The sequence below is a fragment of the Wenzhouxiangella sp. YN1 genome (genome assembly GCF_056324145.1).
This window is the reverse complement of sequence record NZ_JBJNIO010000115.1, coordinates 1-113,414: the sequence shown is the minus strand read 5'-3', so window position 1 is coordinate 113,414 and position 113,414 is coordinate 1. Positions and strand designations below refer to the sequence as shown.

Here is a 113,414-nt window from a genome sequence, read left to right as displayed (position 1 = left end):
GATTCCCGGCATCCTGGTCTCCATCGCGACCCTGCTGGGCATGATCATGAGCCTGCCAGGAGAGGACAAGTTCGTTGCCGGCTCTTTGGCCGTGCACCAGACGGTCTGGAATCTGGGCACGGCCGTGCTGCTGATGCGCGTGTATCGTTCCTGGCGCGATCTCGAGGGCGTCACCGGCCTGCTCGGAGCGATCGGACTGACCGCCTTCAGCCTGCCCTTTGCGGCGGCGAGCGTCATCATCCTGGGCCTGTTCGGTCACATGATCGGCTGGATTCCCGCGCTGATCGTGGTGGTCATTGCCCTTGTCAATGGCCTGTTCTGGAGCTGGATGCGCGCGCCGACGCTGAAAGGGCGCCTGCTGCTCGATCATATCGAGGGCCTGCGCCTGTACCTGACCGTCGCCGAGCGCGATGACATCGAGCGCCGCCACGGCGACGCGCCGCCGCAAACCTTCGAGGAGTTCGAGCGCCTGCTGCCCTATGCCGTCGCGCTCGACGCCGCCGACACCTGGGCCAAGCGCTTTGCCGCCGAAATCGAAGCAGCGGCGCAGGTCGGCACCGCGCAGACCCGGCACTGGTATCCGGCCACCGTCAGCAGTGGCCGCTTCAGCGCAGCCGGCCTGGGCAGCGCGCTGGGTTCGAGCCTGGCCAGCGCCACCGCATCGGCCTCGACCGCGCCGGGATCGAGCTCCGGCGGCGGTGGCGGCGGCTTCTCCGGCGGTGGCGGAGGTGGCGGTGGCGGCGGCGGCTGGTAATCCGAAACCTCTGAAACGCAAAGACGCAAAGACGCAAAGCAGCAAAGAGCGCGAAGAAAAAATCGGTTAACCGCGGAAGACACGGAAAACACGGAAGAAACTTCAATCAAGGTGTTCGCTCATTGCATGCCAGGGACATAAAAGGTGACCCCGAAATGTTTTTCCGTGCATTCCGTGACTTCCGTGGTTCAAGTGCTTCCGGTTTTCGTTTCTGATCTTCGTTCTTGATCTTCTTTGCGTCCTGAACTGCTTTGCGCCTTTGCGTTTTAGGGGTTTTTCAAGCAGAGTATCGACAACTTTCTGATCTGTAACGGTAGACAACATGACATCCAACCCGACCCGCAACCTGGCCGTGTTCTGCGACTTCGAGAACATCGCCCTGGGCGTGCGCGACATGCGTTACGAGGCCTTCGACATCCAGAAGGTGCTCGAACGGCTGCTGCTCAAGGGCAATATCGTGGTCAAGAAGGCCTACTGCGACTGGGGCCGCTACAGCGAGTTCAAGCCGGCCATGCACGAGGCGGCGTTCGAGTTGATCGATATTCCTCACGTGCGCATCTCGGGCAAGAATTCGGCCGATATCCGCATGGTCGTCGACGCACTCGATCTGGCCTACACCAAGGGCCACGTCGATACGTTCGCGCTGCTCAGCGGCGACTCGGACTTTTCGCCGCTGGTCTCGAAGCTCAGGGAAAACAACAAGACGGTGATCGGTGTGGGCGTGAAGAGCTCCACGTCCGATCTGCTGATGTCCAACTGCGATGAATTCATCTTCTACGATGACCTCATCCGCACGAAACCTCGGCCCGCGAGCAAGAAGAAGGTGACGAAGAAAAAGAAGAAGACAGCGGCTCGAAAGATCGACAAGAAACAGCAGGAAGCGTTCGACCTGGTGCTGGAAACAGCCGAGGCGGTGTCCGCCGACCGCGATGCCGAGGAGAAAGTGTGGGGTTCCATGGTCAAACAGGCGCTCAAGCGCCGGCAGCCGGGCTTCAGCGAGTCGTATCATGGCTTCAAGAGCTTCAACAGCTTGCTCGAGGAGGCGCAGAAGGCCGGGCTGGTCGAACTCGAACCTGATGAGAAATCCGGCGGCTACATCATCCGGTCAATCAAGTCCGAAGAGTGACGCGTCGTCCGTCGGCGATGTAACGCCGACCTACATCGGGCGGTTGATCGCATCGACGGTTGACCGGCGGCTGTGCGCCGCTCGCGCAGGTCGCGGTTACATCCGCGACGGACGACTCAATCGTCGCCCGCCGATCCTTCGCCGATGTGGTGCACCGTGCGCTGGGGGAACGGAATCGAGCATCCGGCCGCCTCGAGCTCGGCCTTGATCTGCTCGAGCAGTTCGCTGCGCACGACCCAGTAATCGGCCGCGTTCACCCAGGGGCGCACCGCGAAGTTGACGCTGGAGTCGGCCAGGTCCATCAGCAGGATGGCCGGCTCGGGGTCTTTCAGCACCTTTTCGTGGCCGGTAATGACCCTTTCGATCGTGGCGCGCGCCACCTTCAGGTCGTCGGCGTAGTCCACGCCGATGGTCAGGTCGCAGCGACGGGTGTCAAACGCCGAGTAGTTGGTGATCGGGCTGGTGGTAATCTGGCTGTTGGGCACGATCACGCTGCGGTTGTCGGTGGTCACCAGGCGGGTGTTGAAAAGGCCAACGCGATCGACCGTGCCCGACACGCCGCCGGCCTCGACGAAGTGCCCCTTGGTGAAGGGGCGGTAGCCGACCAGCATGACGCCTGCGGCGAAGTTCGAGAGGCTGTTCTGCAGCGCCAGCCCGATGGCCAGCGCGGCGCCGCCGAGAATGGCGATCAGCGGCGTGATGGCGATGCCCAGGTAGCTGATGGATGCCAGGACCACGCACATCAGAAGCAGGACGTAGAGGATGGTGCCGATGAAGGCGACCAGCATGGCGTCGAGCTGTCGCCGCGTCATGGTGCGCCGCGCCAGGGCGACAACCGCTTTGGCGACCCAGCGGCCGATGATGAAGATCAGGACCGCGCCGACAACTTGCCAGGCAACCGCGATGATCTGGCCGGTTTCGAGATTGGCGAACCACTGCTGCAGGCTTTCCATGTGGGGCTCCCTTCGCTATTGTTCGGGTTGTTGGCGAATGATGTGCCGACGGTGGGGCTACGTCAAGGTTGTCCGTCGGCGATGTAACGCCGACCTACATCACCCGGTCGATCCGGCGTTGTCCGTCGGCGATGTAACGCCGACCTACATCACCCGGTCGATCCGGCGTTGTCCATCGGCGATGTAACGCCGACCTACATCACTCGGTCGATCCGGCGTTGTCCGTCGGCGATGTAACGCCGACCTGCATCACCCGGTCGATCCGGCGTTGTCCGTCGGCGATGTAACGCCGACGGACGCGGGTCGGTGGAATGCGCGCCTTACTTCGGTTCCAGCCGCACGGCGCCGTCGAGGCGCAGGGTGGTGCCGTTCAGGTAGGCGTTTTCCACGATGTGGGCCGCCAGGCGGGCGTATTCTTCGGGCTTGCCCAGGCGTTTGGGAAACGGGATGGATTCGCCCAGGGCCTTTTGTACCTTCTCGGGCATGATGTCGACCATGGGCGTGTGGAAGACACCCGGAGCGATGGTCATCACGCGTACACCGAAACGGGTGAACTCGCGTGCCATGGGCAGGGTCATGCCGACTACGCCGCCCTTGGATGCCGAATAGGCGGCCTGGCCGATCTGGCCTTCGTAGGCGGCGACCGACGCGGTGTTGATGATCACGCCGCGCTCGCCGTCGTCATTGGGCTCGTTGTGCTGCATCAGGTTGGCCGCTGCCTTGCTGATGTTGAAGCTGCCGACCAGGTTGACCATGACCGTCTGCGAAAAGGTCTCGAGCGGCATCGGCGCCTCGCGGCCGAGTACCCGGCCGGCGCCGAGAATGCCGGCGCAGTTGACGGCAACATTGATCTCGCCGAGCCAGTCTTTCGCCTCGCCGAGTACGTTTTCGACTTCCGATTCGCTGGTGACGTCGGTCCTGAAGAACTTCGCCTTTTCTTCGCCGAGCTTGCCGACGGCCTCGGCGGCCTTGTCTTCATTGACGTCGAGTAAGGCGACCTTGCCGCCGAGCGCGACGAAATGCTCGGCCACGGCAAGGCCCAGCCCCGAAACGCCGCCGGTGATGACGGCCTTGATGTTGTTGGTATCCATTGAAAACTCCTGTGTTTTGAAGATCAAAAGCAAAACCTTTGAAACGCAAAGACGCGAAGACGCAAAGAAGAACTGACGCTATGCTTATGCATGTCTTGGTAAGTTGTTGACCACGCGTGTTATGCCATCCTTCATCAGTGAACAATTCCAGTTGGCCAGCAGTCCAAGCCGATGATTCGAAAGTTTCAGATAGGTGAAGAGCTGAGTCTTGTGAACAGGAAGAATGGCTTGGACCACTTTGCTTTCGACTATCACCGAGCGATCGATAATCATGTCTGCCCGAAAGCCGGCATCGATTTTCATTCCATCATAGTGAACTGGTAAAAAGACTTCGGTCGCTACTTCATGCCCGCGCTGGCGTAGTTCGTGGTCCAGACACGCTTGGTAGGTTGACTCAAGGAGGCCCGGGCCCAACGCACGATGTACCTTGACCATGGCATCCACAATGGCTGTGGCTGTCCCCTCGATCGCAGCTCGCGATTCACTCATTTCTTTGCGTCTTCGCGTCTTTGCGTTTCAGAGGTTTTCTGCTTCCAGAGTGCACCTAATTGCGTTTGAGGATGGCCTGCCCCGTTCTCGAGCGGGGGCGGTCGAGTTCGCCGGCGATCCAGTCGCCGACGCGGGCGAGGGCCTTGAGGTCGATGCCGGTTTCAAGGCCCAGGCCGTTGAGCATGTAGACGACGTCTTCGGTGGCGACGTTGCCGGTGGCGCCGCGGGCAAACGGGCAGCCGCCCAGGCCGGCGACCGAGGAGTCGACGACGCGCACGCCGGCTTCCAGGCAGGCGTGAATGTTGGCCAGGGCCTGGCCGTAGGTGTCGTGGAAGTGCACGGCGAGCTGGCCGATGGGGACGGAACGGGCGACGGTCTCCAGCATTTCGCGTGCCTTGCCCGGCGTGCCCACGCCGATGGTGTCGCCCAGCGAGATTTCCGCGCAGCCGGCGTCGTGCAGTGCTTCAGCGACGCGCACGACATCCGCGATCGGCACATCGCCCTGGTACGGGCAGCCGAGCACGGTCGAGACGTAGCCGCGAACGCGCACGCCGTCGGTGCGGGCGCGGGCGAGCACGGGAGCGAAGCGCTCCAGCGACTCGGCGATGGTGCAGTTGATGTTTTTCTTGTTGAAGGCTTCGGAGGCGGCGGTAAAGACCGCGACTTCTTCGGCGCCGACCTTGCGGGCGCGCTCGTAGCCCTTCTCGTTGGGCACCAGCACCGGGTAGCGCACGCCGCTCTTGCGCTCGATGTGGCCGAAGACCTCCTCGGCGTCGGCCAGCTGCGGGATGGCGGGGGCGGCTACGAAGCTGGTGGCTTCAACCACGCCCAGGCCGGTGTCGGCGAGGCGTTCGATCAGCTCGATCTTGACCCCGGTCGGAATGGTGTAGGGCTCGTTCTGGAGCCCGTCGCGCGGCCCGACCTCGACGATGGTGACGGCGTCACTCATGGCCTCAGACAAGCTCGATGGCCAGTGCAGTGGCCTCACCGCCACCGATGCACAGGCTGGCAACGCCACGCTTGCCGCCGCGGGCTTTCAGGGCGTGAATCAGCGTGACCACGATGCGCGCGCCGCTGGCGCCGATGGGGTGGCCCAGGGCGACGGCGCCGCCGTTGACGTTGACCTTGTCGTGCGGCAGGTCGAGTTCTTTCATCGCCGCCATGGTGACGGTGGCGAAGGCTTCGTTGATTTCGAACAGATCGACTTCGTCGGCCTTCCAGCCGGCGTTGTCGAGCACTTTCGAAATGGCGCCCACCGGGGCGGTGGTGAACCATTCCGGCTCCTGGGAGTGGGTGGCGTGGGCGACGATGCGCGCCAGCGGCGCTGCACCGCGCGACTCGGCCTCGCCTGAACGCATCAGCACGAGGGCTGCCGCGCCGTCGGAAATCTTCGACGAGCTGGCTGCGGTGATGGTGCCGTCTTTCGCAAAGGCCGGACGCAGTTTGGGCATTTTCTCCACCGGCGATTTGGCCGGTTCCTCGTCGGTGTCGACTTCCGCTTCGCCCTTGCGGGTCTTGACCGTGACCGGAGCGATCTCGGCGGCGAAGGCGTCGGACTCGATCGCGGCCATGGCGCGCTCGACCGAGGCCTTCGAGAAGGCGTCCTGGTCGTCGCGGGTGAAACCGTACTTGGCCACGCACTGCTCGCCGAACTGCCCCATCATCTGACCGTCGTAGGGGTTCTGCAGGCCGTCGAAGAACATGTGGTCGAGCAGTTTCGCATGCCCCATTCTCAGGCCGCGCTCGCTCAGGTAGGGCGCGTTGGTCATCGACTCCATGCCGCCAGCGACGATGACGTCGGCCGAGCCGGCCAGCAGGGCATCGTGGCCCTGCATCACCGCCTTCATGCCCGAGCCGCAGACCTTGTTGATGGTGGTGCAGCCGGTCGAAACCGGTAGCCCGGCACCCAGCGCGGCCTGGCGCGCGGGCGCCTGACCGACGCCGGCGGGCAGTACGCAGCCCATGATGACCTCGGAGACGTCCGCGCCGTCGACGCCGGCATCGGCCACGGCGGCCTTGATGGCGGCCGCGCCCAGGTCGGGCGACTTGACCGGGGCGAACTGGCCCTGGAACGAGCCGATGGCGGTTCGGCGAGCGGAAACGATGACAATGGAATCGGTCATGAGGCAAATCCGTGGGTTTGGAAATGGAAGTTATCTATTATCGCAGGTTGGGCCGAAAGGTTGCTACCGCAAGCCGGCGCCGGTTGCCACCAGGGTGCGCCGGGTGCTGTAAAAGCCTGTAACCACGGAAGGCGCGGAAAGTCACGGAAACGGCTGTGCCGGAAAAGCTCCCGGAGCACATTCGATCCGATTTTTTCCGTGCCTTCAGTGTTTTCCGTGGGTTCAGAGATTTCGGGTTTTTTCGAGATTCAGAGCCAGAAGCCCCAGATGGCGGTGCTGGTGACGACCATCAGCAGGGCGTTGAGGGGGGCGCCGACTCTGGCGAAATCGGTGAATCGATACAGGCCGGTGCCGTGGATCATGGTGTTGGTCTGGTAGCCCACCGGCGTGAGGAAGCTGGTCGAGGCGGCGAACATCACTATCAACACCAGCGGCAGGACGGGCAGGCCGAGCTGGTCGGCCAGGCCGATGGCCACCGGAACCAGGATGACCGCGGCGGCGTTGTTGCTGACCATCTCGGTGAGTACGGTGGTGATGGCATACAGTGCCATGAGCACCAGCAGCGGATGCCAGCTGCCGGCGTTGGCGGCCAGCAGACCGGCCAGCCAGGCCGCCGCACCGGACTTGGTCATGGCGATCCCCAAGGGGATGACGCCGGCGAGCAGGAAGATCACGTTCCAGGCCACGCCCGAGTACAGATCCTCGCGGGCGAGGCAGCCGGTAAAAATCATGGCCAGCACGCCGATCAGCGCGGTGATGACAATGGGCAGGGGCGTGAGCGCGGCGGCGAGCACCACCCCGGCGACGATCAGGCCGGCCGTCCACATGCGGGCGCGGTCGAACTCGTCTTCGAAGGTGTCGAGCACGATCACGTCGGGGTGGCGCCGCAGCTTTTCCAGCGCGGTGGTCGACAGCTGCAGCAGCACGATCTCGCCCACCCGCAGCGGCTCATCGGCCAGGCGCGGAGCGCTCACGCGATCGGCTTCCAGCCCCACCGGGCGGGCCTGGTAGCGGCGCCAGAAACCGACCTTGCTGCCGTGCTCACCGTTGAAGACGCGCTCGTTGCGCAGCAGGATGCGCGCCAGGTGGCCGTCGCTGCGCACGCCCCTGGCGTGGCCGAAGTCCGAAATCAGCCTGACGTCATCGGATTTGATCAGATCAGCGACCTGGCGGCGCGTGCCGCGCAGCTGGAGGACATCGTCGACCTTCAGGCGGGTAGTGGCCGCGCGCTTGATGTGCGACTCGCCGTCGCGGATCAGGCGCACCACCTCGGCGCCGCTGTGGTCGTCGAAGTCGGCCTCGCTGGCGCTCTTGCCGACCAGGCGGCCGCCGGAGGTGACCCGGACCTCGAAAATGAAATCTTCCTCGTTCTTGTCCTGCACCGACACGCGGTCGCCTCTGGGCAGCAGCCAGCGCCCGACGACCAGGAAATACAGCACGCCGGTGGTGAGTACGATGGCGCCGACGTGGGTGAACTCGAACATGCCGATGGCGCGGCCGAAGTCGGGGTGGTCGGCGGCCAGAGCCGAGGCCAGCAGGTTGGTCGAGGTGCCGATCAAAGTCAGGGTGCCGCCCATCATGGCCACAAAGCTCATCGGCATGAGCAGGCGCGCCGCGCTCGAGCCCGAACGCCGGGCCATGTCGAGCACCAGCGGGATGGCCACGGCGACCGCCGCGGTGTTGTTGATCAGGCCCGAGACCGGCCCGACGAGCAGCGCGATGATGATGATCTGACGCGACTCCGGGCCTTTCATCCACGGTGAGAGCAGTAGGCCGAGGCGGTGCACCAGGCCGGTGCGCTGCACGCCGGCCGACAGGATGAACATCGCCAGAACCGTCACGGTGGCCGGCGACGACAAGCCAGACAGGCCTTCACGAACCGTGGGAAACGCGGCCTGGAGGTCGATGCCGCGCTCGACCAGCCACTGCGAATGAAACAGCAGCGGAATGGCGGTGACCGTGATCAGGATCAGAAAGGCGGTGACGTCCAGCGGAAAGCGCTCGCTGGCGAACAGGTAGAGCGCGATGGCGATGATGACGAAGACCAGGCCGATTTCGACGGTCATTCAGGATCCAGCCGGGGTAATGAAAACCAGAACCTTTTTAACGCAAAGACGCAAAGCAGCAAAGAACGCAAAGAAAGCCTGATGAAATAAAACCTCACCTGATTATGGACGTTACTCAGCCAGCTCAGGGCCCGGCCTTTTGAAACCGCAGATTCACCCAGATTCAGTAAGAAAAAAGTCTTATAACCACGGGAAACACGGAAACACGCGGAACACGTGCTCCGTGAGCCCAATGTTTCTTGTTTGTTTTCTTTTCTTTGCGTCCTTTGCTGCTTTGCGTCTTTGCGTTTCAAGGATTTTCCGTCTCAGCTTCGCCCGGCGGCGAGTTCGCGGCCGATGAGCATGCGGCGGATTTCGTTGGTGCCGGCGCCGATATCGTAGAGTTTGGCGTCTCGGAGCAGGCGGCCGGTGGGGTATTCGTTGATGTAGCCGTTGCCGCCCAGAGCCTGGATGGCTTCCAGCGCGACGTTGACGGCGCTTCTCGAGGCGTGCAGCAGGCAGGCTGCGGCGTCGATGCGCGAGCGCTCGCCGGTGTCGTAGGCGGCTGCAAGCTGGTAGGCAAAGCCGCGGGAAGACTGCAGCGCGGCGTACATGTCGCCGACCTTGGCCTGCATCAGGCCGAAGTCGGACAGCGCGCGGCCGAACTGCTTGCGCTCGCGGATGTAGGGCAGCACATTGTCCATGGCGGCCTGCATGATGCCGATCGGGCCGCCGGAGAGCACCAGGCGCTCCGAGTTGAGCCCTGACATCAGGATCTTCACGCCTTCGTTGACCTCGCCCAGGACGTTTTCTGCGGGAATTTCGCAGTTGTCGAAAACCAGCTCGCAGGTGTTGGAGCCGCGCATGCCCAGCTTGTCGAGCTTTTGCGCCTTGCTGAAGCCGCTGAAATCCTTCTCGATGAGAAAGGCGGTCATGCACTTGCTGCCGGCTTCCTGCCCGGCGGTGCGCATGTAGACCACGGCGACGTCGCATTCAGGGCCGTTGGTGATCCACATCTTCGAGCCGTTGGCGACCCACACATCGCCCTTCTTTTCGGCGCGGCAGCTCATCGAGCCGACCACGTCGGAACCGGCGCCCGGCTCGGACATGGCCAGAGCGCCGACCCATTCGCCGGAGACGAGCCGGGGTACGTACTTCTCGCGCTGGGCCGCTGTGCCGTTGCGGTAGAGGTTGTCCACGCACAGATTGGAGTGGGCGCCGAAGGACAGGCCGATGGAGGCCGAGGCGCGGGAAATTTCTTCCATTGCCACCAGGTGGGCCAGATAGCCCATGTCCGAGCCGCCGTGCGCTTCGGGAATGGTGATGCCGAGAAGGCCCATGTCGCCGAGCTCGCGCCAGAGCTCCTGCGGAAATTCATTGCTGCGGTCGATTTCTTCCGCGCGCGGCGCGATCGAGTCTTCGGCGTAGCGGCGCACGCTCTCGCGCAGCATTTCGATATCTTCGGACAGTTTCATGGTTGGGTGCCTGTCATCAGAAAGAGCCTTGAAGCCAACAGGGGCAAGAAGGGCACGAGGTGAAAATGGAACCTGTTCATTGTTCGTATCCTTCGTGCCCCTGGTGGTTCATTCAGCCCCGGAAGAGCCCGGGCGCTCCGGAGTTACTGGTTGCCACGTTCGCGGCCGGGGAAGCGGTGCGAGCGGCCCATGAAGGGCAGCTTGAGCTTGCCGATCATGGCGATGCGCTCCTCGGCCATGCGGTTGGCGGCTTTCCAGGTCGTGATGCCGTCGCGTTCGGCAATCTGGAAGATCTTGGAGACGTTGTAGTAAATGGCGCGCGTCATGCGCTTGGCGCGCTCGCGGTTATAGCCTTCGAACTCGATGGAGACGTTCATCAGGCCGCCGGCGTTGACGGCGTAGTCGGGCGCGTAGATGATGCCGCGGCCATCGAGCTCGTCGCCGGCCTCGTCGTCGGCAAGCTGGTTGTTGGCCGAACCGCACACGATCTTGAACTTGAAGCGCGGGATGGTCTGTTCGTTGACGATGCCGCCCAGCGCGGTGGGCGCAAAGACGTCCGCGTCGACGTCGTAGATGTCGTCTACTCCGACGGCTTCACAGCCGAGTTCGACGGCGGCCTGAACCGGCTCGTCGTAGATGTCGGCCACGAACACCTTGGCATTTTCGCGCCGCAGCAGCTTGACCAGCTCCATGCCGACGTGACCCACGCCCTGAACGGCAAAGCTGTACTTGCTGATGTCTTCGTCGCCGAACTTCTTCTGCAGGCTGGCGCGAATGCCCTGCAGGGTGCCGAAGGCGGTGAACGGCGAGGGATCGCCCGAGCCGCCGTGAACCTGATGGACACCGACCACGTTGCCGGTTTCCTGGAAGACGTACTCCATGTCGTTGACGTCGATGCCCACATCCTCGGCGGTGATGTAGCGCCCGTGCAGCGAGTCGATGAAGCGGCCCATGGCGCGAAACAGTGCTTCGGACTTGTCCTTGCGCGGGTCGCCGATGATGACGGCCTTGCCGCCGCCGAGGTTCAGGCCGGCCACCGAAGCCTTGTAGGTCATGCCGCGCGACAGGCGCAGCACGTCGTCGAGCGCTTCCTGCTCGGTGGCATAAGGCCACATGCGCATGCCGCCCAGCGCCGGCCCGAGCGTGGTGTTGTGAATGGCGATGATGCCTTTGAGGCCGGCATCCTTGTGGTGGCAGAAGATGACCTGCTCGTGCTCGGTCGTGTGAATGGTTTCAAACAGATTCATTGACGGTCCTCCATGGCCTGCACCCGTGCGGTTGCAGGCGTTCAGTGCCGATTCCGCTTCGAATCAGCCGGGTTCGATTCATTGATTGCCATGCCCGGTAGTGATTTTCCCCGCAATGGCGTTTTCAGGAAAGATCGAGGCATCGAATGCCCGCCCGGCCGAGTGCTGACGGCAGACGAGTCAGCCGCTTATTTTAGCCTGATCAGGAGGTGTCGTGTCGGATTGTGCCGCGGCGCGCTTTCGAAGGAGGGCGCGAACGATCGAAGGAGGGCGCGAACGATCTGCAGCTGGGTGTGAAGATCGCGCCCGGGACCACGCCCGGGCGCTGAAGCGTTTCTCCGGCGCCCCGGGCTCGCCGGTGAGCGTGTCAATCAAATGCCGGGCCGGGCTGCTTGCCCATGAGCTTGAGTATTCTGGCCAGCGGGCAGAACCCGGTCAATGAAGCCTGCAGCAGGTTGAATCCGATAAAGGCCGTCAGCAGCAGCCAGTAGGCGCTGTGGAGATGTGACAGCGCCACGCTGACAAGCACCATGAAGCCCGCGAAGGCGAAAACCAGTCGGTCGATGTTCATGACGTGTTCCTTGGAAGCAGTGAATTGACCATAATATAAGCAAAGACTAATATATAAGTCAAGCACACAGGGGCAGGCCTGCATTGTGGCACCGCAGAATCAGCTACGGGTCTTGTGGCCGAGGGACAGCCTGCTCAGGTCGCCACGGCCCGAATGGCAAGGAAAAAGAAGACCGAAAGCAGGGCGCCGGCCGGAATGGTGATGACCCAGGAAAGGAAGATCGAACTGACGGTCTGGAGATTGATCGCGGCGATGCCGCGGGCCAGCCCGACCCCCAGAATGCCGCCGACAACCGTATGGGTTGTGGAAATGGGCAAGCCGGTGCCGGAGGCCATGACGATGGTTGCGGCCGCGGCGAGCCCGGCGGCAAACCCGCGGCTGGGCGTGAGCACGGTGATCTTGCTGCCGACCGTGGCGATGACGCGATGACCATACGTGGCCAGGCCAATGACAATGCCGGTGCCGCCGAGGATCAGGATCCATATCGGCACGATCGCCTGCTGCTCGACGCTGCCGCTGCTGGCAACGCTGACCACTGCCGCAACTGGTCCAATGGCGTTGGCAACATCGTTGGAGCCGTGGGCAAAGGCCATGGCGCAGGCGGTCACGACCATCAATACGCCGAAGATGCGCTCGACGGCGTAGTAGTTGAGTTCGGTATCGTCGAGGTTGGCAGCGGGGATGCGCAGGATGAAAATCGTGCCAACGCCGGCAATCACGGCGCCGACCAGCACCGCCAGGGCATACGAGTGCGCCGGGTCGAGGTCGACGCCGATATGCTTGAGGCCCTTGAATACGGTGACCAGGGTCATGAAAAACCCGGCCAGGAAGATATAGCCGGGGACATAGCGCCGCGCCGCCTTGAGCGGGTCGGGGCGGTCGAGAACCAGCCGCTGAACGCTGGTGAACAGCAGCCAGGCGATGAAGCCGGCCATCAGGGGGCTGATGACCCAGCTCATGACGATCTGGCCGACCTGGTCCCAGTGAACAGCGGAAAAGCGGATGCCGATGGCGGCAAAGCCGACAACCGCACCGATGATGGTGTGGGTGGTGGAGACCGGCCAGCCGCGCGCCGAAGCCAGTAACAGCCAGGTTCCGGCAGCGAGCAATGATGCCAGCATGCCGTAGACCAGCAGCTCCGGCTGGCCCTGCAGAAGCGAGGCGTCAACGATGCCCTTGCGAATGGTGCCGGTGACGCCGCCGCCGGCCAGCACCGCGCCGCTGAACTCGAATACTCCGGCGATCAGGATGGCCTGCTTGATGGTGATGGCACGTGACCCGACCGAGGGCGCCATCGCGTTGGCGACGTCATTGGCGCCAATGCCCCAGGCCATGAACAGGCCGAAAAACGCCGCCAGGATGATGTAGAAAATCGCCTGTTCCATCTAGACTCAAGGCCCTTTGGGGTGTTTTTCCAGTCGTGCTAGCGCGCGATCATCAGGTGCAGTCGACTGCCGACCCGCTGGGCCAGGTCGCCCAGGTCGCCGGTCCAGTCGATGACCTTGTAGACGAACATCACGTCGATGGGCGGAAAATCCTTCTCGAGCTGGAACAGCTTCGCTCGGAACTCCACCTGCAGGGCATCGCTGTCGTTTTCGATCTTGTCGAGTTTTTCGATCATGCCCATTACCAGCTCGATCTCGCTGCCGCGAAAGCCGGTTTCAAACAGCTCGTCGAGCTCGTTGACCGTCTTGTGCGCCTGCCTTACGGCGTCCAGGCAGCGGTCGACAAAGCTCAGATACAGATCCTGGAGGACGCCGGGGATGACCATGCGCCGCCCCAGCATCAGACCGGAGATGTCACGGGTCTTGTTGGCGATATGGTCCTGTACCGAAAGCATTTCGAGCACGTCGGTGCGGGCGACCGGCATGAACAGGCTGCGCGGCAGGCTCAGGCGCAGCTCGCGCTTGAGGTCGTCGGCTTCATGCTCCAGTTTGACGATGGCCTTGCGTACGCTGGTGGCCTCATCCCAGTCGCCGGCCTGGGCGGCGCGCACGAAGCGGGGCAGTTGTTCGGCGCAGTCGGCTGCCTTTTCGAAATGCTGCTGCAGCGGGCGCACGGGAGACTGGCCGAAGACGCGAGAGATATAACCGGTTGGATTCATCGGGGTTCGTGTCGGGCTTGCCGGGGTCTGGCTTTTGGTTGCTGCGGATTGTACCAGCTAATACGATGCCAACACGGGTGGACAAGGGCTTGTTCAAGATCGTGAGCTGCCGTGGTTGTGTGACCGGCGTCTCAGGCCTTTGCTGGCATAATGCCGGGCAGCTTCAGGGGTGTCAGCGCATGCCGGAACAAAAGGAACCGTCACACTCGCACTGGTCGCGGGAAATGATCGTTCATCCTTCTGATCTGACGATCGGGGATTTCGTCGTGCGCCTGGATATTCCCTGGATCGACACGCCGTTTCCGCTGCAGGGCGTGGCGATCGATACAGAGGATACCCGCGCGTGGTTCGAGGGCCACTGCGAGTGGGTGGTCATTGACCGCGAGCGCAGCCACCGGCCACCCGACCCCGACCGGGGGTCCGGGTCAACACAGCGCGCTGCCCGGACACCGCTGCCGGCTGCCACCAGCCCGCGTCATCCGATCAATGCCCTGCGCGGCAAACGGCTCGACCACGACAGCGTGGGGGTAGCGCTGCGTGCCTACAGCCTGCTCGATACGCAGGCACGGCAGCTGATTCGCGGCTTTGCGCATAACGGTGCGCTGGAGATCAAGACGGCCGAGCGCGTGGTCGCTGAGCTGGGCGGATATCTGCAGCGAAATCTGGCGGCGATGGTCTGGTTGACGCGGATCAAGGAGCGCGACGACTACACCGCCCGACACTCGATCAATTCGGCCATTCTGGCTCTAGGTCTGGCGCATGCCCTGGAGTGGGCGCCGGATCAGATCGAGCGCGCCGGCCTGGCGGCCCTGCTGCACGACGTCGGCAACGTCGAGATCGACAGCTCGATACTCAACAAGCCCGACCTGCTCAGCGAAGAGGAATATCGCCACGTCAAGACGCATGCCCGCAAGGGCCATCAGCTGCTGTCTCGCCGTGATGACGTTGATGAGGTCGTGGCCCTGGCTGCGCTCGAGCACCACGAGCGCGTCGATGGCGGGGGGTACCCCGACGGCAAGCAGGCTGCCGATATCCATCGCGTCTCGAAGCTGGTGGCCATTGTCGACGTCTACGATGCGGTGACATCGCACAGAAGCTATCGACCGGCACGGTCACACCATGACGCCCTGGGTGTGCTGTGGCGCGGCCGGACGCACAAGTTCGACCGCGACATGGTCGAAACCTTCATTCAGTTTCTCGGCTGGGTCGCGCCGGGCACGCTGGTGCGCCTGTCCAGCGGCGCGCTGGCCGTGGTCGAGGAAACCAACATTGCCCACGGTTTCTATCCGCTGGTGCGCAAACTCATCCCCGGCGCTTCGGGCTATCGCGCTGGTGAACGCATCGATCTGGACGCGCTGCGTGACGATGACGGCAATCCGCTGATGCATATTCAGGACGTGCTCCCGGACGGGCTGCCCGGCGTCAACGTCAAGGCAATGCTGGTATCGATGCTCGATTGAGCGCGCTCGCTCTGGCGCCGCCGGGCTTGATCGGCCGAATCAGCGGAAAATGTGATTGGAATGCGCCGCCCGATCAAGGGATAATCAAGCGATCGAGTGACCGGGAAACCCAATGAGCCAATTGGATCGATTTCGCCGCCTGCTGGGGATGCGCCAGCCCGATGATCGCCGTCAGCGTCACCGCCTGGATGCCAGGCGGGGGCTGCGGGTGCTGATCGTGGACGACTCGCGCACGATTGTCAGCGCGCTCAGCCACATGCTGGACCAGAACGACTACGAGACGAGTACGGCAGACAATGCGGAGACGGCGCTGGCGATGGCCAGTGAGGACCCGCCCGATCTGATCTTTCTTGATATCGTGTTGCCGGGGATGAGCGGCTTCAGCGCCCTGCGCCAGCTGCGCCGCAACGCGGCAACCCGGTCGGTGCCGGTGGTCATGATCAGCGGCAATCCGCAGGCGGTCGAAGAGTTTTATCTCAAGAAGATCGGCGCCGACGGGTTCATGAAGAAGCCCTTTGGCCGCTACGAAGTGTTTTCTCATATCGAGCGCCTGGTCAGCGCGGGCGAGCTGCCGGCGCGCAGCGCACGCGAGCCCGATTCAGGCCAGCCGCCCGAAGAATAGATTTTTTTGTTGTCGCTGTAGTCCACAGGAGTTCTTGTCGTGCCGGGTTCATGTTTCAGCAAGATCCTTTCTCCGACGTTGGTCTTTGCCGTGGCCCTGGGCCTGATGGCTTCTGCCCAGGCGCTGGCCTGGGATTTTGGCGGTGACCTTCGGGGCGGTTTCTACGCCAGTGAACGCGACGCGCGCGACGGCGGCAACCGCAGCGATGAAAGCCTGCGCGCCCGTGCCCGCGTGTTTGCCGAGACCGCGATTGCCGGCAACTGGTCATTTCGCGGCCGGCTGGCGACCTGGGTCACCAGCGACGGCAACGACTTTTCGTTCGAGCTCGATCGGTATCGCGCCTCCGGGACCGGCACGCGCTCGGGCGAGGCGCATATCGACCAGTTCTATTTTCAGTGGGCCGATGAGGCATCGCAAAACCAGCTGCGCCTGGGCCGGTTCCAGACCAACTTCAGCCTGCCGGTCGTGCCCGGTAAAAGCCTGGACCGCAACGACGCCTCGAACGTGGGCATCGGCTGGACCGACGGCGCCCACTGGATCAGCCGGCTCGGCGGCGGCTGGGAGGGGCACGTGATTGCCCAGCTCAACCATCGTCGGGGCACCGGCAACACCATTCGCGGGCCGATCGATTTTGCCGACAGCTCCAGCCGCCTTGGTGCTTATCTGGGCCTGCGCTCGACGGCGAAGTGGGGGCCGCTGTTCATGCGCATGCTCACGCTCAACTGGATGCCGGATGCGCTGGCTCCGAATGGGGTATCGAGCCCGGTTCGCGAGGACTACCTGACCATGACCGCCAAGGCGGCTGCAGAATGGCCCCTGGGCAAGGGCCCAACGCGGTTTGTGCTTGCCGGCGAGTATGGCCACGCCTTCAACACGCCAAAGGAGCGGGTCATGCTCACCGGGCTTTCCGGCGACGATGTCGACGGCGATGGCTATCAGATCAGCGCCAATCTGTTCGATATCCGCCCCGGCCACAACCTTGGCGTGGTTTACGGGCGCGTGGAGTCGGGCTGGCTGATCGCCAATGATTTTCGCAACAACGACGAGCTCTACGAGATTCGCTATCAGCACCATTTCAGCCCGTCGCTTCGGGTTGCGGTCCGTTTCCGGATTCGCGAGGAAATCGAGCGTCGCGCTGCTGCCTCCGGCCTCCAGCGAGACCGGGATCTCTACGTCCGCCTTACCTACAAGTTCTGAAGGCCGCGCGCGGTCGGTCAACGGCTGCATCCAGCGGCGTTCGGGATCGTTCATGAACAGGGAGTGATCAATGGTTGCCGCTACGCTGGCTGTTTACTTGGTCGTGCTGCTGTCCATTGGCGTATGGGCGCAGAAGCGAGTGGGAGATACGGCCGACTTTCATCTGGCCGGGCGTCGTCTGGGACCCATCGTGGCCTCGTTGAGCGCATCGGCCAGCTCGTCTTCGGCCTGGACGTTGCTGGGCGTCAGCGGCGCAGCCTGGGCCTGGGGGCTGCAGGCCGTGTGGCTGATACCCGCTGTCTGGTCGGGGTTTTTCATCAACTGGGTCTTTATTGCGCCGCGGCTGCAGCCAGCCAGCCATGGCAATGGCGCGCTCACTCTGGTGGAGTTTCTCGGCCGCGGCGCAGATGCAGCCAGTGAACGCCGGATTCGCGCCTTTGGCGCCGTCATCATCCTGTTCTGCTTCACCTTTTACGTGGCCTCGCAGTTCCAGGCGGCGGGAACAGCGATCAGCACCACGCTGAGCGTCCCGCCCATGGCGGCGATCATCTGCGGTGCGGCGATCGTGGTGGCCTATGTGTTTCTTGGTGGTTTCTGGGCGGCAAGCGTCACCGACGCCCTGCAGGGCCTGATGATGCTGTTTGTCGCCGTTGTCCTGCCCATCGTCGCCCTGGTTGCGGTGGGCGGTCCTGCGGGTCTGCTTTCCGGGCTGCAGGCGCTGGAAGACCCCGCGCTTGCCCGCCTGGTCGATCAGCCGGGCCTGCTGTTGTCGATGGTGTTCGTGGCGGGGCTTTTCGGTATCGGCCTTGGCTATCCGGGGCAGCCGCATGTGGTCAACCGATTCATGGCGCTGCGCTCGGCGTCCGAAGTCCGATTCGCGCGCACCATCGCGCTGGTCTGGGCGGCGGTGATCTATGCCGGCATGGTGGTGCTGGGCTGGGCCGGGCGTGTGCTGATGCCCGAGCTGGCCGACGGCGAGTCGGTGCTGCTGGTGCTGGCCGTCGACCTGCTGCCGTCCGTCGCCGGCGGGCTGGTGGCCGGCGGGGTGCTGGCGGCGATCATGTCAACGTCTGACAGCCAGCTGCTGGTCGCCGGTTCGGCTGTCAGCCACGATCTGCGGCGCGGGCGCGTCTCGCTGGCGATCGATCGCATCGTCATCGCGCTGCTCGGAATGGCGGCGGTCGCGCTGGCGCTGTGGTTTCCGGCCTCGATTTTCGACCGCGTCCTGTTTGCCTGGCAGGCTCTTGGCAACGCCTTCGGTCCGCTGCTGGTGGTGATGCTGTTTTCCGCAGGCGTGCGTCCCGGCTACCGTCTGGCGGCCATGCTGGCAGGCTTTTCCCTGACGGTCGTGATCAGCTTTTTTCCGCAGGCCCCGGGTAACGCCGTGGAGCGACTGGTGCCGCTGTTCATTGCTCTGGGAATTGCCCTGGCCGGCAGGGAAGGGCAGCACGGGCCGGCTTCGGAAAAGCGTTAGTGGCGGTCGGCTTTCGGGCTCAGACTGGCTGGCAGAACTGTTCGTAAAGCGTCGCCATCAGTGCGCGCACTTCTTTGCTGGCCAGCGAATAGTGAATGGTCTGCTGCTCGCGCCGGGTCTTGACCACGCCGGCCTGGCGCAGCACGGCCAGGTGCTGCGACAGCGCCGACTGGCTCAGCGGCAGGTGCCGATTGATCTCGCTGACCGACAGCTCGGTGTCGAGCAGGTGGCACAGAATCATCAGCCGATGCGGATTGGTCATCAGCTTGAGGAAGCTCGCCGCGCTCTCCGCGTGTTGTTCCAGCTCCTGCGGGGAGGGCAGTTCCAGGCGCGCGGGCGGCGCCGCAGGGGCGGTGACGGTTTTCATGATCGCGCAATTATCGCGCAGATCGCGGCTGGGCGCAAAACTCGAGCTTACAGGCGCCTGTGCTGGCGTCTTGCTCAGGCTGCGCGAGCAGGTTTTGGTTGGCCGAGCCGCGACCGGCTACAATGAGAGGTTTCCGTTACCGCCCGACTGCACGCCATGAATCAGACTGCCGAAACGCTTTCGAACACCCCGCGTACTGAATCCGACCTGCCGCTGCGAGTGGTTACCGCTGCCAGCCTGTTCGACGGACACGATGCCGCCATCAACCTGATGCGGCGGCTGATCCAGGATCAGGGCTGCGAGGTGATTCATCTGGGGCATAACCGCTCGGTGGCCGAGATCGTGCGCGCGGCCATCTGCGAGGACGCCGACGCGGTTGCCGTCAGCTCCTATCAGGGTGGCCACATGGAGTACTTCAAGTACATGGTCGACATGCTTGAAGAGCTGGGCGCCGGCCACATCAAGGTGTTCGGCGGCGGCGGCGGCACGATCACGCCCGAGGAGATCAGCGAGCTGCATGACTATGGCGTGACCCGCATCTATCACCCGGACGACGGGATGAAGATGGGACTGGTGGAAATGATCGGGGACCTGGTCGACAAGGCCCGCGAGGCGCGCGCCGGGCGGTCAGCCGAGCGGGCGGCAGCCGCTGATACCGACGGTGGTTCAGGGCAGCGGTTCGACGTTCAGGACGTCGCCCATCGCCTGTCGGCAATCGAAAACGGTTCGATTTCAGAGCACGAGCTGGCGCGGCTGCGCAAGTCGGCGGAAAAAGCCACCGGTGTGCCGATCGTGGGTCTGACCGGTACCGGCGGGGCCGGCAAGTCTTCGGTGACCGACGAGCTGCTCAACCGCTTTCTGCAGTATTTCCCGGAAATGCGCATCGCGGTGCTGGCTGTCGATCCTACCCGCCGGCGCACCGGCGGCGCGCTGCTGGGGGACCGCATCCGCATGAACACCCTGCGCTCCGAGCGGGTGTTCATGCGCTCGATGGCCACTCGGCGGCAGCACCTGGCGACCTCCGAGGTGGTGGCCGATTCGCTGGCGCTGCTCAGGACCTCGGGCTTCGACCTGGTGATCCTGGAGACGGCGGGCATTGGTCAGTCCGGCTCGGAAGTGGTTGATCTGGTCGACTTTCCGGCTTACGTGATGACGTCGGATTACGGTGCCGCCAGCCAGCTGGAGAAGATCGACATGCTCGACTTTGCCGAGCTGGTCATTCTCAACAAATTCGACCGGCAGGGCTCGCTCGACGCGCTCAGGGACGTGCGCAAGCAGTGGAAGCGCAATCGTCTGGCTTTTGATCTGGCCGACGAAGACGTGCCGGTCTATCCCACCATTGCCAGTCAGTTCAATGATCCGGGTGTGACCTGGATGTTCGGCAATCTGTGCCGACTTCTGCGCCAGCAGGAAGGTGCGACCGTCGCAGGGCAGGATTCGGAAGATGCGTCTGCAAAGCCGCAGTGGGGAAGCGAGCGCTGTGATTTTGCCCCGGATCTGGAGCTAACCGATCGGGAGCCCAAGGCATCGATTCTGATTCCCGGCAAGCGGGTGCGCTATCTGGCCGAAATTGCCGAGCAGGGACGGGCGCTCAATGAGCATATTCTCGAGTGGGCCGAGGAGGCCCGCCGGGCTCAGCACTTCTACGAAGCTCTCAGGGAGCTTGATGCACAGGATCTGCCCGAGCCGATGGCATTGCCTGCTGCCACTGAGGCCGCCACCCCGCAAGAGGATGCGGCCATCACCACGCTGCGACAGCGCTATGCCGAAGCCCTCAAGGCCATTCCAGAAGAGAGCCGTGACCTGCTCAGGGCCTGGCCCGACCTCAAGGCTTCCGTAGAAGCCGAAGAGTTCAGCTACGAGGTGCGCGGCAAGACCATCAGCGGCTCGAACTACCGCGAGTCGCTTTCCAGGCTGGCCATTCCCAAGATCGCGCCGCCGCCCACGCGCGACTGGGGTGAGCAGCTGGTGTTTCTGATGAAAGAGCACTTGCCCGGGCACTATCCCTACACCGGCGGCGTTTATCCGTATCGCCGCAGCGGCGAGGATCCGATCCGGATGTTCGCCGGCGAAGGCACGCCCGAGCGCACCAACCGGCGCTTCCACTATCTGTCCGAAGGCCAGCCGGTCAGCCGCCTGTCGACGGCCTTCGACTCGGTCACGCTCTACGGCGAAGACCCGGCCGAGCGGCCCGACATCTACGGCAAGGTGGGCAACTCGGGCGTGTCGATTGCCACGCTCGACGACATGAAGAAACTCTACTCGGGTTTCGATCTGGCCGACCCGACCACTTCGGTGTCGATGACCATCAACGGCCCGGCGCCGATGATCATGGCGATGTTCATGAACACCGCCGTCGATCAGCAGGTCGAAAAGCACCTGAAGGAAGCCGGCCAGTGGGAGGCTGCGCAGAAAAAGCGCGCCGAACTCCTGGGCGACGACCGGCCCGAATACACCGGTGATCTGCCGGCATCGAACGACGGGCTGGGCCTGGGCATGCTGGGCGTGACCGGTGATCAGCTCGTCGACGCCGAGACCTACGAGAAGATCAAGGCCGACACGCTCAAGGTTGTTCGCGGCACGGTGCAGGCCGATATCCTCAAGGAGGATCAGGCCCAGAACACCTGCATCTTCTCGACCGAGTTCGCCCTGCACATGATGGGCGATATCCAGCAGTACTTCATCGACAAGGGCGTGCGCAACTTCTACTCGGTGTCGATCTCCGGCTACCACATCGCCGAGGCCGGGGCCAACCCGATCAGCCAGCTGGCCTTCACGCTGTCGAACGGCTTCACCATTGTCGAGTACTACCTGGCGCGCGGGATGGACATCAACGACTTCGCGCCCAACCTGAGCTTTTTCTTTTCCAACGGCATGGACCCTGAATACGCCGTCATCGGCCGGGTGGCGCGGCGCATCTGGGCGCGCGCCATGCGCGAGCGCTACGGTGCCAACCGGCGCTCGCAGATGCTCAAGTACCACATCCAGACCTCGGGGCGCTCGCTGCACGCCCAGGAAATCCAGTTCAACGACATCCGCACCACGCTGCAGGCGCTGTATGCCATCTTCGACAACTGCAACAGCCTGCACACCAACGCCTACGACGAGGCGATCACCACGCCCACCGAGGAGTCGGTGCGCCGGGCGGTGGCCATCCAGATGATCATCAACAAGGAGCTGGGCCTGAACTACAACGAAAACCCGTTTCAGGGCAGCTATATCGTCGAGCAGCTTACCGATCTGGTCGAAGAGGCCGTCTACGCCGAGTTCGAGCGTATCTCCGAGCGCGGCGGCGTGCTGGGAGCAATGGACACGATGTACCAGCGCGGCAAGATCCAGGAAGAGTCGCTCTACTATGAGCGCAAGAAGCACGACGGTTCGCTGCCGCTGATCGGCGTCAACACCTTCAAGCCTTCGGCGGGTGATGAACAGGAGGGCGGCGAGATCGAACTGGCCCGCTCGACGACCGACGAGAAACAGCAGCAGGTGCGCAACGTACAGGCTTTCAATCGCCGCTACGACTCGAGCGCGGATGAGGCGCTTGCGCGCCTGCAGGCGGTTGCGCGCGAGCGCGGCAATACCTTCGAGGCGCTGATGGAGGCGGTCAAGACCTGCTCGCTGGGGCAGATTTCGCACGCGCTCTACGAGGTTGGTGGGGAGTATCGCCGCAACATGTAATCGGTAATCTGCCTTGATTCAGAGCCGGTTTTCTGGTCAACTTCGCTGATTGCTCAGCATTGACAAGCAAGGGACTTCATTGATGGCTCAATCCAGAGAGGGAACGCCGGCGCCGCCGGGACAGCGCAAGTTTTTTGGACATCCGGCCGGGCTCGGCACGCTGTTCTTCACCGAGCTGTGGGAGCGCTTCAGCTACTACGGCATGCGTGCGCTGCTGGTGCTGTTCATGGTCGCCACGGTGGCCGAAGGGGGGCTGGGCTTTGACGACGAGACCGCCACGGCCATCTACGGCCTCTATACCGCGGCGGTCTACCTGGCCGCACTGCCGGGCGGCTGGCTGGCCGACCGCGTATTTGGCCAGCAGGATGCCATCTGGTACGGCGGCATCATCATCGCGATCGGCCATATCGTGCTTTCGCTGCCGGGCTTTACCGGCATTCCCGAGCTCTACGGCTTTTTCTTCGGGCTGATCCTTATCGTTATCGGCACCGGCCTGCTCAAGCCCAATATCTCCAGCTGCGTGGGTGAGCTCTACCCCGAGGGCGGTGCGCGCCGCGACGCCGGCTATGTCATCTATTACATGGGCATCAACCTGGGTGCCATGCTGGCCCCGCCGATTGCCGGTCTGCTGCGCGTCAACATCGGCTGGCACTGGGGCTTTGCCTCGGCCGCCGTGGGCATGATCGTGGGCCTGATCACCTACCGCATCACGCGCCGTCATCTGGGCGAGTTCGGCAAGCATCCCGAAGCGAACTCGGTCGACAAGCAAGGGCAGACCAGGATCATGACCTGGCTGATCTATGCCGGCGCTGCCGGCCTGTTCGTGCTGGCGGTGCTGGGGCTGGAGGGCGTGCTCAGCATGAACGCCCGCCGTATGTCGGCCTACAGCGCCTATGTCATTCTGGCGGTTGCGGCCATCTTCTACATCCGCGTTCTGATCGATCGCGAGTTGACCAGCCTGGAGCGCCGCCGAACGGTGGTGCTGGTGGCGCTGTTCATCGGTGCCGCGCTTTTCTGGTCGGGCTTCGAGCAGGCCGGCTCCTCGCTCAACCTGTTTGCCGATCGCTATACGGCGCGTGAGATGCTCGGTACGGTCATCCCCGCCGAGGCGTTCCAGTCGCTCAACGCCATTTTCATCGTGCTGCTGGCGCCGTTCTTCTCGGCTCTGTGGATCAATCTCGGCCGCCGCAACATGGATCCGTCGATTCCGTTCAAGTTCGCGCTCGGCTTTTTCCAGCTGGGGCTGGGCTTTGCCTTCATGTGGGTGGCCTCGCTGTTCATCCAGAGCGGCGAGAGCGTGCTGCCGACCTGGCTGCTGTTCACCTACCTGTTCCACACCACCGGCGAGCTGTGCCTCAGTCCCATCGGCCTGTCGGCCACCTCCAAGCTGGCGCCGCGCCGCTACTACAGCCAGATGATGGGCATGTGGTTCTTCGGTGCCGCGCTGGGCAACCTGCTCGCCGGGCTCCTGGCCGGCGGGTTCAGCGACGAAAATATCGCCGATTTCCCCAACCTCTATCGTCAGATCGTGATTTTCCTGGCCGTGGTGGGTGTCGGCTTCCTGATCGCCACGCCGTTTCTGAAGAAACTGGCGGCGCTCGACGAAGACAAGGTCAACAACCTCGCTCGCCAGGACGAGCCCGGTGCCTACGAGGCCGGCGGGCCGAAGGAGCCGCCTCGGGATTGAGCCGGGGTGAAAAGGATGCAGCAAGAAAGCGAAGCGGGCGCCACTGGCGTCCGTTTCCTTTCAGGTCGGGCGTCAATCGTCGAATCGTTCGAGATTGTGGGCCAGGGACGCCGCCGACAGCGCGCCGAGATGGGTGTTTACCTGCCTGCCGCTGCGGTCGTAGAAAAGCGTCGTCGGCAGGGTCCGGTTGCCGGTTGCGCGCCCGATTCTGGCGCCAGTGTCGGTCAATACGTGGTCAAGCGACAGCTCGTGCCGGGACAGGAAATCCTGAATGGTTTCGGGTTGTTCGCCCTGATTGACGAAGATGAAGGCGACATCCGGGTTTTCCTGCTGGGCTTTCTCGAGGACGGGCATTTCGCGAACGCAGGGCGGGCACCAGCTGGCCCAGAGGTTGACAACCACCGGTCTGCCGTCGGCAAGCTGCGGCAGCGTGGTCGTGCGGCTGTCGAGTGCGGTCAGCGTGGTGTCCGGAATGCCCGGTGCCGGCGGCTGGATAACGCCGGTGATCAGCGCTCCCGCGACCCAGGTCACAAGGCCCGCGGCGACTGCGCCGCTCAGGGCGCGGCGAACGGCCGGCCGGCGCCACAGCTGCCAGAGCAGCACAAGCAGCGCGCCGATGATGCCGAATAGCGGATCGAATCCACCGTCGCGGATATCGATGATGCCGATGAGGTCGCTACGGTACTGCTCCCAGTAGCTGAACACGAACGCCACGCGCGCCGACACGATGCCCGCGAAGAGCACGTTGAACACCGGATCGGTTACCGATGCCTCCTTTTTTCGGCCCGCAACCGCGGCGACGAGCAACGCGACAATGCCGGCGGCCAGAAAGAGCGCCCGGCCCATTGGAAGCGCCAGAGGTCCGATATCGAGGGTTGCCATTCAAGTCTCCTTCAGGGCTTCGTTGCCGGGTTCAAACCCCTGAGATGCTGGCAGCGGCAGGGAGTCACGCAGCTACGGGTTTCCGTCAGTCTGCCTTTTTCGGGGTTTGGCGAAACGGATTGATCAGCAGCCGGGGCAGGGATTGCTCGGCTTTTGATCGGAAGTGCTCCAGCCCGATCGGCATGCTGCGCTCGTCGTCCCGCGGCGCGGGCGTGTAGCTGCCGAAGATCCGGTCCCACGCCGACAGGTGAAAGCCGTAGTTGCTGTCGGTCTCCGGCCGCCAGGTGGAGTGGTGGATACGGTGCATGGAGGGAGTGACGATCAGCCAGCGCAGGCGTCGGTCCAGCGTCGGCGCGAAGCGAAAGTCAGCGTGGGTGAACAGCGCGCCCGCCGACAGCAGAACCTCGAAGACCAGCACCGCGGCGGGGTGCGGGGCCAGCAGCCAGACCAGGCCCAGCTTGATGCCCATCGATAGCGCGGTTTCGAAGGGATGAAAGCGTACCCCGGTAGTCACGTCGAAAGCCGTGTCGGCGTGATGCACGCGGTGCATGCGCCACAGAAAGGGCACGATGTGGAGCAGTCGGTGCTGCCAGTAGATCGCCAGGTCGAACAGCAGCACCGCGGTGGCGATCTCCAGCCACCTCGGCCAGGCCAGCCAGCCATACAGGCCGCCGCCGTGAACCTGCACCGCCAGAGCGACCGCCAGCAGCGGAAAGGCCAGGCGGAGCAGCAGGGTGCCCAGCACGACCAGGCCGGCGTTGGTCAGTTGTCTGGGTGACCACTGACCGTCGCCGCGCGCCGGCCACAGGCGCTGGAAGATCAGCAGCAGGGCCAGCGTGCCGAGGAAGATGGTCAGGCGAATGAGGGGTTCGTGTTGCATTTGTCAGGATTTCAGCGGACCGGCCTTTCCAGGGTTTCTGCAAGCGTTGCCAGCAGCGCTTGTTGAGACGGCAGCGGGTCACGCAGGTTCCGCAGCTCCTGGGTCAATGGCCATATGTCCGCCCGGGTGTCCAGATCGGTCAGCATCGGCAGCTCCAGCCATTCGCCATCATCACCAATGGACTCCCGAAACGCCCGCAGCGTATCCGGACGGCTGTAGACAACGCGTGTCCACTTCTTCAGCGGCGGTACATGGTTGGCGCCAAACGTCCAGAAGCCGCCGTCACGGGCCGGTCCCAGCACCCTGGCGGCAGTTTCCCGGCGCAGCCACTCGGCAGCGCGGTGCAGCACGGCGGGTTCGAGCTGCGGGGCGTCGGCGCCCAGCAGCAGGCCGCCACCGTGTCGCCGGACAAGCTGGTCGAGGACGCGATGCATGCGCGCGCCCAGGCTGCCGCCTCCCTGCGCCAGCAGCGGCAGATCTGGCCAGCGAGCCCCGGATTGCTCCACGGCCTCGGCGCTGGCCCAGTAGACCGGGCCGCTCTCCGACCGCCGCGCGGCCTGGGCAACGGCGGTGGCACACTGCAGATATAGCCGGGTTGCCGACTTGTCTCCGATCGTGGCGGCCAGGCGGGTCTTGAGCGGTGTCAGCCCGGGAGTCTTGACGAAGATTGCTATGGCGGTCATGAAAGCCCGGTGGTGTCGCTGGCGCGCGCGCTTCGAATCAGGCGGCGGGCCGCGATCTGGTGCTGCCAGGTCAGGCGCAGCCAGCCATGCGCGCCGTAGCGCCGGGCGCTGGTGGCCACGCGCAGCCCCATGGGCCGGACCGGCACGCCGGCGCTGCGGGCACGCACAATCAGGTCGAGATCTTCGCCGCGTTCCAGGTCTTCGCGAAAACCACCCAGGTCCTGCAATCGCCCGCCTGGCATGCACAGGCTCTGGTCGCCATAGGGCAAGCCGAAAAAACGCGAGCGCAGATTGGCGCCGAGGGCGTTGAGCCTCGTGAGCCTCGGCCCGTCGGGCAGGAACCGCAGCCAGCCGTAGCCGATGGCATCGTGCGCGTGCCTGGCAAAAGCCACGGCGCGATCCAGGGCGGTGGGCGCGATCACGCTGTCGGCGTGCACGAACCACAGCCAGTCTGCGCTGGCCGCCCGGGCGCCCGCATTGAGCTGCCGCGCGCGGCCGGCGGGGCCGACAACCGCGATCGCGGCGCGTGGCCAGCGTTGCTTTGTGGAGGTGGCCGCGCTGATGATCAATTCGCAGCTTGGCGGTCGCGCTTCCAGTGCGTGGTGTAATTGTGGATCAAGCCGGTCCCGCGGTCCGACCGGAACAACGAGGCTGAGCAGGTAGCCGGGCATGTCTCAGCGGTGCAGCTCGCCCTCGCGCTCGGGTTGGTAGACGACCTGCTCGACGCGCACGTGCATGCTGCCGCCGCCGGGGCGCGGCCAGTCGATGCCCTTGCCTTCCTGCATGCCCAGCAGGGCGCTGCCCACGGGTGCCATCACCGAAATCTGTTGTTCGGAATCGGTCAGCGAGGCGGGGTAAACCAGGGTTTTGGTATATTCATGTCCGTCGACGGACAGGCGCACCCTGGAGTTCATGGTCACGACATCAGCCGGTATCTCCCCCGGCTCGGTCAACACGCCGCGGGCCAGCTCGGACTCGAGCTCGGCCATTCCGGAGAAGGCGTTGTTCGGCAGATCATCGAGCAGTTGCTCGAGCCGGTGAAGATCCATCGATGAGATGGTGATGGGAGGTCTGGTGCTCATGGTCACATCCTGCAGCGTCCGTATGTGCAAAAAGCCGGCAGCGTCCGCATGACGGCTGCCGGCCCTTTGCATTCGAAAATCTTGCCCCGTGGGTACAACAGTGTACTCCTTTCCGGCCCGATTGTGCCAAAGCGACTCAAACACTGCGCGACCAGCATGGGGCGGCTGTAGCCGGTGCGGCGCGTTCCCGGAGGGTTGGCGCTGTGAGAAATAGAGGGTGTCAGGACTTGTCGGCGGGTTTTTTCCCGAGCGATACTCGCTCGATCCCGGCCAGGTCGCGCCGGGAGGCCACCTGCGCGAATCCGGCCGCCTCCAGCAGGGCGCGAACCGCGGCCGCCTGGTCGTGGCCGTGTTCGATCAGTAGCCAGCCGTCACTCGTCAGTCTTTCGAAGCTCGCGGGCAGGAGTCGACGGATGACAGCGAGGCCATCCGGCCCGGCGGCCAGCGCTGCGTGCGGCTCGAAGCGCAGGTCGCCGCTGGCAAGGTGGGGGTCGGCCGCGCCCACATAGGGCGGATTGGAGACAATCAGCTCGAAGCGGTGATCAGGCAGTGGCTCGAGCAGGTTGCCGTGGAAAAGCGCGACTTGATCCAGGCGCAGACGATCGCGATTGATCGCGGCCACGGCCAGTGCGTCGCCCGACTGGTCGACGGCCGCGATACGCCACTGCGGTCGTTCTGCAGCCAGGGTCAGGGCAATGCATCCGGAGCCGGTACCGACATCGCAGATGCGGGCGCATTCGGGCAGCTCGAGCGACAGCGCCAGCTCGATCAATAGTTCGGTTTCGGGGCGTGGAATCAGCACGCGTTCGTCAACATGGAAATCGCGGCCGTAAAACTCCCGTTGGCCGCATAGCTGTGCGATCGGCCGGCCTTGCACACGTTGTTCTACCAGGTGCTCGAGGCGTGCCGCCGACGCCGCGTCGATCGGGTCGTCGTCATGGGCATACAGCCAGCTGCGATCGCAGTCCAGCGCATGGCAGGCCAGCAGGTCCGCCTCGAGGCGGCTGTCAAGGCGTTTGCGCGCCCGGACAAGCGCTGTTGCGACGGAAAGCGCGGATTCGTGATCATCGTTCGTGGTCGAGTGCATCAGACAGTGTGCCCAGCTTCGTGACGAACCCCCCAAAGCTTGATTATGCCGCCTTGTGAAGCGCCGGTGGCCGCGGCATAATGAATGTTGCCGCACCTCGAGTTATTTGTTTTGCGGGGGGTTCGCTTCAATTGCCGTGTTATCCGGGCACGTTCCCGATGGACCTGATGCGAAGAACGATGACATCAGATAATCGACCTCGAACGAGGGCGGCCTGGCTGCCGCTGTTGCTGTTGGTTGCCAGCCTGCCCGCCGCTGCGGCACAGCTTAACATGCATCGTTACGATACCCGCGACGGCATTCCGCAAAGCCAGGTCAGCAGCGTGCACCAGGATGCCGAAGGCTATCTCTGGGTCGGTACTTACGGTGGCCTGACGCGATACAACGGCGATCGTTTCACTGTCTTTGGCGCTGACAGCGGTCTGCCGAGCAGCTTTGTTGCGGTTGTGGACTCCGGCCCGGACGGCACTGTCTGGGCAGGCACGGCTCAGGGATTGTGCAGAAAAGAGGCCGCTGATTTTGTCTGCATCAGCCCGCCGGGCATGGATCAGCTCCTGGTCAATGATGTCCTGATCGGTCGCGATCAGGTGCTGGTGGCTGCCGACGAAGGGGTGTTTCGTTATGCCGGTGATCGGCTGGAGCCGGTGAGCCAATGGAATGAAAGACCCGGCTCGAGGGTGATTCATGCGCTGGCCTTCGATGATCGCGGGCGGGCGTGGCTGGCGGCCCAGAGCGGCCTTTTCCGGCTTGAGCCCGACCAGACCGTGGCGGTTTCTCTGCCGACCGATGACCCCGCAGTACATAGCCTGGAGTTCCACGGGGGTCAGCTCTGGGCCGGAGCGGGCGGGCGGCTTTTTGCCGTCGACCCCGCGTCCGCAACGGTCACGGAACATGAGCTGCCGCTGCCGCCGGGGACGCGCATCAACGACATCGATTTCGATGCTGAGCAACGGCTGTGGCTGGCGAGTGCGGAAGGGCTGGTCAGGGGGTTTCCCGGTGAGCTGGAGCATCTGGGCACGCGCGAGGGTCTGCCCAACAAGCGCTTGCTGGCCGTCACCCACGATCGCGAGGGGCTGGTCTGGCTGGCGACCGATCAGGGGCTGGTCAAGGTTCTGCCCGGCCCGTTCGAAGGCTACTCGGCCCAAACCGGTTTGCTGTCGTCGTTCGTTCGCACCATCAATGAAGACGATCAGCAGCGTCTGTGGCTGGGCACGCACGAAGGGCTGCAGATCGTGCCGCGCCGCGACGGGCACCGCGATTTCGAGGCGTCCACCGTGTTGCGGCGCGAGGACGGCTTGCCCGACAACCGGGTCTACAGCATTGCCTTCGAACCACCCGATGTGGCCTGGATTGCCACCGGCCAGGGGGTGGCGCGCTGGCGGCCGGGGCAGGGTGTGACCGAAGTGATCGACAGCACCAGCGGTTTGCCGTCTCAGGAGGTCCATGCCCTATTGACCGATCACCGTGACAGGCTGTGGATCAGCAGCACTCGTGGCACGCGTTATCGTGATCGTGGCGCGCTGCGCACGCCCGATGAGTCTGTTCTGGCCGATGCGTTCGCCTTTCGGATCCGCGAAGACGATGCCGGACGCCTCTGGTTTGCGACATTGCGCAGCGGCCTGCTGGTGCTCGACCCGGAAGAAGGCCTTCAACAATATCGCGCTGCAGAGGGCCTGACTGACCAGATATTGTGGGATCTGGCGCCGTCGGCGGACGGCTCGATGTGGGTCGGCAGCAACGGCGACGGCATTTTCCGGGTCTGGCCCGATGGCCGCATTGCACAATTCACCCGTGACGATGGGTTGGCCGACAATTCGGCCTGGCAGGTGCTGGAAGATGATCACGGCCGCGTCTGGGCCTATACCAATCGCGGCCTGTCGCGGATGGAGGACGGTAGGGTTGTCAACTACACCCGGCGCGATGGGCTTTTGCACCTGGAGGGCGGTGCCACCGGTGCGCTTCAGAGCAGCGACGGCTTGCTGTGGTTTGCCTCGGCCGACGGTCTGATGCGCTACGCCGCAGAACGGGAGTATCGCAATACCCTACCGCCGCCGGTCGTCATCGAATCGGTCCGTCTCGACGGGCGGGCCGTGAATGCCGGTGATCGGCTGCCGTTTCGTTCCGGCAGCCTGGTTCTGCGTTTTGCCGGCCTGAGCTTTCAGGACGAAACTGCCGTGCGCTTCAAATATCGGCTCCGTGGCGCCACCAGGCGCTGGTCGAGCCCTGCTGCCAGCCGGCAGGTGACCTATGCCAACCTGGGCCACGGTGACTACGTTTTCGAGGTCAAGGCTGCCAACCCGGACGGCGTCTGGAGTCCGGAGCCGGTGCGCTTTGCTTTCCAGGTCATCACCCCTTTCTGGGCCAACCCCTGGTTCATTACCGCTGCTGCCCTGGGCTTGTTTGCGCTTTTGTGGTTTGCGGTGCACCTGCGCCTGCGCCACATCAAGGCGACGCGCCGACGCCTGCAGCGTATCGTGCGCCAGCGCACCTCGGAGCTCAGCGAGGCCAATCAGCGGCTGCGCCATACCGCGCGCACCGATCAGCTTACCGGTCTGCCCAACCGACGCTATCTGGCCGAGCGCATCGGTGAGGACCTCGCGCGCTGCCGGCGCGCTCACGCCGACGGGATGTCGACCAGCAGCGACCTCGCGTTTCTGATGATCGACCTCGACGACTTCAAGCGCATCAACGATGAGTTCGGGCACGATGTCGGCGACAACATGCTGGTGGCGTTCAGCCGGGTAGTGTCGGATCGGCTGCGCAAAAGCGACTACATGATTCGCTGGGGCGGCGAGGAGTTCATGGTCGTCGCCTGCCAGACCGAAGCCGAAAACGCCGGCCAGATCGCGGAACGCATCATGACTGCCGTGCGTGCGGCGGACTTTTCGATCGATGAAGGCGGTGAGCCGATCGCCGTGACCTGTTCGGTAGGCATAGCCTGCTATCCCTTTGGTGAATCGGTCGACGCGCTCGACTGGGAGCAGGTCGTGAAGCTGGCTGATGTCGCCGTCTATCAGGCCAAGGCTGCCGGCCGGGACTGCTGGGTGCAACTCATGCCCGGCGAGCGGTTCTCAGCGAGCGACCACGCCGACTTCATTCAGGCCGCCAAGACCGATACCGAGGCCTTGATAGAGCAGGGCGCGCTGCGCCGCCGACAGGGAAGTTGATCGAAGACAGCAGGGAAAAGCGGCCAGAGGTCGCCAGGGGTGGAACCGGAGCGTCAGCGCAGCTCGCTGGCCACAGGCCAGCCATCTAACCGCCGCGCGAAGCGCGAGAGGCGGTTCGTTGGCAAGAGTGGATCGGAAGCGAGTCGGGTGAAGCGGGAAGGTGGTGGCCAGGGACGGAACCGGAGCGTTAAGCGTAGCTCGCTGGCCGCAGGCCAGCCATCTAACCGCCCGGCGAAGCCGGACAGGCGGTTCGGTGGAAAGTGTTGATCGCAAGCGCAAGCGTTGAAGCTGGTAAGGGATGGTGGCCAGGGACGGAATCGAACCGCCGACACGGGGATTTTCAATCCCCTGCTCTACCGACTGAGCTACCTGGCCCTGTTTGCTGCCTTCCGGCTCATGGCCGGCAAGCCGCACATTAAACCCCTTTTGGCTGCCGAAGTCAACCGCGATCGCACGGCACTTTTTTCCGGGCTTGCCGTCCATAACCAGTGAGCTTCGACTGAAAAGGTGTAGCAATGCGCACGATCATGCTCATTTTGATGCCTGTCATGATCGCGGCCTGAGCCGTATCCGGTGAGTCACGCGATCAGTTCAACGAGCTGGCCCTCTACGAGCGTCACGCCGGCGCCAGCCAGAGCTGGGTGCGATACACCAACATTCGCAACTGGTGGGCCGTGGGCCCGCACGCGGTCGTGTTCGAAATGGATCGCTCGCGTCACTATCTGGTGCGGCTCATCGGGGCCTGCGATCTGAATCTCGATACCGCGATCTCGATGCGCCTGATCAATTCGCGCCGCAACGTGCTCAGCGAGTTCGACCGCGTCGATATCCGCGGCCAGACCTGTCAGGTTCAGTCGGTTCGTCGCCTGGACCTTGACGCCGTGGAGGCCGAGCTGGCAGAGCAGAACCAATCGCTGCCGGAGGGGCAGGGCAGCCCCGCGGCGGAAGTCGACGATCAGTCCTCGGGTGGGGTGTAGCCTTCGGCCTGATCGACCTCGCCGCCGAACAGGAACGCTTCGGCCTGCGTCTCGAGATACCGACGGTGCTCAGGGTCGATCGGGCTCAGGCGCTTTTCGTTGATCAGCATGGTCTGGTGGTCGAGCCACTTCTGCCAGGCTTGTTTCGAGATGTTTTCGTGGATTCGCTGCCCGAGTTCGCCGGGAAGTGGCGGGCGGGGCAGGCCTTCGGCTTCGCGTTCGAGGTACTGACAGTGGATTTTGCGCTCGCTCATCTGAAGTGATCTCCTGAAGATGGGGTTCAATGATACGTCTCTGGCCGGGTGCGGGGGTGCCGGTTCAGCGTTGGCGGAAAAGCCGTTCGATCATCCGCCGTATCGGTTGTGGCAGGCCGCGGCGCAGGGCCTGGGCCGGTGTCAGCCAGCAGCTGTCAGGGTCTTCGCTCACCTGAAGGTCGCTCGGGACGCGAACCCGCTGGAAATGAATATCGAGCGTGAAGTGCGTGAACTGATGAACGACGGCTTCCGGTGGCTCGGCGGCGCAGCTGACGCGCGCCGGCTGGATGTCGCCATGCTCCGGCAGCGTCCACAGCCCGCCCCAGATTCCGGCAGGCGGGCGCCGCTGCAGCAGGAGTTCGCCGCGGTCGTTTTCGATGATCATCAGGGTTGTCGTGCGCCGGGGCCGAGCCTTGCGGGGCTTCTTTCCGGGCAGTTCTTCGATGCGCCCGGTCAGCCGGGCGACGCAGTCGGCGGCGACCGGGCATTGCCGGCAAGCCGGGTGCCGCGGGCTGCAGATCATCGCGCCCAGATCCATGATCGCCTGGGTGTAGTCAGCGGCGCGATTGTCGGGCGTACAGTCTTCGGCGCGGGCCCATAGCGCCCGCTCTACCGCGGCTCGTCCGGGCCAGCCCGCAATGCCGGCATGCCTTGCCAGCACGCGCTTGACGTTGCCATCGAGGATGGTGGCGGGCCGGTCATGCGCCTGGGCGACGATGGCGTTGGCGGTCGATCTGCCGATGCCCGGCAGGGCGTCGAGCGCATCGGCATCGGCAGGCAGCTCGCCGTCGTGGTTTTCGAGACAGGCAAGGGCGGCCGCGTGCAGATTGCGGGCCCGGGCGTAGTAGCCCAGGCCCGACCAGAGCGCCAGCACCTCGTCGATCGGAGCACGCGCCAGCGTCTCCAGGTCGGGGAAGGCGGTCATGAAGCGCTCGAAGTAGGGAATGACCGTGCGCACCTGCGTTTGCTGCAGCATGATCTCGGCTACCCAGACCCGATAGGGCGTGCGGTTCTTCTGCCAGGGAAGGTCTTGGCGACCATGAGCTTGCCACCAGGCCAGCAGGCGTTCGGCGAAGGCGGCTTGAGGCACCGCGGAAGGCACGGAGGTTTCAGGTGGCGTCGGCATTGGTTCGAGGCCCGCGTGGGTCGCGTCTACATCCGCGGCGGACGAGACAGGGGCTTGGGACACGCATCAGCCAGGCGTGATCACCGCTCAACGACCGTCGGTCGGGATGTGGTCCCGATTCAGGCTTCGACCGGCAGGATCGCATGCACGAAGGTGCCGGCGTCGAAGGGGCGCAGGTCGGCGACCGATTCACCCACGCCGATGAAACGAATGGGAATTTCCATTTCCTCGGCAATGGCAAACAGCACGCCGCCGCGGGCGGTGCCGTCAAGCTTGGTCACCGCAATGCCGGTCAGCTGCGCGGCCTCGTTGAACTGGCGCGCCTGTGCCAGCGCGTTCTGGCCGGTGCCGGCGTCGACCACCAGCATGGTTTCGTGCGGCGCCTCCGGGTCGATCTTCTTCATCACGCGGATGATCTTGGACAGCTCGGCCATCAGGTTGTCCTGGGTATGCAGCCGCCCGGCGGTGTCGGCAATCAGCACATCCACCTCGCGCGCGCGCGCTGAATGCAGCGCATCGTAGATCACCGCGGCGGTGTCGGCGCCGGTTGCCTGCGCCACGACCGGCACGTCGTTGCGTTCGCCCCAGGCCTGCAGCTGCTCGACTGCGGCGGCGCGGAAAGTATCGCCCGCGGCCAGCATGACCTTCTTGCCTTCGTCGAGGTAGCGTCGCGCCAGCTTGCCGATAGTGGTTGTCTTGCCCACGCCGTTGACGCCGACCATCAGGATGACGAAGGGCTTGTGCTCCTCGCCGATGGCGAGGAAGTCCTCGCAGGGCTCGATCAGGTCGTAGAGCTCGGCTTGAACGGCCGGCAGCACCTGAGCGGGTTCGCTGATCACGCCCTGGCGCACGCCGTCGCGCAGCCGGTCGACGATGCGAGTGGTTGCGGCAACGCCGACGTCGGCGGTCAGCAGCGTGGTTTCGATCTCTTCGATGAGGTCTTCGTCGATTCGCTCGGCCGAGCCGATCAGGCCAAACAGGCTGCCGAGGCTGGATCGGGTTCGCTCGAGACGCTTTTCGAGCGGATCGGCATCGGACTGTTCGGCCGGGCGGACCTGCGTGGTTTCCACGCCCTTGCCGGATTTCTTGCGCTTGAAGATGGAAAACATCGGAATTGGTTCAAAGGTTTACGTTTTAATTGCCGTGACGATTCTCGCGCAGGCTGTGGTGGCATCTGCGGCGAATGAGCCGACCACCCCGAACACGGGTGGCGGAAGTGTCGGCGGATTGCAACTGAACGGTCGGCTCGCTCGTCAACCCGGTATGCTATCACCCCCATGACAGGCAGGATCAGGATTATCGGCGGCCAGTGGCGTGGCCGGAAGCTGGAGGTTCCGAACCGCCCGGGCCTGCGCCCGACCGGCGACCGCGCGCGCGAAACCCTGTTCAACTGGCTGCAGGCAAGCGTGCCGGGGGCCCGTTGTCTGGACCTGTTTGCCGGCACCGGCGCGCTGGGGCTGGAGGCGCTTTCCCGGGGCGCGACGCTGGCGGTTCTGGTGGAGCGCGATCGGCGCCTGGTCGCAGCGCTGCACAAGGTCGCCGAAACCTGGCCGGGCGGCGAGCGTATGGAGGTGGTCGGCGGCGATGTGCGGCGCTGGCTGCAAACCGATCATCGCTCCTTTGATCTGGTTTTCATCGACCCGCCGTTTGCTGATGGTCTGCAGAAAGAGCTTCTCGGGTGCCTTGTCGATGACGGGCATCTGGCGCCGGAGGCGCTGGTTTACCTCGAGCAGGATGCTCGTCTGCCGGAGCCGGAGCCGTGCGAACGCTACGAGATGCGGCGGAGCAAGGTTCTGGGCGAGGTCCGGATGACGCTGCTCGCAAGGCGCTGAACCCAATCGGCAGGTGGCGTGCCGCGGCGTCCGGGCGGATTTCTGACCGGGCGTTATAATGCGCGTTGATTTTTTCCGAGACGCCTGTGATGTCCCAGCCCGATTATGGCCTTGCCGTCTATCCCGGCACCTTCGATCCCATGACCCACGGGCATACCGATCTGATCGCGCGTGCTTCGCACATGTATCGTCGCATTATCGTGGCGATTGCCGAAAGTCCGCACAAGCAGCCGTCTTTTCCGCTCGACGATCGCATCGGGCTGGCGCGACAAGTGCTCGCCGAGGAAGGATTGGACAACGTTGACGTGGTTGGCTTCAACAACCTGCTGGCGCATTTTGTCCAAGAGCATGGGGCGGGGGTGATCCTGCGTGGTTTGCGCGCGGTATCGGACTTCGAGTACGAGTTTCAGCTCGCCTCGATGAATCGCCACCTGATTGAGGATGTGGAAACCGTGTTTCTGACGCCGGCGGAAAAATACAGCTTCATTTCCTCATCGTTGGTCAAGGAAATTGCGCGGCTGCAGGGCGATGTCGGTCGTTTCGTCAACCCGCGTGTTTCTGCCGCGCTGCGCGAGCACTACTCCTGAAAGCGCGACCCGGCCGCCAAGTGGCGGCCGGGGCGAAGTGGATCAGAAGCGCAGGTCCACCCGCGTGTAGATATAGCGGCCGTTGAAACCAAACGGCGAGAAGCCCGAGTACGGGAAGATGAGATCGAAAGTGCCAGCCGAGCGGCCGGTGCTTTCGAGGATCTCTCTGGACGTGTCGGGATAGACGTCGAAGACGTTGTTGGCACCAAGCGACAGCGACATGGCATCGTTGGCCTGGTAGCTGACCTCGAGGTCGGTGATCCACTTGGCCGGCAGTTTCTGATCGTTGGCCTTGTCTGTACCGGCGTCGACCGTATCGCCGAAGCGGGTGGTCATCAGGTTGACCGTGAAGGCGTTGTAGTACCAGGTGCCACCGATATTGAACTTGGTCTTGGGGGCGCCTTCCTCGAAGCGCTTGCGTTCACGACGGGAGAACAGGTTGTCTTCGGTGACGCCGACCTGCGCCAGCTCTTCCGGCGGATCGATGACGCTGGTGACCTCGTTGTCGGTGTAGTTGAAACCGCCGGCCAGGTTCAGTCGGCCCCATTCGTTGAGCTCCAGATCATAGCTGCCGACCAGGTCGACGCCGCGCGTCTTGCTGTCGATGCCATTGAGGAAAAAGCGCGCGCGATTGGCACCGGTGCCTTCCAGCAGCCGCTCGATGCCCGGCCCCGAGAGGTTTTCCGAAAGCACGATGCGATCATCGATCTTGATGTGGAAGAAATCCGCCGTGAGGTTGAGCCCCGGCATCGGGGTGAACACGAACCCGGCGGAGAACGAAACGCTTTCCTCTTCCTGCAGGCCGGGCGAGCCCAGTGCCTGGGCGACCTGGCTATCGGGACGGAAGGTGCCGGTTTCAGTGGGCACTGAGTCGACGAATACCGTGGCCACCGAGGTAAAGGTCTGCTGCGCGAGTGAAGGTGCGCGGAAGCCGGTGGAGCCCGAGGCGCGGATCGCGACCGAGTCGTTGATGCGGTAGCGCCCGGCCAGCTTGCTGTTGAGGGTCGAACCGAAATCGGAATAGTCCTCGAAGCGCAGGGCCGCAGTCATGTTGAAGTCAGTCGTGAGGTCGGCGTCGGCTTCAGCATAGATGCTGGCGCTGTCGCGGCTCTGGCTGATGGCCGATTCCGGCGTGAAACCCGGGAAAACCTGACTGCCAGCAGCGCCGGGGAACGGACCGTCAATGTAGCTGGCTCTCTCACCGGCCTCGATCTCGTAGCCCTCGTCGCGGTATTCAACGCCTGTGGCGATGTTGACCGGCGTGTTGCCGAACTGGAACAGGCGCGAGGCGTCGGCATTGAATACCAGCTGGTCGTTTTTCAGGCTGCCGGCGAAAAACGTCGTCGGACTGGTGGGCCCGAGCGAGGCATTGAGGGTGTTGTCGACGCCGAATTCGAGGTCGTTTTCGCCATAGGTCAGGGAAAAGTCCAGGAACCAGTCGGAAAGGTCACCGCGAACGCCGATGGCCGCGCTCTTGTCGCGGGTGTCGGTGGTGATCAGGGGCAGAAAGCCCTCCGGATAGATCTCGGGAACGTTGCGAGCGTCGAGTGCGCGTCGATAGAAACCGCCGGCATCCCCTTCGCGATCAGCGTAGCTGCCAAAAGAGTACAGCTCGAAGCCGCCGTTGCCCAGCGGCAGTCCGGCGTTGTAGAACAGCGAGAGTTCCTCGACGTTGGGGTCACCGAAACGATGATTGATGCGGTTGAACGTCAGCTCGCGCGGATCCAGGCTGCCGTCGTCCAGACGCGGGAACTGCTCACGCGGATCGAAGCCGGCGCGGTTGGTCGGGTTGCTGCTGCGGAACTGGCCCGAGGCATGGAAAAAGCCCTCGCTGCCCAGGGCAAAACCGCCGTCGGCGCGCAGGGTCACGGTCTCGCCGTCGTTGGCGGTTCGATCCTTGCCTTTTTCTATCTTCAGCTCCTCAAGCGGGCTGATGGCCACGTTTGCCACCCGCGGCACGCCGTCGACGCTGGTGTGGTTCTGGCCGTAGATTGCCGACACACCGAAGCCGCCCGGCTGGTCCCTGAGCACGATGTTGATCACACCGGCAATGGCGTCCGAGCCGTACTGTGCCGCGGCGCCGTCGCGCAGCACTTCGATGCGTTCGATTGCGTTGGGCGGGATGAGGTTGAAGTCCACCGCGGTCGAGCCGCGGCCCACCGAGCCGTTGAGGTTCACCAACGCCGAGGTGTGACGTCGCTTGCCATTGACCAGCACCAGCGTCTGGTCGGGAGCCAGGCCCCTGAGCTGGGCCGGGCGCACCTGGTCGGTGCCATCGGTGATTGAAGAGCGCGGAAAGTTGAAGCTGGGCAGCAGCCGCGACATGATCTCGGCCGTTTCGGTCATGCCGGTGGAGATGATCTCGTCGGCCGAGATGGTGTCGATGGGCACGTTGCTGTCGGCGGCGGTACGACCGCGGCGGCGCGTGCCCGTCACGGCGATGCGGTCGGTGGTGTCGGCGTTCTCTGCAGCGCGTTCGTCTGTATCAGCGCTGTCCTGCGCGGCAGCCGGAAAGGCGATCATGGCCAGGCCAATCGCCAGACCCATGGCCAGGCCAACCGTCTGGCCGCTGGTGCTGACCATACGCCAGCGTCTTGAGCGCTCGCAGTGATTTTGACGATGTTCTTCTTGCATGTCTTCCCCTCCTCTTGTTGGGTGCGCCTGTGGCCGGAGTGACGCGCAGGCGCTGGCGGTCTGAAAACTGGCAGGTGGTTATCACTATCCCGCCGGCGTTAAATAAATGCAAGCAGTTCGTTAACTAGAGGTCTTGCGGCTGCGTGCTATATTCCGGGCCTGAACAGTGAATTCGAACCGACAGATGGAGCGAGTGATGCGCCCAGTGATGAACCAAGCCTTCCGCGCAACCCTGGCCTGCCTGCTGCTGGTGGCCTTCTCCGCCGCGGCGGCCGCCGGCCCCGGCCGGGCCGCGATTTCGAGCGCGCACGAACTGGCCACGAATGCCGGCGTGGAAATCATGGAAAAAGGCGGCAACGCCTTTGATGCGGCGGTGGCCGTGTCGGCCGCGCTGGCCGTGGTCGAGCCGGAGTCGTCCGGCATCGGCGGCGGCGGCTTCTGGCTGCTGCACCGCGTTGCCGATGGGCATTCGGTGATGGTCGACGGGCGTGAGACCGCGCCCGCTGCTGCCACCGCCGACATGTACGTGAATGATCAGGGTGAAGTCGATCGCGATCGCGCCATCAACGGCGCGCTGGCCGGCGGCATTCCCGGGGCGCCGGCGGCCTGGGTGCATATCGCTGAAGCCTACGGCAGTCTGGAGCTGTCAGAGTTGCTCGCGCCGGCCATCCGCCTGGCCGAAGAGGGCTTTCCGGTAGATGCCAAGTATCACTCCCTGATTGGTTACCGTGCCGAGGTGATGCAGCGCTGGCCCGAGACGGCCGCCATATTCATGCCCGATGGCGATGTACCCGCTGTTGGCGACATCATTCGCAATCCGGATCTGGGCAAAACCCTGCGCGCCCTGGCTGAACACGGCAAAGAGGGTTTCTACAGTGGCGAGGTGGCAGCAAAGCTGGTCGAAGGGGTGCAGGCCACCGGGGGCATCTGGACCCTGGCAGATTTTGCCGATTATGAGGTTGTCGAACGCGAGCCGGTGCGCAGCAGCTATCGCGGCTATCAGCTGATCACCGCCACGCCGCCATCTTCGGGCGGTATCGCCATTGGCCAGATGCTCAAGCTGGTCGAGCCCTTCGACCTGGCCGGCATGCAGCAGGCCGAGCGCGTGCACGTGCTGGCCGAAGCCATGCGCCGCGCCTATCGCGACCGCGCGCTCTACCTTGGTGACCCGGATTTTGTCGACATTCCCGCCGACATGCTCTTGAGCGATGATTATGCCGCCGGCCTGCGCACCACGCTGCGCCTGGATCGGGCCACACCCTCGTCGATGCTGGCCGCCGATCCCGACCGGCTGGGCAAGGAAAGCACCGATACCACGCATTTCTCGCTGATCGACTCGGAAGGCAACATGGTTTCGGCCACGCTGACGGTCAACCTGCCGTTTGGCGCAGCCTACGTGCCGCCGGGCACGGGCGTGCTGGTCAACAACGAAATGGACGACTTTTCCGCCAAGCCGGGCGAGCCCAACGCCTACGGCCTGATCGGTTTTGCCGCCAACGCCATCGAGCCGGGCAAGCGCATGCTCTCGTCGATGACCCCGACCATTGTCATCGGCGACGACCGCACCGCCGTGCTCGGCACGCCGGGCGGCTCGCGCATCATCACCATGGTGCTGCTGGGCGTTCTCGATTTCATTGACGGTAACGGCCCGGAAAGCTGGGTGTCGCTGCCCCGCTTCCACCACCAGTATCTGCCTGATGAAATCTCGATCGAACCCGATGCACTGACTGCCGCGCAGATCAAGCTCCTGGAAGAAAAGGGCCACACCGTGACCGTACGTGATCGCACCTGGGGCAACATGCACGGCGTGATGTGGAACCGCCAGACCGGCGAACTCGAGGCCGCCCACGATCCACGCTGGGAGTCGGGCGGGGCGGTCGTGATCGACATCGACTGAGGTTCGGGCGTTCGGGTCAATCAACTCTCGCCCCGGACTTGATCCGGGGCCTCCTGCATGCCGATGCCGCTGCCAGGATGGTTTTGGCTCGGAGCCGAGACGACGGCGCATTCGCGGCTTGTAAAGCTGTTTTCAACCTGCCTGAGCCGTGATGGTGGTCACGGACAGCCAGGGCGTTTTCCGCTAAGCTGGCGCTCACGCATCCGGATTGCAGCTTATGGAAAGCAATACCGGGGGGACCATGCGCGACGCCGTTCAGGGGAGCGGCGATCGCATCTTCGATGACCGCTTCGAGGATCAATCCAGCGCCGGCCCGGATTTTGCCCGCCGCGTTCTCGAGCGCGCTACCTATGGCGCGCGACCCGAAGACATCGATCATTTTCTCTCGCTGGGCTCCAACGACCAGGCGCGCCTGAACGCCTGGCTGGATGAGCAGCTCGCCTGGCAATCCTTGGACGACAACGACCTCGAACAGCGCCTGGCGGCCGCTGGCTATCAGACCCTGGATAAATCGACTGCTGAGCTGTGGGCCGATCATGTCCGGGGTAGTGACGATCGGCATCTTCCAGTGGCCGAGACCGAGGCCGCGCGTATCATGCGCGCCGGCAGCTCTACGAGGTGATGACCGAGTTCTGGCACGATCGCTTCAGCATCGCCGGCCGGGAGTTCAGTATTGCCCCGGTATTCGCGCAATACGACCGCGATGTCATCCGGCCGCATGCCCTGGGCAGTTTCCGCGAGATGCTCGAGGCAGTGGCGCGCTCGCCGGCCATGCTGATCTACCTGGACAACAAGGACAACCGCGCCGGCGGCTACAACGAAAACTGGGCGCGCGAGCTCATGGAGCTGCACACCCTGGGTTCCGACGCCTATTATCCCGGCGCCGCGCACGGCCAGATCCCGAAAGGTGACGACGGGCTGGCGATCGGCTACAGCGACGCGGATGTCTACGACGTGGCGCGCTGCTTTACCGGCTGGACCATTCGCAACGGCCACTGGGGCATGCCGGACAATCCCCAATACGACACCGGCGAGTTCGTCTTCTACGACAACTGGCACGAGTACGGCAGCAAGTACGTTCTCGGCGACTGGATCGACCCGCTCGGGCAGATGGAAGCCGTGCTGGCCATGAGCTACATGTGCATGCACCGCCAGACGGCCAAGCACCTGTGCACGAAACTTTGCCGACGCTTGATCGACGACGATCCGCCGCCGTCCCTGGTGGAGTCGGCCGCGGCCGTCTGGCACGAGCACTGGCAGGCCGACGACCAGATCGCCCGGGTCGTACGCCATATCCTCAGCTCCGATTTTTTCGTCAACGGCGGTGGCGTCAAGACGCGCCGGCCCTTCGAGCTGATGTGCGCGGCTTTCCGCAAGACCGCAGCCGAGATCGAGCCGCAGCCGACCGGGGGCTGGAGCCCTTACGGTGACCTGCTCTACCGCTTTCGCCAGACCGGGCACGGCTGTTTCCGCTGGCCCTCGCCGGATGGCTACCCCGACACCGCCGATCGCTGGACCTCGGCTTCGGTCATGGGCCAGACCTGGCGCCTGCTCAGCCGCATGCCCGAGCTCGACGATGACAATGACCAGTTTCTGCTGCGCATTCACGAGCAGACCCTGGCCGGACTGCCCGCGTTATCGCAGCGCAGTGCGCAGGGCCTGGTCGATTTCTGGCTGGAACGCCTGATCGGGCGACCCGTGGCGTCGTCGCGTCGGGCCGAGCTGATCGATTTCCTGCGCCAGAATGCCGCTGCCAGCGCGCCGCTGGATATCACCAGCGATCTGCCCGATGGCCGCTGGAACACAGGCGACCTGAGCGAGCATATTAACCCGGCAGCCCTATAGATCGCATTCAGCCGCGCTGTGCATCCCGACAGCAAGGCAGCGAAACGCCGCTGTAGCACTCCTACAGCAAGTTTCGCTAACGCCGTCTGTCGGGATGCACAGCGCAGCCGGTCGTTCAATATCAACCAGTTCGGGGCTTCAAGAATGGCCCGACTCGGCGTTGTCGCTCTTGCAAAGGGAATCACCCTTCGCGGCGAGCGACGCCTTGATTCGAGCCATTCTTGAAGCCCTGAATGCGATCTATAGGGCTGCCGGGTTAATGAACGCCTGCGCGGCTGCGCGCCACCGTGGCCCTGATCATTATGCTGCCGGAGTTCTACCAGCGATGAAACGCCGCGCTTTTCTTCAAGGCTGTTGTGCCGCTGCGCTTGCCGGCGCGGTGCCGCTGAGCACCTTCTGGCGCCCGGCTGTCGCTGGGCAGGGCAGCAGTGACGTGATCGTCTACGTCTTCTTGCGCGGCGGCATGGACGGCCTGCACCTGGTCGTGCCTTACGCTGGCGCCGAACGTAGTCACTACGAGATGCTGCGCTCGAACATGGCCATTCCCGAGTCGCGGCTGCGCCAGATCACGGACAATTGGGCGCTGCACCCGCGCGCCGGCGGCGGACCCGGCGACAGCATCGGCAGCACGCCGAAATGGCTGCGCCGGCTCTGGAACAGCGACAGGCTGGCCATTGTCCAGGGTGCGGGCATGCCCACCCACCTGTCGCGCAGTCATTTCGACGCCCAGGCCTGGATGGACCTGGGCACGCCCGGCAACAAGAGCACGGCCGATGGCTGGCTGACGCGCTACCTGGCCGCCGCCGACGGCCTGCCGGCCGCGGATATCGCGGCCGTTTTCGGTTTCTCCGACACCCGTCCGATGTCGCTGATGGGCTCGACTGCCGCGCTGACCGTGGCCTCGCCCGAGTCGTTCCGGATCGACGGTTTTCACTGGTCCTGGAACGAAAGCGACCCGGACCTGGCTGGTCATCAGGCCGCCCATCGCCGGCTCGATGCCTTGTGGAGCGCCGGCGGCAACAGCCCCTGTTACAGGCCGGGCGCGATACCGCCGAGGCGCTCGAGCAGATGCGCGCGATGAACTTCGAGGCCTACCAGCCCGACGGCGGAGCGCAGTATCCTGACGGCACGCTTGGCGACCAGCTTCGCAGCCTGGCGCAGCTGATCAAGCAGAACATGGGCATTGTCGCCGCCACCGTCGACTATGGCGGCTGGGACACGCACGCTGGCCAGGGCATGCCTGATCCCGGCAACCCGGATCACTACGACTACTACGGCATTCGCGTCGAGGAGCTTTCGCGGTCGCTCGACGCCTTCTACACCGATCTGGCCTCGTCATCGCAGGGCAATCTGATGAACCGCGTCAACGTGGTCGTGCTCAGCGAGTTCGGCCGCAAGATCCGGCCCAACGCCGCCAGCGGCACCGATCACGGCCACGGCAACGTCATGCTCGCGCTGGGCGGTCGCGTCAACGGTGGCATGCACGGCAGTTTTCCGGGGCTGGATGCCGGCTCGCTGCTCGAGGGCCAGGATCTTGCCACGACCACCGACTATCGGCAGGTGCTGGCCGAGGCGCTGGTGCGGCGCATGGGATTGCCGCCCGATCATCTTGACGCCGTTTTTCCGGGTATCGGGGGTTATTCGCCGCCGGGCGTTTTTGTACCCTGAGTGGTCTTTCCGCGGCGTGCCTGCAGGATTTGATGCACGCACCGGCTGAGTTGGTATGCTGATCTGCAGCTAAGACAGAGGTGATTGTGCATGGACAAGAAAACGCTGCTGGTCTTCGGCGCGACAGGCACCCAGGGCTATCCCGTGGTCGAGGCGGCGATCAACGCCGGCTGGGCGGTGCGTGCGGCGACCCGTGATCTGGATCAGGCACAGGAAATGCTGCCCGGAAGCGTCGACAAGGTGCACGCCGACCTGCTCGACAAAGACGATGTTCAGGCCGCAGCCGATGGGGTTGACGCTGTGTTTTTTCACCTGCCGGTGATGCCCGATCTGCCGGAGGCCGAGCGGATCGTTGACCATGTGCTTGCTGCCGCAGCCGATCGAAAGCTTGGGCGGGTGGTGTTTACCACCAGCGGCTATTGCGGTGACGACATGCCGCCGGGGCCCTTCGTTGACGGTCTGCGCCGGCTCTCCGAGCGGATTGTCTCGGCCGATGTGCCGGCGGTGGTTCTGCGCCCGACGCTCTATCTGGGTAACCTGGTGTGGCCACACGTGACCCGCGAGATTCGCGAGTACGGTCGCCTGATCTATCCGCCGCTGGATATCGATCAGCGTCTGAACTGGACTGCGACCGAAGATCAGGGGCGGATCGCAGTGGCTTGTCTGGACGCCGATGTGGTCGGCGAGGTGATTGACGTGGCCAGTCCCGAGGCGGTGTCCGCTCCCGAGCTCTGTCGCCTGCTGGTCGATGTCTACGGTCGCGAAGTGCATTATGCGCCGCTGAGTATCGACGCTTTTGCCGAGTCGATGAGCCACTATACCGGCAGCGCACATGCCGGCGAGCTTCTCGCCGGGCTGTATGCAGGCTATGCCAGTCTCGACGACGGGCCCCGGGTGGATACGGCGGCGCTGGAGCAGCGCCTGAATGTCAAGCTGACGCCCGTCAGCACCTGGGTGCGCGACCGCCTGGGTTACCTGCTTTCGCTCTACGGCTGACCGTCGTCGAGAAAGGCTTCGTAGTCCGGCAGTTCGTCGTCGCCGTCGCCGATGGCGTGGCGGCGGCGCTGCAGCCAGCCATCGCGCATGAAGGTATAAGGGTCGTAGGCGCTTCTGAGGTCTTCGTCGAGCGGCAGCAGAGCGTGGCGCAGCTGGAGCACGTTGAGCCCGATCAGGCCATAGCTGGACTCTTTCAACGTCCAGCGCCAGACGAAATCGGTATAGATGTCGGATCCGCGGCCCAGGCCATCGCGCAGGGTCGACGGCCCGAGAAACGGCAGCATGATGAAACGGCTGTCTTCCCAGCCCCAGACCGCCATGGTCTGACCGAAGTCTTCGTCGAAGCTCTCGATGCCGCTGTCGGTAGCCGGATCAAACAGGCCGGCCAGCCCCACGGTGGTGTTGACCAGAAAGCGCATGAACTCGGTACCGGCATCGGCCGGGCGGCCCTGCAGCAGCAGGTTGATCTGGTCAACCGGAGAGCGGATGTTGGCGAAAAAATTGCGAATGCCGCGCTGCGCCGGCGCCGGCGTGATCTTGCCGTAGCCGACCGCCAGCGGACGCACGATTGCCTGGTCTACTGCCGAGTTGAACTTGAAGACCTCGCGGTTGTAGTGCTCCCAGGGGTCCTGGGGATGGCGCTCGTCCGGTGGCGCCGGCGTGGTCGCGCAGCCGGCCAGCAAGATGACGACCGCGGCGGCCAGCAGCAGAGAGCGGGTCATTCCTGCGCTCCGGAGTCGGTATTTCCGGCCGCCTGCTCCCACCCCAGCAGCGGGGCAACCCCGGTCAGGCGGGCAATGACCTTCAGTGCCCGCGGCGGGGTGTCAAAATGCAGATCGGCACCGGCCTGCCGGGCCTGCGCTTGCCACTCCAGAAGCAGGGCCAGCGCGCTGGAGTCGGCGCTTTCGACCTTCTCCAGATTGATGCGCGAAGGCAGTGGTAGCTGCTTGAAGCGGTCGCGGTAGTGCCGCTCCAGCGCGGGCACTTCCCGGGCGGTCATTTGCCCTTCCAACCACAGTGTCTCGCCGCTGTCAGTCATCGATCTCCACCTCGTACTGCCCGCTTTGCAGGCGCTCGAGCATGTCGTCAAAGCTGGTCTCGCGAATCTCCTGATCGATCTGCGAGCGGAAGGTGGCCACGTAGGAAATGCCTTCGACGATAACGTCGAACACCTGCCAGCCTTCGTCGGTCTTGCGCATGACGTAATCCACCGGTGCTTTCTGGCTGCTGTCGAGCTGCACCCGGGTGCGCACCCGGGTCTGGCGCTCGGTGTTCTTGCCGGCCAGCGGCAGGATTTCGACACGCTCGTGGAGGTCGTAGTCGAGCAGGGCGGTGGCGTAGCGGTCGAGCAGCTGCGTGGCCAATGCGTCGGCAAACGCCTTGATCTGCTCTTGATCCCGGCCGCGGGCGTTGCGGCCCAGTACCAGGCGTGCCGAGTAGACTTCGTCGATGATCGGCAGCAGTGCCATCTTGACGTCGCGTTTGAGCTCTTCGGGGTCATCCCGGTAGTGCTGCCGGTTGTCCTGGATCAGTTCCGACAGATGTGCGGTGGTGTCGGCAATGACGGATGCCGGGTCGTCGGCTGCCTGAACCGCGCTGCCAGCAAGCAGAATCATGAGTCCCAGAATACGAATCACTGCTCTTCTCCTTCACCTTCGGTGTTGAACATGTAGCGGCTGATCAGCTGCTCGAGCACCATCGCCGAGCTGGTGATCAGAATGCTGTCGCCGTCTTGCAGCGCTTCGGGCGAACCCCCCGGCTCGAGGCCGATGTATTGATCCCCGAGAATGCCGCTGGTCAGGATCGAGGCCGAGGTGTCTTCGGGAAGCTGATCGTATTCGCTGCTGATGCGCATGGTTACTCGGGGTTCCAGGGTTTCCGGGTCGAGCACGATCGACTCGACCATGCCGATGGGCACCCCGCCCATGCTGACATTGGCGCGCGGCTTGAGGCCGCCGATGTTGGAGAATTCGGCGGTGACTTCGTAGTGCTCGCCCGACACCACGCCCCGGTCGGTAGCGTGCAGAGCAAGAAAGACGAGCGCGGCGATGGCCAGCAGCAGAAAAACGCCGGCGGTCAGTTCGATTTGTTGGGACGATCTCATGGTTTTCCCTTCAAAGCATGAATGCTGAAAGAACGAAGTCGAGCATCAGCACGACGATGGCGGTCGCGATCACGGTCTGGGTTGTTGCCAGGGCCACGCCTTCGCTGGTGGGGCGCGCCGACCAGCCGAACCAGACCGCCAGCCAGGCAGCCACGAAGCCGAAGCACACCGACTTGAGCATGCCGCCGCCGAAGTCGCGCATCAGCCCGACCGATGACTGCATGTTGGCCCAGAAGGTGGTTGGATCACTGCCCATCAGGTAGACGGCAAAGAAAATGCCGCCGACAATCGCGGTCAGGTTGAAGATCAGCACCAGCGCCGGCAGGGCAATCAGGCCGGCCAGCAGGCGCGGCTGCACGATGCGCTCCATCGGGTCGATGGCCATCAGGTCGAGCGCGTCAAGCTGCTCGGTGGCGCGCATCAGGCCGATTTCGGCGGTAATCGAGGTGCCCGCGCGCCCGGCAAACAGCAGGGCGGCCAGCACCGGGCCAAGCTCGCGAAACAAGGACAGGGCCAGCACCGTCGATACGGCATCGGCCGCGCCGAAGCGCGTCAGGGTGTCATAGGTTTGCAGCGTCAGCACCAGGCCGACGAAAAAGCCGCTGATGACGATGATGACCAGCGAGCGTACGCCGGCAAAATATACCTGGCGCAGGATCTCGCCCAGCTGGCGCGGGCCAAAGCGCATGCGCGAAATGGCCGTGAGCAGAAACAGGCCGGCTCGGCCAAGCTCGCGAACGGGGGCGGCCAGTACGGTATGTGATGGGCCGGCGCTCATCTCGTTTCCCCTTGCGTCAGCAGCTGCTCATCGAGCGTTGGGCCGGGATAGTGAAACGGCACCGGTCCGTCGGGCTGGCCCTGCATGAACTGGCGCACCAACGGGTTGTCGCTGGCGGCCAGCTCGTCGGGCGTGCCCGCAGCCACCAGACGACGGTCGGCGATGATGCAGGCGTGTTCGGCCAGCCGGGTCACCTCACGCACGTCGTGGGTGATGACGATGCTGGTGGTGCGCAGGGCCGCATTGATATCGCGGATCAAGCGCAGGGACACGCCGAGCGAGATCGGGTCGAGTCCGGCAAAAGGCTCGTCATAGATGACGGTCTGTGGGTCCAGCGCCATGGCGCGTGCGGTAGCGACGCGGCGCTTCATGCCGCCTGACAGCTCGGCCGGATAAAGATCGGCGGCGCCGCGCAGGCCCACCATCTCCAGTTTCATCAACACCACGCGGCGTATCAATGACGCGGGCAGATCGGTGTGCTCGCGCAGAGGCAAGGCGACGTTGTCAAAGGCCGTCAGGTCGGTAAACAGGGCGCCGTTTTGCAGCAGCACACCGATGTTGCGACGGACACGGCCCAGCGCCTTGCTGCCAAGGCGATCGACCCGCGTCTGACCGATCCACACCTCGCCAGCATCGGGCTTGAGCTGGCCGGTGATCAGCCGCAGCACGGTGGTCTTGCCCGCCCCGCTTGGGCCCATCACGGCCGTGACCTGCCCAGCGGGCACGTCGAGGTCGAAATCCTCGAGAATCGCACGCCCGCCCAGACGAACAGTCACGCCCTTGAGCGAAATGGCTATATCGGAAGCTTGACTCATATTGATTAGGATTATCCCGGCCTGTCCGTGATCCGACCGCAAAGGCGGCCGCAAGTTTGGTTTGCGTGCCGCCCGATCTGCGCTCGCTGCCGGTCGTTGCCCGCTTGCAGCAGTTAAAGAATGTAACGGCTCAGGTCTTCGTTTCCTGCCAGATCCTTCAGCGAGCGATCGACGTACTCGGCATCGACAACCACCTTTTCACTGCTGTGGTCGGGTGCAGAATACGAGACTTCCTCGAGCAGACGCTCCATGATCGTGTGCAGCCGTCGCGCGCCGATGTTCTCGGTCGATTCATTGACCGCGAAGCTGATTTCGGCCAGGCGGGTGATGGCGTCGTCGGTGAACTCCAGATCGAGGCCCTCGGTGGCCATTAATGCAACGTACTGCTCGGTCAGGCAGGCGTCAGGTTCGGTCAGGATGCGCTTGAAGTCCTCGACCGACAGGGCCCGCAGCTCCACGCGAATGGGCAGGCGACCCTGCAGCTCGGGCACCAGGTCGGAAGGTCTGGCGACATGGAAAGCGCCCGAGGCAATGAACAGAATGTGGTTGGTGCTGACCGGTCCGTAGCGCGTGTTGACCGTGGTGCCTTCGACCAGCGGCAACAGGTCACGTTGCACGCCCTCGCGCGAAATCTCGCCCGAGCCGCCTCCTTCGGCGCGGCGGGCCACCTTGTCGATTTCGTCAAGAAAGACGATGCCGTGCTGCTCCGCGATCTTGAGACCCTGCTGCTTGACCTCTTCGTCGTTGATCATGTGCGCAGCTTCTTCCTCGACCAGCACCGGGATGGCGTCCTTGACCTTCATGCGGCGCTTTTGCTTGCGCTGCCCGGACATGTTGGAAAACATCTGCTGGAGCTGGTTGGTCATCTCTTCCATGCCCGGCGGCGCCATGATCTCCACGCCCATGTGCATGTCGAGATCGACCTCGATCTCGCGCTCGTTGAAGTCGCCGTCGAGGAGCTTTCGCATCATCTTGCGCCGGGTCTCGGTGGAGGTATCGGTTTCCTCCTCTGGCGCATTGGCAAAGCCCGAACTCTGCTGGCGCGGCAGCATGATGTCGAGCACGCGCTCGACTGCCGCGTCTTCGGCGCGCGAGCGCACCTTGTTCATCGCCTCGTCGCGCGCCAGCTTGTAGCCCGCTTCGGTGAGGTCGCGGATAATGGACTCGACATCCTTGCCGACATAGCCCACCTCAGTGAACTTGGTCGCCTCGACCTTGATGAAGGGCGCCCTGGCCATCTTGGCCAGGCGGCGTGCGATTTCGGTCTTGCCGACACCGGTCGGCCCGATCATCAGGATGTTCTTGGGCGTGATCTCCGGCTGCAGCTTCTCGTCGACCTGCATGCGTCGCCAGCGGTTTCTCAGGGCGATGGCCACAGCGCGCTTGGCATCGGCCTGGCCAATGATGTGGCGATCCAGTTCCTGGACGATTTCGCGGGGTGTCATCTGCGTCATGATCTACTCGGTTGAGTTGGTGTCGAGCGTCTCGACGGTGAAATGGTGGTTGGTATAGATGCAGACCTCACCGGCAATCGTCAAAGCCTCGCGGCAGATCGCCTCGGCGTCGAGCTCGGTGTGGCGCTGCAGGGCGCGGGCGGCAGACTGGGCAAAGGGGCCGCCCGATCCGATCGCGATCAGGCCCTCTTCGGGCTCGATCACGTCGCCGTTGCCCGAGATGATCAGCGAGGCCTCGTGATCGGCCACCGCGAGCAGCGCTTCGAGGCGCCGCAGCAGGCGATCGGTGCGCCAGTCCTTGGCCAGCTCCACGGCCGCGCGAGTGAGATGGCCGGAATGCATCTCCAGCTTGCTTTCAAAGCGTTCGAACAAGGTGAAGGCGTCTGCCGTGGCGCCGGCAAAACCGGCCAGAATCTGGCCCTTGTACAGTCTTCTGACCTTGCGCGCGTTGGATTTCATGATCGTGTTGCCGAGCGTGACCTGGCCGTCGCCGGCAATCACCACCTGGTCGCCGCGCCGCACCGAAACGATGGTCGTGCCGCGATATTGTTCCATTGTCGTGGGCTCGCTGCCGTTGGGTGAGGGAAGAACATGGGGGTCTTTACGGCATGGGGCAAGGCAGGGGTGCGTAGAACCGAATCTCGATGGTCGAGACCGGCGTAGCCGGGCGGCTTGGGTGGTTGCTTATTCGGACTTCTTCCTCGCTCTCGGATGGGTCTCGTCGTAGACCTTTGCCAGGTGTTGAAAGTCCAGATGAGTGTAGATCTGCGTTGTGGTCAGATTGGCGTGGCCCAACAGCTCCTGAACGGCCCTGAGGTCGCCGGAAGACTCGAGGATGTGGGAAGCGAAGCTGTGCCTGAGCTGGTGCGGATGAACGCTCTGGTCGAGCCCCTGGCGCTGCGACCAGTAGGCGACGCGTTTCTGGATGGCGCGCACGCCAAGGGGTCGGCCCTTGAGGCTGGTGAATATGCGTCGCTGGTCGATGCCGGCGGCTGCGGCGTGAATCTTTTGCCACTGCCCGAGGGCGCGTACGGCATGCCGGCCCACCGGTACGATACGCTCCTTCCGCCCCTTGCCGAGTACTCGAACCATGCCCTCGCCGAGGTCGAGCTGATCCCAGACCAGACCGGCCAGTTCGCTGACCCGCAGGCCGGAAGCATAGAACAACTCGAGCATGGCGCGGTCGCGGATGGCGAGCTCGTTCTCTTCGGGAATCTCGAGCAGAGCCTGAACCTGATCGACATCGAGCACTTCCGGGAGTTTGCGCCGGACCTTCGGTGCGCGCACATCCTGTGCCGGATCGCCCGCGATGATCCGTTCGCGTCTGAGGTAGCGGAAAAAACGCCGCAGCCCGGACAGTCGGCGCTGCACGCTGCGCGGCGACAGGCCACGACGGTGCTCGCTGGCGGCAAAGCTGCGGACATCCGGCTGGGAAAGCGCCTCGATGCGCTCGATGCCGTGTTCGCGGCACCAGGCCGCGAGACGATCAAGATCGCGACGATAGGCGTCGATGGTCGCCGCGCTGAGCCCGGCCTCGTCTGCGGCATGGGCAAGAAAGGCGGAAATGGCCGCCCCGATATCCACGGCTCAAGCGCGCTTGCGTTCGTCCCCGGCGTTCTGCTCGAGGCGATGGCGAATGGTGGTGCCCAGAAGCTCGAGGAACAGCGTGCCCATGTTGGGATGGAAACGCTCAGGCGACTCCGCCCCGATGGCCAGCAGGCCCAGCCCCGCAATCGGTACCAGCGCGGCCGAGCCGATGGCGTCATGGGCGTCCGGGAACAGGGTTTCGAGCTTGGCGCGGGTGAGGCGCCCGAACTCGATGCGCTCACTTTCCAGCAGCTGCTCGAACCACCCGGGTACGCCGCGCTCGTGCAAGGCGACCGCCTGGCACTCGGCGAGGTCTGGCTGTGGCGCAAGCAGGTGCAGGCGCACGCTGCGGGCGTCGAAATCATCAGCCAGTCGCCGCGTCAGGCGCTCGACGAACTCGCCGCTGGAGGCCGCTGTCATCACCTCCAGCGTCAGCTGGTGCAGTCGCTGCATGAGCCGCTCGTTCTCGCCAGCGATGTCGGCCAGGGTTTCGAGCTGAGCTTGCAGCTGGTGATTCTCCCGCCGCAGCCGTGCCACCTGTACCTCGATCAGGGAGCTGGCGCCGGTTTCATGCGGCAGCTCGAGTGTGTCGAGCAGCTCCGGATGGCGCGTGAAAAAGTCGGCATGAGCCGCCAGCCACTCGGCGACGCGGTGTTCGTTCAATTGGCCGGGATCGGACATGGGATGACTCCTGCAAACACTTCACGGGCGGGTCCGGCGGTGGTTACCGCCTGCCCCTCTCCGCTCCAATCTATCACAAGCGATCCGCCCGGCTGCAGGATTTCGACCGGGCTGTCGACCTGGCGCAGGCGCAGCAGAATGGCGGCCGCGGCGCCGGCGCCGCTGCCGCAGGCCAGGGTCGGCCCGGCGCCGCGCTCGAACACCTGCAGATGGACGCGCCGCCGCGACTCGACGACCGCCAGGCCGACGTTGGCGCCGTCGGCGAGCGCCGGGTCCTGGCCCAGAGCCCGACCGATGTGCTCGACGCGTTCGGCCGACGGCCGCTCGGGTTCGATGACCAGCAGATGCGGGTTGCCCATCGAGGCGCCGTGCACCGCCAGCGTTTCCGGGCCCACTGAAAAAGTGCGGGGAAAGCCGGCGCTGCCTGGCAGCCCCACGGCTGCGGGTGAAAAATCCGGCACCGACAGCGTAGCGGCGATGTCATCGTCGCTGCGGTAGGCGATCGTGACCGTGCCGGCAGGCGTGCTCACCTCGACCTTGCCGGTCGTGCCGTCGGCCTGGTGGAGCCACAGCCCCAGCGCCCGCATGCCGTTGCCGCACTGCTCGGCGGTGCTGCCATCGGCGTTGCGGATCTCCACGCGGCAGTGATGCTCGGGATGTTCGGCGGCGTGCAGAACGAGCAGCTGATCGAATCCCACGCCGCGATGGCGGTCGGCCCACTGCCGCACCAGTTCATCGGGCACCGACAGCGACCGGCGCCGGGCGTCTATCAGCATGAAATCGTTGCCCAGCGCCTCGAGCTTGTGAAAGGCGAGCGCGTCTTTCGAGTCGGCGTTCATCGGCTCAGCCACCCGCGCCGGCAGGCTTCTTCTCGCCGTTGCGTGCGTCATCGTCTTGCGTGGTCGCGGGAGCCGTCGCAGCGTCCGCTGGGTCATCGGGCAGATAGAGATCGTCCTTGAGGCCGCAACCGCTGATCGACAGCGCGACCGTGCCCAACAGGACAACGACAAGGGCGGTTAAACTGGCACGCATGAATGACTCCAGTGACTTGCAACTTGAACGCCTGGTCCTCGAGACCGGCGAGGATCCGGAGCATGCCGTTATCTGGCTGCACGGCCTGGGTGCTGATGGGCATGACTTCGAGCCGATTGTACCGCAGCTCAACTGCGCTGCCCGCCGCCCGGTGCGCTTCATTTTCCCGCACGCCCCGCAAAGACCGGTGACCATCAATGGTGGCATGGCCATGCGCGCCTGGTACGACATTCTGGGCGTGGATATCGATCGCAACCAGGACATGGACGGCATTCGTGCGTCGCTGCGCCAGGTGGATGCCCTGGTCGACGAACAGGTTGCAGCGGGCATTCCATCCGGCAACCTGGTTCTGGCGGGGTTTTCCCAGGGCGGCGCGATTGCGTTGCGCTGCGGGCTGGCCCGGAACGGGCCTCTGGCCGGCGTGGTGGGGTTGTCGACCTACCTGCTCGGCGCCGAGCAGCTGACCGAATGGATGAGCGCGCAGGCACCATCGATGCCGGTTTTCATGGGGCACGGCAGCCAGGACCCGATTGTCCCCGTCGAGCTGGGCCAGGCCGGCGCCCGGCGGCTGGCCGCGGCCGGTCTCGAGGTCGCCTGGCAGACCTGGCCGATGCCGCATGCCGTGTGCGCCGAAGAGGTGCAAGCCATCGACCAGTGGCTGAGTGAGCGCCTGCAATGAGCGCGATGCGCGCCCTTGTCGTCGACGATGAACAGCCGGCGGCTGACCGCCTGGCGCGCCTGCTCGAAGCGCAGGCCGACGTTGCCGTCTGTGCGACCACCAATCGCGCCGACCAGGTGCTGGACCGATGCCACGAGCTGCTGCCCGACGTTGTGTTCCTGGACGTTGAAATGCCGGGCCTGAACGGTATCGAGGTGGCGCGCAGGCTGGGGCGGCTGGAGTCGCCGCCGGCCATCGTGTTCGTGACCGCCTTCGAGCAGTACGCCGTCGACGCCTTCGAGCTGGCGGCCGTCGACTATCTGGTCAAGCCGATTCGCCCTGAACGCCTGGCGCGTGCACTCGACCGGGCGCGCCACCGGCCGGTTGATCCGGCCGCCGTTGTGCGCACGCGGCTGGGAGACCGAGTGCTGACGATTCCCGTGGTCGACATCCGTGCCCTGGTGGCCGAAGACAAGTACACTGTCGTCCACTTCGACACGGGCGAGGCTCTGGTGGAAGACTCCCTGGTCAGCCTGGAGCGGCGTTACGCCCGCCAGTTCGTACGCATTCATCGCAAGGCCCTGGTAGCGCGTCGCTACCTGCGCGGTCTGTTTCGCGACGAGCAGGGGCAAGAACGCGTTGAGCTCGACGGCAGCGACTGCTGCCCCCCCGTAAGCCGCCGCAATCTGGCCCAGGTTCGCCAGATTCTCGACGGCCGTGACATCACTGAGGCGTGAACGACATGACAACTCTTAAAATCGCGACTCGCAAGTCCAAGCTGGCACTCTGGCAGAGCGAACACGTGGCCCAGCAGCTGCGCGCACGTTATCCCGAGATGGACGTCAGCCTGGTGCCGCTGAGCACGCGCGGCGATGAGATACTGGATCGCTCGCTGGCCGAGATCGGCGGCAAGGGGCTGTTTCTCAAGGAGCTGGAGCGCGCCATTCTCGACGGCGAGGCCGATATCGCCGTGCACTCGCTCAAGGACGTGCCGGCGGTACCGCCGCGGGAATTCGAGCTGGCTGCCTTTCTGCCTCGTGAGGACTGGCGCGATTGGTGGATTACCCGCACCGCGGCCCGGCCCGAAGATCTGCCCGCCGGGTCGAAGGTCGGCACGGCCAGCCTGCGCCGACAAAGCCAGCTGCTGGCCCGCTGGCCGCACCTTGAAGTGGTGACGGTGCGTGGCAATGTGCAAACCCGCCTGGCCCGGCTCGACTCGGGTGACGTCGATGCCCTGATTCTCGCCGCTGCCGGGCTGCGGCGCCTCGAAATCGGCCGCGAGCACACGCTGCCCCTGGAGCCGCCGTCGTTTCTGCCTTCAGCCGGGCAGGGCGTGATCGTGGTGCAGTGCCGCGCGGGCGAAAGCGACACCCTGGAAAAGCTCAGTGCGCTCAACTGCGACGACACCTACGACAGAATGCGCGCCGAGCGCGCGGTTGTGGCCGAGCTCGGCGGCGACTGCCGCATGCCGCTGGCGGCCTTCGCTCGCCTGGAGCAGGATCGCATCCGGCTGGATGCACGTCTGGCCAGCCCGGATGGCAGTGAGGTGCTCGATGCCCGGGTCGAAGGTGCTCGTTCCGAAGGTGAAAGTCTCGGCCAGGAAGCCGCCCGATCGCTGCTGGCACAGGGCGGGGAGAGAATCCTGTCACAGATTTGAAAGTCGGTCCGTTATTATCTGACTTTGGCTGGACATTGCCCGATAACTGTGTCAGAGTGTCTCAAAAGGTGGTCACAGGGGCTGATTACGATTTGCTTTCCGGGCGTCACCCACGGTGCAGTTTGCTGAGGTGCGTCCCCCTACTGCCAACGCCAACACGCAAGCCCCCAGCACTTTGGTGAGCTGTGCCAGACGCCCGGAATCCTCTTAAAGAAAAGCCTGCCCGATCGGCAGGCTTTTCTTGTATTCGGCGGCTGAAAAGAGAGAGCCTCGATGTCTGAAAAAACCCTTGTTCTGATCACACGCACGCAGCCGGCGGTCCAGAAGCTCATCGAGCGCGTAACCGAAATGGGCCATGAACCGCTGGAGTGCGCGCCATTTCAACTGCAGCCTCCTGAAAACCCTGAAGAAGTCGCCGATCAGCTGGCGACGGCGCTACCGGCCGATCGCGTCATCCTGACCAGTCATGAAGCCGTTCGTCAGGCGGTGGCGCTGGCGGGCACGGCGCTGCTCAACCGCGCTTTGATCATCGTGCCGGGCCAGGGCACCGCGTCGGTTGCGCATGAGCTCGGACTCGACAACGTCGTCTATCCGGAGCACTACGGCACCAGTGAGGCGATGTTGGCCATGCCCGAGCTGCAGGACGTCGACGGGCTCGATATCCTGATCCTGGCCGCCGCGGGCGGGCGCAGCCTGATGGGCGAAGTGCTCGAGCGGCGGGGCGCCCTGATGGAGCGTATCCATGTCTATCGCCGCGTGGCCTGTGAGCTGCCCGAGGGCGCAGCCCGGCGGATCACGGCGGCGCGTTCGCTGGTGACTCTGGGCGCGAGTCTCGAAGCGGTCAGGGGGCTGTTCGAGAATCTGCCTGAGGCCGCTGCCGAGCGTGTTCGCGAGGCGCCCCTGATCGTCCCGTCGCGGCGCGTGGCCGATTACGCCGAGCGCCAGGGTGCCCGAAAGTGCCTGGATGCAAGCGGTGCTTCCGACGACATCATGCTCGAGGTCATGTCCAGGCAACTTCGCTAGTCTCACACCGGATGGCGTTTTTGCGTTAATCTCGACGTTTATCCGCACGCGGCCTGCAGCGCCACCAGCGAGCCAATGAGCGACGACGACCACCGTTCCGAAAAAGAAGAAACCGGCGACAACCAAGCCGGGCGGAAACCCGCTGACGGCGGGTCTGCCGACCAGACACCACGGCGCCACGAGCCGACGGACACCACATCGTCGGACGTGCAGCCCGACCCCGACGCCGCCAAGCAGCGGGAGCAGCGCGCCGGGCCGCGTCGCGGCGGTGGCGCGCTGGCTGCGCTTGCGCTGATCGTAGCGCTGGGAGCGGCCGGGCTGGCAGGCTGGCAATGGTGGCTGGCCGAGAACGACCAGGCCGAAGCCGAGCCGGCGCTGGCCGCGGCTGTGGAAGAGCAGGGCGGGTCGCTGGAGTCACTGCAGGCGCGTACCGACGAGCTCTCGCAGCGACTGCAGGAAGCGCAGTCCCGTCTCGAGGAACTGAGTGAAGCGGTCGCCTCCAGCAGTGAGGAGCCCGAGGCGCTGCGCCGCCAGATCCAGGCCGCTGCCAGCGACCGCGAACAGATTCAGCAACGCCTGTCGACGCTGTCCGGGCAGGTCGATTCGGCACTCTCCGATTTCGAGGCCCGCCTGGAAGAGAGCGGCAACCTGCGCACCGATCGTATCGAGGAGCTGATGGATCAGGCGGGCCGCAAGGCCGCGCTGATGGAAGTGGTCGTGCTGCTGCGACAAGGACGTGCCCGCATCGAATTGGCTGATGATCGCGACGGCGCGCTGGCCGCCTGGCGCAGCGCCAGGGCGCGGCTTGGCAAGATCGACTCCGGCTCGTTCGAGCGGCTTCGCCAACGGCTTGCCCAGGAGCTGGAATCGCTCGAGTCGATGCAGGTAACCGACTGGCCGACGCTGATTGGCCGGCTGGCTGCCATCGAACAAGAGCTGGCCGGCTGGCCGCTGCGCAATGCCGGCGGCGACGGCGTGCAGGATCAGACCGCTGCCGGCGGCGAGCAGGGCGATGCGGGCTGGTGGTCGGGTCTGCGCGAAACCATGAGCGGCCTGGTGCGAGTTACGCCGCGGGAGTCAGCGCCGCTGACGCCGGCGGCTGCGGCAAGCGTTCGCACCCGACTTGCGCTGCATCTGGCAGCGGCCCAGATGGCCGCCGCCCGCCGCAGCGGCGAGGAGCTGCAGCTCCACCTGAAAACGGCTGAAGAGCTTGTGCGTGAACATTTCGACGTGACCAGTCGAGAGGTCGCCAGAGGGCTCGAGGCACTCTCCGAGGTGGCTTCGGCGCCGCAGGCGCTCGCGCTGCCTGAGCTGGGCGGCGCATTGGCGGAAGCCGAACGCCGAATCGCGGACTCGTGAAGCGCCTGCTCATCATCATTGCCGTGGCGTTTGCGCTGGTTGCCACGGCCCTGCTGGCGCCCTTTTTGGTCGAGGACCCGGGGCACGTGCAGCTCGATTTCGGGCGCTGGCGCGTGGAAACCTCCCTGCTGGTTCTGGTCGGGGCGGTACTCGCGTTCTGGATTCTGCTGTCGCTGCTGGTGGGCCTGTTGAGGCTGCCGGCCCGGACCATTCGCCGTGCCCGCGAAAGACGCTCCCGCCGCCAGCTGGAAACCGGCTTCCTGGCGCTGACCGAAGGCGACTGGCAGGGCGCCGAGCGCGCGCTGAAAAAATCCCTGAGTCATCGTGACTCGACCGCCGGTTATCTTGCCGCGGCGCGAGCCGCCCAGGGCCGCGGTGACCACTCTGGACGCGATCGCTGGCTCGAGCATGCCGACGGGCGATTCGGGCGGCGGCACTTCGTCACCAATCTGGCCCGCGCGCGGCTGCTGGCTGCCGAAGGCCAGGCCGAGGAAGCCACGGCGGTTCTGGAAAAACTGCATCTGAAAAAACCGCGTCACTCCGGGGTGTTGCGCCTGCTGCTCGAAAAATACCAGGAGCTGGGTCGCTGGCGTGATCTGCGGCTGCTGGCGCCGGCGTTGCGCCGGGTCGGCGTGGTCGATCGTGAACGCGCGCACGAGCTTGTTGTTCTGTCCGCCGAGCGCGAGCTGGGCGGCAGCCTGGACATTGATCATCTCGAATCGAGCTGGAAGGAGCTGCCGCGCAAGCTGCGTCAGCAGCGCACACTGGTCGCCGCCTACGCCCGTCGGGCCTCCGAGCTGGGACGGACGGCACGCGCATCGGGCCTGCTCGAGCGTCACCTGGCCGCCGAGCCGGACGACGAATTGCTGGCACTCTACGCCGTTGCAGATGAGGGCGAGCGCACGCACCGCATTCGACAATGCCAGAAGTGGCTGGCTTCGCATCCGGAGCACATTGGTCTCCAGGAAACCCTGGGTCTGCTCTACCTGGAAGATCGGCAGTATGAGCGTGCCGGCGAATGCCTGGAGACGGTGGTGAGAGAGCGTCCCAACAGCCGCGCCTATGCCGCCCTTGGCCGCGTGCTTGACCGCGCCGGCAAGCTCGAGGCTGCGGCCCAGTGCTATCGCAACGCACTGCGGCTTCGCAACGGCCGCGGCGCCGAGCCCCTGCCTGCGCCGTCAAAACCCGTCTGAGCGGGTCGAGACCCGCACCGCAAGCCGAACCGCAAGCGACGGCATAGATCAACGCATGTCGGCGCATCGCGCGCCGGGCAACGCATCAGCTCGGGTCAGGCGTCGGCAACGAGCCAGTGCATCGAGAACAGCTCATCCGGGTCAAGCCAGGCCTGTTCGGAGCGCAGTCCCGCTGCGGCCGCCAGCTGCCGGAAGGAAGCGAGTGAGTATTTGTGGCTGCTCTCGGTGTGAATGGACTCGCCGCTGGCAAATTCGAAGCTGTGCTGGCCAATCGCGATGCGGGTCGGCCGTTGCGCGGTCAGGTGCATCTCGATGCGTTTGTGCTCGTCGCTCCAGCGTGCCTGGTGGGCAAAGGCGCTCTTTTCCAGGCGGGCGCCGAGTTCGCGCTGCAGGCGTTCAAGCAGGTTGCGATTGAACTCCGCGGTCATGCCTTCGGCGTCGTCGTAGGCGGCCAGCAGGACCTCGATGGGCTTGATCAGGTCGACACCGATCAGGACAGCGCCCCGGGGCCCCGCCATGTCGCGCAGCCGCGCAAGAAAATCGACGGCCGGCTCGCGCTCGAAATTGCCGATGGTCGAGCCGGGGAAGTAGATGATGCGGCGCTTTGCCGCCGGCTCCAGAGCAAGCGTGGCCGGCGCGATCGTTTGGGTGTAGTCGGCCGCCAGCGGATGCATGGGGATATGTGGAAAGGCTCGTTCGAGCTCGCTTGTAGCCGCAGACAGGGCGGCAGCCGAGATGTCGATCGGCGTATAGGCGCGGGGGTGTTCCAGCGCCTCGAGCAGCAGCCGCGTCTTGACGCCGGCGCCGGAGCCAAGCTCGATCACATGGGCATCCGCTCCGATGCGCGCGGAGATATCGCTGATATGGGCTCGATGCAGGGCGAGATCGGCGCGGGTGACGTAGTATTCCCGCGTTTGGCAGATGCGTTCGAACAGCTCCGAACCCCTGGCATCGTAGAAGTACTTGCAGGGAATCGACGGCGGTCGCCGGGAAAGCCCCGCGATCACGTCTGCGCGGAAGCGTTCGGTTTCGACCCCGGCGGTCATCAGTTGCGCGCCAGCCTGATGCCGCTGAACTGCCAGCGATCGCCCGGATAGAAAAAATTGCGATAGCCGGCGCGGATGTGTCCCGCCGGTGTGGCGCAGCTGCCGCCGCGCAGCACCATCTGGTTGAGCATGAACTTGCCGTTGTATTCACCCACCGCGCCCGGCAGCGTTCTGAAGCCGGGGTAGGGAGCATAGCTCGAGGCGGTCCACTCCCAGACGTTGCCGAACAGGCCGGCCGGGGTGTCGGCGGACTGCTCGTCGGCCGTTGCGGCCGGGTGAAATCGGCCGTCCTCGGCGAACGGCCCGTCAGGCCCGCCGGCGGTGCTGGCGGCGAGTTCCCACTCGGCTTCGGTCGGCAGCCGGGCGCCAGCCCACTGGGCATAGGCGAAGGCTTCGTAGAAGCTCACGTGAGCCAGCGTTTCCTCCGGGTCAAGCTCGCGCAGCCCGCCCAGCGTATACAGCCACCAGCGGCCATCCTGATCCTGCTGCCAGTACAAGGGCGCGCGAATGCCGGTTTCCTGGAGCCAGGTCCAGCCATCGGAAAGCCAGAGGTCGGGGTCGTCGTAGCCGCCAGCCTGCATGAAGGCGAGGTACTCGCCGCAGGTCACCGGTCGCGAGGCCAGCTGAAAGGCTGCGATCACTTCGCGGTGGCGCGGCAGTTCGTTGTCAAAGCAGAAGCGGCCGTCGTCGTGGCTGCCGATTTCCGCGATCCTTTCTGCAAACGCCAGCCAGCGCAGCGGCGCAGCCGAGTGCGTACTGGTGGACGGACGCTCGACCCAGGCCGGATGCAGGGGGTTGTGGGCAAAAGCGTTTTTCAGGTCAGTGACGATCAATTCCTGATGTTGCTGCTCATGATTGAGCCCGAGCCGGACAAGGGCGGCGAGCTCGTTCCACCGGTTTTGCGGGCTGCGCTCGATCAGCTGACAGACGGCCTGGTCTACCGCGCGCCGATACGCGCCCACTTGTGCGACGTCGGGGCGCGTGATCAGGCCGCGCTTCGGTCGCGGGTACTGCTGGCCGATGCCGTTGTAGTAGGAATTGAACAGGTAGTTGAACTGCGGATGAAATTCCCGCCAGTGGTCGTCGAAAGGCTTGAGCAAGAAGGTTTCGAAAAACCAGCTGGTGTGTGCCCGGTGCCACTTGACCGGGCTGGTCGTGGGCATTGGCTGCAGAGTCTGGTCTTCCGCCGAGAGATTTTCGGCCAGCGATTCGGTAGCTGCGCGCACGCGCACAAAGTCCTGCACGAGCGTCGAGCGGCTGACAGACTCGAGCGCAACCCGGTTGCAGACCGGGGGGCGGTCGCTCCCGGTTCCATCGCCCCTGTGTTTGCGGTCGGCGTCGGCAGCCATCAGTCGATATCGTATTTCTTGATCTTGTAGCGCAGGGAGCGAAAGGAGATGCCGAGCTGACGGGCGGCTTCGGTCTTGTTGTATCGGGCGTCCACCAGGGCTTTTTCCAGAATTCGCCTTTCGATGTCTTCCATGTAGTCGTCGAGGCTGCGATCTTCGGGCGGGCTGACGTCAGCACCGCTGTCGTCGAGCATCGGCTGCTCGATGTTGAGATCCTCGACCGTGATTTCGTCATCTTCGCACATCGTGACCGCACGCTGGAGGATGTTGACCAGCTCGCGCACGTTGCCCGCAAACCTGTGGCTCTGGAGGCTGTCCATGGCGGCGGTGCCGAGCTTGCGCGGCGGCTCGCCCCACTGTTCGCCGATCACCCCCAGGAAATGCTCGGCCAGAAGCCGGATATCGCCGCGGCGATCGCGCAGGCTGGGCATGGGCAGGTCGATGACGTTGAGGCGATAGTAGAGGTCGTTGCGGAATTCACCCGACTCCACCAGCGGTCTGAGCGCCTTGTGCGTCGCCGAAAGGATGCGCACGTCGATCTTGAGTTCCTCGCGCCCGCCGATCGGGCGCACGCTTTTCTCCTGGATGGCGCGCAGCAGCTTGACCTGCATGCTGAGCGGCAGGTCAGCCACCTCGTCGAGGAAAAGCGTGCCGCCGTTGGCCGCCTGGAACAGCCCTTCCTTGTCTGCGTCGGCGCCGGTGAAGCTGCCCTTGATGTGGCCGAAGAATTCGCTTTCCATCAGCTCGGAGGGGATGGCTCCGCAGTTGACCGCTACAAACGGGCTTTCGGCGCGCGGGCCGAGGTCGTGAATCAGCTGGGCGGCAAGTTCCTTGCCGGTGCCCGACTCGCCGCTGATGAGAACCGGAGCCTGGCTGCGCGCCAGCTTGGTGATCGTCTGGCGAACCCGATCCATCGCCTGGGAGGTTCCGATCAGGCGCTGATGCAACAGGCTTTCGCCCTTGGGCGTGCCCGCAGCCGAGTCGTCCGGCTCGGGCTCCTGCCTGCGTGGCGGCGGTTCCGGGGCGCCGGCGATTTCGGCGTCATCCTCGCGCATCTTGATGGCGGTTCGCACCATGTTGCGCAGTACTTCCAGGTCAACCGGCTTGGATACGAAGTCGAAAGCCCCGTACTTGAGCGCGGTCACCGCGTCGTCGACCTTGCCGTAGGCGGTGATCATGGCCACCGGCATGTCGGGGTGGTCGCGCGAGATTTCCTTGATCAGGCTCAGCCCGTTGCCGTCGGGCAGGCGCATGTCGGTCAGGCAGAAGGCGTACTCGGTGCCGTTGGCCAGCAGGCGCCGGGCCGTCGACAGGTCTTCGGCGGTGTCGACGTCAAGCCCCATGCGGCTGAGGGTGATATCGAGCAGCTCCCTCAGATCGGGTTCGTCATCCACCACCAATGCGCGCATTTCGCTCATCAGCATCCTCTATTCGGAGATTACGGTCAGTTTCTGCCCACTACGCGCCGGGCGCGGGACTTGCGTTTGGCCTTTTCGTCTTCCTTCTTGCGCATTTCGTCTGTTTCCGGGCGCCGCAGCAGAATGCGGAAACAGGCGCCGCTGTTGGGTACCTGGACGTACTCCAGCGGTGCCTGGTTGGCGTCGCACAGCTGCCGGGCCAGGTAGAGCCCGAGGCCGGATCCCTGTTTATGGGTGGTAAAGAAGGGCTCGAAGACCTGCGAACGCTTTTCCAGCGGTATGCCCGGACCATTGTCGATGATATCGAGCGCAATTTCACGGTGGCCGCGGATCGGGCTGACCCGCAGGGTGATGACCGGCTCCCGGTCCTCCGTGCCGGCGTGCCTGAGCGCGTTTTCCATCAGGTTCCAGACAGCCTGGCTGAGCTGGCTGGTGTCGATCAATACCATGATCGAGGCCGAGGGCAGCTCGACCTTCACTCGGCTGGAATCGAGCTTGTGGTACTGACGGAAATCTCCGGCCAGTTTTCGCAGCCAGCTGATCAGATTGACCGAGTCGATGCGTGCCCGCTCCCGGCGTGAAAGCTTGAGCACGTTTTCGACGATGTCGTTCATGCGGGTGGCGTGGTTGAGAACCATGTCCACCAGCTTGCGGTCGGCCTTGTCGAGCTGCTCGGATTCGCCCAGCAGCTGCCCGGCGTGGCTGAGCGCGCCCAGCGGGTTGCGGATTTCGTGGGCAATACTGGCCGACAGCCGCGCCAGCGAGGCCTGCGCCAGATCGCGCGCGCGCCGCGTGACCACTGAGGTGTCTTCCAGAAAGATCAGGGTGGCCGCGGAATCGTTGATGCCGGGCATGGTCAGCATGGTCGGTACCACAGCCGACTGGGTGGACTGCAGCAGCAGGCCTTCATCCTCGGTTTTTCCGGTCTTGCGCCAGCGCTCGAGCCGGTCGGCCAGCGGCGGCGCGATGGTCTGCAGGTTGCGCTCGCTCACCGGCGGGTTGCCCAGCAGATACCAGGCGGCTTCGTTCATCTGCCGGATCCGGTCCTGCGCGTCGACCACCAGTACGCCTGAGCGCAGCTTGTGAATGATCAGCTCGTTGATATGCCCCAGATTGGCCAGGTCCAGCCCGCGCCGCTCGGCCAGCAGCTTGTATTCACGCCCCCAGCGCCCGAGCAGGGAGGCGCCAACGGCAATGCCGAAAGCGCCGACGCCGTACAGCCCCGGCTGAAACAGTACGCGGGGTTCCAGCGCGCCATGCCGGCTCAGCCAGGCGTCGGCCAGCAGGCCCAGCGCCACCAGGGAGGCAAACAGCAGCGTGGTTCTGAGGTCCAGGATCAGCCCGGCAATGCCGATATTGAACAGCAGCAGGATGACCAGCGCGCTTTCGATGCCGCCGAAGGCGTGCAGGATCAGGCTGACCAGGATCAGGTCGCTGGCCAGGGAAAACGACGCCAGTTCCGAGACATCGATGGATTTGCGCAGGTGCAGGACGAAGAAGCTGACGGCGCTGGCGGCATAGGTAATGGCTGCCGCCTGGGCCAGGAAGATGCGATAGCCCTCGATCTCGGCCGAGAGCACGCTGAAGACGGCCAGCAGGGCCGCGGCCGAGGCCAGCAGCCGGAATGAATTGAGATAATGGAGTGCGCGACCGACGACTTCTTCGTCTGCGACCAGCGTTCCGAAAGTTTTCACCTGAAACGCCCTCTGCTCGAAGTGGTTGGGGTCTTGAGTGCCGCCGTCGTGGACATGTATCTGGTGTGCGCCTGCCGCGGGAACCTCTGTCGGGGAGTATACTATCGCATTCCGGCGGCGGCCTGCCTCCGGTATCGACACGGGGAAAACGCCCCGGAAGCCGGATTGATAATCGGCCCGCCATGTTTCACACTATGCGGCTTTGGTCAAAGTCGGCCTTCTTACACATTCATTACACCAGACAGGTTTTCCAAGCATGAATTTTCACGAGTATCAGGCCAAGGAGCTGTTCGAGCAGTACGGAATCCCCGTGCCGGGCGGCCATCCGGCAACAACTGCCGATGAGGCCGTCGCGGCGGCGGAAAAGCTCGGCGGCAGCGAGTGGGTCGTCAAGGCCCAGGTCCACGCCGGCGGGCGTGGCAAGGCCGGCGGGGTCAAGCTGGTCTCGAGTCTCGAGGAGGTGCGCGAGGCGGCCGACAAGATGCTCGGCATGAGCATCGAGACCTACCAGACGGGTGGTCGCGCGTTGCCGGTCAACTCCGTGCTGGTTGCCGAAGCCACGGATATCAAACAGGAACTCTACCTGGGTGCCCTGGTGGACCGCAGCAGGAAATCGGTGGTGTTCATGGGCTCGGCCGCTGGCGGGGTCGATATCGAACAGGTTGCCGCCGACACGCCCGAAAAGATCATCACCGCGCCGGTGGACACCGCCGCGGGCTTCATGCCCTATCAGGCACGCCATATCGGCTATCGCATGGGGCTCAACGCCAAGCAGATCAAGCAGCTGGTCAAGATCATGGGCAGCCTCTATCGACTGTTCATGGAAAAGGACATCGATCTCATCGAGATCAACCCGCTGATCATCGACGGCAACGGCGATCTGGGCGCGCTCGACGCCAAGCTGACCGCCGACGACAACGCGCTGTTTCGCCACCCCGATATCGCCGAGATGCGCGATGAGTCGCAGGAAGATCCGACCGAGCTGGCCGCCAGCAAGCACGATCTGAACTACGTCACCCTCGACGGCAACATCGCTTGCATGGTCAACGGGGCCGGTCTGGCCATGGCGACCATGGACGTGATCAAACTGGCGGGCGGTGAGCCGGCCAACTTTCTCGACGTCGGTGGCGGCACCAACGCCGAGCGCGTCAAGGAGGCGTTCAAGCTGATTCTCTCCGACGACGAGGTCAAGGCCATTCTGGTCAATATCTTCGGTGGCATCGTGCGCTGCGACGCCATTGCCGAAGGCATCATCAATGCGGTCAAGGATGTCGAGATGAAGGTTCCGCTGGTCGTCCGGCTGGAAGGAACCAACGTGGACAAGGGCAAGGAAATGCTTGCCAACAGCGGCTTCGACATCATCGCTGCCGACGATCTCAATGACGGTGCGCGCAAGGCCGTGGAAGCGGCAGGCGCCTGAAGGAATTTGTAAATGAGTGTACTGATTGACAAGAAAACCAAAGTGATATGCCAGGGCTTTACCGGAAGTCAGGGCACGTTCCACTCCGAACAGGCCATTGAGTACGGCACCCGCATGGTTGGCGGCGTGACCCCGGGCAAGGGCGGTCAGGAGCATCTGGGCCTGCCGGTGTTCAATACCGTTGACGAAGCGGTGGAAGAAACCGGCGCGGAGGCATCGATGATTTTCGTGCCGCCGCCGTTTGCCGCCGATGCCATCCTCGAGGCGGCCGACGCCGGGGTGCGCGTGATCGTGTGCATTACCGAAGGTATCCCGGTGCTTGACATGATGCGTGTCAAGGCCGCGCTCGGCAACTACGATGACGTCACTCTGATCGGCCCGAACTGCCCGGGAATCATTACCCCCGACGAGTGCAAGATCGGCATCATGCCGGGTCCCATCCACAAGAAAGGCAAGATCGGCGTGGTCTCGCGCTCGGGTACGCTGACCTACGAGGCGGTCTATCAGACCACCAAGGTTGGCCTGGGACAGTCGACCTGCATTGGTATCGGTGGTGACCCGATCCAGGGCATGAGCTTTGTCGACTGCCTGTCGCTGTTCGAGCAGGATCCCGAAACCGAAGGCATCATCATGGTCGGCGAGATCGGTGGGTCGGCTGAAGAGGAAGCCGCGGAATACATTGCCGAGCACGTCAGCAAGCCGGTGGCCGCCTACATTGCCGGCGTGACCGCGCCGCCGGGCAAGCGCATGGGCCATGCCGGCGCCATCATCGCCGGTGGTCAGGGTACGGCTGAAGCCAAGTACGAGGCCCTGGAGCAGGCCGGCGTGACCACGGTGCGCTCGCCGACCGAGCTGGGCGACGCGATTGCCGGTCGTCTGAAGTAGCATCCCCGGCCCGGGTCAGCGGGCAAGGGGCCAAGACACGGGACCACCGAATCAACCGAAGACACCGAAACAGCACGACGTTCGGTGTCTTCGGTGAATTCGGTGGTTCCTGCATTTCAGGAGCTGGGTCGAGATGCTTCGAATCGCTTTGGCGCAGGACGATTTCCAGGTCGGCCATATCGCCGGCAACCGGGCACGCATGCTCGAATACCTTGTGCATGCACGCGATGAGCTCGGTGCGCAACTGCTCGTCTTTCCCGAACTGGCGCTGACGGGCTATCCACCCGAGGATCTGCTGCTGCGCCCGGCGTTCATGGACTCAGCCGCTGCTGCCCTGCGCGAGCTGGCAGCGCAAGTGCACGGCATCGACGTGGTCGTTGGTCACCCCCGTGTCGACGGCGACCAGCGCTTCAACTCCGTCTCCTGGCTGCGTGATGGCGAGATCATCGCCACCTACGACAAGTGGGAGCTGCCGAATCAGGGCGTGTTCGACGAGCATCGCTGGTTCCGAGCGGGCCATGCGCCGCTGGTCGTCGATGTGGCCGGAGTCCCGGTGGGCGTGGTCATCTGCGAGGATCTCTGGAGCAGCGCCGCGGTTGAAGCTTCCAAACAGGCCGGAGCCCGGCTCGTCATTTCGGTCAATGCCTCTCCTTTCCACGAGGGCAGGCAGCGCGAGCGCGCCGAGCTGCTTGCAGTGCGCCAGCGCGAGACCGGTCTGCCGCTGGTTTATCTCAACTGCATCGGCGGGCAGGACGAGCTGGTGTTTGACGGTCACTCGCTGGCAATTGACGGCCACGGCAAGCTATCCGATCCGGCCCCGCTGTGCGAAGAGGCTTTGCTGTGCCTGGACTTCGATCCCGACAGTCAGCGCTTTGACTATCGCCACTGGCCCGTCGGTGTCACCGAGAGACTGCCGCTTTTGTGGGAGGTGCTCAAGCGCGGGCTGAGGGACTATGCCCACAAGAACGGCTTTCAGTCGGTGGTGCTCGGTCTGTCGGGAGGAATCGATTCGGCGCTGGCCATGGCGCTGGCCGTTGACGCCCTGGGAGCCGAACACGTGCTGCCGGTCATGATGCCTTCGCGCCACACCGCCGAACTGTCGCTGATCCTGGCCAGTGAGCAGGTCTCGATGATGGGAACGCGTTTCGAGAATATTTCCATCGAGCCGATCTATCAGGCCCAGCTGAAGCAATTGACCGAAGTTTTCGCCGGCACGCGCGAGAACTTCACCGAAGAGAATCTGCAGGCCCGTGCGCGTGGCAACGTGGTCATGGCGCTGTCCAACAAGTTTGGCTACCTGCCGCTGGCAACCGGCAACAAGAGCGAGCTGGCGGTCGGGTATTCAACCATCTACGGCGACATGTCCGGCGGTTACAGCCCGCTGAAGGACGTTCTCAAGACCCTGGTCTATGATTTGGCGCGCTGGCGCAACGGTCTTTCGCCGGCGATTCCCGAAGGCGTGATCGAGCGCCCACCTTCAGCTGAGCTGGCGCCCGGCCAGCTTGACCAGGACAAGCTGCCGCCCTACGCGGTACTTGACGACATCATTGTCCGCTACGTGGAGCTCGACCAGTCCGTTGCCGAGATCGCTGCGGCCAACCCTGATGTCGGTGAAGCCGCAGTCAGGCGGATTGCCCGCATGGTGCTCGGAGCGGAGTTCAAGCGCCGGCAGGGCGCGCCGGGGCCGCGCATCACCTGCAAGGCGTTCGGGCGTGATCGGCGCTACCCGATAACCTCGGGATGGCGCGACAGCGGCTGAACGCGCACCTGCCACATGCGCGCCCGCTCAGAGCTTGACTGCGACTGCCGCGCGCGCGGTCGTGGCCTTGCCTCGGGCGTCGGCGATGCTCTCGCCGAGGGCCAGGGCCACGCCCATGCGCCGGCGGCCGCTCACTTCCGGCTTGCCGAACAAGCGCAGGGCGGTGTCGGGTTCGCTCAGCGCCGGGTTCAGGTTTTCGAAGACCACCTGCCTTGATTCGCCCTCGACCAGCAGGGCGGCCGAAGCGGCGGGGCCGCGCTGTACCACTCGTGGAATCGGCAGCCCGAGGATGGCGCGGGCGTGCAGCGCAAACTCGGAAAGGTCCTGCGAAATCAGGGTGACCAGACCGGTATCGTGCGGTCGCGGCGAGACTTCGCTGAACCAGACCTGGTCTCCCTTGATGAAGAATTCGACGCCGAACACGCCGTAGCCACCCAGTGCCTCGGTGACGACCCCGGCCATGTGTTCGGCCCTTGACCGCGCCGTTGTGCTCATGGGCTGCGGCTGCCAGGATTCGCGGTAATCGCCGTCTTCCTGGGTGTGCCCGATGGGCTCGCAGAACAGCGTGCCTCCCGCGTGACGAACCGTCAGCAGGGTGATTTCGTAATCGAAATCGACGAGTCCCTCGACGATGACCTTGCCCGCACCGCTGCGCCGCCCCGTCCGGGCGTACTGCCAGGCGCGCTCGATATCGGCCTCGTCGCTGATCAGGCTTTGCCCCTTGCCCGAGGAGGACATGACGGGCTTGACCAGACAGGGCAGGCCGATCTCGGCCACGGCCTGCTCGAAGCCCGCGCGTGTTTCGGCAAATCGGTAGCTGGAAACCGGCAGTTCCAGCTGCTCGGCAGCGAGGCGGCGAATGCCCTCGCGGTCCATGGTCAGATGCGCACCGCGTGCGGTGGGGATGACGTTGTATCCCTGCTCTTCGAGCAGCAGCAGGGCATCGGTTGCGATGGCCTCGATCTCGGGCACGATATGGTGCGGCTGGTCCTGTTCGACGATGTCGAGCACGGCCTGGCGGTCAAGCATGTCGATGACATGGTGCTTGTGGGCGACGGCCATGGCGGGGGCGTTCTGATAGCGGTCCACCGCAATCACTTCGCAGCCGAGGCGCTGCAGCTCGATGGCGACTTCCTTGCCCAGCTCGCCGCTGCCAAGCAGCATCACGCGCGTGGCACCGGGCGAATGTGGCGTGCCGATGCGGGTCATTGCTTTCCCGGAAAGGTATAGCCCCGGCCAAGATCCTGCAGGGCGCGCCGGAAAGCTCCCGGCGGGTCGGTGATTTCAAGGCCAACGCCGTAGAGATCGGGGTTGGCCTCCTGGCGACACCAGCGGGTTTCAGCGTCGAACTCGACCGCGCGGTTGCCGCTTTCCACCGGTTCGGGCAGCTGCAGTCGCAGCGCAAATTGGCGACCGCGCTCCACTGGCTGGCTGGTGATCATCATCAGCCCCTTGTCGGACAGGTCGACAGCGTGCCCCAGCAGCTTGCCGGTTTGACGGTCAAAGATCTCCAGATAGAAGATCGAGTCGTGGCGATCGTATTTGCGTTGTTCGGACATGTCGGACTCCGGATCAATGCCCACCGAGCTTGCGGTCGAAGAAATCGGTGATGGTTCGGTACACGTGCAGGCGCGGGCCTTCGCCGGCAATGGCGTGCTTCTCGCCCGGATAGGTCATCAGCTCGAAGGGAAAGGCGCGTGCCTGCAGCTGGTGCATCAACCGGGTCGAGTGGGTGAACAGGACGTTGTCGTCGGCCATGCCGTGGACCAGCAGAAGCGAATCGACGATGGCGTCGGAGTAGGTCAGCACATCGCCGCGCTCATAAGCCTGCGATTGCTCCTGCGGCCGGCCCATGTAGCGTTCGGTGTAGTGGGTGTCGTAGAGCGACCAGTCGGTGACCGGAGCCACCGCCGCGCCGGCGGCGAACTCACCGGGGTACTGTGCCAGGGCCATCAGGCTCATGTAGCCGCCGTAGCTCCAGCCGAAAATGCCGATGCGATCGGGGTCGACGAAGTTCTGTGAACGCAGCCAGTCGATGCCCACCATCTGATCCGGCATCTCCACCTGGCCGAGCTTGAGGTGGGCGGCTTCCTGGAAGGCCTTGCCCTGTCGCTCCACACCGCGGTTGTCGAGCGAGAAGACGACATACCCACGCCGCGCCATGTACTGGTCGATGAGCAGTCGCCGCGACCAGCTGTCGGTGACCATGCGGTGCGTCGGTCCACCGTAGACGTGAACGAATACCGGATAGCGCTTGTCGGCATCGAAGTCGGCCGGCCGGATCAGGCGGTAATGGAGTTCATGACCCTGTGGCGCAATGATGGTGCCGAACTCGGTCGGTCGGTGGCCGCGGAGATAGGGTGCGTAGGGATGCTGGTCGTCGAGCCGGTTTTCGACCAGCCAGGCCAGGCGCGCCCCGTCGACATCATGCAGCGACAGCTGCGGCGGCTGGCGGCTGCTGGAATAGGTGTCGACGTAGACTCGCGCCGCCGCATCCATGCTCACCTCATGCCAGCCTGAGCGCCGCGAGATTCGGTTGACCACCTCCGGCGATCGCGTGATCAGCGACTGACGATACAGCTGCTTTTCGCTTGGCGAGACTTGTGCGGCGGTGAAGTAGATCATGCCCAGTTCCTCATCGACGCCGGTCAATGCATCGACCTGCCACTGGCCGGCGGTCAGCCGCCGAATGATCTCGCCGTCGAGATCGTAGAGGTAGAGGTGCCGGAACCCATCGCGCTCGGATGACCAGATGAATGCTGGCATTTGCCTGAGAAAGTGCAGATCGTCATGCAGGTTGACCCAGGTGTCGCTGGTTTCGCTCAGCAGGGTGCGGGCCCTGCCGCTGTCGCTGTCGGCCAGCAGCAGCTCGAGACGCTGCTGATCGCGGCTTTGGCGCTGAAAGCTCAGCCGCTGTGAGTCGGGCAGCCACTGCACCCGCGGGATGTAGATGTCGTGTTCGTCGCCCAGGTTCATCCAGCGCGTTTCGCCGGTGGCAATGTCGATCACGCCCAGTCGATAGTGGACGTTGTCGGTGCCGGCACGGGGATAGCGTTGCTCGACCATCTCGATGCGCTCGGCCTCGACCTCGTAGCGGCGAGTGACCGCAACCGGCGCCTCGTCGATCTGCAGAAACGCCAGTTTCCGGCCGTCGGGTGACCACCAGAAACCCGTCGAACGGCCCATTTCTTCCTGGGCGATGAATTCGGCCACGCCGTTGGCAACGGTATCGCTGGCGCTGTCGGTCAGCGCCCGGTCCTGGCCGGATTCGAGCTCGACCAGCCACAGGTCACGCTCGCGCACAAAAGCCACGTGCCGGCCGTCGGGAGCGATCTGCGGGTCGGTATCGAAGGCCGTGGTGTCGGTGAGCTGCCTTACCTCGGCGTTGTCGGCGTGCATGTCGAGTACAAACAGGTCGCCGCCGATGGGAAACAGCAGGAAGCGTCCGTCGGCCGACCAGCGATAGTCGACGATGCCGCGCAGATCGGCGATGCGTTCGCGCTCGCGGCGAGCCTCTTCGGCGGCGGACAGCGCGCGCTGTTCGGGCATCACCGCATCGGCGCTGACCAGCACGCGCATGCTGCGCTCTTCGATGTGGAACTCCCACAAGTCCAGCAGCTGACGATCGTCCTCGCGGCCTCGCAGAAACGTGACTCGGTCGCCCGCCGGCGAGAGTTCGGCGCGACGCAGCGTGGGTCCGGCCAGATTCGGGCTGGCGAAAATGCGTTCGAGGTCAAGCGTCTCGCCCCGGGCCGAAGCCAGCGGCGTGGCAGACAGCAGCAGGAAGAGCAGTGCGGGCAGGGCGCGGTTGAGCATGGTCGGGTCGGGGGCTGCGTTAAAATTCCCTATTGTCGGGCGCTGCCGGCCGGAAGGCAAATCGTCGGCGGCTGGAAAATAGGCCTTGCCGATCCCATTTCACAGTGCCGAAGGTTTAACATGCACACGGCTTGAATGATCAAAGTGGTTCAATCATGAGTTCAGTCATGCACAGCAACTATCCCGAGTCTCCCGCGCAGCTGCCTTACGACGACGCCGTTCGTGCGCGAACCGACGGCCTCCATGAGCGCATCAGCGATGTCGTGCCCGAGGCGGAATGGCCACTGCACGCTCCGCTGATTGACGCCATCAACCGCCTGAAGGCCGAGCGCAATGCCGTGATCCTGGCGCACAATTACATGACGCCGGAGATTTTCAACTGCGTGGGCGACATCACCGGTGATTCGCTCAGGCTGGCGCAGGTAGCTGCCGAGGCCGAGCAGGACATCATCGTTCAGGCCGGGGTGCACTTCATGGCCGAAACGGCAAAGATCCTGTCGCCCGAAAAGACCGTGCTGATTCCCGACCTGGAAGCCGGCTGCTCGCTGGCATCGTCGATCACGGGTGAAGACGTCAGGCGTATCCGGGCGGCTTATCCGGACTATCCGATCGTGACCTACGTGAACACGTCCGCCGAGGTCAAGGCCGAGTCCGATATCTGCTGCACCTCATCCAACGCCGTGGCGGTGGTCGAGGCGGCTGCGGCGCAGTGGGGCAGCGATACAGTCATCATGATTCCCGACGAGTACCTGGCGAAAAACGTGGCCAGCCAGACCGAAGTGCGCATTCTCACCTGGCGTGGGGACTGCGAAGTGCACGAGAAATTCACCCGCAGTGAAATCGAGAACCTGCGTAACGAGCATCCGGACGCAATGATCATCACCCATCCGGAATGCCCGCCGGACGTGCTTCGGGCCGCCGACTTCGCCGGCTCCACCGGCGCCATGGCCAATTTCGTTGCCGAGCATCGACCGAAGAAGGCGATTCTGATTACCGAGTGCTCGATGAGCGACAACGTGGCCGTGGCCAACCCCGGCACACAGTTCATTCGCCCGTGCAATCTCTGCCCCTACATGAAGCGCATCACGCTGGAAAACATCTATCGCTCGCTGCGCGACATGCGCTTCGAGATCCATGTCTCTGCTGACGTTGCCGAGCGCGCGCGGGCCAGCCTCCAGGCCATGCTCGATCTGCCCGGCAGCGGCAAGCCGCCGGCGTTCGATACCGCCGGACCCGAGCGCGGCGCTGACTACGTCAGCGTGTGATGCCTTGGGCTCGTCGCCGATCATCGTGGTCGGCTCCGGCATTGCCGGCCTGTGGACAGCGCTGAATGCCGCTCCGCGGCCGGTGATGGTCGTCACGGCCGGCGCCCTGGGCCGTCAATCCTCGAGTGAGTGGGCCCAGGGCGGGATTGCCGCCGCCCTTGATGGCGACGACACGCCCGACCAGCATGCCGCCGATACGGTTGCAGCGGGTGCCGGGCTGGTCGATCCGGGCGTGGCCGCTGCGCTGACTTGCCGCGTTGTCGAACAGATCGAGGCGCTCTTGCGCCTGGGCGTGCCGTTCGAACAGCAGAGCAATGGTCGCTGGGCGCTGTCGCGCGAGGCCGCGCACTCGCGCGCCCGGGTCGCGCGAATAGGCGGGGATCGCGCTGGCGCGACCATTGTGGGGGTCCTCGTTGCCGCCGCAAGGCGAGCCGCGCACATCACGCTCTGTGAACACGCTTCGGTGATCGGGCTGCTCGCCGGCCAGAACGGCGAGTGTGGCGGTGTGGTTGTTGCCACCGGCAGTGGTCGGCTGCAGGCGCTGGCCGGCCATGCCACGGTGCTTGCTACCGGCGGGGTCGGAGGACTTTATGCATTGACCACCAACCCGCTGGGCAGCCAGGGCCAGGCGCTGGCCTGGGCCGCGCGACTGGGAGCGACCGTCCGCGACGCCGAATTCGTCCAGTTTCATCCCACCGCGATTGATATCGGCCATGATCCGGCGCCGCTGGCGACCGAGGCGTTACGCGGTGAAGGCGCTGTCCTGGTTGACCGCTTCGGCGAACGCTTCATGCCGGCGCTGCATCCTCGGGCCGAACTGGCCCCGCGTGATGTCGTGGCGCGTGCGGTTCATCGCCAGGTGCAGTCGGGCGCGGGCGCTTTTCTGGACGCGCGCCAGGCGATTGGCGACGACTTTCCCCAGCGTTTCCAGCGGGTCTTTCGCGCCTGTCGTTGCGCCGGGATCGATCCTCGCCGTGAGCCGATTCCGGTGGCGCCCGCAGCGCATTATCATATGGGCGGCATTGCCGCCGGGCTGGACGGCTGTACTGATGTTGCTGGCCTGTATGCCGTCGGTGAGGCTGCCTGTACCGGTGCGCACGGCGCCAATCGCCTGGCCTCCAACTCTCTGGCCGAAGCGCTGGTCATGGGGGCACTGGCGGGTAAGGGGCTGGCTGCTGCGGGTTCGGCGGCGTCATCGTCCGCCGTGCCCGGTTACGCACCGGTGTTGCCGTCGCAGTCGCTGGAGCGACTGCGGCGAGGCATGGCCGCGCATGCCGGCGTGGAACGCAGCGGCGCCGGGCTGAACCAGCTGCTTGCGCTCATCGACGAACTCGAGCATGCGCGGGGCTCTGCCGATGCGCTGGTGACCAGCCGGCTGATCGTCAGCGCCGCCTTGAGCCGATGTCAAAGCCGCGGCGCGCATTTTCGCAGTGACAGCCCCGAGCAGACTGCGGCGGGTGAATCGAGTCGCCGGGCACTCGCATCGACCCCGCCGGTGGACCGCCCCCATTTTCCCGGTTGACCGTCCTCATTTCCAAGGAATCGAAACGCATGACTGACCGACGCCCGCGAAACCCGTACACCGACATCGTTGCGACCGCCCTGGCCGAAGATCTGGGGGGCCGCGGGGATGTCACGACCCTGGCTACGGTGCCGGCCGATGCGGTGGGACGTTTCCGCCTTGCCGCGCGCCAGGCCGGCGTTCTTGCCGGCACCGCCGCGGCTGCAGAAACCTTTGCCCGCGTCGACCCCGGCATTGAGCTGAACTGGCGCCAGGCGGATGGCGATGCGCTTGCCCCGGGAAGTGTGGTCGCCGACCTGCACGGCCCGGCCGGGGCCATTCTGACCGCCGAGCGTACGGCGCTGAATTTTCTCGGTCGGCTCAGCGGCATCGCCACGCTGACGCGAAAATTCGTTGATGCGGTTTCCGGGACGCGGGCGGGCATTGCCCACACGCGCAAGACCACCCCGGGCCTGCGCGCGCTGGAACTGGAGGCGGTCATCGCCGGTGGCGGCGTGCGTCATCGCTTCGGGCTCGATGACGCCATTCTCATCAAGGACAATCACGTGGCCGTCGCCGGCGGCGTTGATACCGCGGTGGCGCGCGCCCGCGCCTGGGCCGGCCACATGCTGCGCGTGGCCGTCGAGATCGACGCACTCGATCAACTCGACGACGCACTCGCGGCCGGTGCCGACAGCATTCTGCTGGACAACTTCAGCAACGCCGACCTGAAGCGGGCAGTGGCGCGCTGCCAGGGGCAGGGCGTGACGCTGGAGGCGTCAGGCAATGTGCGCATCGATACCGTCGCTGCAATCGCGCAAACCGGCGTGGATGTCATCTCCATCGGCGCGTTGACGCACTCTGCGCCCTGCCTGGATCTGGGGCTGGACGATCACGGTTCCTGAGTGCTCAGTGCCCCGCAGAGAAAGATGCCCGAGAGCGACTGCGCGGCCGGGCATCAGGTCCAGCGGTCGGAGCGGGCGCTCTGCCAGGCCTCACTGAACGCGCCGTGGCCGTTGCTGCTGTCGAGTAGCTGCCCGGGCTCGAGAAAGGTATAGAGGTCGGCGAAGCTGACTGCCCGAAGGTCGCGTTCGCGGCGATAGATGTGGTGGGGCTTGACTTCGTCGGGGTGTTTGAGCCCCATGGCCGAGAGCATCTTGACCAGCGCCTCGATGGTGCGCTGATGATAGCGCTTGACCCGCGGCAGCTTGTCTTCGACCACCAGTCCGCGCTTGAGCGCCGGATCCTGGGTGGTGATTCCGGTCGGGCAGGTATTGCTGTTGCATCGCAGCGACTGGATGCAACCCAGGGCAAACATCATTGCCCGCGCGCTGTTGCAGCCGTCGGCGCCCAGCGCCAGCGAGCGGATCAGGTGAAAGGCGCTGAGAATCTTGCCGCTGCTGATCACGCGGATATCCTCGCGCAGGCCGGTGCCGGTGAGGATGTCGTGCACCAGCACGATGGCGTCGCGCTTGGGCATGCCCAGTGAATTGGAAAACTCCAGCGGCGCGGCGCCGGTGCCGCCCTCGCCACCATCGACGGTGATGAAGTCGGGTCGGATGCCGGTGTCGAGCATGGCTCGGCAGATGGCAAGAAAGTCGCTGATGCGGCCCATGCAGAACTTCATGCCTACGGGCTTGCCGTCGGCCAGCTCGCGCATTCGGCCAATGAACTCCATCAGCTCGGCCGGCGTGGAAAAAGCGCTGTGCGCCGGCGGCGAGATACAGGGCTCTCCCATCGGCACGCCGCGGGCTTCGGCGATTTCGCGGCTCACCTTGGGGGCCGGCAGAATCCCGCCCGCGCCGGGTTTGGCGCCCTGCGAGAGCTTGAGCTCGATCATGCGGATGCTTTCTCCGGCCGCGACCTGCTCGAACCGCTCCGGGTCGAACCGACCCTCTGGAGTGCGGCAGCCGAAGTAGCCGCTGCCGATCTGCCAGATCAGATCGCCACCATGCTCCAGATGGTAGCGCGAGACCCCGCCTTCGCCGGTGTTGTGAGCAAAGCCGCCGGCTTTCGCGCCGCCGTTGAGTGCCAGTATCGCGTTGGAGGACAGCGCGCCGAAGCTCATCGCCGAGATGTTGAGCAGTGAAGATGAATAGGGCTGGCGGCAGTCCTTGCCGCCGATGTCAATGCGCGGCTCGTGTTCGAGCGGCGGCACCGGCACCGTGCAGTGCGCCGCCCACTCGTAGCCGGGGCTGTAGACATCGCGATGGGTGCCGAACGGCCGGGTTTCGAGATCGCCCTTGGCGCGCTGGTAGATGAGCGAGCGGTACTCGCGCTCGACCGGGTAGGCGTCCAGGTTGCTCTCGACCAGGTACTGCTGGATTTCGGGCCGGATATGCTCGATCAGGTAACGAAAGTGGCCAATGATGGGGAAGTTGCGCAGCACCGTGTGCTCGGTCTGCATGGCGTCGTGAATGCCCAGCGCCAACAGCGGTGCAATCACGAGCAGGGTCCACCAGACGGGTGGCCACATCAGCCCGAGCAAACCGATGAATGCCGCTGCAATGAGCAGGATGACGAAGGTGTATTGTCGTGCCATGCGGCAAGTCTAGCGTACCCAGCCGTGGATTCCGTGACTTTCAACGAGTCGGGAAAACGCCTGGCTGCGGGGCGATGCTCGCCGGGAATGCTGATGGCTTCGCCAGCGGCGGGAGCGCGCGCGGCAGCCTTCGGGTTTCAGCCGAGTGACGGCGCATGACGATACCGGATCAGCGGCTTCTTGCCCGGCTGTAGCGTCACCACCCGATTGCGGCCCATGTCCTTGGCTTCGTAGACGGCCTGATCGGCGGTACGGATGACGTCTTCGAGGCTGGCGTTGTCGCCGGGCTCGGCCGCGGTCACGCCCAGGCTTGCGGTGATGCTCAGGCCAGCGGGCTGCAGCGATTCCAACGCGCTTCGCAGCTGCTCGGCCCGGCGTGTTGCGACCTCCAGCGGGCAGCCGGGCAGCACCAGCAGCAGCTCTTCGCCGCCAAAGCGCACGGCAAAGTCTTCGTTGCGACACGAGCGGGTCAACAGATCGCCCACCTGGCTGAGTACCTCGTCTCCCATCAAGTGGCCGTGCTGGTCATTGACCCGCTTGAAATGATCGATATCGATGAGGATCAGACTCAGCCCGGCCTTGTCCTGGCCCTCACGCCGGTCCAGTTGCCGGGTGAAGTCGCTCAGGGCATTGCGGTTATGCAGGCCGGTCAGCGGGTCGGTCATGGCCATGTCATAGAGCTGCAGGCCCTGCTGCTGTACCTGCTCGAACAGCTGCTTGTTGACGATCAGGTTGCTGATCCGCGCGCGCGCCTCTTCCATGATGACCGGCTTGTTGATGAAGTCGTTGACGCCCAGCCGGAACAGCTCGACTCGCCGCACCGGATCTTCCAGGCCCGACATCGCCAGGATAGGCAGGCGGGTCTTGTCGGGGTAGTGCTCTCTGAGCCGGCTGACCAGCGCGACGCCGCTCATGTCGCCCTCGACCAGGATGTCGCTGATGACCATGTCGTGGCGATCCGCATCAAAAGCCTCCCAGGCGCTGGCCGCGCTGCGAAAGTGGTCGACTTTCAGGTTCATCTTGCCGAGCAGATGAATCATGATGCGGCTGACTGTGGGGCTGTCCTCGACATACAGCACCCGGCCCGACGTGGGATCGGCCAAAGACTGGCCGCCGCGGCTGAAACGGCGGGCTCGGTTGAAAAGCTGCTGAATATCGGTCTTGGCGTGAATATCGGTGACGCCGGCTTCGAAAGCGCGTCGCCGCGCCTCCTTGTCTTCGATCGAGGTGAGGAGGATCACCGGCAGATCGCGTCCGTTGGGAAGTTTGCGCGCCTGGCGGGTGAATTCGATGCCGTCGGTATCGGGCAGGGAGAGGGAAACGCAGACCATGTCCACACGCCGGGCCCGGATTCGCTCGAGGCCGGCTTCGCCGTCTTCGCAGAGCAGGGCCTCGTGCCCGGCGCGCTGCATCAGACGCTGCCAGATGGCACGAAACACCTTGGAATGATCGACGACCAGTATTTTCAACGCCTGTCCTTGGCCGAAGCAGCACAACTTCGTCGGCTGTCAAACATAGCACAGCCGGCGGCGCTGCGATTTGCCGGGCAGCCAGGAGATTTTGCATTCAGCCGCGCCGGACACGGCAGCAGCCGGGCCGCGGAACGCCGCTGCGACAATCTTGCGGCAGGCCTTGCTTGTCAAGGATTGTCTTTTCCCGACAGGCGGCAGATGCAGTATGCTTTGCCGTCTTTGTAAACAGTTCGGAGCACAAATGCCCAGAGTCAGTGAAATCAAGCGTGGCCAGGTTGTTGAATACGAAGACGCGGTTTACACAGTGCTCAGCATCGATCGCTCGGCGCCCACGGCGCGCGGTGGCGGAACGCTGTATCGGTTCAAGCTGCAAGCCATTCCCGGTGGCGGGCGCAAGGACGTCACCCTCAAGGGTGATGACGTACTCAAGGAAGCCGATCTGGTGCGTCGCCAGAGTGAGTTCTCTTATCGCGATGGCGATCAGTTCGTGTTCATGGACAGCGAGGATTTCAGCCAGTATCTGATTTCACAAGAGGCGGTGGGGGATGCCCTCGACTTCATTACTGACGGCCTTCAGGGGATTTTTGTGCTGCTCATCGACGACGCGCCGGTCGCCATTCAACTGCCGCAGTCAGTGGTGCTGGAGGTGACCGACACCGCGCCGGTGATGAAAGGGGCTACCGCGGCCAAGTCGAACAAGCCGGCGACGCTGGAGACTGGCCTGGAGCTGCAGGTTCCCGACTACATCACGCCCGGTGAAAAGGTGCGCGTCAACACCGAAACCCGCGAGTTCATGAGCCGGGTCTGAATCATGGGTGACAACGACCTGCAGTCCAGACTCGATGCGCTGCGAGGCGAGCTCGATGGTGTTGACGAAAAGTTGATCGAGCTGGCCTCACGGCGCCAGCAGCTGGTTGCCGACATCGGCCGGCTCAAGAAAAGTCACGGGCGGCAGCTGCGCGATTTCCAGCGTGAGCGTCAGGTGCTCGATGGCGTGCGCCAGGCGGCTCAGGCCCGGGGCCTGGATCCGGCGCTGGCCGAAGACCTCTTCCAGCGTCTGATCAAAGCCTCTCTGACCCGTCAGGAGCAGGACAGGCTGCGCCTGTCGCGGCACGGGCGCGGCCGGCGCGCGCTGCTGATCGGCGGCGCGGGGCGCATGGGGCGCTGGCTGGCGGGCTTTCTCGACGGTCAGGGTTTCGATGTATTCGTAGCTGATCCCGCTGTCGAGTCCAGCAATCGCGCGCGCTTTACAGATTGGCGTGATGCGCCAGCCGATATGGCGCTAATTGTCATTGCTGCGCCGCTGGGGGCATCGGCCCGAATTATCGAAGAACTGGCGCAGCAACAAAGCACCGCGCTGGTGTTTGATATCGGCTCGCTCAAGTCGCCGTTGATCCCGGCGCTCAGAGCCGCAGCCGAATCCGGGCTCAGAATCTGCTCTGTCCATCCGATGTTCGGACCCGACACGCAGCTGCTGTCAGAAAAGCATGTACTGCTCATGGATGCAGGCAACCGTGAGGCGGTTGAAGCTGCAGCGGCGTTGTTTTCAGACACGCTGGCGGAGGTGGTCGAGATCGACATCGAAGAGCACGATCGACTCATGGCGCCGGTGCTGGGGCTGTCGCACGCGTTGAGCGTTGTGTTTTTCACGGCACTGGCCGACAGCGGTTTGCCGGCTGAACGTCTGGCCGGCCTGTCGAGCACCACTTTTGATCGTCAGCTGGCTATTGCGCGTGATGTTGCTGCCGAGAACCCCGACCTTTATTTCGAAATCCAGGCGCTCAATCGATACGGTGATGAAGTGCGTTGGCAGCTGCAGCAGGCCGTGAGGCGGTTCGTCGACGTGGTTGCCGACGATGATGCGGATGCATTTCGCCACCTCATGACGCGGGGCAGAGACTATCTTTCCGGCCTCTGAGGGGTTGTCGGCGATGTGGCATCGGTCTATGTGAAGTGTTCGTCAAGGTAGCGGTTGATCTGTTTTTCAACGGCCGGTTGCAAGTAGCTGAACAGAAAGGCAAGCCTGGCGCGCACGTGAATGAGCTGGTCGTCGACGTTGATTTTGCCGTTTACCCCAGGGCGTTCAAATACGATGGTATCGCCCTCCCAGCCGTAGTTGACGCTGAACCTCTCGGCAAGATCACAGGCCAGCTTATCAGCAACCTGTTGGGCATCCTCAAGGCTCATGGAATGCGGTTTGCGGATGTCGATGCTCATTGTTTTTCTTTGTACTCTGTAACCCAGCGGGCGAATTCTTCGGCCGGCAGTGCCTTGCTATAGAGAAAACCCTGAACAAGGTCGCAGCCGGCTTGTGAAAGATAGTCGCGTTGCCGTTCGGTTTCAACGCCTTCGGCCACGGTGCTCAGCCCGAGGCTGTGAGCAAGGTGAATTATGGCCATGACGATGGCTTCGCTTTCGTTGTGTTGTTCCAGATCGTGAATGAAGGAGCGGTCGATCTTGAACTGGTCGATCGGAAAGCGCCGCAGGCAGGCCAGGGAGGAATAGCCGGTTCCGAAGTCGTCGACGGATATCCCCAGACCAAGGGCCTTGAGCTTGCCGAGAATTTCGGCTGCCTCCTCAGCGTTGTCCATGACTACCGACTCGGTGATTTCCAGGCGCACCCAGTTGGCGGGTACGCCGGCGCGCTTGAGCGCGGAGACAATGTGTTCGCTCAAGTCGGGCTCACGAAACTGTCGCGCGGAAAGATTGATGGCGACGTTCAGCGGGATGCCGTTGCTGTGCCACTGGCCAACCTGTCTTGCTGCTTGTTCAAGTACCCACTGGCCCAATGGAATGATCAGCCCGGTGTCTTCGGCTACCGGAATGAACTCCTCTGGCGACACCCAGCGTTCGCCATCGTGCCAGCGCAGCAGTGCCTCGGCGCCGATGACCCGGCTGCTGGAAAGGGCAATCACGGGCTGGTAATAGAGCTGCATCTTTAGCCCGTCAACGGCACGCTTAAGTCTGGACTCCATGTCGACTCGCTGCAGCGCCTGGGCATTCATTTCATTGGTGTGGAAGCGAAACTGGTTGGTGCCGAATTGCTTGGCCCGGTACATTGCGATGTCGGCGTTGCGCAGCAGGGTGTTGTAGTCCTCGCCATTATCTGGGAAAACGCTGATTCCGATGCTTGCCGTAATGGTCATCTCGCGGCCGGCAACCTTGAACGGCGGCGCAAATATAGCGAGCGCGGCGGTGGCCCGGCCCGGCAACTCGTCGGCACTCTCGATGTCGGTCAGCAGGATGACAAATTCGTCGCTGCCGAGGCGTGCAACGGTGTTGGGGGACTCGACCTGTTGCTGCAATCGCGCTGAAACCTCGCGCAGGACTTCATCACCGGCAGACCTTCCGAGGCTGTCGTTGATACGCTTGAACTGATCGAGATCGATGAACAGCAGGGCAATGTGGTGTTGGTTGTGCCTGGCTGATGCCATCGCCTGTTCGACTCGGTCCTGCAACAGGTTGCGGCTGGCCAGGCCGGTGAGCGCATCCTGGCTGTACTGCCGTTCGAGCTGTTCCTGGTACTGCTTACGCTCGGTAACGTCGTTGATGATGCCGACAAAGTGACTGACCCTGCCCTTGCTGTCGAAGACCGGAGCCACCGTGAGCTCATTCCAGAAGGGCGTGCCGTCCTTGCGGTAGTTGCGCAGCAGCGCTTTGCCCTCCTGGTGGCGACGAATCGCCTGGCGGAGTTCGAACAGCTCACGCTGGTTCGTGTCTTCACCCTTGAGGAAGTTGGGGTCGCGGCCCATCACCTCCTCGCGCGTGTAGCCGGTGATCTGCTCGAAGGCGCTGTTGACATACACCAGCGGCGTGCCCGAGTGGCCCGCCGAGGTGATCATCACGCCGTTGGGAGAGGCCTCGATGGCCCGTCGACTGAGGCGATTGAATTCTTCGGCCGACTTCAAACTGGCTTCGGTTGCCTGCCAGAGTGATCCCCAATGGTACCTATCGAGTGCGTATGACAGGTCGGCGGCAACCTCTTCGACCAGCCTGATCAGGGCTGAATCGAAAAAGTCTGGCTCGCCGGAAAACAGACTGATCGCACCGACAGTCTCACCATTGCTTCGCAGTGGACAAGCGGCTGCTGACTGAAGACCATTCTCACGGAACAGTTGATGGTTTCCCGCCAGGCGGCTTTCGGTTGACAGGTTGTTGCTTATAAAGATGCGGCCTTCCCCAATAGCAATCTCGACGGGCTTGTCGAGAGGCTGCTCGACCACGAAAGGCGTCGTCTGCGCGAACAATTTCGAATAATCGCCGTTGCTGGCGCTGGCGGCCATCTGGATGGTTTTGCTGTCGTTCTGAAGCAATCCGACCCAGGCCAGATTGAGTCCGCCGCGCTCGACGACGATGTGGCACGCGCCTTCGAGTAGTGCTTGACGGGAATGGTTTTGCACGATCAGCTTGTTTATCGCACTCAGCGCGGAATACAGCTGCTTGAGCCGCTGGATCTGTGATTTTGCCGACTGCAGTTCCCGGACCCGCTGTACGAGCTCAGCGCTGCGTTCTTCGAGCTTGCGCACCAGCGCCTGGCTGTATCGTCGTTCTGCCGCCACGCCTGAAGGTTTTGTCTGGCGCGGTTGCGTTGGCTGACCATCGGAGTTTTCCAGCACAGCTTTGAGCCGCTTCAGGAACACTTGCGGTTCGGTCGGTTTGATCAGGAAGGCGTCGGCGCCGAGGTCCCGCGCCAGGCGCTCGTCCTCGGTCTGTGTGCCGGTTGCCGTATAGACCAGGAAGGGAATTGTCGCCAGGCCTGGGTCGGCTTTCCACTCCCGTAACAAGGTATAGCCGTCCATGGTCGGCATGCGCAGGTCGCTGATGACTACATCGGGTGGCTTTCGCCGCGCCAGCTCGAGTGCCACGGCGCCGTTCCCGGCTTCAGTTACATCAAAGGCGTGGGCCCGCAACAGCGACCGCAGCAGATAGCGATTTTCTTCTTGATCATCGACGATCAGTGCTCGGCTCATCCGCTCTTCTCCGCGTATCGCGCAGGATCACGATGGCCGGCCCGAAGCCTGTCTGTCTACGGGCCGGTCGCCCGTTTCAGCTATCTCATTTCCCACCGGGGCCTCCCGCGCCAAGGTGGATTCTGATGTTCAGCATACGGAAAACGGCCGCGGCTTGCCATACGCACAGCAGACCAGGGCGGTTGGACTGATTGCTCGGAGCACGCTCAGAGCACGTTGCGTGGCGGCATCAGTACGCTGGCAAGGATCATCCCTGTGGTAAGTGCAATGGCTGTGACGCCAGCCAGAACGCTGGTTTCCAGGCCGCCGAGCACATCGTCCTGCAGTAGCGTAGCCAGGCTGCGCAAGCCGATGCTGCCCGGTACCAGGAGAATCAGGCCCGGAATGTGAAGAATCGAGGAGGGCCGGCCCGAAAATTTCACATAAAGGTTGCCTGCCAGGCCAACGGCAAGGCCGCCAGTAAACGCGCCGATGATCGGTGCTTCCAGCCATCCGCCCAGGCTGGCGCCAATCCAGGAGATGATGGACACCAGCAGAATCCAGATCCAGTCGCGCGCGTGGGCCTGAATAAGCATCATCAGCCCTCCGGCAGCGCAGATCAGGCCGGGGAAGATCATCCATGCCGGCCTGAATGAGGATTCAGTCAAGGCGACGGGGCCAACGATGGCCTGGCCGGCCATGCCGCCGAGTACCAGACCGAACGCCAGCAGCGCAAAGATGGTCACCGCAAACGACAGACGCGAGGATCCAGAAACTAGGTGGCCGGTGGAAAGTTCGCGCGCGGCGGTGGTCAGATCCATGCCGGGCAGCAGGGGGATCATCGCCGCGAGGACTACGGGCATCAGCGCCGTGCGGCCGTCGAACCCGCACCACAGGGAGCCTAGGAAGGTGATCAGGGCAGACACCAGGGGCATGATCAGGCGCGCGCGCTCAACGTGCTGGCGCATCCACCAGATGCTCAAGCCAGCAACGCCACCCAGCGGTGCAGCCAGCACGGTTTCACGCCAGCCGCCGCCGAGCAGCGGCGTGACACCACCGGCGATCAGCACAAATGCCAGCACTTCCAGCCAGGCGCCGTAGAGTGGTGGTGCGGTGTCGATGGCGTGAACGCGCTCATCGGCCTGCTCCGGATTGGCACGGCCAGTGTCGAGGTCGTCCATCACTTCGGCCAGGTCGGCCAGTTTCGAAAGGTTGGCCGAGCCCGGCTCACAGCGGGCCAGAAAGGTTTCCTGCCGGTCGCCGTCCTTGAGAGAAATGATCAGTGCCGTGGGCGTGGAAAAGAACTCTGCCTGCAGGCCCAGGCGCTCGGCCATGATCTTCATCGCCGACTCCAGACGATGGGCCGGCGAGCCCACATTCAGCAGGGCGCGGCCGAGGTTGAGCACCAGTCGAGCGTGGCGGCTGGATAGGTCGGAGGGTTTACTGCTGGCTACGTTAGCAAAGGCTTTGTTCACGGGTTTTTCCGAGGTTTCTCACTGCGATGGTCCCCCGGAAGTGTCGCACAATCGAGTGTCGGTTCCCCAGAAGACTTCGCCGTGTACAGTCGCGCTCATCCAAGCGGGGCTGTCGGGCCGGTATTGACCGTGATTGCTGCGAAAAAACGACTGTTTGTCTTGATTGTTACCCCGGCAGCAAACGGATTGCTGCCGGGGTAATAGTGATCGGTTAGCGTCGAGTCTCGCTAACTCGCTGGCCTTCGATAACGGTGCCAATGGCATGGGTGGTGAATTCGAACGGATCGCCGTCGAACAGGGCAACGTCGCCGTCCTTGCCCACTTCCAGCGAACCGACGCGGTCGGCCAGGTTGAGAATGCGTGCCGGCGCCATGGTGACCATCTCCAGCGCCTGCTCAAAGGTAGCGCCGTGGGGCAGGGTCATGGCGGCTTCCAGCAGCACCACGCGGGTCTTGGGTACATAACCCTCGAAACCCGACTGCATGACAACCTCGATGCCCGCGTCCATCAGCTGTGCGGCGGTGGTGAAAGCCATGTTGCGGGTGTCGCCGCCGGCCTGGGCTCGCGCCATGGTGGGGTGAATGATCACCGGCACGTCGGCGGCCTTGATCTCGTCGATCAGCAGATGCGCGTCGCTGGCGCCGGACAGGATCAGCCGGAAGCCGAATTCGTCGGCCAGCCGGAGGGCATTCATGATGTCGCTGTGGCGATGGGCCTGGATGATCAGCGGCACCTCGCCGGAGAGGACATCGACCACGGCATCCAGACCCAGGTCACGCGCCGGGGCCTTGTCCTTGTCGGCTGATTCGCGCTTGTCGCGGTAGTCCTGCGCGGCATAGAACTGTTCGCGCAGCATGGCCACCGCCTTGGAGCGGTTGCCCGGCGACGAGCGCTCGTGGCGTGTCGCACCTGCGCCCAGCGTTGCTGCCAGGGCCGAGTACGGTCGCACGACGGCGTCATCAATGGTGCGGCCGGCGCTTTTGGCAATCAGCATCTGCCCGGAGACCACCTCACCCGGGCCGTGGCCGGTGTGCAGGGTGGTCACGCCGTGCTCGCGCTGCCATTCAACCAGCTTTTCCAGCGGGTTGTAGGCGTCGATGGCGCGCAGCTCCGGCTGGATGGCCGCCGAGCGTTCGAGCTGGTCCTGGTCGTCGGGCTGATTGAGATAGCCTGACAGGCCCACGGTGGCGCGCGCGTCGATCAGGCCGGGCGTGGCCACGGCCGATTCCAGCACCATGAGCCCGTCGGGGATTGCCGTCGAGCCGGCGGGGCCAACGGCGCTGATCTTGCCGTCGGTGATGACGACGACGCCGTTTTCGATCATCTTGCCCGGCGCGGTGTAGAGCTTGTCGGCGCGCACGGCAATGTCCTGCGCCAGAACGGGCAGGCTGACGAGCGCCAGCAGTGCCAGTATGGCCGTGTTGCGAATCATCTGGTTCATTCCGTGCCTCCGTGACCGTGAATGTGGCCCTTGCCGTCGTCGTCCGACAGCGCGTTGACGCCGCCTTCGGCAACCAGGCGGTCGTCAGGGTCGTTCAGGTTGAAGCGGCGCTTGCCCTCCACCCAGGTTTCGAGCACGCGGGTATAGACACTGAACGGGTCGCCGGAAAGGATCACGAAGTCGGCATCCTTGCCGGGCGTGAGCGAACCTGCGCGGTCGGCGATGTCGAGCATTTCCGCGCCGTTGATCGTGAGTGCTTCCAGTGCGGTCTCGCGTGACAGGCCGGCGCGGATGCCCATGGCGGCCATGCGCAGGAAATAGCGCGAGTCGGTCACCCAGTCGTCGGTGTGCACGGCGATCTTGGCGCCGGCCTTCTCCATGGCCGGGGCCGAGCGGGTCAGCATGTTCTTTGCCTCGAGCTTGCCGCCGGGGCTGTCGATCAGAATCAGCGACGCCGGAACGCCGGCAGCAGCGATCTCATCGGCCACGCGCCACGCCTCGGAGGTGTGGTGCAGCACCATGCGGAAGCCGAATTCCTCTTTCAGGCGGATCGCGGTCATCAGGTCGTCGTGACGATGGCTGTGAAAGTGCACCATGCGCTTGCCGCTGAGAATCTCGCTGAGGGCATCGAGCCCCAGATCACGCGCCGGCGCTTCGCCCGCCTTGGCGTTCTTTCTCTTGTCGGCGTATTCCTGTGCCTCGATGTAGGCTGCGCGCACCAGCGCTGCAGACTTGGCGCGCGTGCCCGGGAAGGGCGGCTTGCGCATCGGGTTGGTGCCGTTGGCCATTTTCATGCCGCCGGCAATGCCGCCGTCGTCGAAGCGGTAAGCCAGGTCGGTGATGGTGCGACCGTCGCGCAGCTTGAGGTAGACCGTCTGCCCGCTGATCAGGTAGCCCGAGCCGGGCATGATATTGACGCTGGTGATGCCGCCCGACAGCGCCCGCTTGAGGCCTGAGCTGAGAACGTTGACCGAATCCATTGCCCGGGTCTCGGGCTGAATCGGGCCGGAGCTGTCGGCGCCGGAAACCTCGCCGATGTGGCTGTGGGTGTCGACAATGCCGGGCATGATGACCGTGCCCGAGTCGAGTTCGGTGACTTCGGCGCCGGCAGGAATGTCGACTTGGTCGCGACTGCCGACGGCCTTGATCTTGCCGTCGACCACGATCAACGCGCCGTTTTCTACCGGATCACCGTCGACGGGAATGACCCTGGCCCCCACGAAGGCGTGGGTATCCGCCAGCGCAGCGGGTGAGATTGCGACCAGCAGCAGGCTTGCTGCCAGCCAGTGTGAAAGCTGTCTCAAGAGGCTCTCCTTGGGATTGACTGACAAGCTCAACAACATGTCAGGAGCAAAGGCGCAATGCAACCGGAAATGTTGCAGCGTGTGATCGGCATGGACTGAAACGACGGCAAATTGTGAGCTGGTTGCCGGCCCGGTTGACGTTCATCCACGGGCGCCGGGTCTGCCCAGCCCGACCGCAGTGCGATCGGGCCGGGCAGGCCGGCTGGGCAGGCTGGCCCTGGCGGCCCTGTCAGGCGGCTTGCTGACGCATCTGCCGGGAGGCGGCCACCATGTTTTCCAGCGAGGCCCGGGTTTCTTCCCAGTCGCGGGTCTTGAGGCCGCAGTCGGGGTTGACCCACAGCCGATCGGGGTCGATCCGGCGGGCCGCCTTGTCCAGCAGCTCGGTGATCTCGGCTGCTGAAGGGACGCGCGGCGAGTGAATATCCCAGACGCCGGGGCCGATTTCATTGGGGTAGCGAAAATCGACAAAGCTGTCGAGCAGCTCCATGCGCGAGCGCGAGCTTTCTATGGAGATGACATCTGCATCCAGCGCGGCGATGGAGTCCATGATGTCGTTGAACTCGGAGTAGCACATGTGGGTATGGATCTGAGTGGCATCATCGACCACCGTTGACGCCAGGCGAAAGCAGTCGATGGCCCAGGACAGGTAGTCGGGCCAGTCGCGGCGGCGCAGTGGCAGCCCCTCGCGCAGGGCCGGCTCGTCGATCTGAATCACGCCGATGCCGGCGGCCTCCAGGTCCTTGACCTCATCGCGAATCGCCAGCGCGACCTGGCGGCAGGTTTCGCTGCGCGGCTGATCGTCGCGCACGAACGACCATTCCACGATGGTGACCGGGCCGGTCAGCATGCCCTTGACCGGGCGATCGGTCAGGCTTTGCGCATGGGTCGACCATTCGACCGTCATCGGCTCGGGTCGCTGTACGTCACCGAAGATGATCGGCGGCTTCACGTAGCGCGAGCCGTACGACTGCACCCATGCGTGCCTGGAAAAGGCGAAGCCATCGAGTTTTTCGCCAAAGTACTCGACCATGTCGTTGCGCTCGAATTCTCCGTGCACCAGCACGTCCAGCCCCAGTTCTTCTTGTGTGCGGATGGTTTTCTCGATTTCCTTGCGCAGGGCCTGGCGGTAGGAGTCGGCGTCGAGATCGCCGCGCCGATGCGCTGCCCGCAGCTTGCGGATCTCGGCGGTCTGGGGAAACGACCCGATGGAAGTCGTGGGGTATTTCGGCAGGTCGAGCCGTTGCCGCTGAATGGCCTGCCGTGTCGCATAGGGGTTGTTGCGCCGCAGGTCGTCATCGCTGATGGCCGAAACTCGGGAACGCACGGCCTGGTTGGTGGTCGCGCTTGACTTGCGGCGCGAGGCAATCGCCCGACGACTGGCCTCGAAACGCTCGCTGACTTGCTCACCTTGCCCGGCCAGCGCCTTGCTCAAGGCGTCGAGCTCATCCAGTTTCTGCCTGGAGAAGGCCAGCCACGATTTCAGTTCCCCGTCCAGCCCGGTTTCCAGCTCGAGGTCGATGGGACAGTGCAGCAGCGAGCACGACGGCGCAACCTGCAGGGAACGGCTGCCCAGCACCTGCTGCGCCTGTTCGAGCATCTTCAGGCGCTGGTCGAGATCGGCGCGCCAGACGTTGCGGCCGTCAATCACGCCCAGCGAAACCAGCCAGTCCTGCGGGAGCTTGTCGGCAAGCCTGTCCAGCGTTTCCGGTGCGCGCACCAGGTCGAGATGTACGCCGTCGATATCCAGACCCGCCAGGGTCTCCAGGTTGTCGCCCGGGCCGGCAAAATAGCTTGCCACCAGCAGCTTCGGGTCGGATGTTCCCAGCACCTCGTAGGCGCGCTGCATGGCCAAACGCCGGGCAGCGGTCGAATCAAGGCCGAGAACGGGCTCGTCGAGCTGCACCCAGGTGGCACCGGCAGCGGCCAGTTGCTCAAGCAGTTGTGTGTAGACCGGCAAGAGCGATTCGAGCAGCTCCAGCGGGTCGAAGGCTGCATCGCGACCCTTGCCCAGGCTCAGGAAACTGACCGGGCCGATCAGCACCGGTCGGGTGTCGATGCCCAGGGCCTGCGCCTCTTCGAATTCCTCGACCGCTTTGCTGGAAGACAGCGCAAAGGTCTGCCCAGCCTCGAATTCCGGCACGATGTAGTGATAGTTGGTATCAAACCATTTGGTCATCTCCATGGCCGTGGCGTCCTGTCTGCCACGCGCCATGGCGAAACAGGTGTCCAGATCGACCTCCGAACCGACCGACCCGAAACGCTCCGGAACGGCGCCGACCGTTGCCGCCATGTCGAGCACCTGGTCGTAGAGAGAGAAGTCATTGCAGGGGATCACGTCGATTCCTGCCTCGTGCTGCATCTTCCAATGGCTGCGGCGCAGCTCCGAGGCGACCTGCAGCAGTTCGGCCTGGTCGATGTCCCCGCGCCAGTACTTTTCGGTTGCCTTCTTGAGCTGTCGCTTCGCGCCGATGCGTGGAAAACCAAGATTAGCGGACTGGATCGTCATCTTTCCTTCCTTTGTTGGCGTTCGGAAAAGCTTCTTCCTTCGCGACTGCGGCGTCATTTGCCGCTGCCGGGACAGAAGCCGAGATCGACTCCAGAAGATCGAGCAGCCGTTGTTGTGCGGCCGTTGGGCAGGGGGTGGGCGCGGGGAGCTCGGTCAGAACCTGCCGTGCGGCGTCTGCGCGTGAGCGCCGCCGGGGCAACACGAACAGCCACGCCAGGATCACATCTTCAGGATCGACGTCGCGACCGTCCGAATACAGTGCTTTACGCAGCAGGCCACCGGGGTCGTCCGATTCTGGATCGAAACGCGTGGCGGCATGGTTGTGAAGCGAACGGCTGGCGTGCGCTTCGGTTCTGTCATTTCGGGAGTTTCCCGCTGGCTTGTAGCGCGCCATCAGGACCGCCCCGAAATCGAGCGGGGTGCTGTTGCAGCAAACATGTCGATACCTCCACCGGTCCACCCCGACCGGTTCTTCCGGATGTCATGGTGATGGCAGGTCTCCTGGCTTGCGGCATCAAACACTTCGCCTTCCCGGCCCGGCGGGGTTGCTCGGACCAGTGGCATCAGGAAGTGTCCTGACCGCCTACAGTTGCGGGGGCAGCTTCGGATTCAACGGCATGAGATCACCGCCTGACCGAATTCCCTGTTAGTCCCTTGCGGGAACCATCGATTTCATCCTAACGCAAATGCGAAGCCGTTGTGCATGAATGCCGGCGGACGGTTGCTCGAGCCGTTGATCAGTAATCGTCCAGGCGCGGTGTTCTGCGCGCCCGCTTGATCTCCTTGCGCCGCTGCTTTTTCTTCTTCCAACGCCTTTTTGCCGATCGGCTCGGCCGGGTGGGGATGCGCTTTTTCGGCCGCTGATGAGCTCGCTCGATCAGCGCGGCCAGACGTTCACGCGCTTCCTCGCGATTGCGGTGCTGGCTGCGATGGGTTTTCGCCTCGATCGTGATCACGCCGTCGGTACCGGCGCGCCTTCCGGCCAGATCCAGCAGGCGAATCTTTACCGGCTGCGCCAGAAAACCTGAATTGAGCACGTCGTAGCGCAGCTGTACTCCGGTTTCGGTGCGGTTGACATGTTGCCCACCCGGGCCACCGGCCAGGATGAATTGTTCATCCAGCTCGTTTTCAGGCGGCAGGAAACGTCGGGAAACGGCAGGCATCGGTAGCCACCATTGAACGCCGTGGGGCGCAATAAAGCAAGCCCGCCGCTGCCGGCCGGCGCGTGCTCGAGGCGCGCCGGCGGCCGCAGCAAAGGGCAGCGGCCGCCTGGCTGATCGGAGCGGGTGCAGTGGCATGATCCAGCTCCCGGTTTCGTAAGTGTGGTTTCAGGGCCAGGCCCTGAGAACCGCAGTAATCAACCATCGGGAGGAATTTCATGCAAGATCAACAACACAACGCACCGGTCAGCCTCGGGAACTGGATGCTGACGCTGCTCATCACCTTCATTCCGCTGCTCAACCTGATCATGCTGCTGGTGTGGGCGTTTTCCGGCTCCACGCCGCCAAGCAAGGCCAACTGGGCCAAGGCAGCGCTGCTGTGGATGGTGATCTTCATCGCTCTGAGCATCGTGTTCGGTCTGATGGGCGGGGCGCTCGCCAACCTCTGACGCCTTGTCGCCCGGCGGCCCGTCATTTCGGGGCAGTCGGGCGCGGCCTCCCGCCTTCCTGCTCGTCGGCACCAGCGGCCTCGGCACAGGCTGAGCAGTCGGTGTCGACTGCCTGCGATTCGAAGTAGACTGTCAGCTCCTGCCGCGAAAGAGGAGGTCTGCCATGCTCGAACAGATCGGGTTCGTGCTGACTACGGTTCTGGGGCTGGACGACAATGACCTGACGGTCTGGCAGATGGCGGCGCGCGCCATCGTCGCCTATCCTGTCGGCATCGCTTTTGTTCGTATCGGCAAGAAACGCTTCATGGGCGATTTCACCGCCTTCGACGTGATCATGGGCATCATCATCGGGTCGATTCTCGCGCGGGCAATCACCGGCAACAGTCCGTTCTTCGAGAGCCTGGGTGCCGGGCTCGTGCTGGTCTTGCTCCACTACCTGCTGGCCCTGCTTTCCTACAACATCGAATGGCTCGGAGGCATCGTCAAGGGATCGGGCAGCACGCTGGTCGTCGACGGCGAGATCCAGTGGAAGGCCATGCGCACAAGCCACATCAGCAAGCGTGATCTGATGGGTGCGCTGCGCGAGAAGGGCGGCCTCGACAGCCTCGAGCAGGTGAGGCTGGCGCGGCTGGAGCGCAGCGGCAACATCAGCGTAGTGGCCGCCGGCAAGCTGGAGTGAAGCAGTTCGTGATCCCCGGCAAGCGCAACAAGGCGGTTCTCGTCGCCGAGGAGGACTGGGCGGCCATCCAGGAGACGTTGTTTCTGCTCTCCGTACCCGGAATGCGCGAATCCATTCGGGAGGGCATGGCCAGTTCCGTCGATGAATGCGACGAGGAACTGGACTGGTGAACTGGAAGCTTGTCTACACCAGACAGGCCCAGAAAGACGCCAGGAAGCTCGCATCCAGCGGGCTGAAGCCCAAGGCCCGGGAACCGCTGGCCGTTATCGCCGAAGATCCGTTCCATCGACCGCCGCCGTTCGAGAAACTCGTGGGCGACCTGGCCGGCGCCTGTTCGCGCCGCATCAACAGCCAGCACCGCCTGGTCTACCAGGTACTCGAGGATCGGAAAGTCGTCAAAGTGCTGCGATTGTGGAGCCACTACGAGTAGCTTTTCCCAAGCCGCGCGTTCATCTCTGGACGACTCCATCACGATGGAGGAAGTAATCGTGAGGCCATTGGATCCGCCGAAGCGGAGGAGCAGCCAGCCCCGTTGGCCCTAACTCAGCAGATCCTTGAGGCTCGGCGCTTTTTTGAAGACTATGTCCTCGAATTGCTTGAAGTGCTTTCTACCGCACTTGAGCTTCATCCGCTCGACCGAGCGGAGCAGCTCACCGGCCGGGTCCTCGCGCTCGCTGGCGCTCTTGGTCTCTGCTACGAAGTAGAGGGTGCTCTCGCCTCGAAAGACCAGCGCCCAGTCCGGGTTGTATTCGCCAACGGGTGTGTCGATGACGAACCATCTCGGCAGCTTGAAGTAAAATAGCACGTCGTCGTTGTTTTCGCAGTCCTCGGCGAAGCGCCGTTCGGGGCTCGAATCGCCGTCGATGACGATATGCGAGAACACTGTCTTGTCGGGCCTCGTCACCTCGTGGGCGTTGTCGATGAAAGTCTCGATCTCGCTGTCTTCGAATCGGCGCATTTCCCAGACCTTGTCGCCGATCTTTTCGTATTCGACGCCCTGAACGAGCAGCTTGCGCAACTCTGCATTGATCAAGGCTGCTACCTGGTCGATGAAGGATTGGGGATGGTTCAGCGCTTCGCCCAGGCGCCCGCAGTCCAGCAGAATCCGGCCCACCGTGGAGCGGGAAAGGCCGGTGCGGCCCTGAATCCGGGCAATCAGGTCGGGAATCCGGAAGCGCGCAGCCACGTACTCTGGCCGCATGCCGGTTACCCGGGAATCGATTCCGGCGCGTGTGATATCCAGATCCGTCCGGGTCAGAACGACCTGGGGTCGGCCGATGGCAGGCAGATCATCGCGCACCCGCTCGACGGCCTGCTCGATGAGCTCGTCCGTGCGGTAGTTCACGCGATAGCGCGTACGATCACGAATGCGTTCCCACAGCGCCAGAAAGTCCGGATTGGCTTCGAAGCCCTTGCGCAGGCGCACCTGCACCTTCTTGCGCTCGTTCTTGACCATGCCTTTCTTGAACGTCACGCCGTCAGCCATCATCTCGGATTGAAGCTGACGGGCGAAATCCTCGTAGGTATCGTTGGCGATCACGGTCAGCCGGTTGAGATGGCGGTCCATCACCCTTTCACCGTTCTGGTTTACGCACAGCCGCAGGCCACGGCCGATTTCCTGGCGCTTGCGCAGCTCCGAGCGGGTCTCGGCCAGCGTGCAGATCTGAAAGACGTTGGGGTTGTCCCAGCCCTCGCGCAACGCCGAGTGGCTGAAAATGAAGCGAAGCGGCTCGTTGACGTTCAGCAACCGCTCCTTGTCGCGCATGATCAGCTCGAAGGCGCCGCCCTCGGCCCCTGACTTGGTCTTGAAAGTGCTCTCGGAGTAGGGTGAGAGCGCCTGCTTGTCGCGGGCGAAGTAGCCGTTATGCGTCTCTTCCGCCTCCATGTCATAGAGACCCTGGTACTCGGGCATGGCCGCGTACCGGCAATAGATTTCCTCGAACCACTCGCCAAACGGCCCCAGCGAGGTCGAGCCATCCTCGTGATAGACGCGGTAGCTGGAAACCCGGTCAATAAAGAATACGCTTAAGACCTTGATGCCCAGCGGCTCCAGTCGGCTGGCCTTCTCGAAGTGCCGGCGCACCGTCGCCTCGATCTGCATGCGCATGACCTGCTCGCCGGCCGCGCCGTGCGGAACGCCCACGCGCACGGTCACATCGTTGGCGAAGCGGACAAAGCCCGATTCGGCGTCGATCTCGTTGACGATAAAGCCATTGCGATAGATCTCGCGCTGTTTCGAGAGCTTGTAGAGATCACTGCCGTTTTTCAGCGTGACGCGCTTCTTCTTCGGCCCCTTGGCCTGATTGACCCAGATCGTGGCCTTGGCCGAGATCGAGCGTGAGGTGGAATTGAAGCTCTCCAGCTCCACGAATGCCTGATTCTCCGTGCTCTCGTCGACCACCGAATCCACGCTGATCTGCTTGACCAGCCCCAGCTCATAGGCCTGAACGGGGTCGAGACTGTAGACGAGGTTGTAAGTATCACGATGAGTCGCCGAATAGCGCAGCGTGCACATCGGGTTCAGCCGCGTTATGGCGCGCTTGCGCTTGTCGGTTTCCAGGTTCTGGGGTTCATCCAGCACCACGATCGGCCGGGTCTGCTGGATGAACTCGATCGGCCGTATGCCGGTTTCCCGAAGCTGGTTGATCACGTTGCCCTTGTTGCGCGAGCCCGGCGCCGAGTCGGCATCCTTGGCAAAGGCGTCGATATTGATCACCAGCACCTGCAGGGCGTCGGAAAGCGCGAAGTTGCGCAACTGGTGCACCCGCGCCGACTCGTAGGCGGTAAATTCCACGCGCTGGGCATTGTAGAGCTGTCGAAAATGCTGCTCGGTGACGCGCAGGGACTTCAGAACGCCTTCGCGAATCGCGACCGACGGCACCACAATCACGAACTTGCAAAAGCCGTATTGCTTGTGCAGATCGTGCAGCGTGCGCAGATAGACGTAGGTCTTGCCGGTGCCGGTTTCCATTTCCACGGTGAAATTCGGGAAATTGCCCAGCACCTGCCCGTCGGAATCCTTGAGTACCTCCAATCGCTCGGACGCCTCTATTCCATTGGCCCGCTGCACTTCGCGCAGATTGTCGAGCCATTGTTCCGGCGTCAGCACACAGCGATTGGCCAGGCCGACTTCCGTAAGCTGGAGACTGGTCAGCGCATCCTGTTCGAACTGCGAGACACCCGACTCCGGGCCCGGCTGGCCGCGAAAGAGTCTGGTTACCGCCGAGATCGCGTCGAGCTGGTAGCCTTGATCTGGATCGAATCGAAGTCTCATGGCCATCAGATACAGACAAAACGAATGTCGGCATCCCGACATTGCAGGGCAAGGTTGGATTTGAGCGGGTCCGACTCCTCGAAGACTGAATCGAGGGCAACGATCTGATCAGGCCCGCGCTCGATCAGCGGCTCGATCATTGCTTCCGAGAAGCCTTCCAGGAGCATCAGCAGGCGGCCTTCATCCACTGCATGGACCGAGTGACCATCCAGCTCGATCATTGCAACGCTGGCAGTCAGCTCATAGCCCAGTTTCAGCAGCAATTCGTACAGTACGGCTTCGGTGTCAGCGCCGTCCTTTTCGGCGCTCATGAACAGCTTGACCTGCTCGGCCAGTTCTTCTGCCGAGTCGATATCCTGACCGCGCCATTGTTTGAAACTCGAGGGAGCCAGGGAGTATGCCTTGAAGCCCTCGTTATCGGGAAAGGGTGAGGCCAACTCTTCTGTCGCCCTCAGGTCTTCGATCACGGCACGAATGCGGGTGCGGGCCACCTGGGCGATATCGGAGAATGCCGCGTTGTCGGCATCCAGCGGTTCGGGAAGCTGTACCAGGATGCAGCGGCGGTTGCCGCCGTCTTCGGCGTTCTGGCGCAAAACTGCCTCCATCGTGGTGCCTGACCCTGCAAAAAAGTCCATGACCAGTGCTGACTCGTCTGAGAGGGTTGCCAGTTGAAGCATTCTGCGAACGAGCCGTGAGGGTTTGGGTGTTTCAAAAACCAAGTCAGAGTTGGGAAATTCCACCAGCGCTAGCAACTCCTTCTTGGCCTCCTGGGTATGCCCCACTTCCTCGTACTTCCAGAAGGTTTGTGGTACTCGGCCTTGCTTGACCTCGGATAGAAACCGTTTCACAGCGGGAGTGCTATCTCCGTCCTTGCCCCACCAGATTCGACCATCTTGGTCAAGCTCCTGGAATCGCTCCTGTGAGACAACCCAGTAGCGCCCTGATGGCGGTCCATCGATGACTCGGCCTGAGGGGCACTTGACGCTGTAGGTTCCCTGACTATAGAAGTTCCTCGCGGATAGATCGGCGGGTTTCCACTTGCCTCGTGGGTCATTATCTGGATTGCTGTATCTAGCTTCCATGTCTTCAGATCGTGGCAGCAACTCTGGCGACCAGCTATCCGCATGGCGTGCATAGACCAATATATAGTCGTGATCCTCTGAGAAATGACGTGCCGTATTCTTTGGAGAGTAGACTTTCTGCCAGATCACTGTCGCAACAAAGTTCTCTTCCCCAAAAATCTCATTCAACAGACAACGCAGGTTGTGGACCTCGTTGTCATCGCATGAGACAAAAATCACGCCTTGCTTGTGCAAGAGGTTGCGGGCGATATAGAGCCGCGGCAGCATCATGCTGAGCCAGTTGGAGTGGTAGTGGCCGGATTCCCGGCTGTTCTTGCGGAAGAAGCCTTCTCGCATCAGCGCGCCGTCGTCGTCCAGTTCGTTGATGCGCCTGAGATATTCTTCCTTGCTTTCCTGAAAGCGATCGGGATAGACGAAGTTGTCGTTGCCGGTGTTGTACGGGGGATCGATATAGATCAGCTTGACCTTGCCGAAGTAGGCCTTCTGCAACACCTTCAGCGATTCCAGGTTCTCGCCCTCGATAAAGACATGGCTGGCCGTGTCGAAGTTTACCGACTGGTCGCGCCTGGGCCGGAGCGTAGCGGTGGTGGGCGTCTGGAGTACCTTGTAGGCTTCGGACTTGCCCACCCAGTCGAGCCGGTAGCGTTCGCCGCCGTCGATCACGAAGTCTTCCCCCAGCGCGCGCTTGAGCGCCTCGACGTCGACCTTGCCCTCGCTGATGGCTTCCGGCAGAACCTGCTTCAGCGCTTCGCGCTTCAGATCGGCGGGGCTGGGGCTTGCGGCGAGTTCAGCGTTCGTTTTCTCTTTTGCCATTGCCTTGTTCCAGTGGTTTTTCTGAACCTGGTCTGTCGGGGGCGTAGCCCCGACCTACGTTTTGATGTGCTGCCATTTGGCGCCTCGGCCTCGGCCGACAACTTCAAGCTGGCCCTCCTCGCGCATCTTGCGCAGCACGTGACGCACCATGTCGCGGCTGACGTCGGCGCATTCGGATTCGATCTCCGAAATGGCGAAGGGCTGGCTGCGGCGAAATACTGCCAGGCGAACCTGCTCGGTTTTCGCCCCCGGGGCATAGCGGACCTGGGTCACGCGTTCCTCGAATTCCCGATAGGCGCGCAGCAGCGTGCCCCAGAAGTATTCCAGCCAAGGCATGGCGTCGTGCCGGCCATCGTGCCAGCCCTGAGAACTTGCTTCCAGGGTTTGGTAGTAGCCTTCTTTGGTTACTTCCACGATGCGTTCCAGACTGATGTAGCGCCCCACTTCGTAGCCGAAGTGGTAAAGCAGCATCAGCGTAATCAACCGGGCAACCCGACCGTTGCCGTCGTTGAAGGGGTGGATGCAGAGAAAATCGAATGCCGCCAGCGGAATCAGCACCAGTGGATCCTGACGCGCCGCATCAACCGCCTCGGCATAACGTTCGCCAAGTTGGTCCATCTGCATCGGCACCAGGTGCGGCGGCGTCGGCTCGAATCGCACCCGCGTGCTGCCGTCGGGCCGGGTTTCGGTGATCTCGTTGTGCGTGTTCTTCCACCGCCCGCCGCGCTGGGGCATGTAGCGATACAGCAGGCCGTGGAGCTGCAGCACTACATTCGGGGTGAGCGCCATTTCCCGCCCCGACTCGTGAATGAGGGCCAGCGCATCGCGATAGCCCGTGACTTCCTGCTCAGAGCGGTTGCGCGGGTCCGTGCGCTTGAGCAAAAGGGGCTCAAGGCGCGCCGGCGCGACCGTCACGCCCTCGAGCCGATTGGACGACTCGGTCGATTCGATCACCGCCGCCTGACGTAGCGTCTTCAGCGTCTCCGGGGCCTGATGGAAGAACAGGCTCTGCTTGCCGCGATACTCCCCCAGCGCCCGCAGCGTGGCGAGGTGATCCGCGTTGAAGCTGAGCGCCTCGAGAAAGTCCTGCTTGAAGGAGTGCATCAGGGTATTTTGAAAAGATTAGGGCAAAGCTAGGTCATAAATGAGGTAATGTCAAGCGAATTACCCCATTACTGGGTAGTTCGGCGTTGTTTCTGTCCAACTATAGTCCGCTATCCGCTCCAGCTGTCGCCTAACCGCGGTAGGGTGGTGCGTGGTAGTCCCTTGACATCGAGCTCTTGCTTGGGTGAGTCTGTCAACGTTTGGGAGGACTTTAGGGCAGATGCAGGGAGTTGCGAACTCTGAAACGGGCAATGGCTTCTGGTCATTCGTAGGAACTTTTCTACAGGATCACGGCCTGTTAGGTCTCGTTCTGTTATTTTTCATATTCCTGTTTTGGAGAATGATTTGGGTCGTGTGGTCTAAAGCAATGGAATCCAAAGATCAGGAAATAGAACGGCTCGTGGACGAGAAGCGTTGGCTTCAGGAGCAACTGATGCGTCGCCAGCGGCTTTCAGCCAAACCTGACGAGCTGGAGGACGAAGGACAATGACTGCAGCACTATTCGTGCTTTTCGCAATTGCGCTTCTGCTGGCAGGGGTTCTGGCTATTGCAGTGATCCTGCGTGTGATTTACGGGGACTCCTCTGCTTCCTACAAACTTTTTTCCGTCCGAGACAAGTTGATTCGCCTCGATATTGCCGGCGAGGTTAGTCCAGATGACCCGTGGTTCGAGCACACTTACCAGCAGGTCAACGGTTTGCTGCAGTGTAGCTACATGCTTAGCGGGGCGCGCGGCTGGTTGGTGGCAGACGAAGCCGGAAAGCGTTTTGCAGAGCGGCGGTTCAGAGTCCGCGCGATGACCGATAGAGAAGCCGATCAGGACGTCGAAAACCTCAATACCAGGCCCCCTGAGGCCCTACTCCCGGTTCTGAAAGAGCTCGATGAGGCGCTGGATCAGCTTCTCGCTACTCATATGGGCTGGGTCTTTTTGCTCAATTCGGCATCCAGGCAGTATCGAAAAATGTACAAGCAGCGGGCGCGCAAGCTCGATGACACCATCCATCGCGGCCTGCAATTGGCGCATTAAGTTTCTAATCGTTAGCCCATTCCTGGACAGCCAGGGCATTCACTAATGTCTGGGCTTGATTGGGCCCGCACTCACGCGGATGCGGCGGCTCCAGACTGAACACTGCTGCGCTCGGCAATTCCGGTGTGCATTCATCGGACGATCAGCGCCGCCCCGGTGACGATCAGCAGCACGTAGACCACCTGCCGGAACCTGTGCTCATCGAGCCGGTGGTGCAGGAATTCACCCAGAAAATAGCCCGTCGCGAGCACGGGCAGATACGCTGCCACCTGGGGCAGGGCGGGAATCAGCGTGCCGTCGAGTGCGAATGCGACGGTCAGGCCGACATTGAGGCTGAACCAGACCGTGACCAGCGAGGCACGCATGCTGCCCTTGTGCAGCTGCCTGCCGGCCATGGCATAGACCAGCAGCGGCCCGCCGGAAGCGAACAGACCGTGGGTGATGCCGGCGGCGAAGGTGAGGCTGCGGCTCAGCCAGGGCGGGTGCGGCGGCGTGGTCACGTTGCGCAGCAGGCGCCAGAACTCGCGAGCGGCGAACCAGATGATCAGAACGCCGAGCAGGGTCTTGAGCAGGTTCTCGCCCAGCCACGGTCGCAGCAAGTAGCCGGCCAGAGTGCCGGCGGCCATCAGCGGCAGGATGAGCTTGAGCAGCAGCGCCTTGTCGATGTGATGGCGGTTTTTCCAGGCGATGGTGCCGGTCATGAAGATGTTGAGCGGGACCAGCACCGGCAGCATGCTCGCGATCGGCAGCAGCAGGGCGCCCAGCGACAGGGCAATGACGATCGAGCCGAAGCCGGTGACGGCCTCGATGGTCGACGAGATCAGGATGCAGACGCCAAGCCAGATCCAGGGCAGCATCAGCGCGGGTCTTTGTTCGGGCCGGCGGCTTGGAGATGGGCGGCAAAGTAGTCGAAGGCCTCGGCCGAGCTCTTTTGCGGCCGGTAGCCGAACTCTTCTTTCAGGCGGCGGTTGGAGAGCACGGGGCGATAGCGCAGGAAGTCGATCTGCTCCGGCCCGGTCGGCTTGCCCCGCCAGCGGCCGATGCGCAGCCACAGGCGCACCAGGCCGACGGGCACGATGAGCGCTGGTTTGCCCAGGCGGCGGGCGATCTCGCGCATCGTCAGCGCTCCGTCGCCGGCCAGGTTGTAGATGCCTTCGGCGTCCTCGCGAATGCCCTTTTCCAGGATCGCGAGCACGTCTTCGTCCCAGATGAACACGAACGGCGTGTCGTGGCCCTTGAGCACCAGAATGCGCCGGGCGGTGAACAGGTCGGTGATCTGGTTGCGGGTTTCTGCGCCCAGCACCGTGCCGGGGCGCAGTATGAGCTGCTTGAGCTCGGGCCTGAGCTTGCGGTAGCGCGCCAGCATTTCCTCGATGCGGCGCTTGTGGTCGGCGTAAGCGAAGTTTTCGTTGCCCCTCAGGGGCGCATCCTCGTCGATCCAGTCGGGGTTGTCGGCGTGGTAGCCGTAGACCGCGCCCGAACTGCTTACCGTGAGGTGCTGCACTCCGGCTTCCAGGCAGGCCTGGACGACGTTGCGCGTGCCGCCGACGTCGATATCGAAGTCGCGCTTGATGTCGCCGGAGGGCTTGAGCACGGAGGCCAGGTGTACGACGTGGGTGATGCCGCGGCTGCGCATGAGTTCAGCCAGATCCCGTGATCGAATATCAAGCACTTGCAGCGGAAAGCTCAGGTCGTCTCGCTCGCGGATATCGGTGCCGAAAACCTCGAAATCGTGAGCCAGGCGGTTGCCCAGCTGGTGGCCGATATAGCCGGCCGCGCCGGTGATCAGGATGCGCTTGCTCATGTCGGGTCTCCCGGCAGGATGGCCGCCGGCGCCTCGGGCGGCCTTCGCGCCCAGAACTGCGAGAGCGTGATGCCGGCGATCAGGTGCCACACGCCCCAGAAGCCGGCGATGAGCAGCATGCCGCCGGCCTCCGGAAAGAAGGTGAACAGGATGACCAGCGCCAGGCCGGAGTTCTGGATGCCGACTTCCATGGTCACCGCGCGCCGGTCGGCGGCCGGCAGGCGGAAGGCGCCGGCCATGCCCAGCCCCAGGCAGAAGGCGAGCAGGTTGTGGCCGACCACGAGCCAGGCGAACGTCCGGAACTTCGCCAGAAAGGTATCGAAGTTCATGGCCAGCGCGATACCGGCAAAGGCCAGCAGCACCAGCAGGGAGAAGATGCGCAGCGGCTTCTCGCTTCTGGCTGCCAGCCCGGGCCAGCGGCGGCCGGTGAGCATGCCCAGCACCAGCGGGGCGCCGAGCACGAGCACCATCAGTATCAGGATGTTGGCCGGGTCGAGGCTGATCTCGGTCAGGTAGCTGCGGGTGTGGGGATTGAGCCAGCCGTAGAAGGCAAAGTTCAGCGGCGTCAAGACAATAGCGGCAAGACTTGAGACCGCCGTCATCGACACCGACACGGCCACCGAGCCGCGCGCCATGAAGGTCATGATGTTGGAGAAGTTGCCGCCGGGGCAGGCGGCAATCAGGATCATGCCCAGAGCGATTTCCGCATCGAGCGCGAGCAGCCAGGTCACCAGGCAGGTCGCCGCCGGCAGCAGCAGAAATTGTGCCACCAGCCCCACCGCGGGAGCGACCGGCATCCTGATCACGCGGACGAAGTCGGCCGGGCGCAGCGTCAGCGCCACGCCGAACATCATCAGCGCCAGGATGGCGTTGAGCAGAATCAGACTTTCCGGATTGAAGTGCACTGCGGTGCCGCCCCTTTGCTTTAGCCTTTAGGTTCCTCGTGCATCTTCTTGAAATGCATCAGCCCCGGTGCCCACATGTGCTTGACCGGATCGACATCGACGTGAATGACCGCGCAGCCGCCGTGCTCGAGCGCGCGCTCGAGCGCGGGCTTGAGCCCGGCGGCATCGGAAACCCGCTCGCCGTGGGCGCCCATCGCCTCGGCGACCTTGTCGAAGGCGATTTCGCCGAGATCGGCCTTGATGGTTTCCTCGGGCTTGAGTGACTTGAACATGAGTGTTTTCAGTGGCTTGAGAGAGAATTGCTGATTCATCTTCACCATGCCCCACTGCTTGTCGCACAGCACCAGGTAGATGACCTGGAGCTTGTTGCGTACGGCCGTTTCGATCTCCTGCGGGTGAAAGCCGAAGGCGCCGTCGCCGATGATGCAGCACACCGGATGATCGGGTCGGGCCACGGCTGCGCCGATGGCCTGGGCGACGCCGGCGCCGAGCATGCCGAACTTGAAGGTCGACAGCACGCGATTGGGCACGCGAGCGCGGTGATAGAACATCGCCCAGATGGCGGTGTTGCCGCCGTCGGCCACCATCGGTGAATCGGGGTCGAAAACCTGGTTGCACACGGCAGCGACGTGGGCGGGGTGCATCGGCACCGAATCGTCTTCCAGCGCCTTGTCGAAGTCGGCCCGATCGCTCTCGATCTGCTTGCCGTATTCACCAATCCGGTTGCGGCGGGCGTCGAGCGGCCCGACGTCGCGCTCGGCCAGCGCCCGGGCCAGGGCATCCAGAAATTTGCCGATATCGGCCTGGATGGCCAGGTTGGCCGGCTTGTTGAGCCCCAGCATGCCGGCATCGAGATCGACCTGAATGGTGGTCTGCTCGGATGCCTTGCGCCAGTACGGCGGCTTGCCCCACCAGTCGGTCTCGCCCACGCGCGAGCCCAGAATCAGCACCGCATCGGCGTCGTTTCGCACTTTGTTGTTGAGCTTCACGTGGGGCATGGGAATGGCCAGCGGCGAGTCTTCGGCCAGCACGCCCCGGGCGGCCCAGCTTGTGGTGACCGGCGCCTGAAGCTGCTCGGCCACGCGCTCGAGCGCGTCGAAGGCCTGTGCGTGGATGACGCCGCTGCCGGCGTGAATCATCGGAAACCTGGCCCGCGAGAGCAGCTTGGCGGCCTGCTCGACCTGCTCCGGGGCCGGGGTGATCGTTGCGGTGCTGCGGTAGTGCCCTGGCTCCCACAGCGCGGGCAGCGACTTGAACTTGCCGTTGAGGATGGTTTCGGGAACATCGACGTGAACGACCCCCGGCCGGCCGTCGAAGCAGGCGCGAAAGGCCTTGCGCATCAGCTCAGGTACACGCTCCCACGACGAGACCGCCTGCGAGAACTTGCTGGTGTGGCCGATCATGCCGACCTGATCGAAGCACTGATAGGCGCCGCCGCGATCCGGGTACATGATTTCGGGCCGGCGCGCGCTGGTGATGGCCAAGACGCGGTTGCCTTCGGCGTGTTCCACCACCAGGCCGGGCAGCAGGTTGGCCACACCGGGGCCGTTGGAGGCCATGCACACCCCCAGCCGGCCGGTCAGCCTGGCGTAGGCGGCGGCCATGTGCGCCGCCGAAGTCTCGTGACGCGGCGTGATGATCTTGATGCCCAGCCGGTGCAGCGCCGAGTATAAGCCGAAGTAAGTGCCGTCGATGATGCCAAAGACTTTTTCGACGCCCTCGGCCTGGAGCATGCGGGCGATCAGCTCGCCGCCGGGATGATCTGCCATCACCGCCTCGCTTGAATGGGTTGGCCGCACTGCTTTTGCAGTGAGAGTGCAGCCCAGTGTAGGTGAATATCATCCGGCGCGCGGGCGTGATCCAGGGGCGTCGGGCCGTCAGCCCGGCTTGTCGGCAGGGTGATGGGTTTCACATATTGGATGGCGTTTGCGCGGTTTTCGTGAAAGTCTTCGCGTTATCGGTCTATATTGTTGGAGTCGACGAATAGGGGGCGTCGGCATTCATGAACTTCCAGAACGGGAGGAAACAATGAAAAAAGTACTGACACTCGGGCTGTTGCCCGCCCTGGCGCTGCTGCTGGTGGCCTGCGCTTCCCGACCACCGGTTCCTGACGACCAGATGGCCGTGGCGCGAAACGCGATCGAGTACGCCGTTGAAATGGGCGCCCGCGATCATGCAACCCAAGAGCTGGAGGATGCGCGCCAGCACCTGGCCGAAGCTGAAAAGGCGATCGAACAGGATGAGAACGTGATCGCGCGCCAGCTCGCACTCGAGGCCGAAAAGATTGCGCGCCTGGCGGATTTGAAGGCGCGTTCGGCGCGCAGCCGCAGCCAGGTCGAGGCGCTCGATGAAACGGTCGAGGCGCTGCAGGAAGAAATTGCCGGAGAAACGGGAGGTGGTTCATGAAACGCATAGACCTCAGAAATCTTTTTGCGGCAGCTGCCGCCGCCGCGCTGCTGGCCGCCTGCGCCACCACTCCAGAGCCGCTGCCGGAGCTTGAGCGGGCCGAGGCTGCCGTGGATGCCCTGGTGTCCGATTCTCAGGTTCGCAAGTATGCCCCGGCACAGCTGCGGGAGGCCGAGTCCCTCCTCGATCGTGCCCAGAAGCGCTGGCAGGAAGGCGCGCCCAGAGCCGAGCTGTTGCATCTGTCGCAGTTGACTCAGACACAGGTCGGCATCGCGCGTGAGACCACCGAGCTGAATCGCCTGGAGGCGCGCGTGGACGAGCTCAGCGCTCGACGCGATGTGCTGCGGCTGGAGGCGCGGGCTGCCCGTGCCGAACGCCAGGCAGAGCGTATTGCCGCCGAGCGCACCCGGGCAGAAGCCGAAGCGGCGCAGGCCGAAGCCGAACGTCTGGCCGAGCGCGCTCGACGTGCACGCGCCGAAGAAGCCGCATCGGAAGCTGAAAGAGAACGGGCCATGGCCCAGCGTGAAGCGCAGGAAGAGCGTGAGCAGCGCATGCTGGCTGAGCACCGCGCCCAGGAGCTGGAGCAAGAGGCGCAGCGCATGCGCGAGCAGGCCGACCGGCTTCAGGAGCAGATTGCCGAACTCGAGGCCCGGCCCACCGAGCGCGGGCTGGTGCTGACGCTTGGCAGTGACGTGCTGTTCGATCTCGACAAATCCGAGTTGCGCGAAGGTGCGCAGCGCACCATCGAGCGCATTGCAGACTTCCTCATGGAGTATGAGGAACGACAGGTGCTGGTTGAGGGCTTTACCGACTCGACCGGTGCGCGCGACTACAACATGGATCTGTCTGATCGCCGCGCAGCCTCGGTCCGCGATGCGCTGGTCGAGCGCGGCGTCGACGAGGCACGCGTTCGCACGCGCGGTTATGGGCCGGACTATCCGGTGGCCACCAATGAAACCCAGGCCGGCCGCCAGCTCAATCGCCGCGTCGAGGTCATCATTTCCGATGATGACGAGGACGTGCCGGCACGTACCGACTGAGTCGGCATCCACCTGCTTCCCCGCCGGCCAGGCGGTCGGCGGGGAGCAATTCGCGGCCCCTTTGTCCGGGGTGACGCGTTAACATATCCTTCATGAGTCGTCGCCTGACACCGATGCTCCCGCCAGGAGCCGTGCTCCTGCTTTTCCTGGGGCGGCATGTGTTGTCGTCCGCATGAATACCGTTTAATCTTGAATTGACTCGCGACTGCGCGGTTGCTGAAGAGGAGCTCGGATGATGAATCCTCGAGCGTGGGGACGACCATGGGTGCGATGGTTCGGTCGGGGTTTTGCGGGCCGAAAGAGGTTCTCCAGAAAGCGCCTGAACCGGACATGCCGCCGGTGACTTCTCTCAAGCGCAATCTCAACTGGTTTTTTGTGGTGATTTTCGTCATCGGCAGCGTGGTGCTCGCCTGGGGCCTGCACACGCAATGGCGCGGCATTGTCGAGCGCCATGAAATCCGCCAGGCCAGCCAGATCACGACCATCAGCAATGCCACCGAGGCGGTGCTTCACAGCCAGGAGATTCTGCTCAGCCTGATCGGCGGGCAGCTGGTCTTGCACTGGCGGATGGACCAGCTCGACGCCGTTGAGGTCACGCTCGACAGCATGCTCGAGACCAACCAGGCGGCAGTCGGCTATGCGCTGCTGGACCCGGCGCAGAACCCGATCATCGCGCGCTGGCGAGAACCGCGGCCTGAAGAACAACAACAGCCGTTTCGCCCGGCCGGCCCCGACACCTGCGGGGCGGCCGAATCAGCCCGGGTCATGGTCGTCGGCCGGGCCTACCGGGTCGAGTCGATGGGCCGCTGGCTGATTCCGGTGTGCCAGGCCATACACGGCGCTTCCGGTAACGTCACGGGCTTCGTCTCGGCCGCGCTGGTGCTGGGCGGCCCGGATTCGTTCTTTGCCGAGCAGGCGACGCTGGGGCGCTCCAACATCGTTCAGATCGTGCGCGAGTCCGACCTCAGCTCGCTGCTCTGGGCCACGGCCCTCGACTTGCCGGCTGAATATCTGGCGCGCCCGATTTCACGCCAGGTCTACGAGCAGGCCATCGCTTCTGCAATGCGGCTGAGCGGGCAGTCCTTCGAAACTATCCGATCCAGCGGCGAGCCGTATCCCTATCGCCTGAAGACCACGCTTGGGCCGCAGATGGGCATGGCGTTGCACGAACAAAGGTACGGCTTGTGGGTGCTCACGCAGACCAACCGCGACGAGCTGATCGGCGAGTTTCTGAGCGCCGCGTGGGTCTATGTCGCCATTTTTCTTGCCGCGCTGTTGAGCATTCTGGCGGTTTTGCTTGCCATTGGTCGGGCCGAGCGTCGGCGCCGCGCTGATCTGGTCTATCAGGCGCACCATGACATGCTGACCGGTCTGCCCAACCGGCAGTCCGTGCGCGCCAGATTTGAACTCATGCAGCGTCGTTTCGACGATCAATTCACGCTGATGTTCGTCGACATGGACAACTTCAAGGCCGTCAACGATGGCTTCGGGCATATGCAGGGCGACGCTGTGTTGAGGTCGCTGGGCCGTCGGCTCGATGAGTTCGCGCAGGCCCATGAGCACGTCGCCCGGGTCGGCGGTGACGAGTTCGTGGTGATGACGCCGGAAACCGATTCGCAGCAGCTGCTTGCGCGCGGCGAAGCGCTGGTCGAACGCCTGTCCGAGCGCTACAAGGTCGACGGTGTCACTTTCGAGCTGGGCTGCAGTGTCGGCATTGCCCGCCTGGCCGATGCCGGGTCGTCGCTCAATGATCTGCTCAGAGCCGCGGATGTCGCAATGTATTCGGCCAAGCGTCATCACAACGCAGCCAGCCTGTATGAGCCGACCATGGGCCGTGTCTATCTTGAAAACATTCAGATAGAGCAGCGCCTGCGGCTGGCTCTTGACGGCGATCTGATCCACATGGCCTATCAGCCGCAGGTGGACTGGCAGGGACGGATCGTTGGCATCGAGGCGCTGGCGCGCTGGCATGATCCGGAGCTGGGCGAGGTCGGGCCGGCGCGTTTCATTGCCATCGCCGAGACATCCGGTCTGATCGAAAAGCTGGGTGATCATCTGATGGCGCGCTGCCTTGAAGACGCCCACCGGATTGTCGCGCAGCAAAGAACGCCGCTGCGGCTATCAATCAATGTCTCGGTCAGGCAGTTCCTGCAGCCGGACTTTCCGCGGCAGGTCATCAAGAGGCTGGGCGAGCTCGATCATTCGAAGATAACCCCCATTCTCGAAATTACCGAAAACCTGTTCGCTGAGGATTATGCTTCCCTGGCGGCAGGCATCAAGACGCTGCATCGGGCTGGAATCCGCATTGCGCTGGACGACTTCGGCACCGGGTTTTCATCGCTTGCCATGCTGCGCAACCTGCCCATCGACGAGCTCAAGATCGACAAGAGCTTCGTCGACGACCTCGAAGCCGAAGAGACTTCACGCACGCTCGTTCAAAGCATCCTGGCCATCGGCCGCAACCACGACATGCGCGTGGTTGCCGAAGGCGTCGAGACGCAGCGTCAGTTCGAGATCCTGCGCGCCGACGGCTGCGAAGTATTCCAGGGCTTCCTGTTTTCAAAGCCGCTGTCGCTGGAGCGCCTGCTCGACGAGCTTGCCGACAAGACATCCGGATAACCCTGAAGGAGGAAGGATCATGCATCTGGAAGGCTCATGTCATTGCCAGCGGGTGCGATTCAGCGTCGAGTCGCCGCATCCCTATCCCTTCAACCACTGCTACTGCTCGATCTGTCGCAAGACAGCGGGCGGCAGCGGCTGTGCCATCAACCTCGGCGCGCTGGCCGAAACGCTTCAGGTCGAGGGCCGTGAACACGTTCGCATCTATTGCGCCGAGATCGACGGCGAGACCAGCCCTGGCCAGCGCAACTTCTGCGGCCATTGCGCCAGCGCGCTGTGGGTGTTCGACCCGCGCTGGCCGGACCTGATCCATCCCTTTGCCTCGGCCATCGACACCGACTTGCCCAAGCCGCCCGAACGCAACCACTTGATGCTGGGCAGCAAGGCCAACTGGGTCGAGGTGCCGGAAGGGCGCGACGAGCATCACTTCGAGCAATACCCGAACGAGAGTCTGGCCCAGTGGCACGAGCGGCTCGGCTTGAGCCGCTGACGCCCAGGCGCCGCGTGATCTGCTGATCCCTACCAGCCGCGACAGCGCTCCAGCTGCCGGATGGAAGCGTTCTGCGCATCCACCATCCAGAAATGCTCGAACTGGCCGCCGGTGGCGCAGGCGTGGTTGGGCAGAACGCGCAAGCGCCGGCCGATGGGAAAGTCGCCCAGATCCAGCGGCTCACCGTCGCGGCGGGCCAGAATGCCGTGCTCCTGGCTGGTGGCGCGCACGATGACCTCGGGCGACAGGGCGTGGCCGGCCTCGTCGCAGACCACGCCATAGCCCCGGTCGATGGCCTGCTCGGCCGTGCCGCGATCGCGCGAAAGCGACATCCAGCCGGCATCGACAATGGCCTGCCCGTGCTCGCCGCGCTGGCCGATCACCTCGCACAACACCGACAGGGCAATGTCGTCGATCGCGCACACGCCGATACCGGCCATCACCAGATCCATGAACGCGTAAACGCCGGCGCGCACTTCGCTCACGCCGGCAAGGTCGCGGGCGAACAGCGCCGTGGGCGTCGAACCCACGCTGACCGTGGGCGACTCGAAGCCGGCCCGGCGCAGGGAATCAGCCGCGGCAACCGCCGCATCGCGCTCGGTATCCGCCATCGCGTGCAGGCAGTCATGATCGCGACAGGCATACGAGCCGCCGGCGTGCACCATCACCCCGGCCGGCGTAGCGCCGCCCTCATGCAGCGTCATTGCCGCGCCCAGCAGAGCCGGATCGTCCGGCCGAAAGCCGGCGCGCTGGCCGTCGGCGTCGACTTCCAGCAGCACCTTGAAATCCACCCCGAACCGCCCGGCGGCAGCGGCCACGGCCCCGGCGGCATCAGGGTGATCGAGCACCAGCGTCAGCTTCATGCCCGCGGCAACGCGCCGCGAAACCTCGCCCAGTTTGCCCGGCGCAATGCCCACGGCATAGAGCAGATCGTCGATACCCGCAGCAAAAAAATGATCCGCCTCGGCCAGCGTCGAAACCGCCGCACCCCCCGGATGCCCCCGCAACATCCGCTCGGCCAGCTCGATATTCTTGACCGTCTTCAGATGCGGCCGAAGCGGCACGCCCAGCCGCTCAAGCTGGTCATCCATACGCGCCAGGTTGCGCGCCAAACGACCCTCATCGACCAGCAGGGCAGGGGTAGTCAGCTCAGCCAGATTCATCATCACCCATCCTTCCGATTTCCTGACACCGCAGCACCCTGACCCCAACCCGACTGCCATCCTGCCTTAAAACCACCCTTGAACCAACCCGCCGCCTGTTGCATGATTGATCGTGACGGCTTGGCAGCCGAAACAAGGGGGCGGAACACTCGCCATGCAACACCAAATCCCGAATCCCGATTCGTCCACGGAGCGAGGCCGGCCTCGCATCCTTTCGCCGGAAAGCCGGGCCAACTGCCGCGTGCTAAATGGCAGAAGTGCCGGATTCGATGCTCGCTGTGATGATCGGCTGCATGCTAAGCGTAAGAATTGCCATCTAGTTGTTAGTTATGAGGCAGGAAATCGTTAATGGCTGATCCAATAACCATTTCTCTTATGGTGGCGGCTGGCATCGCTACCTCTTGGTACGTCCAGACGAAGCGAAAACCTAACGAGTCGAGTGCCTCAACACCGCCACCTCAGGAACAGCCCCGTACGGATTTGGATTGGGACGGCCTCGAATGTGCCCTTGCTAGCTCGATAGCATCGCAGATTGCGCAATTTGAAAGGGCTCACCCTACGGAAACCTTCTATGGGTTCGCTCTGGACTGTAATGCGACCTACGCCGACATTCTGTTCTGCCTGAATACTCCCGAATCGCTTGAGGCTACCGTTCGTGAGTACGCGGAGAGCGACAAACCGGAAGATATCCAAAGGGAAAGAGAGGAGCTTAAGTGGGGGCTTGGAGACTGGCGATATCAGGGTTTCAATTTTGAGTCAGCCTCTTGGCGCAGCGAAGTCCCAATGATGGGTGATGTTTCTGAACTGCCCAACCCGGAGGATGCTGAGAAGTTTCTTCTCACCTGCTGCCGCGCACTCGTGCGCGCTGAGAAAACCGGCGCGTTCCACGGCCTTAGAAAGACGCCGGATTTCAGAGTTGCCTGCATCGACCATGATGAGGATCTAGTGTCGGGAGACGAGCGCCTTGAGAGTGTCCGCGAATCCTCATAACAAGTCGCTCAAGTACGTTCCGGCCCTCGGAACGTGTCAACATATTCCCAACACATCGGCGACGATTTCTATGTAACAACCTCGGGCAGCTCGGCGCTGACCGGTGTTGGTGAGACTTCGAACGCACCTGGTGTGCCGAGTAACTCCGTTGCGGTCTGACCATCGTC

The 113,414-nt window shown here is 63.8% G+C and carries 101 protein-coding genes, 1 tRNA gene, 2 pseudogenes and 1 riboswitch (1 of these 105 running past the window's edge); of the genes and pseudogenes, 44 read left to right on the top strand and 60 right to left on the bottom strand.

The features are described 5' to 3' along the window. Together ACEWQZ_RS03290 and ACEWQZ_RS03285 are read left to right on the top strand one after the other, a co-directional pair. On the top strand, positions 1-754 hold the 3' portion of the coding sequence (locus tag ACEWQZ_RS03290; RefSeq protein ID WP_476481648.1) for a DUF2207 domain-containing protein. It extends 1,145 nt beyond the left edge of the window; 754 of the gene's 1,899 nt are visible here — the last part of the coding sequence; its start codon lies off the left edge, out of view; it ends in the stop codon at positions 752-754. A 322-nt stretch (positions 755-1,076) separates the two neighbouring features. Further along, positions 1,077-1,880 carry an NYN domain-containing protein gene (locus tag ACEWQZ_RS03285; RefSeq protein ID WP_476481647.1) on the top strand — a complete coding sequence of 268 codons (804 nt, stop codon included), beginning with the start codon at positions 1,077-1,079 and terminating at the stop codon, positions 1,878-1,880. Positions 1,881-1,996: 116 nt separating this feature from the next. On the opposite strand, the gene ACEWQZ_RS03280 is transcribed toward ACEWQZ_RS03285, so the two are convergent. The 11 genes from ACEWQZ_RS03280 to ACEWQZ_RS03230 form a co-directional block, all read right to left on the bottom strand. Further along, entirely contained in the window at positions 1,997-2,833 is an 837-nt protein-coding gene (locus tag ACEWQZ_RS03280; protein WP_476481646.1) for a mechanosensitive ion channel family protein, read from the bottom strand. A gap of 320 nt (positions 2,834-3,153) precedes the next feature. Then, positions 3,154-3,924 (bottom strand): SDR family NAD(P)-dependent oxidoreductase, encoded by a 771-nt coding sequence (locus ACEWQZ_RS03275; protein WP_476481645.1) that lies wholly within the window; start codon positions 3,922-3,924, stop codon positions 3,154-3,156. Positions 3,925-4,008: 84 nt separating this feature from the next. Next, positions 4,009-4,413 carry a GxxExxY protein gene (locus ACEWQZ_RS03270; RefSeq protein ID WP_476481644.1) on the bottom strand — a complete coding sequence of 135 codons (405 nt, stop codon included), beginning with the start codon at positions 4,411-4,413 and terminating at the stop codon, positions 4,009-4,011. 55 nt (positions 4,414-4,468) lie between these two features. Further along, complete coding sequence (locus ACEWQZ_RS03265; protein WP_476481643.1) at positions 4,469-5,362, bottom strand: hydroxymethylglutaryl-CoA lyase; 894 nt, start codon at positions 5,360-5,362, stop codon at positions 4,469-4,471. A gap of 4 nt (positions 5,363-5,366) precedes the next feature. Then, complete coding sequence (locus ACEWQZ_RS03260) at positions 5,367-6,536, bottom strand: acetyl-CoA C-acyltransferase (protein ID WP_476481642.1); 1,170 nt, start codon at positions 6,534-6,536, stop codon at positions 5,367-5,369. Positions 6,537-6,784: 248 nt separating this feature from the next. Next, a complete protein-coding gene (locus ACEWQZ_RS03255) occupies positions 6,785-8,602 on the bottom strand; it encodes an SLC13 family permease (protein WP_476481641.1) in 1,818 nt (605 codons plus the stop codon). Between the two features lie 305 nt (positions 8,603-8,907). Continuing rightward, complete coding sequence (locus tag ACEWQZ_RS03250; protein ID WP_476481640.1) at positions 8,908-10,056, bottom strand: isovaleryl-CoA dehydrogenase; 1,149 nt, start codon at positions 10,054-10,056, stop codon at positions 8,908-8,910. A gap of 143 nt (positions 10,057-10,199) precedes the next feature. Beyond that, complete coding sequence (locus ACEWQZ_RS03245) at positions 10,200-11,303, bottom strand: Glu/Leu/Phe/Val dehydrogenase dimerization domain-containing protein (RefSeq protein ID WP_476481639.1); 1,104 nt, start codon at positions 11,301-11,303, stop codon at positions 10,200-10,202. A 367-nt stretch (positions 11,304-11,670) separates the two neighbouring features. Continuing rightward, positions 11,671-11,874, bottom strand: coding sequence for a YgaP family membrane protein (locus ACEWQZ_RS03240; RefSeq protein ID WP_476481638.1), 204 nt, complete (start codon positions 11,872-11,874; stop codon positions 11,671-11,673). Between the two features lie 134 nt (positions 11,875-12,008). Further along, on the bottom strand, positions 12,009-13,259 hold the full coding sequence (locus ACEWQZ_RS03235; RefSeq protein ID WP_476481637.1) for an inorganic phosphate transporter: 1,251 nt from the start codon (positions 13,257-13,259) through the stop codon (positions 12,009-12,011). A gap of 38 nt (positions 13,260-13,297) precedes the next feature. Next, a complete protein-coding gene (locus ACEWQZ_RS03230; protein WP_476481636.1) occupies positions 13,298-13,978 on the bottom strand; it encodes a TIGR00153 family protein in 681 nt (226 codons plus the stop codon). Positions 13,979-14,157: 179 nt separating this feature from the next. On the opposite strand from ACEWQZ_RS03230, the gene ACEWQZ_RS03225 reads away from it, so the two are divergent. From ACEWQZ_RS03225 to ACEWQZ_RS03210, 4 genes are all read left to right on the top strand, one after another. After that, the gene (locus ACEWQZ_RS03225; RefSeq protein ID WP_476481635.1) at positions 14,158-15,438 is read left to right on the top strand and encodes an HD-GYP domain-containing protein; all 1,281 of its coding nucleotides are present in this window, start codon (positions 14,158-14,160) and stop codon (positions 15,436-15,438) included. 112 nt (positions 15,439-15,550) lie between these two features. Then, positions 15,551-16,060, top strand: coding sequence for a response regulator (locus ACEWQZ_RS03220; protein WP_476481634.1), 510 nt, complete (start codon positions 15,551-15,553; stop codon positions 16,058-16,060). 39 nt (positions 16,061-16,099) lie between these two features. Further along, positions 16,100-17,257: a hypothetical protein gene (locus tag ACEWQZ_RS03215; protein ID WP_476481633.1), complete on the top strand. Its 1,158-nt coding sequence runs from the start codon at positions 16,100-16,102 to the stop codon at positions 17,255-17,257. Positions 17,258-17,327: 70 nt separating this feature from the next. Continuing rightward, positions 17,328-18,731 (top strand): sodium/proline symporter, encoded by a 1,404-nt coding sequence (locus tag ACEWQZ_RS03210; RefSeq protein ID WP_476481632.1) that lies wholly within the window; start codon positions 17,328-17,330, stop codon positions 18,729-18,731. A 19-nt stretch (positions 18,732-18,750) separates the two neighbouring features. Here ACEWQZ_RS03210 and ACEWQZ_RS03205 read toward each other — a convergent pair whose 3' ends face one another. Next, positions 18,751-19,098, bottom strand: a complete 348-nt coding sequence (locus tag ACEWQZ_RS03205; RefSeq protein ID WP_476481631.1) for an ArsR/SmtB family transcription factor — start codon at positions 19,096-19,098, stop codon at positions 18,751-18,753. A 156-nt stretch (positions 19,099-19,254) separates the two neighbouring features. On the opposite strand from ACEWQZ_RS03205, the gene ACEWQZ_RS03200 reads away from it, so the two are divergent. Continuing rightward, positions 19,255-22,776, top strand: a complete 3,522-nt coding sequence (locus ACEWQZ_RS03200; RefSeq protein ID WP_476481630.1) for a methylmalonyl-CoA mutase family protein — start codon at positions 19,255-19,257, stop codon at positions 22,774-22,776. An 82-nt stretch (positions 22,777-22,858) separates the two neighbouring features. Next, positions 22,859-24,463, top strand: coding sequence for a peptide MFS transporter (locus ACEWQZ_RS03195; RefSeq protein ID WP_476481629.1), 1,605 nt, complete (start codon positions 22,859-22,861; stop codon positions 24,461-24,463). A 72-nt stretch (positions 24,464-24,535) separates the two neighbouring features. Here ACEWQZ_RS03195 and ACEWQZ_RS03190 read toward each other — a convergent pair whose 3' ends face one another. The 6 genes from ACEWQZ_RS03190 to prmC form a co-directional block, all read right to left on the bottom strand. Beyond that, complete coding sequence (locus ACEWQZ_RS03190; RefSeq protein WP_476481628.1) at positions 24,536-25,345, bottom strand: prolipoprotein diacylglyceryl transferase family protein; 810 nt, start codon at positions 25,343-25,345, stop codon at positions 24,536-24,538. Between the two features lie 85 nt (positions 25,346-25,430). Then, positions 25,431-26,225: a sterol desaturase family protein gene (locus tag ACEWQZ_RS03185; protein WP_476481627.1), complete on the bottom strand. Its 795-nt coding sequence runs from the start codon at positions 26,223-26,225 to the stop codon at positions 25,431-25,433. A gap of 11 nt (positions 26,226-26,236) precedes the next feature. Next, entirely contained in the window at positions 26,237-26,908 is a 672-nt protein-coding gene (locus tag ACEWQZ_RS03180; protein WP_476481626.1) for a TIGR04282 family arsenosugar biosynthesis glycosyltransferase, read from the bottom strand. Beyond that, positions 26,905-27,579 (bottom strand): glycosyltransferase, encoded by a 675-nt coding sequence (locus tag ACEWQZ_RS03175; protein ID WP_476481625.1) that lies wholly within the window; start codon positions 27,577-27,579, stop codon positions 26,905-26,907. Before ACEWQZ_RS03175 ends, ACEWQZ_RS03180 begins: the two co-directional genes overlap by 4 nt. 3 nt (positions 27,580-27,582) lie before the next feature. Further along, positions 27,583-27,990, bottom strand: a complete 408-nt coding sequence (gene rnk / locus ACEWQZ_RS03170) for a nucleoside diphosphate kinase regulator (protein ID WP_476481624.1) — start codon at positions 27,988-27,990, stop codon at positions 27,583-27,585. Between the two features lie 220 nt (positions 27,991-28,210). Then, a complete protein-coding gene (prmC, locus tag ACEWQZ_RS03165) occupies positions 28,211-29,077 on the bottom strand; it encodes a peptide chain release factor N(5)-glutamine methyltransferase (protein WP_476481623.1) in 867 nt (288 codons plus the stop codon). A 272-nt stretch (positions 29,078-29,349) separates the two neighbouring features. Between prmC and ACEWQZ_RS03160 the strand changes: the two genes are divergently transcribed. Beyond that, the gene (locus tag ACEWQZ_RS03160; protein WP_476481622.1) at positions 29,350-32,244 is read left to right on the top strand and encodes a diguanylate cyclase; all 2,895 of its coding nucleotides are present in this window, start codon (positions 29,350-29,352) and stop codon (positions 32,242-32,244) included. A 299-nt stretch (positions 32,245-32,543) separates the two neighbouring features. Here ACEWQZ_RS03160 and ACEWQZ_RS03155 read toward each other — a convergent pair. Then, positions 32,544-32,619 (bottom strand) — tRNA-Phe (locus ACEWQZ_RS03155). A 218-nt stretch (positions 32,620-32,837) separates the two neighbouring features. On the opposite strand from ACEWQZ_RS03155, the pseudogene ACEWQZ_RS03150 reads away from it, so the two are divergent. Then, positions 32,838-33,221 (top strand): annotated as a pseudogene (locus ACEWQZ_RS03150) (DUF6491 family protein); the annotation flags it as partial. On the opposite strand, the gene ACEWQZ_RS03145 reads toward ACEWQZ_RS03150, so the two are convergent. The 3 genes from ACEWQZ_RS03145 to ftsY all read right to left on the bottom strand — a co-directional run bounded on the left by ACEWQZ_RS03145 (position 33,200) and on the right by ftsY (position 35,710). Beyond that, a complete protein-coding gene (locus tag ACEWQZ_RS03145) occupies positions 33,200-33,475 on the bottom strand; it encodes an oxidative damage protection protein (RefSeq protein ID WP_476481621.1) in 276 nt (91 codons plus the stop codon). The pseudogene ACEWQZ_RS03150 and the gene ACEWQZ_RS03145 overlap by 22 nt on opposite strands. A gap of 64 nt (positions 33,476-33,539) precedes the next feature. Next, positions 33,540-34,601 (bottom strand): A/G-specific adenine glycosylase, encoded by a 1,062-nt coding sequence (gene mutY / locus ACEWQZ_RS03140; RefSeq protein ID WP_476481620.1) that lies wholly within the window; start codon positions 34,599-34,601, stop codon positions 33,540-33,542. A gap of 119 nt (positions 34,602-34,720) precedes the next feature. After that, a complete protein-coding gene (gene ftsY, locus ACEWQZ_RS03135) occupies positions 34,721-35,710 on the bottom strand; it encodes a signal recognition particle-docking protein FtsY (protein ID WP_476481619.1) in 990 nt (329 codons plus the stop codon). Positions 35,711-35,878: 168 nt separating this feature from the next. Here ftsY and rsmD point away from each other — a divergent pair, with 168 nt between their 5' ends. Further along, positions 35,879-36,433: a 16S rRNA (guanine(966)-N(2))-methyltransferase RsmD gene (gene rsmD, locus ACEWQZ_RS03130; protein ID WP_476481618.1), complete on the top strand. Its 555-nt coding sequence runs from the start codon at positions 35,879-35,881 to the stop codon at positions 36,431-36,433. Between the two features lie 89 nt (positions 36,434-36,522). Then, entirely contained in the window at positions 36,523-37,020 is a 498-nt protein-coding gene (gene coaD / locus ACEWQZ_RS03125) for a pantetheine-phosphate adenylyltransferase (protein ID WP_476481617.1), read from the top strand. A gap of 42 nt (positions 37,021-37,062) precedes the next feature. Here the strand turns inward: coaD and ACEWQZ_RS03120 are convergent, their stop codons facing one another. Next, the gene (locus tag ACEWQZ_RS03120; protein ID WP_476481616.1) at positions 37,063-39,654 is read right to left on the bottom strand and encodes a TonB-dependent receptor plug domain-containing protein; all 2,592 of its coding nucleotides are present in this window, start codon (positions 39,652-39,654) and stop codon (positions 37,063-37,065) included. Between the two features lie 208 nt (positions 39,655-39,862). Between ACEWQZ_RS03120 and ggt the strand changes: the two genes are divergently transcribed. The 6 genes from ggt (at position 39,863) to ACEWQZ_RS03090 (ending at position 46,060) form a co-directional block, all read left to right on the top strand. Then, a complete protein-coding gene (gene ggt / locus ACEWQZ_RS03115; protein ID WP_476481615.1) occupies positions 39,863-41,551 on the top strand; it encodes a gamma-glutamyltransferase in 1,689 nt (562 codons plus the stop codon). A gap of 217 nt (positions 41,552-41,768) precedes the next feature. After that, complete coding sequence (locus tag ACEWQZ_RS03110) at positions 41,769-42,173, top strand: hypothetical protein (RefSeq protein ID WP_476481614.1); 405 nt, start codon at positions 41,769-41,771, stop codon at positions 42,171-42,173. Beyond that, the gene (locus tag ACEWQZ_RS03105) at positions 42,173-43,396 is read left to right on the top strand and encodes a DUF1800 domain-containing protein (RefSeq protein ID WP_476481613.1); all 1,224 of its coding nucleotides are present in this window, start codon (positions 42,173-42,175) and stop codon (positions 43,394-43,396) included. The genes ACEWQZ_RS03110 and ACEWQZ_RS03105 overlap by 1 nt, the downstream gene beginning before the upstream one ends. A 325-nt stretch (positions 43,397-43,721) precedes the next feature. Next, positions 43,722-44,477, top strand: coding sequence for a DUF1501 domain-containing protein (locus ACEWQZ_RS03100; protein WP_476481612.1), 756 nt, complete (start codon positions 43,722-43,724; stop codon positions 44,475-44,477). Continuing rightward, entirely contained in the window at positions 44,465-45,064 is a 600-nt protein-coding gene (locus ACEWQZ_RS03095; RefSeq protein ID WP_476481611.1) for a DUF1501 domain-containing protein, read from the top strand. The genes ACEWQZ_RS03100 and ACEWQZ_RS03095 overlap by 13 nt, the downstream gene beginning before the upstream one ends. A gap of 90 nt (positions 45,065-45,154) precedes the next feature. Further along, positions 45,155-46,060, top strand: coding sequence for an SDR family oxidoreductase (locus ACEWQZ_RS03090; protein WP_476481610.1), 906 nt, complete (start codon positions 45,155-45,157; stop codon positions 46,058-46,060). Here the strand turns inward: ACEWQZ_RS03090 and ACEWQZ_RS03085 are convergent. The 12 genes from ACEWQZ_RS03085 to lptM all read right to left on the bottom strand — a co-directional run bounded on the left by ACEWQZ_RS03085 (position 46,051) and on the right by lptM (position 54,511). Beyond that, the gene (locus tag ACEWQZ_RS03085; RefSeq protein WP_476481609.1) at positions 46,051-46,782 is read right to left on the bottom strand and encodes an MlaA family lipoprotein; all 732 of its coding nucleotides are present in this window, start codon (positions 46,780-46,782) and stop codon (positions 46,051-46,053) included. The two genes, ACEWQZ_RS03090 and ACEWQZ_RS03085, sit on opposite strands and share 10 nt — an antisense overlap. Beyond that, on the bottom strand, positions 46,779-47,099 hold the full coding sequence (locus ACEWQZ_RS03080) for an STAS domain-containing protein (RefSeq protein WP_476481608.1): 321 nt from the start codon (positions 47,097-47,099) through the stop codon (positions 46,779-46,781). The genes ACEWQZ_RS03085 and ACEWQZ_RS03080 overlap by 4 nt, the downstream gene beginning before the upstream one ends. Further along, entirely contained in the window at positions 47,092-47,697 is a 606-nt protein-coding gene (locus ACEWQZ_RS03075; protein ID WP_476481607.1) for an MlaC/ttg2D family ABC transporter substrate-binding protein, read from the bottom strand. The genes ACEWQZ_RS03080 and ACEWQZ_RS03075 overlap by 8 nt, the downstream gene beginning before the upstream one ends. Continuing rightward, complete coding sequence (gene mlaD, locus ACEWQZ_RS03070) at positions 47,694-48,164, bottom strand: outer membrane lipid asymmetry maintenance protein MlaD (RefSeq protein WP_476481606.1); 471 nt, start codon at positions 48,162-48,164, stop codon at positions 47,694-47,696. The genes ACEWQZ_RS03075 and mlaD overlap by 4 nt, the downstream gene beginning before the upstream one ends. Positions 48,165-48,174: 10 nt before the next feature. Next, on the bottom strand, positions 48,175-48,942 hold the full coding sequence (locus ACEWQZ_RS03065; RefSeq protein WP_476481605.1) for an MlaE family lipid ABC transporter permease subunit: 768 nt from the start codon (positions 48,940-48,942) through the stop codon (positions 48,175-48,177). Further along, entirely contained in the window at positions 48,939-49,757 is an 819-nt protein-coding gene (locus ACEWQZ_RS03060; RefSeq protein ID WP_476481604.1) for an ABC transporter ATP-binding protein, read from the bottom strand. Before ACEWQZ_RS03060 ends, ACEWQZ_RS03065 begins: the two co-directional genes overlap by 4 nt. A 113-nt stretch (positions 49,758-49,870) precedes the next feature. Further along, on the bottom strand, positions 49,871-51,211 hold the full coding sequence (gene hslU, locus ACEWQZ_RS03055; RefSeq protein ID WP_476481603.1) for an ATP-dependent protease ATPase subunit HslU: 1,341 nt from the start codon (positions 51,209-51,211) through the stop codon (positions 49,871-49,873). Positions 51,212-51,214: 3 nt separating this feature from the next. After that, the gene (gene hslV, locus ACEWQZ_RS03050) at positions 51,215-51,766 is read right to left on the bottom strand and encodes an ATP-dependent protease subunit HslV (RefSeq protein ID WP_476481602.1); all 552 of its coding nucleotides are present in this window, start codon (positions 51,764-51,766) and stop codon (positions 51,215-51,217) included. A gap of 129 nt (positions 51,767-51,895) precedes the next feature. Continuing rightward, entirely contained in the window at positions 51,896-52,795 is a 900-nt protein-coding gene (gene xerC / locus ACEWQZ_RS03045) for a tyrosine recombinase XerC (protein WP_476481601.1), read from the bottom strand. Between the two features lie 3 nt (positions 52,796-52,798). Beyond that, a complete protein-coding gene (locus ACEWQZ_RS03040) occupies positions 52,799-53,479 on the bottom strand; it encodes a DUF484 family protein (protein ID WP_476481600.1) in 681 nt (226 codons plus the stop codon). After that, the gene (gene dapF, locus ACEWQZ_RS03035) at positions 53,458-54,318 is read right to left on the bottom strand and encodes a diaminopimelate epimerase (protein WP_476481599.1); all 861 of its coding nucleotides are present in this window, start codon (positions 54,316-54,318) and stop codon (positions 53,458-53,460) included. The genes ACEWQZ_RS03040 and dapF overlap by 22 nt, the downstream gene beginning before the upstream one ends. Before the next feature lie 4 nt (positions 54,319-54,322). After that, positions 54,323-54,511, bottom strand: coding sequence for an LPS translocon maturation chaperone LptM (gene lptM / locus ACEWQZ_RS03030; protein WP_476481598.1), 189 nt, complete (start codon positions 54,509-54,511; stop codon positions 54,323-54,325). On the opposite strand from lptM, the gene ACEWQZ_RS03025 reads away from it, so the two are divergent. The 6 genes from ACEWQZ_RS03025 to ACEWQZ_RS03000 all read left to right on the top strand — a co-directional run bounded on the left by ACEWQZ_RS03025 (position 54,510) and on the right by ACEWQZ_RS03000 (position 60,401). After that, positions 54,510-55,190: an alpha/beta hydrolase gene (locus tag ACEWQZ_RS03025; protein ID WP_476481597.1), complete on the top strand. Its 681-nt coding sequence runs from the start codon at positions 54,510-54,512 to the stop codon at positions 55,188-55,190. The genes lptM and ACEWQZ_RS03025 overlap by 2 nt on opposite strands. Next, entirely contained in the window at positions 55,187-55,906 is a 720-nt protein-coding gene (locus ACEWQZ_RS03020) for a LytR/AlgR family response regulator transcription factor (RefSeq protein WP_476481596.1), read from the top strand. The genes ACEWQZ_RS03025 and ACEWQZ_RS03020 overlap by 4 nt, the downstream gene beginning before the upstream one ends. A 5-nt stretch (positions 55,907-55,911) precedes the next feature. Beyond that, complete coding sequence (gene hemC / locus ACEWQZ_RS03015; RefSeq protein ID WP_476481595.1) at positions 55,912-56,826, top strand: hydroxymethylbilane synthase; 915 nt, start codon at positions 55,912-55,914, stop codon at positions 56,824-56,826. A gap of 273 nt (positions 56,827-57,099) precedes the next feature. Beyond that, positions 57,100-57,849: a uroporphyrinogen-III synthase gene (locus tag ACEWQZ_RS03010; RefSeq protein ID WP_476481594.1), complete on the top strand. Its 750-nt coding sequence runs from the start codon at positions 57,100-57,102 to the stop codon at positions 57,847-57,849. Positions 57,850-57,924: 75 nt separating this feature from the next. Then, a complete protein-coding gene (locus ACEWQZ_RS03005) occupies positions 57,925-59,208 on the top strand; it encodes a uroporphyrinogen-III C-methyltransferase (protein ID WP_476481593.1) in 1,284 nt (427 codons plus the stop codon). After that, on the top strand, positions 59,205-60,401 hold the full coding sequence (locus ACEWQZ_RS03000; protein WP_476481592.1) for a heme biosynthesis HemY N-terminal domain-containing protein: 1,197 nt from the start codon (positions 59,205-59,207) through the stop codon (positions 60,399-60,401). The genes ACEWQZ_RS03005 and ACEWQZ_RS03000 overlap by 4 nt, the downstream gene beginning before the upstream one ends. 95 nt (positions 60,402-60,496) lie before the next feature. Here the strand turns inward: ACEWQZ_RS03000 and egtD are convergent, their stop codons facing one another. Genes egtD through ACEWQZ_RS02980 form a run of 4 tightly spaced genes read right to left on the bottom strand, consistent with a single transcriptional unit; the run spans position 60,497 to position 65,908 of the window. Next, complete coding sequence (egtD, locus tag ACEWQZ_RS02995; protein ID WP_476481591.1) at positions 60,497-61,447, bottom strand: L-histidine N(alpha)-methyltransferase; 951 nt, start codon at positions 61,445-61,447, stop codon at positions 60,497-60,499. Then, positions 61,447-62,796, bottom strand: a complete 1,350-nt coding sequence (egtB, locus tag ACEWQZ_RS02990; protein WP_476481590.1) for an ergothioneine biosynthesis protein EgtB — start codon at positions 62,794-62,796, stop codon at positions 61,447-61,449. The genes egtD and egtB overlap by 1 nt, the downstream gene beginning before the upstream one ends. Next, positions 62,796-64,214 (bottom strand): sigma-54-dependent transcriptional regulator, encoded by a 1,419-nt coding sequence (locus tag ACEWQZ_RS02985; RefSeq protein WP_476481589.1) that lies wholly within the window; start codon positions 64,212-64,214, stop codon positions 62,796-62,798. Before ACEWQZ_RS02985 ends, egtB begins: the two co-directional genes overlap by 1 nt. Before the next feature lie 26 nt (positions 64,215-64,240). Next, positions 64,241-65,908, bottom strand: a complete 1,668-nt coding sequence (locus ACEWQZ_RS02980) for a two-component system sensor histidine kinase NtrB (protein ID WP_476481588.1) — start codon at positions 65,906-65,908, stop codon at positions 64,241-64,243. A gap of 256 nt (positions 65,909-66,164) precedes the next feature. Here ACEWQZ_RS02980 and sucC point away from each other — a divergent pair, with 256 nt between their 5' ends. The 3 genes from sucC (at position 66,165) to ACEWQZ_RS02965 (ending at position 69,972) form a co-directional block, all read left to right on the top strand. Further along, complete coding sequence (gene sucC, locus ACEWQZ_RS02975; RefSeq protein ID WP_476481587.1) at positions 66,165-67,328, top strand: ADP-forming succinate--CoA ligase subunit beta; 1,164 nt, start codon at positions 66,165-66,167, stop codon at positions 67,326-67,328. A gap of 12 nt (positions 67,329-67,340) precedes the next feature. After that, entirely contained in the window at positions 67,341-68,213 is an 873-nt protein-coding gene (gene sucD, locus ACEWQZ_RS02970; RefSeq protein WP_476481586.1) for a succinate--CoA ligase subunit alpha, read from the top strand. 133 nt (positions 68,214-68,346) lie between these two features. After that, positions 68,347-69,972, top strand: coding sequence for an NAD+ synthase (locus ACEWQZ_RS02965; RefSeq protein WP_476481585.1), 1,626 nt, complete (start codon positions 68,347-68,349; stop codon positions 69,970-69,972). 27 nt (positions 69,973-69,999) lie between these two features. On the opposite strand, the gene purT is transcribed toward ACEWQZ_RS02965, so the two are convergent. From purT to ACEWQZ_RS02950, 3 genes are read right to left on the bottom strand one after another with little or no spacing between them, the layout of a single operon-like run. Next, positions 70,000-71,181 carry a formate-dependent phosphoribosylglycinamide formyltransferase gene (gene purT, locus ACEWQZ_RS02960; protein WP_476481584.1) on the bottom strand — a complete coding sequence of 394 codons (1,182 nt, stop codon included), beginning with the start codon at positions 71,179-71,181 and terminating at the stop codon, positions 70,000-70,002. Next, entirely contained in the window at positions 71,178-71,531 is a 354-nt protein-coding gene (locus ACEWQZ_RS02955) for a PilZ domain-containing protein (RefSeq protein WP_476481583.1), read from the bottom strand. The genes purT and ACEWQZ_RS02955 overlap by 4 nt, the downstream gene beginning before the upstream one ends. Before the next feature lie 13 nt (positions 71,532-71,544). Beyond that, entirely contained in the window at positions 71,545-73,788 is a 2,244-nt protein-coding gene (locus ACEWQZ_RS02950; protein WP_476481582.1) for a S9 family peptidase, read from the bottom strand. Between the two features lie 167 nt (positions 73,789-73,955). Between ACEWQZ_RS02950 and nadA the strand changes: the two genes are divergently transcribed. The 3 genes from nadA to nadC are packed head-to-tail and all read left to right on the top strand — an operon-like array spanning position 73,956 to position 77,459. Next, positions 73,956-75,053 (top strand): quinolinate synthase NadA, encoded by a 1,098-nt coding sequence (gene nadA / locus ACEWQZ_RS02945; protein ID WP_476481581.1) that lies wholly within the window; start codon positions 73,956-73,958, stop codon positions 75,051-75,053. A gap of 4 nt (positions 75,054-75,057) precedes the next feature. Then, positions 75,058-76,575: an L-aspartate oxidase gene (locus tag ACEWQZ_RS02940; protein WP_476481580.1), complete on the top strand. Its 1,518-nt coding sequence runs from the start codon at positions 75,058-75,060 to the stop codon at positions 76,573-76,575. 29 nt (positions 76,576-76,604) lie between these two features. Then, positions 76,605-77,459, top strand: a complete 855-nt coding sequence (gene nadC / locus ACEWQZ_RS02935) for a carboxylating nicotinate-nucleotide diphosphorylase (protein WP_476481579.1) — start codon at positions 76,605-76,607, stop codon at positions 77,457-77,459. A 53-nt stretch (positions 77,460-77,512) separates the two neighbouring features. Here nadC and ACEWQZ_RS02930 read toward each other — a convergent pair whose 3' ends face one another. Both ACEWQZ_RS02930 and ACEWQZ_RS02925 read right to left on the bottom strand, forming a co-directional pair. After that, positions 77,513-79,096, bottom strand: coding sequence for an FMN-binding glutamate synthase family protein (locus ACEWQZ_RS02930; RefSeq protein ID WP_476481578.1), 1,584 nt, complete (start codon positions 79,094-79,096; stop codon positions 77,513-77,515). Between the two features lie 137 nt (positions 79,097-79,233). Continuing rightward, on the bottom strand, positions 79,234-80,565 hold the full coding sequence (locus ACEWQZ_RS02925; protein ID WP_476481577.1) for a diguanylate cyclase: 1,332 nt from the start codon (positions 80,563-80,565) through the stop codon (positions 79,234-79,236). Between ACEWQZ_RS02925 and ACEWQZ_RS02920 the strand changes: the two genes are divergently transcribed. From ACEWQZ_RS02920 to ACEWQZ_RS02910, 3 genes are read left to right on the top strand one after another with little or no spacing between them, the layout of a single operon-like run. Continuing rightward, the gene (locus ACEWQZ_RS02920; protein ID WP_476481576.1) at positions 80,542-80,793 is read left to right on the top strand and encodes a hypothetical protein; all 252 of its coding nucleotides are present in this window, start codon (positions 80,542-80,544) and stop codon (positions 80,791-80,793) included. The genes ACEWQZ_RS02925 and ACEWQZ_RS02920 overlap by 24 nt on opposite strands. A gap of 16 nt (positions 80,794-80,809) precedes the next feature. Beyond that, positions 80,810-81,376, top strand: coding sequence for an elongation factor P-like protein EfpL (gene efpL, locus ACEWQZ_RS02915; RefSeq protein WP_476481575.1), 567 nt, complete (start codon positions 80,810-80,812; stop codon positions 81,374-81,376). A gap of 3 nt (positions 81,377-81,379) precedes the next feature. After that, entirely contained in the window at positions 81,380-82,486 is a 1,107-nt protein-coding gene (locus ACEWQZ_RS02910) for a prephenate dehydrogenase/arogenate dehydrogenase family protein (RefSeq protein ID WP_476481574.1), read from the top strand. Between the two features lie 26 nt (positions 82,487-82,512). Here ACEWQZ_RS02910 and ACEWQZ_RS02905 read toward each other — a convergent pair whose 3' ends face one another. The 8 genes from ACEWQZ_RS02905 to arfB all read right to left on the bottom strand — a co-directional run bounded on the left by ACEWQZ_RS02905 (position 82,513) and on the right by arfB (position 93,406). Continuing rightward, entirely contained in the window at positions 82,513-82,785 is a 273-nt protein-coding gene (locus ACEWQZ_RS02905) for a polyhydroxyalkanoic acid system family protein (protein ID WP_476481573.1), read from the bottom strand. Next, a complete protein-coding gene (locus tag ACEWQZ_RS02900) occupies positions 82,782-85,538 on the bottom strand; it encodes an EAL domain-containing protein (RefSeq protein ID WP_476481572.1) in 2,757 nt (918 codons plus the stop codon). The genes ACEWQZ_RS02905 and ACEWQZ_RS02900 overlap by 4 nt, the downstream gene beginning before the upstream one ends. Positions 85,539-85,744: 206 nt before the next feature. Continuing rightward, positions 85,745-86,992, bottom strand: coding sequence for a threonine/serine exporter family protein (locus ACEWQZ_RS02895; protein ID WP_476481571.1), 1,248 nt, complete (start codon positions 86,990-86,992; stop codon positions 85,745-85,747). A gap of 211 nt (positions 86,993-87,203) precedes the next feature. Beyond that, a complete protein-coding gene (locus ACEWQZ_RS02890) occupies positions 87,204-88,433 on the bottom strand; it encodes an amidohydrolase family protein (protein ID WP_476481570.1) in 1,230 nt (409 codons plus the stop codon). Continuing rightward, on the bottom strand, positions 88,430-89,737 hold the full coding sequence (locus ACEWQZ_RS02885; protein ID WP_476481569.1) for an amidohydrolase family protein: 1,308 nt from the start codon (positions 89,735-89,737) through the stop codon (positions 88,430-88,432). The genes ACEWQZ_RS02890 and ACEWQZ_RS02885 overlap by 4 nt, the downstream gene beginning before the upstream one ends. Before the next feature lie 229 nt (positions 89,738-89,966). Further along, positions 89,967-92,243, bottom strand: a complete 2,277-nt coding sequence (gene metE, locus ACEWQZ_RS02880; RefSeq protein WP_476481568.1) for a 5-methyltetrahydropteroyltriglutamate--homocysteine S-methyltransferase — start codon at positions 92,241-92,243, stop codon at positions 89,967-89,969. Then, complete coding sequence (locus tag ACEWQZ_RS02875; protein WP_476481567.1) at positions 92,224-92,637, bottom strand: hypothetical protein; 414 nt, start codon at positions 92,635-92,637, stop codon at positions 92,224-92,226. The genes metE and ACEWQZ_RS02875 overlap by 20 nt, the downstream gene beginning before the upstream one ends. 80 nt (positions 92,638-92,717) lie before the next feature. After that, positions 92,718-92,926: riboswitch (cobalamin riboswitch) on the bottom strand. A gap of 54 nt (positions 92,927-92,980) precedes the next feature. Then, positions 92,981-93,406 (bottom strand): alternative ribosome rescue aminoacyl-tRNA hydrolase ArfB, encoded by a 426-nt coding sequence (gene arfB / locus ACEWQZ_RS02870; RefSeq protein WP_476481566.1) that lies wholly within the window; start codon positions 93,404-93,406, stop codon positions 92,981-92,983. A 215-nt stretch (positions 93,407-93,621) separates the two neighbouring features. Between arfB and ACEWQZ_RS02865 the strand changes: the two genes are divergently transcribed. From ACEWQZ_RS02865 to ACEWQZ_RS02850, 4 genes and pseudogenes are all read left to right on the top strand, one after another. Continuing rightward, positions 93,622-93,852, top strand: a complete 231-nt coding sequence (locus ACEWQZ_RS02865) for a hypothetical protein (RefSeq protein WP_476481565.1) — start codon at positions 93,622-93,624, stop codon at positions 93,850-93,852. A 163-nt stretch (positions 93,853-94,015) separates the two neighbouring features. Then, entirely contained in the window at positions 94,016-94,531 is a 516-nt protein-coding gene (locus ACEWQZ_RS02860) for a DUF421 domain-containing protein (RefSeq protein WP_476481564.1), read from the top strand. A gap of 8 nt (positions 94,532-94,539) precedes the next feature. Further along, a pseudogene (locus ACEWQZ_RS02855) lies at positions 94,540-94,701 on the top strand (type II toxin-antitoxin system Phd/YefM family antitoxin); the annotation flags it as partial. Further along, positions 94,698-94,961, top strand: coding sequence for a Txe/YoeB family addiction module toxin (locus ACEWQZ_RS02850; protein WP_476481563.1), 264 nt, complete (start codon positions 94,698-94,700; stop codon positions 94,959-94,961). The pseudogene ACEWQZ_RS02855 and the gene ACEWQZ_RS02850, both read left to right, overlap by 4 nt. Before the next feature lie 108 nt (positions 94,962-95,069). On the opposite strand, the gene ACEWQZ_RS02845 is transcribed toward ACEWQZ_RS02850, so the two are convergent. Genes ACEWQZ_RS02845 through ACEWQZ_RS02835 form a run of 3 tightly spaced genes read right to left on the bottom strand, consistent with a single transcriptional unit; the run spans position 95,070 to position 100,804 of the window. Continuing rightward, positions 95,070-97,805 carry a restriction endonuclease gene (locus ACEWQZ_RS02845; protein WP_476481562.1) on the bottom strand — a complete coding sequence of 912 codons (2,736 nt, stop codon included), beginning with the start codon at positions 97,803-97,805 and terminating at the stop codon, positions 95,070-95,072. Positions 97,806-97,810: 5 nt separating this feature from the next. After that, a complete protein-coding gene (locus ACEWQZ_RS02840) occupies positions 97,811-99,700 on the bottom strand; it encodes a site-specific DNA-methyltransferase (RefSeq protein ID WP_476481561.1) in 1,890 nt (629 codons plus the stop codon). 54 nt (positions 99,701-99,754) lie between these two features. After that, positions 99,755-100,804: a Fic family protein gene (locus ACEWQZ_RS02835; RefSeq protein WP_476481560.1), complete on the bottom strand. Its 1,050-nt coding sequence runs from the start codon at positions 100,802-100,804 to the stop codon at positions 99,755-99,757. A gap of 220 nt (positions 100,805-101,024) precedes the next feature. Here ACEWQZ_RS02835 and ACEWQZ_RS02830 point away from each other — a divergent pair, with 220 nt between their 5' ends. Then, positions 101,025-101,294 (top strand): hypothetical protein, encoded by a 270-nt coding sequence (locus tag ACEWQZ_RS02830; RefSeq protein WP_476481559.1) that lies wholly within the window; start codon positions 101,025-101,027, stop codon positions 101,292-101,294. Next, positions 101,291-101,830: a hypothetical protein gene (locus ACEWQZ_RS02825; RefSeq protein WP_476481558.1), complete on the top strand. Its 540-nt coding sequence runs from the start codon at positions 101,291-101,293 to the stop codon at positions 101,828-101,830. The genes ACEWQZ_RS02830 and ACEWQZ_RS02825 overlap by 4 nt, the downstream gene beginning before the upstream one ends. Positions 101,831-101,961: 131 nt before the next feature. On the opposite strand, the gene ACEWQZ_RS02820 is transcribed toward ACEWQZ_RS02825, so the two are convergent. From ACEWQZ_RS02820 to ACEWQZ_RS02805, 4 genes are read right to left on the bottom strand one after another with little or no spacing between them, the layout of a single operon-like run. Further along, the gene (locus tag ACEWQZ_RS02820) at positions 101,962-102,687 is read right to left on the bottom strand and encodes a sulfite exporter TauE/SafE family protein (protein ID WP_476481557.1); all 726 of its coding nucleotides are present in this window, start codon (positions 102,685-102,687) and stop codon (positions 101,962-101,964) included. After that, positions 102,687-103,634, bottom strand: coding sequence for an SDR family oxidoreductase (locus ACEWQZ_RS02815; RefSeq protein WP_476481556.1), 948 nt, complete (start codon positions 103,632-103,634; stop codon positions 102,687-102,689). The genes ACEWQZ_RS02820 and ACEWQZ_RS02815 overlap by 1 nt, the downstream gene beginning before the upstream one ends. After that, positions 103,631-104,539, bottom strand: a complete 909-nt coding sequence (locus ACEWQZ_RS02810) for a bile acid:sodium symporter family protein (RefSeq protein ID WP_476481555.1) — start codon at positions 104,537-104,539, stop codon at positions 103,631-103,633. Before ACEWQZ_RS02810 ends, ACEWQZ_RS02815 begins: the two co-directional genes overlap by 4 nt. A 20-nt stretch (positions 104,540-104,559) precedes the next feature. Beyond that, positions 104,560-106,308, bottom strand: a complete 1,749-nt coding sequence (locus ACEWQZ_RS02805; RefSeq protein WP_476481554.1) for a thiamine pyrophosphate-binding protein — start codon at positions 106,306-106,308, stop codon at positions 104,560-104,562. A 259-nt stretch (positions 106,309-106,567) separates the two neighbouring features. On the opposite strand from ACEWQZ_RS02805, the gene ACEWQZ_RS02800 reads away from it, so the two are divergent. The 4 genes from ACEWQZ_RS02800 to ACEWQZ_RS02785 all read left to right on the top strand — a co-directional run bounded on the left by ACEWQZ_RS02800 (position 106,568) and on the right by ACEWQZ_RS02785 (position 111,094). Next, on the top strand, positions 106,568-106,945 hold the full coding sequence (locus ACEWQZ_RS02800) for a DUF4398 domain-containing protein (RefSeq protein WP_476481553.1): 378 nt from the start codon (positions 106,568-106,570) through the stop codon (positions 106,943-106,945). Beyond that, entirely contained in the window at positions 106,942-107,985 is a 1,044-nt protein-coding gene (locus ACEWQZ_RS02795; RefSeq protein WP_476481552.1) for an OmpA family protein, read from the top strand. Before ACEWQZ_RS02800 ends, ACEWQZ_RS02795 begins: the two co-directional genes overlap by 4 nt. A 339-nt stretch (positions 107,986-108,324) precedes the next feature. Next, complete coding sequence (locus ACEWQZ_RS02790; protein WP_476481551.1) at positions 108,325-110,604, top strand: putative bifunctional diguanylate cyclase/phosphodiesterase; 2,280 nt, start codon at positions 108,325-108,327, stop codon at positions 110,602-110,604. A 19-nt stretch (positions 110,605-110,623) separates the two neighbouring features. Next, positions 110,624-111,094, top strand: a complete 471-nt coding sequence (locus ACEWQZ_RS02785; RefSeq protein WP_476481550.1) for a GFA family protein — start codon at positions 110,624-110,626, stop codon at positions 111,092-111,094. A gap of 29 nt (positions 111,095-111,123) precedes the next feature. Here the strand turns inward: ACEWQZ_RS02785 and ACEWQZ_RS02780 are convergent, their stop codons facing one another. Further along, the gene (locus ACEWQZ_RS02780) at positions 111,124-112,260 is read right to left on the bottom strand and encodes an alanine racemase (protein ID WP_476481549.1); all 1,137 of its coding nucleotides are present in this window, start codon (positions 112,258-112,260) and stop codon (positions 111,124-111,126) included. A 345-nt stretch (positions 112,261-112,605) separates the two neighbouring features. On the opposite strand from ACEWQZ_RS02780, the gene ACEWQZ_RS02775 reads away from it, so the two are divergent. After that, entirely contained in the window at positions 112,606-113,247 is a 642-nt protein-coding gene (locus tag ACEWQZ_RS02775) for a DUF4303 domain-containing protein (RefSeq protein ID WP_476481548.1), read from the top strand. The last annotated feature ends 167 nt before the right edge of the window (positions 113,248-113,414 follow it).

Coding starts and splice junctions, on each gene's coding strand:
- ACEWQZ_RS03285 (WP_476481647.1), top strand. CDS start 1,077: ATGACATCCAACCCGACCCGCAACCTGGCCGTGTTCTGCGACTTCGAG.
- ACEWQZ_RS03280 (WP_476481646.1), bottom strand. CDS start 2,833: ATGGAAAGCCTGCAGCAGTGGTTCGCCAATCTCGAAACCGGCCAGATC.
- ACEWQZ_RS03275 (WP_476481645.1), bottom strand. CDS start 3,924: ATGGATACCAACAACATCAAGGCCGTCATCACCGGCGGCGTTTCGGGG.
- ACEWQZ_RS03270 (WP_476481644.1), bottom strand. CDS start 4,413: ATGAGTGAATCGCGAGCTGCGATCGAGGGGACAGCCACAGCCATTGTG.
- ACEWQZ_RS03265 (WP_476481643.1), bottom strand. CDS start 5,362: ATGAGTGACGCCGTCACCATCGTCGAGGTCGGGCCGCGCGACGGGCTC.
- ACEWQZ_RS03260 (WP_476481642.1), bottom strand. CDS start 6,536: ATGACCGATTCCATTGTCATCGTTTCCGCTCGCCGAACCGCCATCGGC.
- ACEWQZ_RS03255 (WP_476481641.1), bottom strand. CDS start 8,602: ATGACCGTCGAAATCGGCCTGGTCTTCGTCATCATCGCCATCGCGCTC.
- ACEWQZ_RS03250 (WP_476481640.1), bottom strand. CDS start 10,056: ATGAAACTGTCCGAAGATATCGAAATGCTGCGCGAGAGCGTGCGCCGC.
- ACEWQZ_RS03245 (WP_476481639.1), bottom strand. CDS start 11,303: ATGAATCTGTTTGAAACCATTCACACGACCGAGCACGAGCAGGTCATC.
- ACEWQZ_RS03240 (WP_476481638.1), bottom strand. CDS start 11,874: ATGAACATCGACCGACTGGTTTTCGCCTTCGCGGGCTTCATGGTGCTT.
- ACEWQZ_RS03235 (WP_476481637.1), bottom strand. CDS start 13,259: ATGGAACAGGCGATTTTCTACATCATCCTGGCGGCGTTTTTCGGCCTG.
- ACEWQZ_RS03230 (WP_476481636.1), bottom strand. CDS start 13,978: ATGAATCCAACCGGTTATATCTCTCGCGTCTTCGGCCAGTCTCCCGTG.
- ACEWQZ_RS03225 (WP_476481635.1), top strand. CDS start 14,158: ATGCCGGAACAAAAGGAACCGTCACACTCGCACTGGTCGCGGGAAATG.
- ACEWQZ_RS03220 (WP_476481634.1), top strand. CDS start 15,551: ATGAGCCAATTGGATCGATTTCGCCGCCTGCTGGGGATGCGCCAGCCC.
- ACEWQZ_RS03210 (WP_476481632.1), top strand. CDS start 17,328: ATGGTTGCCGCTACGCTGGCTGTTTACTTGGTCGTGCTGCTGTCCATT.
- ACEWQZ_RS03205 (WP_476481631.1), bottom strand. CDS start 19,098: ATGAAAACCGTCACCGCCCCTGCGGCGCCGCCCGCGCGCCTGGAACTG.
- ACEWQZ_RS03200 (WP_476481630.1), top strand. CDS start 19,255: ATGAATCAGACTGCCGAAACGCTTTCGAACACCCCGCGTACTGAATCC.
- ACEWQZ_RS03195 (WP_476481629.1), top strand. CDS start 22,859: ATGGCTCAATCCAGAGAGGGAACGCCGGCGCCGCCGGGACAGCGCAAG.
- ACEWQZ_RS03190 (WP_476481628.1), bottom strand. CDS start 25,345: ATGGCAACCCTCGATATCGGACCTCTGGCGCTTCCAATGGGCCGGGCG.
- ACEWQZ_RS03185 (WP_476481627.1), bottom strand. CDS start 26,225: ATGCAACACGAACCCCTCATTCGCCTGACCATCTTCCTCGGCACGCTG.
- ACEWQZ_RS03180 (WP_476481626.1), bottom strand. CDS start 26,908: ATGACCGCCATAGCAATCTTCGTCAAGACTCCCGGGCTGACACCGCTC.
- ACEWQZ_RS03175 (WP_476481625.1), bottom strand. CDS start 27,579: ATGCCCGGCTACCTGCTCAGCCTCGTTGTTCCGGTCGGACCGCGGGAC.
- rnk (WP_476481624.1), bottom strand. CDS start 27,990: ATGAGCACCAGACCTCCCATCACCATCTCATCGATGGATCTTCACCGG.
- prmC (WP_476481623.1), bottom strand. CDS start 29,077: ATGCACTCGACCACGAACGATGATCACGAATCCGCGCTTTCCGTCGCA.
- ACEWQZ_RS03160 (WP_476481622.1), top strand. CDS start 29,350: ATGCATCGTTACGATACCCGCGACGGCATTCCGCAAAGCCAGGTCAGC.
- ACEWQZ_RS03145 (WP_476481621.1), bottom strand. CDS start 33,475: ATGAGCGAGCGCAAAATCCACTGTCAGTACCTCGAACGCGAAGCCGAA.
- mutY (WP_476481620.1), bottom strand. CDS start 34,601: ATGCCGACGCCACCTGAAACCTCCGTGCCTTCCGCGGTGCCTCAAGCC.
- ftsY (WP_476481619.1), bottom strand. CDS start 35,710: ATGTTTTCCATCTTCAAGCGCAAGAAATCCGGCAAGGGCGTGGAAACC.
- rsmD (WP_476481618.1), top strand. CDS start 35,879: ATGACAGGCAGGATCAGGATTATCGGCGGCCAGTGGCGTGGCCGGAAG.
- coaD (WP_476481617.1), top strand. CDS start 36,523: ATGTCCCAGCCCGATTATGGCCTTGCCGTCTATCCCGGCACCTTCGAT.
- ACEWQZ_RS03120 (WP_476481616.1), bottom strand. CDS start 39,654: ATGCAAGAAGAACATCGTCAAAATCACTGCGAGCGCTCAAGACGCTGG.
- ggt (WP_476481615.1), top strand. CDS start 39,863: ATGAACCAAGCCTTCCGCGCAACCCTGGCCTGCCTGCTGCTGGTGGCC.
- ACEWQZ_RS03110 (WP_476481614.1), top strand. CDS start 41,769: ATGGAAAGCAATACCGGGGGGACCATGCGCGACGCCGTTCAGGGGAGC.
- ACEWQZ_RS03105 (WP_476481613.1), top strand. CDS start 42,173: ATGACCGAGTTCTGGCACGATCGCTTCAGCATCGCCGGCCGGGAGTTC.
- ACEWQZ_RS03100 (WP_476481612.1), top strand. CDS start 43,722: ATGAAACGCCGCGCTTTTCTTCAAGGCTGTTGTGCCGCTGCGCTTGCC.
- ACEWQZ_RS03095 (WP_476481611.1), top strand. CDS start 44,465: ATGCGCGCGATGAACTTCGAGGCCTACCAGCCCGACGGCGGAGCGCAG.
- ACEWQZ_RS03090 (WP_476481610.1), top strand. CDS start 45,155: ATGGACAAGAAAACGCTGCTGGTCTTCGGCGCGACAGGCACCCAGGGC.
- ACEWQZ_RS03085 (WP_476481609.1), bottom strand. CDS start 46,782: ATGACCCGCTCTCTGCTGCTGGCCGCCGCGGTCGTCATCTTGCTGGCC.
- ACEWQZ_RS03080 (WP_476481608.1), bottom strand. CDS start 47,099: ATGACTGACAGCGGCGAGACACTGTGGTTGGAAGGGCAAATGACCGCC.
- mlaD (WP_476481606.1), bottom strand. CDS start 48,164: ATGAGATCGTCCCAACAAATCGAACTGACCGCCGGCGTTTTTCTGCTG.
- ACEWQZ_RS03065 (WP_476481605.1), bottom strand. CDS start 48,942: ATGAGCGCCGGCCCATCACATACCGTACTGGCCGCCCCCGTTCGCGAG.
- ACEWQZ_RS03060 (WP_476481604.1), bottom strand. CDS start 49,757: ATGAGTCAAGCTTCCGATATAGCCATTTCGCTCAAGGGCGTGACTGTT.
- hslU (WP_476481603.1), bottom strand. CDS start 51,211: ATGACGCAGATGACACCCCGCGAAATCGTCCAGGAACTGGATCGCCAC.
- hslV (WP_476481602.1), bottom strand. CDS start 51,766: ATGGAACAATATCGCGGCACGACCATCGTTTCGGTGCGGCGCGGCGAC.
- ACEWQZ_RS03040 (WP_476481600.1), bottom strand. CDS start 53,479: ATGTCCGATCCCGGCCAATTGAACGAACACCGCGTCGCCGAGTGGCTG.
- dapF (WP_476481599.1), bottom strand. CDS start 54,318: ATGAACGCCGACTCGAAAGACGCGCTCGCCTTTCACAAGCTCGAGGCG.
- ACEWQZ_RS03025 (WP_476481597.1), top strand. CDS start 54,510: ATGAATGACTCCAGTGACTTGCAACTTGAACGCCTGGTCCTCGAGACC.
- lptM (WP_476481598.1), bottom strand. CDS start 54,511: ATGCGTGCCAGTTTAACCGCCCTTGTCGTTGTCCTGTTGGGCACGGTC.
- ACEWQZ_RS03020 (WP_476481596.1), top strand. CDS start 55,187: ATGAGCGCGATGCGCGCCCTTGTCGTCGACGATGAACAGCCGGCGGCT.
- hemC (WP_476481595.1), top strand. CDS start 55,912: ATGACAACTCTTAAAATCGCGACTCGCAAGTCCAAGCTGGCACTCTGG.
- ACEWQZ_RS03010 (WP_476481594.1), top strand. CDS start 57,100: ATGTCTGAAAAAACCCTTGTTCTGATCACACGCACGCAGCCGGCGGTC.
- ACEWQZ_RS03005 (WP_476481593.1), top strand. CDS start 57,925: ATGAGCGACGACGACCACCGTTCCGAAAAAGAAGAAACCGGCGACAAC.
- egtD (WP_476481591.1), bottom strand. CDS start 61,447: ATGACCGCCGGGGTCGAAACCGAACGCTTCCGCGCAGACGTGATCGCG.
- egtB (WP_476481590.1), bottom strand. CDS start 62,796: ATGGCTGCCGACGCCGACCGCAAACACAGGGGCGATGGAACCGGGAGC.
- ACEWQZ_RS02985 (WP_476481589.1), bottom strand. CDS start 64,214: ATGAGCGAAATGCGCGCATTGGTGGTGGATGACGAACCCGATCTGAGG.
- sucC (WP_476481587.1), top strand. CDS start 66,165: ATGAATTTTCACGAGTATCAGGCCAAGGAGCTGTTCGAGCAGTACGGA.
- sucD (WP_476481586.1), top strand. CDS start 67,341: ATGAGTGTACTGATTGACAAGAAAACCAAAGTGATATGCCAGGGCTTT.
- ACEWQZ_RS02965 (WP_476481585.1), top strand. CDS start 68,347: ATGCTTCGAATCGCTTTGGCGCAGGACGATTTCCAGGTCGGCCATATC.
- purT (WP_476481584.1), bottom strand. CDS start 71,181: ATGACCCGCATCGGCACGCCACATTCGCCCGGTGCCACGCGCGTGATG.
- ACEWQZ_RS02955 (WP_476481583.1), bottom strand. CDS start 71,531: ATGTCCGAACAACGCAAATACGATCGCCACGACTCGATCTTCTATCTG.
- ACEWQZ_RS02950 (WP_476481582.1), bottom strand. CDS start 73,788: ATGCTCAACCGCGCCCTGCCCGCACTGCTCTTCCTGCTGCTGTCTGCC.
- nadA (WP_476481581.1), top strand. CDS start 73,956: ATGCACAGCAACTATCCCGAGTCTCCCGCGCAGCTGCCTTACGACGAC.
- nadC (WP_476481579.1), top strand. CDS start 76,605: ATGACTGACCGACGCCCGCGAAACCCGTACACCGACATCGTTGCGACC.
- ACEWQZ_RS02930 (WP_476481578.1), bottom strand. CDS start 79,096: ATGGCACGACAATACACCTTCGTCATCCTGCTCATTGCAGCGGCATTC.
- ACEWQZ_RS02920 (WP_476481576.1), top strand. CDS start 80,542: ATGATCGACGACCAGTATTTTCAACGCCTGTCCTTGGCCGAAGCAGCA.
- efpL (WP_476481575.1), top strand. CDS start 80,810: ATGCCCAGAGTCAGTGAAATCAAGCGTGGCCAGGTTGTTGAATACGAA.
- ACEWQZ_RS02910 (WP_476481574.1), top strand. CDS start 81,380: ATGGGTGACAACGACCTGCAGTCCAGACTCGATGCGCTGCGAGGCGAG.
- ACEWQZ_RS02905 (WP_476481573.1), bottom strand. CDS start 82,785: ATGAGCATCGACATCCGCAAACCGCATTCCATGAGCCTTGAGGATGCC.
- ACEWQZ_RS02900 (WP_476481572.1), bottom strand. CDS start 85,538: ATGAGCCGAGCACTGATCGTCGATGATCAAGAAGAAAATCGCTATCTG.
- ACEWQZ_RS02890 (WP_476481570.1), bottom strand. CDS start 88,433: ATGAACCAGATGATTCGCAACACGGCCATACTGGCACTGCTGGCGCTC.
- metE (WP_476481568.1), bottom strand. CDS start 92,243: ATGACGATCCAGTCCGCTAATCTTGGTTTTCCACGCATCGGCGCGAAG.
- ACEWQZ_RS02875 (WP_476481567.1), bottom strand. CDS start 92,637: ATGGCGCGCTACAAGCCAGCGGGAAACTCCCGAAATGACAGAACCGAA.
- arfB (WP_476481566.1), bottom strand. CDS start 93,406: ATGCCTGCCGTTTCCCGACGTTTCCTGCCGCCTGAAAACGAGCTGGAT.
- ACEWQZ_RS02865 (WP_476481565.1), top strand. CDS start 93,622: ATGCAAGATCAACAACACAACGCACCGGTCAGCCTCGGGAACTGGATG.
- ACEWQZ_RS02860 (WP_476481564.1), top strand. CDS start 94,016: ATGCTCGAACAGATCGGGTTCGTGCTGACTACGGTTCTGGGGCTGGAC.
- ACEWQZ_RS02845 (WP_476481562.1), bottom strand. CDS start 97,805: ATGAGACTTCGATTCGATCCAGATCAAGGCTACCAGCTCGACGCGATC.
- ACEWQZ_RS02840 (WP_476481561.1), bottom strand. CDS start 99,700: ATGGCAAAAGAGAAAACGAACGCTGAACTCGCCGCAAGCCCCAGCCCC.
- ACEWQZ_RS02835 (WP_476481560.1), bottom strand. CDS start 100,804: ATGCACTCCTTCAAGCAGGACTTTCTCGAGGCGCTCAGCTTCAACGCG.
- ACEWQZ_RS02830 (WP_476481559.1), top strand. CDS start 101,025: ATGCAGGGAGTTGCGAACTCTGAAACGGGCAATGGCTTCTGGTCATTC.
- ACEWQZ_RS02825 (WP_476481558.1), top strand. CDS start 101,291: ATGACTGCAGCACTATTCGTGCTTTTCGCAATTGCGCTTCTGCTGGCA.
- ACEWQZ_RS02820 (WP_476481557.1), bottom strand. CDS start 102,687: ATGCTGCCCTGGATCTGGCTTGGCGTCTGCATCCTGATCTCGTCGACC.
- ACEWQZ_RS02815 (WP_476481556.1), bottom strand. CDS start 103,634: ATGAGCAAGCGCATCCTGATCACCGGCGCGGCCGGCTATATCGGCCAC.
- ACEWQZ_RS02805 (WP_476481554.1), bottom strand. CDS start 106,308: ATGGCAGATCATCCCGGCGGCGAGCTGATCGCCCGCATGCTCCAGGCC.
- ACEWQZ_RS02800 (WP_476481553.1), top strand. CDS start 106,568: ATGAAAAAAGTACTGACACTCGGGCTGTTGCCCGCCCTGGCGCTGCTG.
- ACEWQZ_RS02795 (WP_476481552.1), top strand. CDS start 106,942: ATGAAACGCATAGACCTCAGAAATCTTTTTGCGGCAGCTGCCGCCGCC.
- ACEWQZ_RS02785 (WP_476481550.1), top strand. CDS start 110,624: ATGCATCTGGAAGGCTCATGTCATTGCCAGCGGGTGCGATTCAGCGTC.
- ACEWQZ_RS02780 (WP_476481549.1), bottom strand. CDS start 112,260: ATGATGAATCTGGCTGAGCTGACTACCCCTGCCCTGCTGGTCGATGAG.
- ACEWQZ_RS02775 (WP_476481548.1), top strand. CDS start 112,606: ATGGCTGATCCAATAACCATTTCTCTTATGGTGGCGGCTGGCATCGCT.